At 62.9% G+C, this 115,343-nt stretch carries 98 protein-coding genes, 1 tRNA gene and 1 pseudogene (2 of these 100 only partly in view); 49 read left to right on the top strand and 51 right to left on the bottom strand.

Features of this window, described 5'->3' with window-relative positions:
* From Q0030_RS10735 to Q0030_RS10725, 3 genes are all read right to left on the bottom strand, one after another.
* On the bottom strand, positions 1-211 hold the beginning of the coding sequence (locus Q0030_RS10735; RefSeq protein ID WP_298366303.1) for an efflux RND transporter periplasmic adaptor subunit. Its footprint begins 1,055 nt before the window's first position; 211 of the gene's 1,266 nt are visible here — the first part of the coding sequence; it begins with the start codon at positions 209-211; its stop codon lies beyond the left edge, outside the window.
* Entirely contained in the window at positions 208-3,390 is a 3,183-nt protein-coding gene (locus tag Q0030_RS10730) for an efflux RND transporter permease subunit (RefSeq protein ID WP_298366301.1), read from the bottom strand. The genes Q0030_RS10735 and Q0030_RS10730 overlap by 4 nt, the downstream gene beginning before the upstream one ends.
* A gap of 218 nt (positions 3,391-3,608) precedes the next feature.
* On the bottom strand, positions 3,609-4,508 hold the full coding sequence (locus Q0030_RS10725; protein WP_298366299.1) for an RNA polymerase factor sigma-32: 900 nt from the start codon (positions 4,506-4,508) through the stop codon (positions 3,609-3,611).
* 236 nt (positions 4,509-4,744) lie between these two features.
* Here Q0030_RS10725 and Q0030_RS10720 point away from each other — a divergent pair, with 236 nt between their 5' ends.
* Positions 4,745-5,185 (top strand): DUF305 domain-containing protein, encoded by a 441-nt coding sequence (locus Q0030_RS10720; RefSeq protein ID WP_298366297.1) that lies wholly within the window; start codon positions 4,745-4,747, stop codon positions 5,183-5,185.
* A 200-nt stretch (positions 5,186-5,385) separates the two neighbouring features.
* Entirely contained in the window at positions 5,386-6,078 is a 693-nt protein-coding gene (locus tag Q0030_RS10715) for an AraC family transcriptional regulator (RefSeq protein WP_298366295.1), read from the top strand.
* Positions 6,079-6,182: 104 nt separating this feature from the next.
* On the opposite strand, the gene Q0030_RS10710 is transcribed toward Q0030_RS10715, so the two are convergent.
* Both Q0030_RS10710 and Q0030_RS10705 read right to left on the bottom strand, forming a co-directional pair.
* Positions 6,183-6,596 carry a thioesterase family protein gene (locus Q0030_RS10710; RefSeq protein ID WP_298366293.1) on the bottom strand — a complete coding sequence of 138 codons (414 nt, stop codon included), beginning with the start codon at positions 6,594-6,596 and terminating at the stop codon, positions 6,183-6,185.
* Between the two features lie 3 nt (positions 6,597-6,599).
* Positions 6,600-8,915 (bottom strand): FdhF/YdeP family oxidoreductase, encoded by a 2,316-nt coding sequence (locus tag Q0030_RS10705; protein WP_298366291.1) that lies wholly within the window; start codon positions 8,913-8,915, stop codon positions 6,600-6,602.
* Between the two features lie 239 nt (positions 8,916-9,154).
* Between Q0030_RS10705 and Q0030_RS10700 the strand changes: the two genes are divergently transcribed.
* Positions 9,155-10,402, top strand: coding sequence for a cupin domain-containing protein (locus tag Q0030_RS10700; protein ID WP_298366289.1), 1,248 nt, complete (start codon positions 9,155-9,157; stop codon positions 10,400-10,402).
* 65 nt (positions 10,403-10,467) lie between these two features.
* Here Q0030_RS10700 and Q0030_RS10695 read toward each other — a convergent pair whose 3' ends face one another.
* Positions 10,468-11,376 carry a LysR substrate-binding domain-containing protein gene (locus tag Q0030_RS10695; protein WP_298366288.1) on the bottom strand — a complete coding sequence of 303 codons (909 nt, stop codon included), beginning with the start codon at positions 11,374-11,376 and terminating at the stop codon, positions 10,468-10,470.
* Between the two features lie 409 nt (positions 11,377-11,785).
* On the opposite strand from Q0030_RS10695, the gene Q0030_RS10690 reads away from it, so the two are divergent.
* Both Q0030_RS10690 and hemA read left to right on the top strand, forming a co-directional pair.
* Positions 11,786-13,249, top strand: coding sequence for a catalase (locus tag Q0030_RS10690; RefSeq protein WP_298366286.1), 1,464 nt, complete (start codon positions 11,786-11,788; stop codon positions 13,247-13,249).
* Between the two features lie 126 nt (positions 13,250-13,375).
* Positions 13,376-14,641: a 5-aminolevulinate synthase gene (gene hemA / locus Q0030_RS10685; protein WP_298366283.1), complete on the top strand. Its 1,266-nt coding sequence runs from the start codon at positions 13,376-13,378 to the stop codon at positions 14,639-14,641.
* Between the two features lie 215 nt (positions 14,642-14,856).
* Here hemA and cydB read toward each other — a convergent pair whose 3' ends face one another.
* From cydB to fdhD, 3 genes are all read right to left on the bottom strand, one after another.
* The gene (gene cydB, locus Q0030_RS10680) at positions 14,857-15,846 is read right to left on the bottom strand and encodes a cytochrome d ubiquinol oxidase subunit II (protein WP_298366282.1); all 990 of its coding nucleotides are present in this window, start codon (positions 15,844-15,846) and stop codon (positions 14,857-14,859) included.
* Between the two features lie 2 nt (positions 15,847-15,848).
* Positions 15,849-17,252 carry a cytochrome ubiquinol oxidase subunit I gene (locus Q0030_RS10675; protein ID WP_298366280.1) on the bottom strand — a complete coding sequence of 468 codons (1,404 nt, stop codon included), beginning with the start codon at positions 17,250-17,252 and terminating at the stop codon, positions 15,849-15,851.
* Positions 17,253-17,400: 148 nt separating this feature from the next.
* The gene (gene fdhD, locus Q0030_RS10670) at positions 17,401-18,228 is read right to left on the bottom strand and encodes a formate dehydrogenase accessory sulfurtransferase FdhD (protein ID WP_298366278.1); all 828 of its coding nucleotides are present in this window, start codon (positions 18,226-18,228) and stop codon (positions 17,401-17,403) included.
* Positions 18,229-18,501: 273 nt separating this feature from the next.
* Between fdhD and Q0030_RS10665 the strand changes: the two genes are divergently transcribed.
* Together Q0030_RS10665 and Q0030_RS10660 are read left to right on the top strand one after the other, a co-directional pair.
* A complete protein-coding gene (locus tag Q0030_RS10665; RefSeq protein WP_298366276.1) occupies positions 18,502-18,951 on the top strand; it encodes a DUF2231 domain-containing protein in 450 nt (149 codons plus the stop codon).
* Positions 18,948-20,297: a sorbosone dehydrogenase family protein gene (locus Q0030_RS10660; RefSeq protein ID WP_298366274.1), complete on the top strand. Its 1,350-nt coding sequence runs from the start codon at positions 18,948-18,950 to the stop codon at positions 20,295-20,297. The genes Q0030_RS10665 and Q0030_RS10660 overlap by 4 nt, the downstream gene beginning before the upstream one ends.
* A gap of 74 nt (positions 20,298-20,371) precedes the next feature.
* On the opposite strand, the gene Q0030_RS10655 is transcribed toward Q0030_RS10660, so the two are convergent.
* Together Q0030_RS10655 and Q0030_RS10650 are read right to left on the bottom strand one after the other, a co-directional pair.
* On the bottom strand, positions 20,372-21,739 hold the full coding sequence (locus Q0030_RS10655) for an ATP-binding protein (RefSeq protein ID WP_298366273.1): 1,368 nt from the start codon (positions 21,737-21,739) through the stop codon (positions 20,372-20,374).
* 59 nt (positions 21,740-21,798) lie between these two features.
* The gene (locus Q0030_RS10650; RefSeq protein ID WP_298366617.1) at positions 21,799-22,479 is read right to left on the bottom strand and encodes a response regulator transcription factor; all 681 of its coding nucleotides are present in this window, start codon (positions 22,477-22,479) and stop codon (positions 21,799-21,801) included.
* Between the two features lie 409 nt (positions 22,480-22,888).
* Here Q0030_RS10650 and Q0030_RS10645 point away from each other — a divergent pair, with 409 nt between their 5' ends.
* Both Q0030_RS10645 and Q0030_RS10640 read left to right on the top strand, forming a co-directional pair.
* Complete coding sequence (locus tag Q0030_RS10645; RefSeq protein WP_298366271.1) at positions 22,889-23,821, top strand: NAD(P)-dependent oxidoreductase; 933 nt, start codon at positions 22,889-22,891, stop codon at positions 23,819-23,821.
* Between the two features lie 658 nt (positions 23,822-24,479).
* Positions 24,480-24,725, top strand: a complete 246-nt coding sequence (locus Q0030_RS10640) for a hypothetical protein (protein ID WP_298366269.1) — start codon at positions 24,480-24,482, stop codon at positions 24,723-24,725.
* A 104-nt stretch (positions 24,726-24,829) separates the two neighbouring features.
* Here the strand turns inward: Q0030_RS10640 and Q0030_RS10635 are convergent, their stop codons facing one another.
* Complete coding sequence (locus tag Q0030_RS10635; protein ID WP_298366267.1) at positions 24,830-24,964, bottom strand: hypothetical protein; 135 nt, start codon at positions 24,962-24,964, stop codon at positions 24,830-24,832.
* Positions 24,965-25,043: 79 nt separating this feature from the next.
* Between Q0030_RS10635 and Q0030_RS10630 the strand changes: the two genes are divergently transcribed.
* From Q0030_RS10630 to Q0030_RS10600, 7 genes are all read left to right on the top strand, one after another.
* Positions 25,044-25,505: a hypothetical protein gene (locus Q0030_RS10630; protein WP_298366265.1), complete on the top strand. Its 462-nt coding sequence runs from the start codon at positions 25,044-25,046 to the stop codon at positions 25,503-25,505.
* A 168-nt stretch (positions 25,506-25,673) separates the two neighbouring features.
* On the top strand, positions 25,674-26,756 hold the full coding sequence (locus Q0030_RS10625) for an aldo/keto reductase (RefSeq protein ID WP_363323441.1): 1,083 nt from the start codon (positions 25,674-25,676) through the stop codon (positions 26,754-26,756).
* Entirely contained in the window at positions 26,753-27,214 is a 462-nt protein-coding gene (locus tag Q0030_RS10620; RefSeq protein WP_298366263.1) for a cupin domain-containing protein, read from the top strand. The genes Q0030_RS10625 and Q0030_RS10620 overlap by 4 nt, the downstream gene beginning before the upstream one ends.
* Positions 27,211-27,861 carry a 2Fe-2S iron-sulfur cluster-binding protein gene (locus Q0030_RS10615; protein ID WP_298366261.1) on the top strand — a complete coding sequence of 217 codons (651 nt, stop codon included), beginning with the start codon at positions 27,211-27,213 and terminating at the stop codon, positions 27,859-27,861. The genes Q0030_RS10620 and Q0030_RS10615 overlap by 4 nt, the downstream gene beginning before the upstream one ends.
* Positions 27,858-28,838 (top strand): xanthine dehydrogenase family protein subunit M, encoded by a 981-nt coding sequence (locus Q0030_RS10610; protein WP_298366259.1) that lies wholly within the window; start codon positions 27,858-27,860, stop codon positions 28,836-28,838. Before Q0030_RS10615 ends, Q0030_RS10610 begins: the two co-directional genes overlap by 4 nt.
* A gap of 10 nt (positions 28,839-28,848) precedes the next feature.
* A complete protein-coding gene (locus Q0030_RS10605) occupies positions 28,849-31,050 on the top strand; it encodes a xanthine dehydrogenase family protein molybdopterin-binding subunit (protein ID WP_298366257.1) in 2,202 nt (733 codons plus the stop codon).
* Positions 31,051-31,145: 95 nt separating this feature from the next.
* Positions 31,146-31,364, top strand: a complete 219-nt coding sequence (locus Q0030_RS10600; RefSeq protein ID WP_298366255.1) for a hypothetical protein — start codon at positions 31,146-31,148, stop codon at positions 31,362-31,364.
* A 482-nt stretch (positions 31,365-31,846) separates the two neighbouring features.
* On the opposite strand, the gene Q0030_RS10595 is transcribed toward Q0030_RS10600, so the two are convergent.
* Positions 31,847-32,218 (bottom strand): hypothetical protein, encoded by a 372-nt coding sequence (locus Q0030_RS10595; protein WP_298366253.1) that lies wholly within the window; start codon positions 32,216-32,218, stop codon positions 31,847-31,849.
* Between the two features lie 112 nt (positions 32,219-32,330).
* Between Q0030_RS10595 and Q0030_RS10590 the strand changes: the two genes are divergently transcribed.
* On the top strand, positions 32,331-33,512 hold the full coding sequence (locus tag Q0030_RS10590) for an efflux RND transporter periplasmic adaptor subunit (RefSeq protein ID WP_298366251.1): 1,182 nt from the start codon (positions 32,331-32,333) through the stop codon (positions 33,510-33,512).
* Complete coding sequence (locus Q0030_RS10585; RefSeq protein WP_298366249.1) at positions 33,509-36,622, top strand: efflux RND transporter permease subunit; 3,114 nt, start codon at positions 33,509-33,511, stop codon at positions 36,620-36,622. The genes Q0030_RS10590 and Q0030_RS10585 overlap by 4 nt, the downstream gene beginning before the upstream one ends.
* Positions 36,623-36,723: 101 nt before the next feature.
* On the opposite strand, the gene Q0030_RS10580 is transcribed toward Q0030_RS10585, so the two are convergent.
* From Q0030_RS10580 to Q0030_RS10560, 5 genes are all read right to left on the bottom strand, one after another.
* Complete coding sequence (locus Q0030_RS10580; protein WP_298366247.1) at positions 36,724-36,861, bottom strand: hypothetical protein; 138 nt, start codon at positions 36,859-36,861, stop codon at positions 36,724-36,726.
* Positions 36,862-38,310: 1,449 nt separating this feature from the next.
* The gene (locus Q0030_RS10575) at positions 38,311-38,484 is read right to left on the bottom strand and encodes a hypothetical protein (protein WP_298366245.1); all 174 of its coding nucleotides are present in this window, start codon (positions 38,482-38,484) and stop codon (positions 38,311-38,313) included.
* Between the two features lie 603 nt (positions 38,485-39,087).
* Positions 39,088-42,195 carry a CusA/CzcA family heavy metal efflux RND transporter gene (locus Q0030_RS10570; RefSeq protein ID WP_298366243.1) on the bottom strand — a complete coding sequence of 1,036 codons (3,108 nt, stop codon included), beginning with the start codon at positions 42,193-42,195 and terminating at the stop codon, positions 39,088-39,090.
* 13 nt (positions 42,196-42,208) lie between these two features.
* Complete coding sequence (locus Q0030_RS10565) at positions 42,209-43,555, bottom strand: efflux RND transporter periplasmic adaptor subunit (protein WP_298366612.1); 1,347 nt, start codon at positions 43,553-43,555, stop codon at positions 42,209-42,211.
* Between the two features lie 36 nt (positions 43,556-43,591).
* Positions 43,592-43,816 carry a hypothetical protein gene (locus Q0030_RS10560; protein ID WP_298366241.1) on the bottom strand — a complete coding sequence of 75 codons (225 nt, stop codon included), beginning with the start codon at positions 43,814-43,816 and terminating at the stop codon, positions 43,592-43,594.
* Between the two features lie 43 nt (positions 43,817-43,859).
* On the opposite strand from Q0030_RS10560, the gene Q0030_RS10555 reads away from it, so the two are divergent.
* From Q0030_RS10555 to Q0030_RS10535, 5 genes are all read left to right on the top strand, one after another.
* A complete protein-coding gene (locus Q0030_RS10555; RefSeq protein ID WP_298366239.1) occupies positions 43,860-44,336 on the top strand; it encodes a hypothetical protein in 477 nt (158 codons plus the stop codon).
* A gap of 693 nt (positions 44,337-45,029) precedes the next feature.
* Positions 45,030-45,686 carry a response regulator transcription factor gene (locus Q0030_RS10550; RefSeq protein WP_298366610.1) on the top strand — a complete coding sequence of 219 codons (657 nt, stop codon included), beginning with the start codon at positions 45,030-45,032 and terminating at the stop codon, positions 45,684-45,686.
* Positions 45,687-45,740: 54 nt separating this feature from the next.
* A complete protein-coding gene (locus Q0030_RS10545; RefSeq protein ID WP_298366237.1) occupies positions 45,741-47,024 on the top strand; it encodes an ATP-binding protein in 1,284 nt (427 codons plus the stop codon).
* A 432-nt stretch (positions 47,025-47,456) separates the two neighbouring features.
* Positions 47,457-47,876, top strand: a complete 420-nt coding sequence (locus Q0030_RS10540) for a hypothetical protein (protein WP_298366235.1) — start codon at positions 47,457-47,459, stop codon at positions 47,874-47,876.
* A 299-nt stretch (positions 47,877-48,175) separates the two neighbouring features.
* Positions 48,176-48,252 (top strand) — tRNA-Arg (locus Q0030_RS10535).
* 602 nt (positions 48,253-48,854) lie between these two features.
* On the opposite strand, the gene Q0030_RS10530 is transcribed toward Q0030_RS10535, so the two are convergent.
* On the bottom strand, positions 48,855-49,736 hold the full coding sequence (locus Q0030_RS10530) for an alpha/beta hydrolase (protein ID WP_298366233.1): 882 nt from the start codon (positions 49,734-49,736) through the stop codon (positions 48,855-48,857).
* Between the two features lie 78 nt (positions 49,737-49,814).
* The gene (locus Q0030_RS10525; RefSeq protein ID WP_298366231.1) at positions 49,815-50,990 is read right to left on the bottom strand and encodes an aminoglycoside phosphotransferase family protein; all 1,176 of its coding nucleotides are present in this window, start codon (positions 50,988-50,990) and stop codon (positions 49,815-49,817) included.
* Positions 50,991-51,253: 263 nt separating this feature from the next.
* On the opposite strand from Q0030_RS10525, the gene Q0030_RS10520 reads away from it, so the two are divergent.
* From Q0030_RS10520 to Q0030_RS10510, 3 genes are all read left to right on the top strand, one after another.
* Complete coding sequence (locus Q0030_RS10520) at positions 51,254-52,441, top strand: ABC transporter substrate-binding protein (RefSeq protein WP_298366229.1); 1,188 nt, start codon at positions 51,254-51,256, stop codon at positions 52,439-52,441.
* Positions 52,442-52,519: 78 nt separating this feature from the next.
* Positions 52,520-53,671: a thiolase domain-containing protein gene (locus tag Q0030_RS10515; protein WP_298366228.1), complete on the top strand. Its 1,152-nt coding sequence runs from the start codon at positions 52,520-52,522 to the stop codon at positions 53,669-53,671.
* Positions 53,668-54,054 carry a Zn-ribbon domain-containing OB-fold protein gene (locus tag Q0030_RS10510; protein WP_298366226.1) on the top strand — a complete coding sequence of 129 codons (387 nt, stop codon included), beginning with the start codon at positions 53,668-53,670 and terminating at the stop codon, positions 54,052-54,054. The genes Q0030_RS10515 and Q0030_RS10510 overlap by 4 nt, the downstream gene beginning before the upstream one ends.
* Before the next feature lie 201 nt (positions 54,055-54,255).
* Here the strand turns inward: Q0030_RS10510 and Q0030_RS10505 are convergent, their stop codons facing one another.
* Positions 54,256-55,446 carry a CoA transferase gene (locus Q0030_RS10505; protein ID WP_298366224.1) on the bottom strand — a complete coding sequence of 397 codons (1,191 nt, stop codon included), beginning with the start codon at positions 55,444-55,446 and terminating at the stop codon, positions 54,256-54,258.
* 19 nt (positions 55,447-55,465) lie between these two features.
* Complete coding sequence (locus Q0030_RS10500) at positions 55,466-56,764, bottom strand: enoyl-CoA hydratase-related protein (protein ID WP_298366222.1); 1,299 nt, start codon at positions 56,762-56,764, stop codon at positions 55,466-55,468.
* Positions 56,765-56,888: 124 nt separating this feature from the next.
* Between Q0030_RS10500 and Q0030_RS10495 the strand changes: the two genes are divergently transcribed.
* The 5 genes from Q0030_RS10495 to Q0030_RS10475 all read left to right on the top strand — a co-directional run bounded on the left by Q0030_RS10495 (position 56,889) and on the right by Q0030_RS10475 (position 61,842).
* Entirely contained in the window at positions 56,889-58,070 is a 1,182-nt protein-coding gene (locus Q0030_RS10495) for an acyl-CoA dehydrogenase family protein (RefSeq protein WP_298366220.1), read from the top strand.
* Between the two features lie 63 nt (positions 58,071-58,133).
* Positions 58,134-58,892, top strand: a complete 759-nt coding sequence (locus Q0030_RS10490; RefSeq protein WP_298366219.1) for an SDR family oxidoreductase — start codon at positions 58,134-58,136, stop codon at positions 58,890-58,892.
* 16 nt (positions 58,893-58,908) lie between these two features.
* Entirely contained in the window at positions 58,909-59,700 is a 792-nt protein-coding gene (locus tag Q0030_RS10485) for an enoyl-CoA hydratase-related protein (protein ID WP_298366217.1), read from the top strand.
* A gap of 43 nt (positions 59,701-59,743) precedes the next feature.
* The gene (locus Q0030_RS10480; protein WP_298366215.1) at positions 59,744-60,673 is read left to right on the top strand and encodes a 3-keto-5-aminohexanoate cleavage protein; all 930 of its coding nucleotides are present in this window, start codon (positions 59,744-59,746) and stop codon (positions 60,671-60,673) included.
* Positions 60,674-60,696: 23 nt separating this feature from the next.
* Entirely contained in the window at positions 60,697-61,842 is a 1,146-nt protein-coding gene (locus Q0030_RS10475; RefSeq protein ID WP_298366213.1) for an acyl-CoA dehydrogenase family protein, read from the top strand.
* A 35-nt stretch (positions 61,843-61,877) separates the two neighbouring features.
* Here the strand turns inward: Q0030_RS10475 and Q0030_RS10470 are convergent, their stop codons facing one another.
* Genes Q0030_RS10470 through Q0030_RS10460 form a run of 3 tightly spaced genes read right to left on the bottom strand, consistent with a single transcriptional unit; the run spans position 61,878 to position 64,385 of the window.
* Positions 61,878-63,062, bottom strand: coding sequence for an acyl-CoA dehydrogenase family protein (locus tag Q0030_RS10470; protein WP_298366211.1), 1,185 nt, complete (start codon positions 63,060-63,062; stop codon positions 61,878-61,880).
* On the bottom strand, positions 63,055-63,936 hold the full coding sequence (locus tag Q0030_RS10465; RefSeq protein ID WP_298366208.1) for a CoA ester lyase: 882 nt from the start codon (positions 63,934-63,936) through the stop codon (positions 63,055-63,057). The genes Q0030_RS10470 and Q0030_RS10465 overlap by 8 nt, the downstream gene beginning before the upstream one ends.
* Positions 63,933-64,385 (bottom strand): MaoC family dehydratase, encoded by a 453-nt coding sequence (locus Q0030_RS10460; RefSeq protein WP_298366206.1) that lies wholly within the window; start codon positions 64,383-64,385, stop codon positions 63,933-63,935. Before Q0030_RS10460 ends, Q0030_RS10465 begins: the two co-directional genes overlap by 4 nt.
* Positions 64,386-64,511: 126 nt before the next feature.
* Between Q0030_RS10460 and Q0030_RS10455 the strand changes: the two genes are divergently transcribed.
* The gene (locus Q0030_RS10455) at positions 64,512-65,525 is read left to right on the top strand and encodes an NADP-dependent oxidoreductase (protein WP_298366205.1); all 1,014 of its coding nucleotides are present in this window, start codon (positions 64,512-64,514) and stop codon (positions 65,523-65,525) included.
* Positions 65,526-65,529: 4 nt separating this feature from the next.
* Here Q0030_RS10455 and Q0030_RS10450 read toward each other — a convergent pair whose 3' ends face one another.
* Positions 65,530-66,405 carry an SDR family oxidoreductase gene (locus tag Q0030_RS10450; protein ID WP_298366203.1) on the bottom strand — a complete coding sequence of 292 codons (876 nt, stop codon included), beginning with the start codon at positions 66,403-66,405 and terminating at the stop codon, positions 65,530-65,532.
* A gap of 133 nt (positions 66,406-66,538) precedes the next feature.
* On the opposite strand from Q0030_RS10450, the gene Q0030_RS10445 reads away from it, so the two are divergent.
* Entirely contained in the window at positions 66,539-67,342 is an 804-nt protein-coding gene (locus Q0030_RS10445) for an enoyl-CoA hydratase/isomerase family protein (RefSeq protein ID WP_298366201.1), read from the top strand.
* A 1-nt stretch (position 67,343) separates the two neighbouring features.
* Here Q0030_RS10445 and Q0030_RS10440 read toward each other — a convergent pair whose 3' ends face one another.
* From Q0030_RS10440 to Q0030_RS10430, 3 genes are all read right to left on the bottom strand, one after another.
* On the bottom strand, positions 67,344-68,969 hold the full coding sequence (locus Q0030_RS10440; RefSeq protein WP_298366198.1) for an AMP-binding protein: 1,626 nt from the start codon (positions 68,967-68,969) through the stop codon (positions 67,344-67,346).
* A 125-nt stretch (positions 68,970-69,094) separates the two neighbouring features.
* Positions 69,095-69,895, bottom strand: a complete 801-nt coding sequence (locus tag Q0030_RS10435) for an enoyl-CoA hydratase-related protein (RefSeq protein WP_298366196.1) — start codon at positions 69,893-69,895, stop codon at positions 69,095-69,097.
* A 52-nt stretch (positions 69,896-69,947) separates the two neighbouring features.
* Positions 69,948-70,829 carry an SDR family oxidoreductase gene (locus Q0030_RS10430; protein ID WP_298366194.1) on the bottom strand — a complete coding sequence of 294 codons (882 nt, stop codon included), beginning with the start codon at positions 70,827-70,829 and terminating at the stop codon, positions 69,948-69,950.
* Between the two features lie 218 nt (positions 70,830-71,047).
* Between Q0030_RS10430 and Q0030_RS10425 the strand changes: the two genes are divergently transcribed.
* The gene (locus Q0030_RS10425; RefSeq protein WP_298366192.1) at positions 71,048-71,572 is read left to right on the top strand and encodes a MarR family transcriptional regulator; all 525 of its coding nucleotides are present in this window, start codon (positions 71,048-71,050) and stop codon (positions 71,570-71,572) included.
* A gap of 50 nt (positions 71,573-71,622) precedes the next feature.
* Here Q0030_RS10425 and Q0030_RS10420 read toward each other — a convergent pair whose 3' ends face one another.
* The 5 genes from Q0030_RS10420 to Q0030_RS10400 all read right to left on the bottom strand — a co-directional run bounded on the left by Q0030_RS10420 (position 71,623) and on the right by Q0030_RS10400 (position 76,463).
* Positions 71,623-72,525, bottom strand: coding sequence for an SDR family oxidoreductase (locus tag Q0030_RS10420; protein WP_298366190.1), 903 nt, complete (start codon positions 72,523-72,525; stop codon positions 71,623-71,625).
* Between the two features lie 14 nt (positions 72,526-72,539).
* On the bottom strand, positions 72,540-73,742 hold the full coding sequence (locus tag Q0030_RS10415; RefSeq protein ID WP_298366188.1) for an ABC transporter substrate-binding protein: 1,203 nt from the start codon (positions 73,740-73,742) through the stop codon (positions 72,540-72,542).
* Positions 73,743-73,864: 122 nt separating this feature from the next.
* The gene (locus Q0030_RS10410; protein WP_298366186.1) at positions 73,865-74,827 is read right to left on the bottom strand and encodes a tripartite tricarboxylate transporter substrate binding protein; all 963 of its coding nucleotides are present in this window, start codon (positions 74,825-74,827) and stop codon (positions 73,865-73,867) included.
* A gap of 168 nt (positions 74,828-74,995) precedes the next feature.
* Complete coding sequence (locus Q0030_RS10405) at positions 74,996-75,475, bottom strand: hypothetical protein (RefSeq protein ID WP_298366184.1); 480 nt, start codon at positions 75,473-75,475, stop codon at positions 74,996-74,998.
* A gap of 10 nt (positions 75,476-75,485) precedes the next feature.
* Complete coding sequence (locus tag Q0030_RS10400) at positions 75,486-76,463, bottom strand: amidohydrolase family protein (RefSeq protein WP_298366182.1); 978 nt, start codon at positions 76,461-76,463, stop codon at positions 75,486-75,488.
* 175 nt (positions 76,464-76,638) lie between these two features.
* On the opposite strand from Q0030_RS10400, the gene Q0030_RS10395 reads away from it, so the two are divergent.
* Genes Q0030_RS10395 through Q0030_RS10360 form a run of 8 tightly spaced genes read left to right on the top strand, consistent with a single transcriptional unit; the run spans position 76,639 to position 83,189 of the window.
* Complete coding sequence (locus tag Q0030_RS10395) at positions 76,639-77,853, top strand: FAD-dependent oxidoreductase (RefSeq protein WP_298366181.1); 1,215 nt, start codon at positions 76,639-76,641, stop codon at positions 77,851-77,853.
* Positions 77,854-77,878: 25 nt separating this feature from the next.
* Positions 77,879-79,150, top strand: a complete 1,272-nt coding sequence (locus Q0030_RS10390; RefSeq protein ID WP_298366179.1) for an aromatic ring-hydroxylating dioxygenase subunit alpha — start codon at positions 77,879-77,881, stop codon at positions 79,148-79,150.
* Between the two features lie 14 nt (positions 79,151-79,164).
* Positions 79,165-79,650, top strand: a complete 486-nt coding sequence (locus Q0030_RS10385; protein ID WP_298366177.1) for an aromatic-ring-hydroxylating dioxygenase subunit beta — start codon at positions 79,165-79,167, stop codon at positions 79,648-79,650.
* 12 nt (positions 79,651-79,662) lie between these two features.
* A complete protein-coding gene (locus tag Q0030_RS10380; RefSeq protein WP_298366175.1) occupies positions 79,663-80,424 on the top strand; it encodes an SDR family oxidoreductase in 762 nt (253 codons plus the stop codon).
* Positions 80,425-80,433: 9 nt separating this feature from the next.
* A complete protein-coding gene (locus Q0030_RS10375; RefSeq protein WP_298366173.1) occupies positions 80,434-80,748 on the top strand; it encodes a non-heme iron oxygenase ferredoxin subunit in 315 nt (104 codons plus the stop codon).
* Between the two features lies 1 nt (position 80,749).
* On the top strand, positions 80,750-81,433 hold the full coding sequence (locus tag Q0030_RS10370) for a TetR/AcrR family transcriptional regulator (protein WP_298366171.1): 684 nt from the start codon (positions 80,750-80,752) through the stop codon (positions 81,431-81,433).
* The gene (locus Q0030_RS10365) at positions 81,430-82,332 is read left to right on the top strand and encodes a VOC family protein (RefSeq protein WP_298366169.1); all 903 of its coding nucleotides are present in this window, start codon (positions 81,430-81,432) and stop codon (positions 82,330-82,332) included. Before Q0030_RS10370 ends, Q0030_RS10365 begins: the two co-directional genes overlap by 4 nt.
* Complete coding sequence (locus Q0030_RS10360; RefSeq protein WP_298366167.1) at positions 82,329-83,189, top strand: VOC family protein; 861 nt, start codon at positions 82,329-82,331, stop codon at positions 83,187-83,189. The genes Q0030_RS10365 and Q0030_RS10360 overlap by 4 nt, the downstream gene beginning before the upstream one ends.
* Positions 83,190-83,233: 44 nt before the next feature.
* Here the strand turns inward: Q0030_RS10360 and Q0030_RS10355 are convergent, their stop codons facing one another.
* From Q0030_RS10355 to Q0030_RS10340, 4 genes are read right to left on the bottom strand one after another with little or no spacing between them, the layout of a single operon-like run.
* A complete protein-coding gene (locus Q0030_RS10355) occupies positions 83,234-84,841 on the bottom strand; it encodes a carboxyl transferase domain-containing protein (protein ID WP_298366165.1) in 1,608 nt (535 codons plus the stop codon).
* Between the two features lie 4 nt (positions 84,842-84,845).
* Entirely contained in the window at positions 84,846-85,346 is a 501-nt protein-coding gene (locus tag Q0030_RS10350; protein WP_298366162.1) for a biotin/lipoyl-containing protein, read from the bottom strand.
* A gap of 1 nt (position 85,347) precedes the next feature.
* The gene (locus Q0030_RS10345) at positions 85,348-86,835 is read right to left on the bottom strand and encodes a biotin carboxylase N-terminal domain-containing protein (RefSeq protein WP_298366160.1); all 1,488 of its coding nucleotides are present in this window, start codon (positions 86,833-86,835) and stop codon (positions 85,348-85,350) included.
* A 6-nt stretch (positions 86,836-86,841) separates the two neighbouring features.
* The gene (locus Q0030_RS10340) at positions 86,842-87,444 is read right to left on the bottom strand and encodes a TetR/AcrR family transcriptional regulator (protein WP_298366157.1); all 603 of its coding nucleotides are present in this window, start codon (positions 87,442-87,444) and stop codon (positions 86,842-86,844) included.
* Between the two features lie 256 nt (positions 87,445-87,700).
* Between Q0030_RS10340 and Q0030_RS10335 the strand changes: the two genes are divergently transcribed.
* The 6 genes from Q0030_RS10335 (at position 87,701) to Q0030_RS10310 (ending at position 93,968) form a co-directional block, all read left to right on the top strand.
* On the top strand, positions 87,701-88,903 hold the full coding sequence (locus Q0030_RS10335) for an acyl-CoA dehydrogenase family protein (protein WP_298366155.1): 1,203 nt from the start codon (positions 87,701-87,703) through the stop codon (positions 88,901-88,903).
* Positions 88,896-89,777, top strand: a complete 882-nt coding sequence (locus Q0030_RS10330; protein WP_298366152.1) for an SDR family oxidoreductase — start codon at positions 88,896-88,898, stop codon at positions 89,775-89,777. Before Q0030_RS10335 ends, Q0030_RS10330 begins: the two co-directional genes overlap by 8 nt.
* A gap of 111 nt (positions 89,778-89,888) precedes the next feature.
* A complete protein-coding gene (locus Q0030_RS10325) occupies positions 89,889-91,472 on the top strand; it encodes an AMP-binding protein (protein ID WP_298366150.1) in 1,584 nt (527 codons plus the stop codon).
* Positions 91,473-91,512: 40 nt separating this feature from the next.
* Positions 91,513-91,908: an AMP-binding protein gene (locus tag Q0030_RS10320; protein WP_298366148.1), complete on the top strand. Its 396-nt coding sequence runs from the start codon at positions 91,513-91,515 to the stop codon at positions 91,906-91,908.
* Positions 91,841-93,049: a fatty acid--CoA ligase family protein gene (locus tag Q0030_RS10315; RefSeq protein WP_298366146.1), complete on the top strand. Its 1,209-nt coding sequence runs from the start codon at positions 91,841-91,843 to the stop codon at positions 93,047-93,049. Before Q0030_RS10320 ends, Q0030_RS10315 begins: the two co-directional genes overlap by 68 nt.
* Before the next feature lie 91 nt (positions 93,050-93,140).
* Positions 93,141-93,968 carry an SDR family oxidoreductase gene (locus Q0030_RS10310; protein WP_363323440.1) on the top strand — a complete coding sequence of 276 codons (828 nt, stop codon included), beginning with the start codon at positions 93,141-93,143 and terminating at the stop codon, positions 93,966-93,968.
* A 355-nt stretch (positions 93,969-94,323) separates the two neighbouring features.
* Here the strand turns inward: Q0030_RS10310 and Q0030_RS10305 are convergent.
* From Q0030_RS10305 to Q0030_RS10275, 7 genes and pseudogenes are all read right to left on the bottom strand, one after another.
* Positions 94,324-94,407: pseudogene (locus Q0030_RS10305) on the bottom strand.
* Positions 94,408-94,878: 471 nt separating this feature from the next.
* Positions 94,879-106,107: a filamentous haemagglutinin family protein gene (locus tag Q0030_RS10300; protein ID WP_298366141.1), complete on the bottom strand. Its 11,229-nt coding sequence runs from the start codon at positions 106,105-106,107 to the stop codon at positions 94,879-94,881.
* A 226-nt stretch (positions 106,108-106,333) separates the two neighbouring features.
* Positions 106,334-107,320 carry a FecR domain-containing protein gene (locus Q0030_RS10295; RefSeq protein WP_298366138.1) on the bottom strand — a complete coding sequence of 329 codons (987 nt, stop codon included), beginning with the start codon at positions 107,318-107,320 and terminating at the stop codon, positions 106,334-106,336.
* Positions 107,321-107,414: 94 nt separating this feature from the next.
* Positions 107,415-107,930: a sigma-70 family RNA polymerase sigma factor gene (locus tag Q0030_RS10290; RefSeq protein WP_298366136.1), complete on the bottom strand. Its 516-nt coding sequence runs from the start codon at positions 107,928-107,930 to the stop codon at positions 107,415-107,417.
* Complete coding sequence (locus tag Q0030_RS10285; RefSeq protein ID WP_298366134.1) at positions 107,927-108,619, bottom strand: TonB family protein; 693 nt, start codon at positions 108,617-108,619, stop codon at positions 107,927-107,929. The genes Q0030_RS10290 and Q0030_RS10285 overlap by 4 nt, the downstream gene beginning before the upstream one ends.
* A 235-nt stretch (positions 108,620-108,854) precedes the next feature.
* Positions 108,855-109,724 carry an undecaprenyl-diphosphate phosphatase gene (locus Q0030_RS10280; protein ID WP_298366607.1) on the bottom strand — a complete coding sequence of 290 codons (870 nt, stop codon included), beginning with the start codon at positions 109,722-109,724 and terminating at the stop codon, positions 108,855-108,857.
* A gap of 99 nt (positions 109,725-109,823) precedes the next feature.
* On the bottom strand, positions 109,824-110,054 hold the full coding sequence (locus Q0030_RS10275; protein ID WP_298366132.1) for a hypothetical protein: 231 nt from the start codon (positions 110,052-110,054) through the stop codon (positions 109,824-109,826).
* A 554-nt stretch (positions 110,055-110,608) separates the two neighbouring features.
* On the opposite strand from Q0030_RS10275, the gene Q0030_RS10270 reads away from it, so the two are divergent.
* Positions 110,609-111,205 carry a VTT domain-containing protein gene (locus tag Q0030_RS10270; RefSeq protein ID WP_298366130.1) on the top strand — a complete coding sequence of 199 codons (597 nt, stop codon included), beginning with the start codon at positions 110,609-110,611 and terminating at the stop codon, positions 111,203-111,205.
* 44 nt (positions 111,206-111,249) lie between these two features.
* Here the strand turns inward: Q0030_RS10270 and dhaK are convergent, their stop codons facing one another.
* The 6 genes in view from dhaK to dhaL are tightly spaced (at most 33 nt apart) and all read right to left on the bottom strand, a layout consistent with a single transcriptional unit that may run on beyond the window.
* Positions 111,250-112,233 (bottom strand): dihydroxyacetone kinase subunit DhaK, encoded by a 984-nt coding sequence (gene dhaK / locus Q0030_RS10265; RefSeq protein WP_298366128.1) that lies wholly within the window; start codon positions 112,231-112,233, stop codon positions 111,250-111,252.
* Between the two features lie 33 nt (positions 112,234-112,266).
* Positions 112,267-112,692: a hypothetical protein gene (locus Q0030_RS10260; protein WP_308444385.1), complete on the bottom strand. Its 426-nt coding sequence runs from the start codon at positions 112,690-112,692 to the stop codon at positions 112,267-112,269.
* Positions 112,682-114,301, bottom strand: coding sequence for a phosphoenolpyruvate--protein phosphotransferase (ptsP, locus tag Q0030_RS10255; RefSeq protein WP_298366126.1), 1,620 nt, complete (start codon positions 114,299-114,301; stop codon positions 112,682-112,684). The genes Q0030_RS10260 and ptsP overlap by 11 nt, the downstream gene beginning before the upstream one ends.
* 1 nt (position 114,302) lies before the next feature.
* Positions 114,303-114,614, bottom strand: coding sequence for an HPr family phosphocarrier protein (locus tag Q0030_RS10250; RefSeq protein ID WP_171947833.1), 312 nt, complete (start codon positions 114,612-114,614; stop codon positions 114,303-114,305).
* 22 nt (positions 114,615-114,636) lie between these two features.
* On the bottom strand, positions 114,637-115,029 hold the full coding sequence (gene dhaM, locus Q0030_RS10245) for a dihydroxyacetone kinase phosphoryl donor subunit DhaM (protein ID WP_298366122.1): 393 nt from the start codon (positions 115,027-115,029) through the stop codon (positions 114,637-114,639).
* A protein-coding gene (dhaL, locus tag Q0030_RS10240; RefSeq protein WP_298366120.1) for a dihydroxyacetone kinase subunit DhaL crosses the window boundary here: on the bottom strand, positions 115,026-115,343 show its 3' portion. The gene runs 306 nt beyond the window's last position; 318 of the gene's 624 nt are visible here — the last part of the coding sequence; the start codon falls outside the window, past its right edge; the stop codon is at positions 115,026-115,028. The genes dhaM and dhaL overlap by 4 nt, the downstream gene beginning before the upstream one ends.

Below are 115,343 nucleotides of genomic sequence, written 5' to 3'. Positions count from 1 at the left end.
CCGTCGCGGCGACTTCGCGCTGCGCCTGGTAGTGCCGCCAGCCACCGACACCGAGCCCTCCAACGAGCAACAGCAGCACCGTCGTCCCGAAGATTGCTTTTCCAGAGCGGCGTTCAGGTCTGCTCTCGGCCCTCAAGAGCGGGCCGGTTGCATTGCCCGGATGCTCAACATCCCGGAAGCTCTCGTCCGGTCGCACATCCACATCTGTCATGTTGACAATTCCTCGAATACGCCATGGTGTCGCTTTCCGTCGTTGCCCTTGCGCAGCATGGCAAACAGGTAGGGAACGATGAGCAGGGTCGTGGGCGTCGCGAACAACAATCCGCCGATGACGGCACGCGCGAGTGCTGCATTCTGCTCCTCGCCGGCACCACCGATCGCCATCGGGATCATGCCTACGATCATTGCGGCAGCCGTCATCAGCACCGGACGGATGCGGGTGTGGCCCGCGCTCAACGCGGCCTCGAACGCTGAATGCCCCTTCAGCTGCTGTTCGCGAGCGAAAGTCACCAGCAGAATCGAATTTGCCGAGGCCACGCCGACCGACATGATCGCGCCCATCAGCGAAGGCACGTTGAGCGTCGTCCCCGTGATGAACAGCATCGTCACGATCCCGCAGAGGGTCGCCGGAAGCGCCAGGATCACCACAAAGGGATCGCCGAAATTCTGATAGTTCACGACCATCAGGAGATAGACCAGCACCGCTGCGAACAACAGGCCGATGCCGAGGTCCCGAAAGGAATCATTCATGCTCTGGATCTGACCAAGCACCTGAATGGAATTGCCAGGCTTCAGCTGCTTTTGCAGCTCGGTGGTGACCTTGCCGATCTCGGCCGCTACGCTGCCGAGGTCGCGGCCCTGCACGCTGGCATAGACCTCATAGACCGGCTGGACGTTGCTCTGGTTGGCGTTGGTCGGCACCGTATCGCGCTTGAACGTCGCGATGTTGCTCAGCATGCCCGGCACCGTCTGGCCGTTCGCCGCAATCGACGTCGAGACGGGCGTATTTGCGAGCGCATTCAGCGAATTGATCCTGTACTCTGGCGTCTGGACGGCAAGATAGTATGGAATGCCGGCGCTCAGATCGGTCCAGAAATTCGGCGACACCTGCACGGACGAGCTGAGGCTCACATTGATGTTGGTCGCCACCGTGCTGGCGTTCAGGCCGAGCTGGGCCGCCCGGGTCCGGTCGATGTCCGTGAAGAACGCTGGACCGTCGATTTCCTGCTGGAGATGGGCATCAACGATGCCCGGGATGGCAGCCAGACGCTTCTGGAGCTCCTTGGCGACAGCCAGATTGTTGGTACCATAACCAACCGTTCGAACGTCGATCTGCGCCGGCAGCCCGAAGTTCAGGATCTGCGTGACGATATCGGCCGCCTGGAAATAGAAAGTGTCCTCGGGGAACGCCGCCGGCAGCACCTGGCGCAGCTTCTTGATGTAATCTGCGGTCGGCCTGTGGCCGTCCTTGAGCGAGACAAGGATGACGCCGTCATTAATGCCGATCGTCGAACCATCGGCAAAGGCCAGGTTGTAAGCCCGCGCCGGCAGCCCAATATTGTCTACGATCAGCGACCGCTCGTTCTCCGGAATGACCTCGCGGATCTTGTCCTCGACCTTCTGGAAGATCGCCTCGGTGCTTTCAATGCGCGTGCCCGCCGGCGCGCGCACGTGAAGCTGGATCTGGCCGCCGTCGATCAGCGGAAAGAAATCCCTTCCGACTAGGCTCAGCATCACCGCACCGAGACCAAGGATCAGGACCGCAACGGCCGGCACGATGGCGCGACGTCGAAGCAACAGGGCCAGAAGCTGCGCGTAACCGCCGCGCAGCCGCTCGAAGCCGCGCTCGAACGCTGCCGACAGACGCGAGAACAACCCGGTGGCAACTTCCCCGTGCCCGTGCTGACGCTCGCCCTTCAGCAGAAGCCCGATCGTGATCGGCGTCAGGGTTCGAGACAGCCCATAGGACGCAAGCATCGCGAAGACGACGGAAAGACCCAGTGGCGTAAAGAGATACTTCGCGGGTCCCTCCAGGAATACGACCGAAGTGAACACGCAGCTGATGGCCAGTGTCGACACCAGCGTTGGGACGGCAATCTCGGCGGCGCCATGCAAGGTCGCGTCGGCGAGCGGCATGCCCTCCTCCGTCCACAGCCGGTGGGTATTCTCGATCGTGACGGTCGAATCATCGACCAAAATGCCGACCGCGAGGGCGAGACCGCCCAACGTCATGGTGTTCAAGGTCTCGCCAAGAAAATAGAGCACAATAAGCGACGATAGGATCGCGAGCGGGATGGAAATCATCACCACCAGGGTCGACCGCCAGGACCCCAGGAACAGCAGGATCATCATCGCGGTCAAACCCGCCGCAATGGCTCCCTCCCGGAGCACGCCGTTCACGGAGTTCGTCACGAAGACCGACTGGTCGAACAGCTCGGTGATCCTGAGCCCCGCCGGAGCAGCGGCGCGAATGGACGTTAGCGCTTTCTTCACCCCATTGACCACCGCCAGAGTCGACGCGTTTCCGTTCTTGATGATGCTGAGCAGAACCGCGCGATGGCCGTCCTCGCGAACAACGTTCTGCTGCACCATCGACCCGTCACGCACCTGGGCCACGTCGCGCAGCAAGACTGTCGCGCCGTTGCTGAATTTGACCGGCATATTGTTGAGATCGTCGATGGTCGCCGGCGTCGCATTGGTACGCACCGTGTACTGCGTGTCTCCCATCTTGGCTGTGCCCGAGGGCAGCGTGAGGTTCTGGGTGTTGACCGCGTTCACGATGTCGAGCGGCGTCAGGCCGCGGGACAGAAGCTTGTCTGGATCGATGTCCACCATGATCTGCCGGTACTTGCCGCCGGCGGGCGTCGGCAGTGTGACACCGGGAACGGGAGCAAGCTGCTGGCGAACGCGATAGATACCGAAGTCATAAAGCTGCTGCTCGTTGAGACTGTCGGAGTTCAGACTGAGCTGGAGCACAGGAACGCTCGAGGCGTTGAATTGAACGACAATCGGCGGCTGGATACCCGGCGGCATCAACGCACGAATGGAATTTGTCGCTGAGACGATCTGCGCGATGGCGAGGTCGAGATTGACGTCCGGCTGGAAATAGATTTTCTGGACCGACAGACCATTGAGGGTCTGCGATTCCATGCTCTTGATTCCATTGACATTAGCGCTGATGGAGTACTGGCTGTAGGTGCCGACGCGCTGTTCCATCTCGGGCGTGGAAAGTCCGGTGTACTGCCAGATGACGGTCACCACGGGAATGCGAATTTCCGGAAAGATGTCGGTCGGCATCGACCAGAGCGCGGCACCGCCGAGAAATAGGATCAGGGCCGCCACCACGTAGAAGGTATGCGGAAATCTCAGCGCGAAGCGAACAATTCTCATGTCAAATCCCTGTCCAGCTCCCGGTTGCGAGACCTCGGGGAGACATGAGGGCTATCAGCCGATCGCTCAACTAGATTGAAGTTCATTCGAGCGCAAAAAGAACTGACAAAGCCCTCACGTAGCTTCACAGTTCGCTTACGACTCCGGCAGCCGTGACCGGCTGCGGGTCTTCACTCAGTCGAACAAGACCGCGCGCACGCGCGCCGCGCTCCCGTAGTCTATTCTTCCGAGGAATCGTTGCCGGGCCTGGTGGCTGCGATCGTCGCCCGCCTGACCTTCGCGAAGGCGCGCGTTTCGATCTGCCGAACGCGCTCACCCGAGATCGATAATTCACAGCCGAGTTGATCGAGCGTCAACGGATGCTCCACAAGACGCCTGGCCACGAAGACGTGCCGTTCGCGTTCCGTCAGCACATCCAGTGCAGAGCGAAGAGCGCTCGTCCTGCGGGTCGTCTCGTCGTGCTCAGCGACGATCGCCTCCGCATCCGGGCTCTCGTCGACCAGCATAGCTTCCCACTCGGCCGAACGATCCTCATTTCCGACCCGCGTATTCAGCGAAAGGTCGCCACCGAGCCGGCAATCCATTTCGACGACGTCACGAACGCTGACTTTCAGCTTGTCTGCAACAGACTGGGCCATTTCCGGGGTAAGGATCGCCGAATTGCCCCCAAGCTTTCTCATTTCGCTACGCAGGCGAAAGAAGAGCTTTTTCTGCGCGGCCGTCGTCCCAATCTTCACCAGCGACCAGGAGCGCAGGATGTACTCGTGGATAGTCGCCTTGATCCACCACAAGGCGTAGCTCGAGAACCGGGCTTCGTATCCCGGTTCGAAGCGACCTGCAGCGATCACAAGCCCCAGATTGGCTTCGGCGATCAAATCCGCCATCGGAAGGCCGTAACCTTTGTAGCCTCGCGCCACCTTTGCAGCCAGGCGAAGATGGGTCGTGATCAGTTCGTCCGTCGCGCGCTTGTCGCGCCCCTCTTGCCAACGCCGCGCGAGCAGCTGCTCGCGGCCACGCTCCAGCAGACCAAAGCGGCCGATGGCTGTGGAATAGGCGCGAAGACCGACCGGCTGCGGAACCAGTGCTCCGGTCAGGTTGCTGTTGACGACGGCGTTCATCTTCTGCTCCTGCGTTTTGGGTCCGGCACGTCAACTGTAGGAAGCGCCCGGCCGGAACAGCCACTAAAATGGACTTTAGAAACCTGAATTCGCTTTTAAGCAGCGCAGAGCGCGCCTGACCGGGCAAAAGCTTAAATCCGTATTTAGTTGAGTGCGGGCATCACTCTTGGCATCTCTGAGGCCGGGGTTGCACCAGCGCGACGCCCATCCGATCAATCAACGCTCTGGAGCAGGCCGTGCCGCTGTTTTCCCGCGAATTCGTGCGCAGACGCGCCATCTCGCTGGCAACCAGCCTCTCGGTCACGGCAACGTCATTCGCGCTGGCCCAGTCCCCGCCGCATCGATCTCGCATCATGACGGTGAGCGACGTCGGTGAGCGGCAGTTGCTCTTCAACAACGACCTCGCGATGAGCAACATGAACCGGAGCTTGCTCACCAAGCCGAGCGGCGACGTCGATCGCGATTTCGTCGACATCATGCTTCCGCATCATCAGGGCGTCATCGACATTGCGCGCACCGAAATGAAGTACGGTCACGATGACGCGCTTCGACAGCTCGCCCGGAAGATCGTAAGCCAAGCGGAGCAGGATATCTTCGTCATGCGCGGCGCGAAGCCGGCTACCGTCGGCACGGCAACGCCGGGCAGCACCCGACTCGATTTGATTGCGCCACACTGAGCACGCTATCGCAGCCTTTTGCGCGCGATGCAGTAACCGCCGATTCACAACCGAACTGGCTCACTCTCGGCACGCGTCGATGTCTCGTCCGTTTGGAATCGATGGCGCTTCATGAATCGCAATTTAGTGGGACATTTGGCCGACCGCCCTACATAAGCGATGAAAGCCTGATTGGAATTTTCGCCTCGGGAGCGATTCGAATGTCAGTCCAGACTTGCAAGCCGCAGCCCATGTTTGCTGGAGCTATCTCAGGCCGGGATGGCGCTGATGACAGGGCTGCCTTTGCGAAGGTCATGCCGGTGCTGCCGCACATGTCCCCCGAGATCGAATCCGATGATGACGTCACTCGGTCGCTGCTTCACGCCCTGAAGCTGGCGCAGCAAGGCAATGACGGCCAGTCTGCGGAGGCGCTTCGGGTTGCGATTGCCATCAGGCAGTCCGGCCTGCGGCCAGTACATGGAGGAGCGGCGGCGGCCGTCCGGGCATCCGCAAACGGCCGCCGGATTCAGGCTCTGCAGAAATGGCGCCTCAAGCGCGTCGTCGACTATATCGATGCCCACATCTCATCCAGGATCACCTTGTGCGATCTGGCCGGGGTTGCGGGACTCAGCCGGATGCACTTCGCCTCCCAGTTCCGCGTGGCGACGGGTCTGCGGCCGCACGAGTTTCTGCTACAGCGGCGCGTTCGACGGGCGGAAGAGTTAATGAGGGACACAACGATGGCCCTCGTCGAGATCGCGCTCACCGTCGGGTTCCAGACCCAAGCCCATTTCACAACCGTCTTCAAGCGGTTCGCAGGCTGCACGCCGAGGCGTTGGCGCAGCATCAACGACATGCCCGTGCTAACGGGCGGCAGCCTGTCGTCGCCGACCTGCTTTGAAGGGCGAGTCTGACCTGCCGGTGGCGCCCCCTTCGAAAATGCGCATCGGCGGCTCGGCAGAGTGACGGCGAAGGTTGGCCGCGCCGGCCGCGGGAGAACGCGCGTCAAACGTCAGAGTCACGCCAGGACCTCGGGAACACCGAACCGCTTCTCGAACTCAACGACATTGACGATGCCGCGGCGATGCGTGCCGTCACCGATCTTTCCGTGATCGTTCCAGGCCTCGACCTCGAACGTCACGCTTTTCCCCTCAACGCCTATGACGCGCGCAAACGTACGGACTTTGCCTCCGACCGGGGTGGCAGCGAGATGCCGGATCTCAACCGACATTCCGACGCCGACGTAGCCCGGCGGCAACACAGGAGCGATCGCCAGTCCCGCCGCCATTTCCATGTGAAGGATCATGATGGGCGTCGCATAGACCTTTGGCATTCCCGCAACGAAATGTCCGACTGTCATTTCGGGCGTGACGATAATCGAGGTCTCTGCGGTCATACCGACGGCCCGGGTCTTGAGAAGCTTGGTCTGCATGCTCTACTCCTTGGCAGGCAAACTGCCCGCAATAGTCGCACCACTGCGCTCGAGCCTGACCGGAATGCCCTTCGAGGACGGCGTGAAGCTCAGCGGATCGTGCGCGTAGAGCGGCACCAGCGGATTGGTCTCCGGATAATAGGCGGCGCAGCAACCGTTCGGGAACGAGTATCCAACCACCCGGAAATTGCGCACCCGGCGCTCGATGCCATCGACCGAAGCGGTCACCAGGTCGACGCGATCGCCGTCCTTGAGTTCCCGCCTGTCCATCTCGACTTGATTGAGGAACACGATGTCACGCTGGCCGTACACTCCGCGATAGCGGTCGGACAGCGAGTATACCGTCGTGTTGTACTGATCGTGGCTGCGGATCGTGCTCAGCCACAGCGTCTCCGGGTGGTCGTCGCTTGGATCCTCGCCGAGGCCGTCGAACACCAGAAAATTGGCCTTTCCGCTCGCCGTGGCCCAGACGCGCTCGCGCGCGGTTGAGACAAGGTGGAAACCGCCGGGTACGCGGATTCGGGCGTTGAAGTCGTGGAAGATCGGCAACACGTCCTCGATCGCATCACGGATGCGGTCGTAGTCGGCGACGAAACCATCCCAGTCAACGACAGAACGTCCGCCCAGGGTCGCCCGTGCCATGCCCGCAACGATCGCGGGCTCGCTGAGCAGATGGTCGGAGGCGGGCTGATTGCGCCCGGCCGACGCGTGCACCATCGACATGGAATCTTCCACGGTGATGGATTGCGGGCCGGTTGCCTGGATGTCCACCTCCGTGCGGCCAAGGCAGGGCAGGATCAGGGCGTCGCGTCCGTGGATCACGTGGCTGCGATTCAGTTTGGTCGAAATATGGACGGTTAGATCGAGGTTGCGGAGGGCGCTCTGTGTCAGCTGCCAGTCCGGGATCGCAGCGGCAAAATTGCCACCCATCGCGACGAACACCTTCACTTCACCGCATATCATCGCCTCGAGTGCCGTAACGACATTATGGCCATGTGCGCGGGGTGGTTTGAAACCGAAACGAAGCTCGAGCCGATCAAGGAAGTCCTGCGACGGCACCTCCGTGATGCCGACCGTGCGGTCTCCTTGCACATTCGAATGGCCGCGGACCGGACACAGGCCTGCACCCTCGCGGCCGATATGGCCGCGAAGCAGCGCGAGATTTGCCAGTTGCTGAACGGCCTGTGCACCACGCCGGTGCTGGGTGATGCCCATGCCGTAGACGATGATCGCGCGCTCGGCTTTCATGTAGGCGCTCGCGGCGTACTCGATGTCCTCGCGGCCAAGTCCGGAGCAGCGTTCGATCTCCGGCCATTGTGTCGCCTTCAGGTCGCTCACCAGCGCGTCAAGCCCATCCGTGTGGTCACGCATGAAATTCCAGTCCAGCACGGCCTGCGCGCCCGTCGCGCGCGCCGCGTCGTCTGCCTCGACCAAGGTCTTCATGATGCCCTTGATGACGGCGATGTCACCGCCGATGCGCACCTGGTAGAGCCGCGAGCTGATCTGCGTCGCGCTCAGGGTTACCATCTCTATCGGGCTTTGCGGGGCCTGGAATCGCTCCAAGGCACGCTCACGGAACGGATTGAACGAGATGATGGACGCACCGCGGCGGGATGCGTCGCGAAGGTCAGTCATCATGCGTGGACTGTTGGTGCCGGGGTTCTGGCCGAAGATGAAGATGCAATCCGCCTTGGCAAAATCCTCCAGCACGACGGTCCCCTTGCCGACGCCTATCGACTGCGGCAAGCCCACGCTCGTCGCCTCGTGGCACATGTTCGAGCAATCGGGAAAGTTGTTGGTGCCGTATTCCCGCACGAAGAGCTGATAGAGAAAGGCGGCTTCGTTCGAGGTGCGACCGGAGGTATAGAACTCGGCCATGTTCGGGTCCGGCAACGCGTTCAGATGGCCGGCGATGATCGAGAAGGCCTTGCTCCAGCTCACGGGAACGTAGCGATCGGCGGTCCCGTCATAGGCCATCGGATGCGTGAGGCGGCCGACCATTTCCAGATCGTAGTCGCTCCAGGCGGACAGCTCAGTCACCGTGTGATCCGCGAAGAACTCCGGCGTGCAGCGCTTGGCGGTCGCCTCCCATGCCACGGCCTTCGCACCATTCTCGCAAAACTCGAACGATGACGTGTGTTTCGGATCCGGCCAGGCACAACCCGGGCAATCGAACCCCTCCGGTTGATTCATGCATCCGAGCGTCGCCGCGCCCTTTACCGGAATACCCTGTTCGATCAGGTGTGCGCTGAGGGCCTTCAGCGCGCCCCAACCGCCGGCGGGATGGTGATAGGGCTGAATTGACTTCCGTTCCGACATCGCGGGGACCTCTGCGGATACCGATGTCAGGTCAGTTACGTCGTTCGCCCAGAGCTTTCTTTCGAAAATGCCCGGATCACACCGGAGCGACGGCCATGTAAGTGCGATTGCGCACAATGCCGTAGTGCGTTCCGGAAAACCTGTCGTCTTCCGGGATTGGGCCCTGTCGCCATTTGCCTAACTTGATGCAGGGAGACCGCCGCTGGCGGCTCCGGAGCAATCCTTTTGAGGGTATGACCATGATTTCCAGACGTAACCTCCTGGCAGCCTCGGCGGTGGGCACGGCCATGACGGTATCTGCGGCAAAGGCGGCGACCTTTGGCAATCCGGACGAGCCGCCGCAAGGCGCAATCAACGCAAAGGGACCAGGGAATCTCGCTGATCCCGGTCCCCAGAGCCAGGCGCTCGGCAGTCAGTTTCCGTCGGCGCAAACGCCTCCGGCGACCGACGTCGGTGGAATGCCGACGACCTGGGCATCATTCAACAATGCACCGAAGCGAATTCAAAACGGCGGATGGGCGCGTCAGGTCACCGTCGACGATTTTGCAATCTCCAAGGAGATTTCCGGCGTCAACATGCGCCTCACCGCCGGCGGCATCCGCGAGTTGCACTGGCATCAGGCTGCCGAGTGGGCGATCATGACCTATGGCACTTGCCGCGTGACCGTTCTCGATGCGCAAGGCCGTCCATACGTTGCCGACGTCAAGGAGGGTGATCTCTGGTATTTCCCGCCGGGAGCGCCGCATTCACTGCAGGGCCTGGGTCCGGATGGATGCGAATTCGTCATCTGCTTCGATGACGGCCATGCCGACGAATTCAACACTTTGCTCGTCACGGACTGGTTTGCGCACACGCCACCCGAAGTGCTCGCCAAGAACTTCGGCGTCCCTGCTGAAACGTTCGCGAAGATCCCGCTACACAATTTGTGGATATTTCAGGGCACCGTCCCCGGCGATCTCGTCGCCGATCGGGCTGCCATCCAAAAAGATGCCCCCGTCGCAACGCATCCGTTCATCTTTCCGCTCGGATCCTCGCGCCCCGTCAAGTCGTCAGATACGGGATCCCTCCAGGTCGCCGACAGCACCAACTTCAAGGTATCGACAGGCGTCGCCGCCGCATTGGTCACGGTCCGCCCCGGCGGCATTCGCGAGATGCACTGGCACCCAAATGCGGACGAATGGCAGTATTACATCAAGGGCAAGGCGCGCATGACCGTGTTCGATACCGGGCCGAACGCGCTGACGACGGACTTCAATGCCGGCGACATCGGCTATGTCAGACGCAATCTCGGTCACTATGTCGAGAATGTCGGCGATACCGATATGCAGTTCGTCGCCGTGTTCCGCGCCTCGCGATATCAGGAGGTCTCCCTCTCCGACTGGCTCACGCACACGCCGCCGGCGCTCGTGGCGCAGCATCTCAACATCGACCTGGCTGCGATTGCGAAATGGCCGGACACGGCCCCGGGCGTGATGCCGAAGGGCTAGGCCCTATGGCTTTCGGAACATTTCAGCGGCGATCCCGAGCATGCTCGCAAGACATGACGGGGAGGTCAAATCGACTCGACACCCACGTCGAACGAATTTGCGATCTGCTTCAATTTCGCTGCGAGGGTCGAAAACTCCGTTGCGCGCGGATCGCTTCTCCGCCACGCAAGCCCTATCGTTCGGGAATAGGTCGAGCCTTGCAGCCGCGAGTAAACCACCGCGTCCCGCTCGGATACGGCAAGCGCCGGCACGAGCGTGCAGCCCTCGCCGGCGGCGACCATGTACTTCAGGGTTTCAAGGCTGGTCCCAAGGCGATTGCTACGCGGCGAAGTAGCGCAACCGGCCAGCGCCTGCTCACGCAGGCAATGCCCCTCCTCGAGGAGCAGCCGTTCGTCCACGTCCAGTCCGTCCCAGGTCGGCCCGCCCCTGCGCGAGGCGGGGTGCCCCTTCGGACAGGCCAACAGGAAGGGTTCTGAGAAAATCGCTGCCGTCGCCAACGCAGTATCGGTCTGCGGCAACGAGAGAAGCACGGCATCGATTTCGCCGTCGATCAGTTTTGGCACGAGGTCGCCGGTCAGGCCTTCGCTGAGAACGAGGGAGACCTCGGAGTATCTCCTGCGCAGTGCAGGCAGGATCCTTGGAAAAAGGTAGGGACCGAGCGTCGAGATGGCAGCTAGCCGCAACACGCCGCCGAACGGCTTGTCCGACCGCTGGACGATCGTGAACAGAAGCCGCGCCTCGGCCAGCACGCGGCGCGCCTGTTCGATGAAGGACTTGCCCTCTGCGGTCACGATCACGCGTCGCGTGGTGCGCTCGAAGATGGCCATTCCGAGCCAGGCTTCGAGCTTGCGTACCTGCGCGGACAGCGAAGGTTGCGCAACACGGCAGTGCTCCGCGGCACGAACGAAACTGCCCTGGTCGGCGATGGCGACGACATATTCCAGATCACGCAGCGACAGGCCACTGAGGTTCATCGCATCCGGCTCCAATAGATAACACCTATGAGAACAGATGGTGATGAGGCCAACGTCTATCAATCCATATGCGAAACCAGCCGTCGGCAGACTGCCGCTGCTGCCAGCCAAGTCTCGCCTGCTGGATCACCCGCGGGCGCAGACATTCGCCCGATGCATCCCCCGACGCGGTTCCGCCGCTTCAAGCGGTCCAGCCATGGCCGAGATCGACGGACCTTTGGCCAGAAACGGCTGACCTCGCTCGTTGTAGCCAAGCCGCCTGAATTTTAAGCTTCGGGTTCGAACGCGCATCACCCGGAGAACCACCCGATTATGAGGCAGCTCCTCTTAATTTCATAAGACCCTTGTAATTCCCCTATTGATCGGAGGGCGGCAAGGTTACTCACAACACCAATGCAGGAGAACCCCAATGAACGACAAGACTCAAAGACCGTTTCTGACGCACGCATCGGGCGCGCCGGTCACGGATAACGTCAACATCCAGACTGCCGGACCGCGCGGGCCGGCATTGCTGCAGGATGTCTGGTTGATCGAGAAGCTCGCGCATTTCGGCCGGGAGGTGATCCCGGAGCGCCGCATGCACGCCAAGGGATCGGGCGCTCATGGCACCTTCACCGTCACCCACGACATCACCCGGTACACCAAGGCCAAGATCTTCTCGGAAATCGGCAAGCAGACGCCGATGTTCGCGCGCTTCTCGACCGTCGCCGGCGAGCGCGGTGCCGCGGACGCCGAACGCGACATCCGCGGGTTCGCGCTCAAATTCTACACCGAAGAAGGCAACTGGGACGTGGTCGGCAACAACACGCCGGTGTTCTTCTTCCGCGATCCGCTGCGCTTTCCTGATCTGAACCACGCCATCAAGCGCGATCCGTATACTGGCATGCGCAGCGCCGACAACAACTGGGACTTCTGGACGCTGCTTCCCGAGGCGTTGCACCAAGTCACCGTCGTCATGAGCGAGCGCGGCATCCCGAAGAGCTTTCGCCACATGCACGGCTTCGGCAGCCACACCTACAGCTTCCTCAACACCAACAATGAGCGCGTCTGGGTGAAGTTTCACTTCCGCACCCAGCAGGGTATCCAGAACCTGACCGACGCCGAGGCCGAGGCCCTGGTCGGCAAGGATCGCGAAAGCCACCAGCGCGACCTGTTCAGCAGCATCGAGCGAGGCGAGTTTCCGCGCTGGACTCTGTTCGTCCAGGTGATGACGGACGAGCAGGCAACGAAGTTTCCGTTCAATCCGTTCGACCTCACCAAGGTCTGGCCGAAGGCCGAGTATCCGCTGATCGAGGTCGGCTATTTTGAGCTCAACCGAAATCCGGAAAACGTCTTTGCCGAGGTCGAGCAGGCCGCGTTCTCGCCTGCCAACATCGTTCCGGGTATCGGCTACTCGCCGGACAAGATGCTGCAAGCGCGCCTGTTCTCCTATGGTGACGCGCAGCGTTACCGGCTCGGCGTCAACCACCACCATATTCCGGTCAACGCGCCGAAGTGCCCGTTCCACAGCTACCACCGCGACGGTGCGATGCGGACCGACGGCAATCTCGGCCGCACGCCGACCTACTGGCCGAACAGCCGCGGCGAGTGGACGGACCGGCCGCAATTGAACGAGCCGCCACTGGAGATCACGGGTGCGGCAGCGCATTGGGATCACCGTGTCGACGAGGATCACTGGCAGCAACCCGGCAACCTGTTCCGGAAGATGTCGCCTGCGCAGCAGCAGACACTGTTCGAGAACACGGCACGCCAGGTCGGCCAGGCCGCAAGGCACATCCAGGAGCGACACGTGGCGAATTGTGCCAAGGCGGACCCTGCCTACGGCAAGGGCGTTGCGGATGCGCTCGTCAGGTTCGCCCAAGAGAAGCGCTAGCCGTCGCCGGACGGGCGCGAACGCGCCGCTGAAACGAGCCGCCCGCGTTCATCGGCGCGGGCGGAGACAGGCACAGTTCGTCCCGGTCGGGCGCGCCGATGGGATGCTTTCGCAGGGAGTTCGATTATGTTCGACTATGTCGGCAACTTTGAACACGCCATCAGCGCTCTCAAGCGCGAGCAGCGATACCGCGTGTTCGCCGATCTGGAACGGAAGGCCGGACAGTTTCCCCACGCCGTCTGGAACGGTCCGGACGGCAGGCGAGACGTTGTCGTCTGGTGCTCGAACGACTACCTCGGCATGGGTCAGCATCCGGACGTAATCGAGGCGATGTGCAGCACCGCACGCCGCATGGGCGCTGGCGCCGGCGGCACGCGCAACATCTCCGGCACGAATCGCGCACTCGTCGAACTTGAGGCCGAAATTGCCGACTTGCACGGCAAGCAGGCCGCGCTCGTCTTCACATCGGGGTATGTCTCGAACCAGACCGGCATCGCGACAATTGCCCGGCTCCTTCCCGACTGCCTGATCCTGTCCGATGCACTCAACCACAATTCCATGATCGAGGGTGTCCGTTCGTCTGGCTGTACCAAGCAGGTCTGGCGGCACAACGATCTCGCACATCTGGAGCAGCTGCTTTCGCGCGCACCCCACGACCGCCCGAAACTGATCGTCTTCGAGAGCGTCTATTCCATGGACGGCGACGTTGCGCCACTCAAGGAGATATGTGATCTTGCGGATCGCTATGGCTCGATGACCTATCTCGACGAGGTGCACGCGGTCGGGATGTACGGCTCGCGCGGAGCGGGCATCGCCGAACGGGATGGCGTCATGGATCGAATTGACGTCATCGAAGGGACGCTTGCCAAGGCATTCGGTACGCTGGGCGGCTACATCGCCGGGCGGAGTGCGGTCATCGACGCGGTGCGTTCCCATGCGCCGGGTTTCATCTTCACGACTGCACTTCCTCCGGCGATTGCCGCGGCGGCCAGGGCGTCGATTGCCCACCTCAAGGATTCGCACTGCGAGCGCGTCGGCCAGCAGCGGTCCGTCGCAGCAACCAAATCCGCCCTGCGTAAGGCCGGTTTGCCGGTTATGCCGACCGAGACACATATCGTCCCGGTCATGGTCGGAGATCCCGAACTATGCCGGTGGGCGAGCGACCTCCTGCCGCACAGGTGCGGCATCTACATTCAGCCGATCAACTACCCGACGGTGCCCAGAGGAACCGAACGGCTCCGAATTACACCGACTCCGGCGCATGACGACCGGTTGGTCGAGCAGCTGGCCGACGCCTTGATTTGGGTCTGGCGAGAGCTTGGCCTTCCCCTGGCGACGCACAATCGGCGTGCGGAGCCACGGTGGCTGTCTCTCGCTGCAAGCCGACAATAGCCCAAGAACGCCATCGCCCATAGCGACACCGCCGTCACATGGGCGGTGGTCGATTCGGCGCGACGCTCGCTTGAAGATACCGACGGGCCGCCGCGGCATGTGGCGTCGCGTTTCCGGTTCACCAATCCCGATGTGATGCGTTGCGCACTTCCGCGACGGATCGACACCGCACTCGAGCGAAATGCTGCGAACGTTTCCGCGGATACGCCCGGCGTTCAGTGCTGACCGGGTTTCGTTTCCACCTTCCCTCCGAAGACCCGATATCCCATGGCGGCGTAGAGCAGCATCAGCGGAAACACGAACAGACCTTCGCCCCAAAACATGAAGGCGAGGCTGGCGTGAGGCGCCGCCGCCTCGTCGATCGTGATCGCAAACGGGATCATATAGGGCCAGAACGATAGCGCCAGGGTCCCGAAAGAAGCACTGAAGATCACCGCGACGGCGAAGAACGGCCAACGGTCATTGTGATGCAGGATGCTGCTGGCCAGGACGGCCGCGGCCACAGCGCCGATCGCGGGAAAGACGAAGAGATAGGGCCGGTCAAGCCAGCGATGCATGATCGGAAGGTTCTCGATCAAGGCATGCACAAAGACGATGATCAGAAACGCCAGCACAGCGGTCGCCAGCACAGGAATCTGCCGGCGTGCCGCGTCACGGACTTCGGAATGGCACTTCTGGACCAGCCAGCAGGCGCCGAGCAGCGCATAGCCAAGACACAGCCCGATGCCGCACAGGATGGAAAACGGACTGAGCCATCCGAAGACACCGCCGGCATAGACCCCGTCCGTGAACTTCAATCCCTGCACGAGGGCGCCGACCGTGACGCCCTGCATGAAGCTCGCGACCAGTGATCCGCCGACGAAGCTCAGGTCCCAGATCCAGCGAGACGGCGATGTCGCCCTGTGCCGAAACTCGAAGGCGACGCCGCGCAGGATCAGTCCAAGCAGCATGACCACGACAGGCAGATAGAAAGCCGACAGCAGCGTGGAGTAGACCAGTGGAAACGCGCCCCACAGGATCACGCCGGCGACCACCAGCCAGGTCTCGTTGCCATCCCAGACCGGGGCGACGGTGCTCAGCATTGTGTCCCGGTCCGCATTGCTGCGGGTCAGACCGAACAACATGCCGACACCGAGGTCAAACCCGTCGAGCAGCAGGTAGACGAGTATACTGACGGCAAGAAGTGCTACCCAGAACAAGACCATCTCTATTCTCCTGCAGTCGCCGGTTCGGCAAGTTCCGGTTCGGCCAGCGACATTGGACGATTTGGCGAGGCACCACGCAACGGCTCGACCGTTAGTCGCGTCGGCCCGGCGCGCAGCAGGCGGTAGATGTAGAAAGTGCCGAACGAAAAGATGAAAAGGTAGACTCCGCCGAACAGCACGAGCGAGGTCATCGCCGCGGGCGCCGTCAGGAACGGTGTCACGGCATCCGCCGTCCGCAGCAGTCCATAGATCACCCAAGGCTGCCGTCCCACTTCGGCGACATACCAGCCGGTGAGGATTGCGATGAACGGAAGCGGGAAACTCAGAAAGATAGTCCAGAGCATGAAGCGGTTTCGCCGCAGGCGACGCCTGATGCTGAGGTAGGACCCGAGCCAGGCGACCGCGAGCATGACCAGCCCGCAACCGACCATGATACGGAACGTGAGAAACGGTATCAATACCGGCGGGCGGTCCTGCGGCGGGAAATCGTTCAGTCCGACTTCCTTCGACGACAGGCTCATGCTGCCGATGATGCTTCCGAGGATCGGTACCTTGACTTCGTATTTGTTGCTTGCCGTCGCCGCATCAGGCAGTCCGATCAGGACCTCGCTCGCCGGCTGCTCGTCGTGCCAACGGCCTTCGATGGCCGCAAACTTCGCCGGCTGATAATCGTGAACGTAGTCGCCGACCAGATGACCGAACACCAGCTGGACCGGAAGCAGCAGTGCGGCAAGGAAGAGACCCATCCGCAGCATCACCCTCGTCTCCGCGTAACCGTCGCCGCGAAGCACATACCAGGCACCGGTGGCGGCAACGCAGAACGCGCCGGTGAGATACGCCGCGAGCAGCATGTGCGGGAAGCGCGACCAGACGATCGAATTGAAGATGATCCTGGTCCAGTCGTCCGGAACGAAGTAGCCGTTCTGCAGCAAATAGCCCACCGGCACCTGCATCCAGCTGTTGTTGACCATGATCCAGAACGCCGACAGTGTCGTCCCAAGCGACACCATCGCGGTCGAGAACAGATAGAACCACGGCGGAACCCGTTTGCGACCGAAGATGAGGACACCGAAGAAGCTGGCCTCCAGCATGAAGGCCGTGAACGTCTCATAGGACAGCAGCGGCCCCTGGATCGGGCCGGACATCTTCGAGAGCACGCTCCAGTTCGTGCCGAATTCGAAGCCCATGACGACCCCCGAGACGACACCCATGCCGAAGGCAACGCCAAAGATCTTGAGCCAGAACTCGAACAGCGCCTGATAGACGGGACGACCGGTCCGCAAATGCATCGCCTCGAGCACGGTCAGCCAGGCCGCAAGGCCGATCGTGAAGGCAGGGAAGATGATGTGGAACGAGATGGTGAAGCCGAACTGTATCCTCGAGAGAAGCAGCGCCGTGGCGTCCATCTGAGCTTTCCTTCACCTGACGGGCGGGATGTTTCCGCCTGGTTGCACGTAGGTGCCCCTCGAACGAGCCATTTTCGAAGCGAATGAATCTTGCGGATTTGCACGCGTGTTGGATCGGGCGGACGGCCGCGCGAGACAGAGGCAGCATTCAGACCGCGACGGTGCGCGAATCCGAGAAGTCGATGCGATCGGGGTGGGTGAAGATCTCGTAGCCATCCGCACGGGCGACTGCAATCAGACATATTCCCGCCTGATCTGCCGTCTCGATCGCGAGCGAGGTAGGCGCCGACACCGCGACCAGGACAGGCGCGCCGATCCGCGCGGTCTTCTGCACCATCTCGACCGATACACGGCTGGTCAGGAGAATGGCTCCCTCGGCTCGCGCGATGTCCTGCTGCATAAGCGCGCCGGCGAGCTTGTCGAGTGCGTTGTGGCGCCCGACATCCTCCCGCACCAGGCTGATGCCGCCGTGCGGTCGCCAGAACGCCGCCGCGTGCACGGCCTGCGTCCTCTGATTCAGCTGTTGCAGGGGTGCGAGCGCCGCTACGGCTTGCAGGAGATCGCGCGCACGAAATGTCGCATGGCTCGATACCCTCGGCGGCGGCAGGCGGGCCTGCTCCAGATTCTCGATCCCGCACAATCCGCAACCGACCGGGCCGGCCATGGCGCGGCGACGTGCCATGAGCTGTTCTGCGCGATCGTCGTCTAGCCACATTCGCACTTCGACCCCGAGACTGCTCTCTATGATATCGATGCTCGCGATCTCATCAGTGCTTTCGATGATCCCTTCAGTCAGGGCAAAGCCGACGCCGAAATCATTCAGATCGGCGGGCGTCGCCATCATCACGGCGTGGGTCGATCCGCCAAAGGTGAGCGCGATCGCCTCCTCCTCGGCAACGAACCGTGACGACAAGGTGGGGTTTCCGCCCCGCCAGATGAGTTTGGCCCGTTGCCTGAGCGAGCGATCGACAATCATTGCTATCCTTCCGGACTGCGTTCCCGGGCTGAGAATGCCCCGATCTCTGACAATTTCTTTCCCATCACGCTTCGCGGTTTCCTGTTTGCACGACCGCACTCGGCCGTCCCCGGATCATGTCAGGTCGCTTGCCGCGATGCTTGCGTGCGAATTCGAAAGATGATCCGCCCCAGGTGACGATACTTGCGGGAGACGCGCCTTAGTCAGGCATGCGGACATAGAGCCGCTTCCGCGGGCGCAAGACGCGAACCTGAATGGAAGGAGCAAACAATCGTGAGCGAACTTATAAGTGCCGCCGATGTCGGCCGGCCGCTGGCAAAGCCCGACCGACAACCGATTCACCAGATCCTGGTGCCGTTTCCAGTCGCCTATTTCGCCGCGGCGTTCGTCACCGACCTGGCTTACTGGCGAACCGCCGAGGTGACGTGGGAGCGGTTTTCCGTCTGGCTGATAACCGGGGGACTGGTCATGGCCGCGCTCGTCGCGCTCGTTGCGGTGATCGATCTCTTTCGTGGCCAGAGACCGGCGTGGATCCGAGCACTGGCCTATGCGTCCGCGGCCGTGCTGTCCATTATCAATGTCCTCGTTCACAGCCGCGACGGCTACACCGCGGTCGTTCCTGCGGGGCTGATTCTTTCAGGCCTGACCCTGGCCCTTCTGCTGTCGACGGTCTCGCCACGCTGGACGTTGACCAATCGCCGCCATTTGGGAGCAAGAGCATGACCGAACTCAAGAAGAGCTTGCCGCGCGTCGCCGCCTTGATGGTCGCGGTCGCCGGATTGGGACTTGCGGGCTGCGACGATACGGGCGGCGATCCGAGGGTGCAGATCGGCGCCAACCCGGCGTTGCCACCGCTGCATCAGTACCTTGTGCCTCCGATCCGGATCGCAACACCCGTGGGCTGGGGATCGCAGACGCCCAAGGTGCCGCAAGGACTGCAGGTCCATGCCCTGGCCACCGGACTGCAGCACCCGCGATCGCTCTACGTTTTGCCGAATGGTGACGTGCTGGTGATCGAAAGCAACGGCCCGAAGGCGCCGGTCTTCCGTCCCAAGGACCTGATCACTGGTGTCGTACAGTGGTTTGCTGGCGCAAAGGCGAAGGATGCCAACCGTATCACGCTGCTCCGCGACACCAACGGCGACGGCATCCCTGACACGCGTACCGTGTTCCTCGACCACCTCAACTCGCCGTTCGGCGTGGCTCTGGTCGGTCACGATCTCTACGTCGCTAACACCGATGCGATCATGCGCTATCCGTATCAGGACGGCCAAACCAGCATCACCGACAAGGGCACCAAGCTGACCGATCTTCCGGGCGGGCCGATCGATCACCACTGGACCAAGAGCCTCCTGGCGAGCCCGGACGGATCCAAGCTCTACGTCGGCGTCGGATCGAACAGCAACGTCGGAGAAAACGGCCTGCAGGCCGAATACGAGCGCGCCGCGATCTGGGAGATCGATCGTGCCACCGGTGCTCACCGCATTTTCGCCAGCGGCGTGCGCAACCCGACCGGGCTGCAATGGGAGCCCACGACCGGCAAGCTGTGGGCAATTGCCAACGAACGCGACGAGATTGGGCCAGACCTCGTGCCGGACTATCTCACCTCGGTGCAGGACGGAGGCTTCTACGGCTGGCCGTACAGCTACTATGGCCGCCATCTCGACCCGCGCGTTCAACCACAACGACCCGATCTGGTCGAGAAGGCGATCGTGCCGGATTACGCGCTCAGTTCGCACGTTGCACCGCTCGGATTGGCCATGTCGTCTGGCCACAATCTGCCTGCGAACTACCAGGCCGGCGCTTTCGTCGGAGAGCATGGCAGCTGGGACCGCACTCCACTCAATGGCTACAAGGTGGTTTTCGTGCCGTTCAAGGACGGCAAGCCCTCCGGCCCTGCGCAGGATGTCGTCACCGGCTTCCTTGACGCGGACAATCGCACACACGGCAGACCGGTTGGCCTGGCAGTCGATCGCTCCGGCGCTCTGCTCATCGCCGATGACGTCGGCAACGCCGTGTGGCGCGTCTCCTCCGCGGAGAAGCCCGCTCCGACCAAGCCCGCCTCCTGACTGCCAGAACCAGGTGGTCGACGTCGCCGGCGAGGTGACGCCGACCTCCTGGCGCAGGCAAGAATGTCGGGGAATTAGCTGTCCTGCTTGTCAGGGCAGACGAGTTCTATGCGGCCCCCGGGGCCGGGGTGGATCGTCAGCCGAAAGCCGTGCAGCTTGACGATTGCAGCCACAAGGCTCAGGCCGAGCCCAACGCCAGCCGTGTTGCGGATCTTGTCGGAGCGGTAGAACCGGCGCAGCACGGCTTCACGCTCATGCTCGCTGATTCCCGGTCCCGTGTCGGTCACACAAACAATCGTTTCCTTCTCACCCCGCATCAGCTCGAGGCTCACCTTGCCGCCGGACGGCGTGAACTTGATTGCGTTATCGACGAGATTGGCGATTGCTTCAAACAGCAGATCTCGATCGCCCCAGACCTGCAGTTTGCGGTCGATATCGGCACCGAGATTGATACCCTTGTCCTCGGCAATCGGCTCGTAGACGTCGCACACCTCTCGCAGAATTTCATGAAGGTCGACGTTGCCGAAGCCCGCCGAACGGCGGCTGTTCTCGATCTCCGTCAGCCGCAACAGCGCAGTGATGATCGCGAGTGACTGATCGATGCCTCCGATCGCCTTGTCGGTAACCTCCTGGAGCTGCTCAAGCGAGTTGGCGTGGGTCCGGCCGCGTTCCAATGTCAGCCGGGCACGCGTCAGGGGTGTTCGCAGGTCATGGGCAATGTCATTGCCGACGCCGGCAAGCGCATTAATCATCGCTTCCATTTCATCGAGCATCCCGTTCACGATCGCGGCCAGCCTCGAGAAGGGCTCGTTGGTATTGCTATGCGGCAGACGCTCTCGCAGGTCGCCGGCAATGATCCGGCGTACCCGCTGATTGACTTCTTCCACGCGTCGCTGAGCGCGCAGGCTCAGCCAGGCTCCCGCGATCAGACTAAGGCAGAAGGCCGGCAGAAGGCCCAGCGCAAGCGCCTGTCCTACAACGCTCGATATCTCATGCGTTTCGTCGACGTTCCGTCCGATGACAAGGACGTCGCCGCCCTCCAGACGCCTGCCCACCGCCCGAATCAGCGGATCACCACCTGCGGGTTGACCAACTCGCACCGCTCGCAAGGGCTGCACCGATCCGTCGGTCCTGAAGCCCTCGGGCAGACCTGCGAGATTGCCGGCGAGCCGGGCACCGGCGTGATCATACAAGCCGGCGAACTGGACGCCCCGGGAGTCTTGTCCAAGGTGATCGGAGATCGCATCCGTGCGACGGCCGTTCGGAAGAGCCGCAATGAAATCAAGCTGCATGCCGATCATGCGATCGGTTCTGGCAATCAGATAACTGTCGATCTTCAAATAGATGAAACCGAACAGCACGACCACGAATACCGCAAAAACGCCGGCCACCGCCGAGGCCCAGCGAAACGTGTTCGAGCGTATAAACTGCAGCTGTAGCATCGATCTCGCCGGTCGGTTTCCGGACCTCATCCGATCGCCGGACTGGGGCGGGTGACGTCCTATTGGTGTGCCCGCAGAATAAACCCTGATCCCCGGACGTTGTGGATCATCTGCGGTTCTCCCGGCCCATCAATCTTGTGCCGCAGACGGCCCATATGCACGTCGACGAGATTGGTCGTTGCCGGCACGAACTTGTAATTCCAGACTTCCTCGAGCAGCATCGCCCGCGTCAACAACTGACCGCTTCGCCGCATCATGTATTCAAGGAGACGAAATTCGCGCGGCAGAAGTTCGATGTCGCGCTCGTCGCGCCTTGCCGTCCGCTCGATCAGGTCGAGCTCGAGAGGGCCGACCCGCAACGTCGTCTCGCGGCTATCAGTCGGGCGACGAAGCAGGGCTTCGATTCTCGCAATCAGTTCGACGACGGCAAAGGGCTTCGTGAGGTAGTCGTCGCCGCCGCTTCGCAGGCCGCGCACCCGTTCGTCGACTGCGCCGAGCGCGCTCAGCACCACCACCGGTGTACCGACCTGGTCCTTTCGCAATGCCTCGATGACCGCAAGCCCGTCCATGCCGGGAAGCATCCGATCGACGACCAGCACGTCAGGATGGGTCGTGCGCGCCTTGTCGAGACCATCGATCCCGTTCGCTGCCCATTCGATCTCAAAGCCGAGCTCGCTGAGCTCGGCCACGATCTCCTCGGCCGTTCCGCCGTCGTCCTCGATCAGAAGAACCTTCGTCATCGCCTCAATCTCAGATATTCCAAAACGGCCAACCGGTTCGGAGGAAATCATATGCTCGCTGGTTCGCAAAGTCATAGGGGGCCGCCGAAATTGCTGGATTGAGCCAGACCGCGCCGTCCGCCCACTTGCGCGAGCGCAGCGCGGTCCGCTCCGGGGGATATGCCGCCTTGGCAAAGCACGGCGAGGCGCCCTCGGGAGACATAGCCCCTGCGAGGAGGCGCAGCCACTAAATTGCGATTCAGAGAGATTTGCGTATCCGCCGCCGGGCGTCGCCCGGTCCCGGTCGCGCTGTTCCGGAGCGTTTCCCTTCCGGCGCCCACTGTCGCTCACCAACTCTGAACTCGATTTTAGACGACTTCCTTCCATCAGCCACCTAGCTTCGCCGGCGAGCGATCAAAGGAAAGCCGCTATGCTGGACAATGTCGACGAAGGGAATACCGAACGCGATGCCCCTGTGGATTGCCTGAAGCCCAGCAAGATCGGATTTGTCGGGCTCGGCTTGATGGGCACGGCCATGGCGGCCAATCTGGCAGCCGACGGTCACAACGTCTGTGCGTATGTGCGTCGTTCGGAACGTGTCGGCGACCTGCAGGCGCTGGCCGTGGCAGCGACCACGAATCTGTCCGATCTGTTCGACAGCGACGTCATCATTTCCATGTTGCCGGATGACACAGCGGTGCGAGACGTCTTCTTTGGATCATCCGGAATTGCGGACGGCTTGCAGCCTGCCGCGATCCATATGTCGATGAGCACCATCAGCACCACGGCGTCCACGGAATTTCTGCATGCGCATGAACGCCGCAGCCAGGGCTATGTTGCCGCACCGGTGTTCGGCAACCCGGATGCCGCCAAGGCTCGACAGCTGTCCGTCATTCTCGCCGGCAGTCCGGCATCCTGCGAACGTTGCCGGTCGGTGACAGACTCGCTGGGCCGGACCTTCGTCATCGGAACCGATCCGGCGCAGGCCAACCTGATCAAGCTACTCGGCAACATGATGACCGCAACGGCGCTCGAGGTGCTGAGTGAAGTCGTGACCGTGCTGCGCAAGCGTGGACTGGATCCACAGCAATTCGTGGACATCATGACTGGCACGATGTTCGACAGCCGCGTCCACAAGAACTATGGCAACAGGATCATTGCCCAAAGCTACGAGGCCGGACTGGCGCTGCCACTCGCACTCAAGGACGTACGCCTCGCGTTGACGGAAGCCGAGCTTGCAGGCGCGCCGATGCCGTCTGTCGGGGTGGTACGTGACCGCCTGATCACCGGTATCGCGCGCGGTCACGGCAAGCTTGACTGGACTGCGCTCGGCCTCGTCGCTTCAGAGGAAGCCGGGCTCTGATCCTTTGACCCTTCTGACGCGCTGACCTTCCGTCCTTGAGCGTCGCCTCCCTTTTTGGTCTAGCGTTGAGCGCCCTGCGCCGAAGTCACGTCAGCCCAACCACATGTCGGCAAACGGATCATAATTTGGATCCCGCGTGGGCGATGTCTTCTGCACCGAGCCAATCCTGCTTTGATGAATGCGGACATGAGACCGCATGAGGTGACCGAGTCGCAGGACGTGACCTTGCGTCGGCACGCAGCTGGCATGCGACGCAAGTGGTACACTGGTCATCAGCAGAGCTAGCGCTACGAGGAATCTTCCGGTTCTCTTGACAGGCATAAATTGCTCCTTTGAGTGCGCGCGCCGCGACATCGGTAGATCTGCGCGGCCCGCCTGACGTCCTTCACATGTCGCCCGCTTGGATACCGACGTTGCGAATTCGCACGCACCGCAGTGGACGCACCGCGAAGTGATCGATCACTCCTGTCGCCTCGCGCGCCGCAAAGGTGCGCGCCACGAGCAAGATGCCCCTGGCCACGATGCGCCTTGTCTGTTGGCAGCTCACGCCGCATTGAACTCACGTGAACACATCGTGTGTTTGGCTGATCCGTCGCGATCCCACCTGCAGGTGCGGGCTGTCGATCGACCTGGCCCGCTGTTTCAACGGAGAAGCTCAATGACCAATCTCAAAATTCTGTCGGCCGGACTGATTGCGGTCGCAACGCTCGCTACGCCCGCAATGGCTCGCGAGCACGGCGTGGTCGCCAGCCGCGTTGCGGTGGAGACCAATGCCGCTGCGACGAACGCGCCCGTCTACCCGGGCGAACGCGCTTGCGTTCCGGCGCCGCGCGTCGGCGCTTTTGCGACGGCGCCGTGGACCGGCGACAACGTTCCCTGCGAACCGGGCACGGGCGCATTCTAATCCGTCCCCGACACGCATCGCTTTGCTGTCATACGTTACGCAAGCGACGCAACGCCGTTGCGAATTGTGAAGCGGGCTGGACATTGTTCCAGCCCGCTTCATTTTCATTTGGCATCGGCGCTGGCGATCAACGCTTCCGGCTTGCGCAGTTTCAACTTGCCGCGATAACGCCGCCGCCAGCCATTCTTGAAAGCAAATTTAGTGGCAGGGCCGCCGATCGCTCCTAGCTCTCCAATCATCGCAGGGTCCGACGGGTCGCGCAGTGACGCTCCCGTCCAAGATTGACCGGCGAGACCCTAGGCACAGAGGAGAATTCTGATGAAACGAGCAATGATGATCCTGGCAGCAGCAGCTCTTGTTTCTGCGTTCGCCGTCGGCGCGGCTGACGCACGCGGAGGTGGCGGCGGCGGAGGCTTCGGTGGTGGCGGCGGAGGCCACATGGGCGGCGGCTTCGGCGGTGGCGGCCACATGGGCGGATTTGGCGGCGGCGGACACTTCGGCGGCATCGGCGGCGGCACGCATCTCGGCGGCATGGGTGCCGGTGCGCCCATCGGTGGCATGCACGTCGGCGGTCTCGGCGGAGACGTTCATGTCGGCGGCATGGACCACGTCAGTGGCGAACATGTCGGAGGCGATCACCTCGGTGCGAACTTCCACGAGCACGGCATGCATCACTACGGCAGGTACTCGCGTGGGTACGGCTACTATTACAGCGATCCCACCTGTGACGACTGGTATGCACTGCACCCCGATCAGCCGCTGCCGCTGAGCTGCAGCTAGTCGCACTTAGTCTTCGGTCCGGGTGCATTCGCGGACCCGGACCGATGGTCCTCAATCCAAAGTGACTACTCTGAAGTCCAATTTAATGGCGTCGCGATCCCGGCGGCCATAACCCGGGCTTCGCAGGTGACCCACACAAACACCGTCAACGTGTTGCACGCGCCATCGATGTCCGCGCAGGACGTCAACGCCCGCGAGAACGCGTCCCAGATCAAGCAGGAGCAAGCAATGACGATTGTCCGCGCACCCAGCACGAATATGGAATTCATCGACATTCCCGGCACGTCAATCCGTGCATCACGTATCGCACTCGGAACATGGGCGATCGGCGGCTGGATGTGGGGCGGGACCGATGAAGGCGATGCGATCAGGACGATCCGGGAAGCGCTCGATCGTGGAATCAATCTCATCGACACCGCGCCGGTCTATGGGTTCGGCCGTTCCGAGGAGATTGTTGGAAAGGCCCTTGCCGGCGGGCTGCGCCGGAGCGCGATCATTGCCACAAAGGTCGGGCTTGATTGGAAGAACGACAAACCGTTCCGTAACGCCCGCAAGGTGCGCATCATCGAGGAGGTCGAGAATTCGCTCCGTCGGCTTCGAACCGATGTTATCGATCTCTATCAGGTGCACTGGCCCGATCCGCATACACGCATTGCCGAAACCGCCGAAGCAATCGGCGCGCTGCATCGCGACGGCAAGATCCGAGCCGTCGGCGTCAGCAACTTCAGCCCGCTGCAAATGGACGAATTCCGCAAGGTCGCGCCGCTGCATACCGCTCAGCCTCCCTATAATCTGTTCGAACGCGCAATCGAGCAGGACGTCCTCCCCTATTGCCGGGAGAACAAGATCGCCCTCCTCGCCTACGGCTCGCTATGCCGCGGCCTGCTGTCCGGCACGATGTCGTCACCGAGCGCTTTCACTGGCGACGACCTGCGCAAGAGCGACCCTAAGTTTCGATCGCCACGCTATGAGCAGTACCTGGACGGCGTCAGGCGCCTGGACCAGTTCGCGCGAGAACGCTTCAACAGGCGAGTGCTTGATCTAGCTGTGCGCTGGGTGCTTGATCGTGGCGAGTTGAACATCGCGTTGTGGGGCGCCCGACGCGCAGAACAGCTCTCTCCGATTGCCGATGCGCTCGGCTGGCGGATCGACGAGGCCGCGATGGCCGTGATCGACCGGATTCTCCAGATGACCATCAAGGATCCCGTCGGCCCCGAATTCATGGCGCCTCCCGATCGGGAGGCTGCATGATGGCCGCCGGACCCATGATCCATGTCGTCACCCGGGATCACTTCGATCTGGCGACGGCCCAAACCTCCGGCTCCCTGCGTTATGCCGCGATAGGACCAACGCTGGGCATCGCTTCGAGCATCTGGGGCGGACTCTTCGAAGTCGAGCCTAGTGCACGAACCGGGATCCATCACCACGGCGAACAGGAAACCATCGCGTTTGTCCTGTCGGGTCAGTGCGAAGTCCGCTGGGGCGACAAGGGCGAGTTCTCTGCGCGCGCGCATGCCGGCGACTTCATTCACGTTCCGGCCTTCGTTCCGCACATGGAAATCAATCCGTCACGGCTCCAGCCCTTCCGTTGGATCGTGGTGCGCAGTACGTCAACACCCATCGTTGTCAATCTTCCGGACGCCTTCTGGTCAAGAGCCGAAAGCACCCCACCGATTTCGATCCGCACATCGACGACGATACACACATGAATGACGATCAACACATCCTGCCCACTATAGAAGTCACGCGCCGGACTGTCATTGAGACGGGTACCACCGCGCTGCTGCTCGGCGCTCTTCCACATGTCTCGGTTGCCGCGGATGCGGCTCAAGGGGGACCTTGCCCGATCTCGGCCGAGCTTCGGGTCAACGGGCACCCTCACAAGCTCGTACTCGATCCGCGTACGACATTGCTGGATGCCCTGCGCGAGCATCTTGGGTTTACCGGAACAAAGAAGGGATGCGATCACGGTCAATGCGGCGCCTGCACCGTGCTCGTCGAAGGGCGTCGCATCAACTCGTGCTTGACGCTAGCGGTCATGCACGACGGCCAGTCAGTCACGACCATCGAGGGGCTCGCTTCGGGCGAAGACCTGCATCCCATGCAGGCTGCATTCATTGAATATGACGGGTTCCAGTGTGGCTACTGCACATCTGGCCAGATCTGCTCAGCGGTGGGAATGCTCACCGAGAGCCGTGGAGGGGCGCCAAGCTATGTTACGGCGGATCTCACCCGGCCGGCGGTTGAGCTAAGCGACGACGAAATTCGCGAACGGATGAGCGGCAATATCTGTCGCTGCGCGGCCTATCCGAACATCGTCGCAGCGATCAAGGAAGCGGCGGGAAAGATGACATGAAATCGTTTACTTACGAGCGCGCGCGGTCGACCGCGCATGCTGCCGCTGCAGCAAGCCAGCCCGGCGTCAAGATCATTGCCGGCGGAACGAACCTGCTCGATCTCATGAAATTGCAGATCGAGACGCCGTCTACCTTGGTCGACATCAACCACCTTCCGTTGGACAAGGTCGAAGAAACGACAGATGGAGGTCTTCGCATCGGCGCGCTGGTCCGCAATAGCGACTTGGCAGCAGATTTACGCGTGAGGCAGCACTACGGCGTACTGAGCCGTGCCTTGCTCGCCGGTGCGAGCGCACAACTGCGCAACAAGGCGACGACGGCGGGGAATTTGCTGCAGCGAACGCGCTGCTATTACTTCTACGACATCAGCAAACCCTGCAACAAACGCGTTCCCGGCTCGGGCTGCTCGGCGCTTGCCGGCTTCAATCGCATCCATGCAATCCTGGGTGGGAGCGATGACTGCATCGCAACGCATCCCTCCGACATGGCAGTGGCGATGCGCGCACTCGATGCGGAGGTAGAGACAATCGATCGCGAAGGCAAAACCCGCCGCATACCGATCGCCGAGTTCCACCGTCTTCCAGGCAACACGCCGGAAGTCGACTCGACCCTGACCCCCGGCGAGATCGTCACGGCAGTAACTCTGCCCCCGCCCCCTCCTGGCACCCAAGTCTACCGCAAGGTTCGCGATCGCGCGTCCTATGCGTTTGCACCGGTCTCGGTCGCCGCCATCATCGACAATGTGCGTGGTCGCGTCCGCTCCGCGCGGCTCGCTTTCGGCGGACTCGCGCCGAAGCCGTGGCGGGTTGCTGCCGCCGAGCAGATTCTCGCCAATACGGCTGCCGACGCCAGGGCCATCGATGCGACAGCCGACGCGGCGCTGAAGGGCGCGCGCGGATTTGGTGCCAACGATTTCAAGATTCCGCTCACCCGCCGCACTCTGCATGGCGTGCTGGGCGAGATCGCCCGCACCTGAGAGAACGCCAATGGATATGGATACGCCTGTCGGCGCGAATGCGCTGGACGCGGAGAAGATCGTCGGGAAGCCGCTTGATCGGGTGGACGGACGACTCAAGGTCACTGGTGGTGCACGCTACGCCTATGAGATGCAACAGGACGTGCTGTATGGGTTTGTCGTCGAAGCGTCGATTGCGAAGGGACGAATAACGGCAATTGACACCTATGCGGCTGAACAGTCGCCGGGGGTCAAGCTCATCCTCACCCATCGCAACGCACCCCGGCAGGGTAACGGCAACCACCGTGAGGCGCACCCGGTTTTAACGGGCCCTCTCGTATCCCACTACGGCGAACCGGTTGCCTGCGTGATCGCCGAGACATTCGAGCAAGCGAGGGCTGCCGCTTTGCTGCTCAAGGTCGAGTATGATCGTGAAAAGGGGCACTACTCCCTGGCTCACCACCTCGACCTGGCACGTATTCCGCATCAGCCCGACGGTGCACCGGCCGACAGTGAGATCGGCGGCTTCCCGGGTGCCTATGCTGACGCTCCCATACAAATCGATGTAACCTATCGCACGCCGCTACAGAGCCACGCGATGATGGAGCCCCATGCGACGCTGGCGGTTTGGGATGGCGACAATCTGACTCTGCATACTGCCAATCAGATGCTGAACCAGGGACGGCAAGTCGTTGCCAGAACGCTGGATATCCCTGTTGAGAAGGTACGTCTGGTAAGCCCGTTCATCGGCGGCGGCTTCGGTGGCAAGCTGTGGGTCAACGCCGACGCCATCCTCGCTGCGATCGCGTCACGATATCTCAAGCGACCCGTCAAGGTTGCACTGACCCGACAGCAGATCTTCCATGTGACGACACACCGCTCGGATACCATCCAGCGGATCCGTCTCGCCACGGGTTCTGATGGCCTGATCGTCGCGATCGGCCACGATGTCTTCTCCGGCAACCTGCCGGGTGAACAGGTCTACGAGGCTGCGGCGTTGCAGACACGGTCACTCTACGCCGGCCCTAATCGGCAGACACGACATCGCCTGGTACCGCTCGACATACCCGTCGCATCCTCGATGCGCGCTCCCGGCGAATCTGTCGGCCTGCTCGCGCTGGAATGCGCGATGGATGAACTCGCCAATAAATTGAAGCTCGATCCGATCGAGCTCCGGATCCGAAACGAGCCTGCGGAAGACCCTGAAAAGCGCATTCCCTACTCCAGTCGCCACCTGGTTGCCTGCATGCACGAGGGTGCACGTCGGTTTGGCTGGGACAGGCGCAATGCAACGCCCGGTCAAGTGCCGGATGGACGCTGGCTGGTCGGAATGGGCATGTCGGCAGCGAGCCGGGGTAATCCCCTGCGCTTTTCGAAAGCCATTGTCCGGCTCGATCCGAGCGGATCGGCCTGGGTGAGGATGGCGATGACCGATATCGGAACCGGAACCTATACGATCCTGACACAGATTGCTGCTGAGATGCTTGGACTACCGATTGATCGCGTGCGCGTCGAGTTGGGCGACACGTTGTTTCCGGAAGCGGCCGGTTCGGGCGGCTCCTTCGGTGCTGCAAGCGCCGGATCCGCGCTATTCGAAGCCTGTGAAGCCTTGCGCAAGAAGCTGGCGGACAGTGTCGGCATGGATGCCGGTACGGCAAAGTTTATCGACGGACACATTGTGACGGGAGAACGTGCTGTCAGTCTGCTGGAGCTGGTCGGTGACGGAGTCGAAGCCGATGGCGAAATCAAGCCTGGCCGTAACAACAGGGAATTCTCCCAGCAATCGTACGGCGCGCACTTCGCCGAGGTCGGGGTTGATCGTGATACCGGAGAGGTACGCCTGCGGCGCATGCTCGGCGTATTTGCGGCCGGGCGGGTCCTGAACGCCAAGACGGCACGGTCACAGGCCATCGGCGGAATGGTGTTCGGCGTTGGCGCCGCATTGCACGAGGATCTCGTCCTCGATCCTCGCTTCGGCTATTTCGTCAACCACGATCTGGCCGAATACCACGTGCCGGTACACGCGGATATTCCCGCCAGCCTGGATGCCGTCTTCATTTCAGAGTTGGATCAACATTCCAATCCGCTGAAGAGCAAAGGTATTGGTGAGCTCGGAATCTGCGGTGCCGGCGCGGCGATTGCCAATGCGGTGTTTAATGCCTGCGGCGCCCGCGTCAGACACTACCCGATCACACTCGATAAGGTGCTCGCCGCCTTGCCTAAGCAAGCTTGAGCGCGCAACGACGCGTTCAATTCCTCGCGCGCCGGCTTGTATCTCTTCGTGGAGCGTCCAAATCGCTTGCGAGGGGCTGACAAAAGGAACAGATCATGAGAACAGTATCGACCGTCATCACATCCACTGCAATGCTTGTTGCACTCGCCGCTCCGGCTCTGGCGGCGGCGAGCGCAAGCTATATGCCTCGCGAATCCGATCGGACCATCGTCTACACGTACAATCCGTATGCCGCGCATGAACCGCAGATGCCGACATCAGCGTCGGCGCCCAATGCGCACGTCTATCACGGCGGTCCAAAACTGAACAACTGATGCTGCTAGGCGATCTCGACGCCCATGCACGACGATGTCGCAGGCACATCAGTGGCCTGAAGAATGGACCCGCTTCGGCGGGTCTCATTTTTCCTCGCTCATCCAGCGGGCGATTTTCGTGCAAACGGGCAAGAGCACGCGAGCAACGATCGATAGATTTCCGATCAGCTCATTCGAATGGAGACGAACGTGAGAAGCTGGTTGATCGCTGCGTGTCTTGCCTTCTTCGCCTCGGGAACGGCGGTTGCGCAAATGACCGGAATCGCTCTCCCGACTCCCGCGGTCGGCGCTACCTCTCCGCTTGGCAGCGTGAACGGCGCGCCGATTTCGCCTGTCGGGATCGGTCTGGGCGCGACCGAGCTGCCTTCCTCGGGCGTGAGCCCCGCTCCAACCGTTACCGGCAGCATTTCCGTTCCGGCGACCGGCACCCCGTGCTCAACGCTCGCAGCCGCGCCAGGCTCAATGTATGGTTCGACGTCGACCTATGACGGCGGCGGAATGGCGATTGGCAACTCGGCCGGTGCCGGCAGCACGGCTATGTCGGTCGACCCGTCGTCGAATTCGGCAATGTCGGGCCCGACGCAAGGTTCGACCATGTCAACCTCGTCGGGCGCGCTCGATACCGCCGGCATGTCGGGCATGTGCGGATCCGGTTCAACCAATGTCACCGCATCGTCGAGCCCTACCTCGACGTCGCCAACGACGCTCGGCGGAAGCCCGCGCGCCGGCCTGCCCCTGGGATCGACGGAGATCAGTAATCTCGGTGTCAGCTCTGCGGCGATGCTTCCCACGCCGGCGATTCCGGTCACGACAGCCGGGGTCGCGTTGATCCCCCCGACGGTACCGACGATCACCGCGCCGGCGACGACTTCGGCTGTGGCGTCTCAATGCTTGTCCTCCGGCGCAGCGACCTCCACGAGCTTAGCAGGCAGCTGCTGAGCGCACCTTGCCATCCGGAGCACACCCATGAGAACGAAGATCATCATCTCCGCCGCGATGCTGGGCGTGGTCATTGCGAGCGCCGCTCTGCTGCACTCGGCTGATTTCCATCCGATGCGGAAAGCCGTTGCGGCTCCCGCTCCGCCTCGTGTTCCAGTCGTCGCTGGAACCGTCACGCAGCGCGACGTACCGATCTACCTGACCGGCGTCGGCACGGTGATTGCCTACAATACCGATATTGTGCGGGCCCAGATTCAGGGGCAGATCATCAGCATCAATTTTACCGAGGGCCAACAGGTCCATGCCGGCGATCTGCTCGCACAAATCGATCCGCGGCCCTATCAGGCCCTGATCGACCAATATACCGCCAATCTCCAGCGCGATCAGGCGCAGCTTGTGAACGCGCGGGCTAACCAAACCCGGTACAAGCAGTTGGGCGACAAGGGCTGGGCCACACCTCAACTGATCGAAACCCAGGATGCCCAGGTCGGACAGCTTGAGGCCGCGATCAAGGCCGACCAGGCCCTGATCGATGCCGCGAAAGTGCAGCTGAGCTTCACGCGCCTGACATCCCCGATCGAAGGGACCGTCGGCATTCGCCAGATCGACGTCGGCAACATCATCAGCCCGTCAAGCACCAACGGCCTGTGCGTCGTGACGCAATTGAACCCGATCTCGCTGATCTTCACGTTGCCAGAGACCGTGCTTCCACAGATCCAGCAACAGCAACTCAAGACAAAGGCCCCCTTCACCGTTCTGGCCTACAATCAGGACAACACGATCCGGCTCGGCGCGGGACAACTTGGGCTCGTCAACAACGAGATCCTGCAGACGACCGGCTCGATCCAGCTCAAGGCGAATTTCCCGAATGCCGAGCGGAGCCTCTGGCCCGGTGAGCTGATCAATGCGCGACTGCTGCTCGATACGCGCCACAACGGCCTGACCGTCCCCGCCTCCGTCGTCCAGCAAGGACCGAGCGGGGCCTACGCCTATGTCGTCAATTCCGACGACACGGTCTCCATCCGCCAAATCAAGGTCGCGCAGATCAGCGACGGTCAGGCGCTGGTCGATTCCGGCCTCGAAGCCAATGAGCAGGTCGTGGTCGACGGTCAGTACAAGCTGCAGCCGGGAACGCATGTGGTCCTGTTGCATGGCAAGGCGGCGCAGGAAGCCGCAGCACAGGACGCGATGCAGGCGCCGATCCCATGAATATCTCCGCCCCCTTCATCCGGCGTCCTATCGCAACCGCCCTGCTCATGGTCGGATTGTTGGCCGCAGGGCTTGTCGCCTACCCGCTGATGCCGGTGGCGGCGCTGCCGAACGTCAACTATCCGACGCTGACCGTCACCGCCCAGATGCCTGGTGCCGACCCGCAGACCATGGCGTCCTCGGTTGCCTCGCCACTCGAACTGCAATTCGGCGAGATACCCGGCCTCACGCAGATGACGTCGGCAAGCGCGCTCGGCTACACCCAGGTCACGCTTCAGTTCGACCTCAGCCGCCAGATCGACGGTGCAGTCAGCGATACGCTTTCGGCGATCAACGCGGCGAGCCCGTATCTGCCGACTGGCATGCCCTATCCGCCAACGATCCGGAAGGTCAATCCGGCCGACACGCCGATCCTGGTGTTGGGTCTCACCTCGGACAGCCTGCCGCTCACCACAGTCGATGCGTATGCCGAAAACATTCTGCTGCAGAAGATCTCGCAGGTCCCTGGCGTGGGCCTCGTCGGCATCGGCGGCCAGCAAAAGGCAGCCGTTCGCGTCCAGGTCGATCCGCAGGCGCTTGCCGCGCGCGGAATCAATCTCGAGGACGTCCGTACCGTCCTCGGCCAGGCGAACGTCGATCTCGCCAAGGGAACGCTCAACAGCCCGCGTCAGACCTACACTCTCAATACCAATGACCAGCTGTTCCAGCCCGGTCAGTATGCCGACCTCGTGATCGCCTATCGCAACGGATCGCCGGTGCGCATCCGCGACATCGGGCGCGCAGTCAGCGCCGGCGAAAACGATCTGATTGCGGGCTGGTACAACAACCACCGCGCCATCTTGCTTTCGGTTCAGCGCCAGCCGGGCGCCAACGTCATCGACACAGTCCAGCGGATCAAGTCGATGATGCCGGCGCTCCAGGCGTCGATCCCCGCCGCTATCAAGATCAACGTCGTCTCGGACCGCACCCAGACGATCCGCGCCTCGGTCACGGACGTACAGTTCACGCTGCTGCTGACGATCGCCCTCGTCGTGATGGTGATCTTCGTCTTCCTTCGCAGCTTCTGGGCAACCATCATTCCAGCCGTCACCGTTCCGCTCTCGCTAATCGGCACCTTCGCGATCCTCTACGAGATGGGATACAGCCTCGACAATCTGTCGCTGATGGCGCTGTCAATCGCCGTCGGATTCGTAGTCGACGACGCAGTGGTCGAGATCGAGAACATCACCCGGCACATCGAGGAGGGTATGTCTCCCTACGACGCCGCAATGAAAGGATCAGGCGAGATCGGCTTCACGGTCATGGCGATCACGTTCTCGCTGATCGCCGTCTTCATTCCGCTCTTTCTGATGAGCGGCTATGTCGGGCTCCTGTTCCGCGAATTCGCCGTTACGGTGAGCGTCGCGCTGCTGCTGTCCCTGGTGATCTCCCGGACGCTGACGCCGATGATGTGCGCCTATCTGCTCAAGCCGGAGAGCCACGAGCATGGGCGGCTGTATCGCTGGTCAGAGCGAGGTTTCGATCTGATTCTCAATGCCTACGACGCGGGCCTGAAGGTCGTGCTGCGGCATCGCTTAATCACCTTGATGCTGATGATCGCAACCATTGCGGTGACCGGTTATCTGTACGTCATCATCCCCAAGGGCTTCTTCCCTCAGCAGGATACTGGCCTGATCCTGGGTCAATCGGAAGCCGCGCAGGACATCTCGTTCCAGGCAATGGCTGAACGCCAGCAAGCCATGCTCGATGCGGTGGTGCGGGACCCCGCCGTGTCCACGGTTGGCTCGGCGGTCGGCGCCGGCGGAGGCACCACCACCGTCAACGACGGCCGCGTGTTCATCCAGCTCAAGCCAGCCGACCAGCGCGACCCGATCGACAAGGTCATCGCGCGGCTGCGCACCAACCTCGCCAGAATCCAGGGCATCACCCTTTATATGCAGCCTGCGCAGGACATCACCATTGGGGCACGGCTGAACAAGACGCAATTCCAGTACACCATGAATGACGCCGATCCGGGCGAACTCAACCACTGGGCAAACCTCTTCCTCGACAGGATCAAGACGTTGCCCACGGTCGCGGATGTCACGACCGACCAGCTCAATTCCGGACCGCTGCTCGACATCACGATCAAGCGCGACGTCGCCTCGTCCTATGGCATTCTGCCCTATACGATCGACAACACCCTCGATGACGCCTTCGGCCAGCGCATCGTCTCGACGATGTATACGACGCTGCAGCAATACCATGTCGTTCTCGAGGTCGACCCGAAGTTCCAGTATGGGCCCGAGGCGCTCAACGGCATCTATGTCAAATCATCCAGCGGCCAGCAGGTCCCGCTCTCGACGCTGGTCGATTCGGCCGTGAAGGTGGCGCCGCTCGTCGTGAACCATCAGGGGCAGTTCCCCTCTGTGACGATCTCGTTCAACCTTGCGCCCGGGGCGGCGATCGGACAAGCCGTGAGCGGCATCCAGTCCATCGAAAAGGAGTTGCATCCGCCGCTGTCGTTGCAGACAAGCTTCCAAGGCAACGCACAGGCCTTCGGCGCCTCCTTGAAGAGCACGCCTATCCTGATCGCCGCGTCGCTGTTCGTGATCTACCTGATCCTCGGCGTGCTCTATGAGAGCCTGATCCATCCGATCACCATCATCTCGACGCTGCCGTCCGCCGGTGTCGGTGCGCTGTTGCTGCTGATGGCGGTGCATTTCGATCTGAGCGTGATCGCGGTGGTCGGAATCATCCTGCTGATCGGCATCGTCAAGAAGAACGGCATCATGCTTGTCGACTTCGCCATCCAGGCCGAGCAGGCCGATGGCCTTGCGCCGGAGGAAGCAATCTATCAGGCCTGCATCAAGCGCTTCCGCCCGATTCTAATGACGACAATGGCAGCGCTTCTGGGCGCAGTGCCGATGATGGTGGGCACCGGCGTCGGGTCAGAGATCCGACAACCATTGGGTTACGCAATCGTTGGTGGACTGGCCTTGTCGCAGGTCCTCACGCTGTACACCACGCCGGTCGTCTATCTCTACCTCGATCGATTGCAGAACTGGCTGTTTGCCTCGCGACGGCACCAGTCGTTACCGCAAGACGGTTATCCAACGCCCGCAGAATAGGGAGCTGCTACTTCCGAAGCACGAAAGGTGAAAAGTAGAGAAGACAAGCAAGTCAGAAGCGGGCCTCGGCCTGTAGGGGATCGCGCTTCCGACAAAGCCACTCAGGCAATGAAGTTGAGTTTGAAAGTCTCGGCCGCCAGGCGGTCGAAGAACAATCTGTTAAGCTCTGCCGGCACGGCGAAGGCGACGGCGTTACCGATAAGGTGGAACCGATCCTCATCGAAGACTTGCGAGATCAACTTCGGCGCCTACCAATAACCCTGCGTAACTGTCGGCCGGCGAGTTAGAACCTGCGTTAAGGTTTGTTCAGGACCTGGCGCGCAGCGTTTCCCGAGTTCCAAGAACGGTCGACGTTTTCGACATGAATCGGTGGCTACCCAACGTGATTGCTGGATTCGTTGGTGGAGACCTCAAGACTTGCGGCAAAAAGGGGATGAAGCGCGGATCGCCTGTTACTGCGCAATCATATTGCCGAACCAGCCAGAGTCGGTCTGGAACGCCGCGCCTCACAAGATGATCAAGGTCTCCATTGACGGGAGCGGTGTGCCTGCAATTGTCGACTGTCAGCGCGAAGGCAATGAACTAGCGTCAGGCCTGCGACTGGCCCGAGCTAACGTTAGGCCCCCAGCGCGCGACACCTTCTTCGCTCCAAGCGGAGGACGGCGAACCGCAACCAAGCAGTCAATCTGATCCTCGGATACTCCGGTCGATGCTTCTGTATGTGTAGATGCACCGCGGAGCGCACAGCATCGCGCGCCGCCGCGGAATTTTCACACACATCCGGCCAGCAAGAGACCGAACACTGGAACAAAGCGCATCGGGCTCGCTCCGAATCATCGTCAGCACTGCGCGCAGCGCCATAGACGAATTCTACATCGAGGGTGGTTGGCCACCCAACTTGGAGGGATCGTCATAGCTGGGCGTATCATCGTAGCGGATCTGCGGCGGAGCGGACGCGTAAGCCTCGCGCGGGATGACGAAATCACCAAGCGACACCACCCGGCCATGGTGAGCCACGACCCGATGCCGTGCGTGCATAGCATGCATCGGAGCCGCGCCCGCACATGCGGTGAGCGAAATCAAGAAACCTAGTGTCATGAGAGAACGCATCGAGACTTCCTCCAATTGTTTACTTCTTGGAAGTGGTGTGCGTTGCTCGCTATCCCAATGTGCAGGCATCATGCGCGTGTATCACGTTGCCGACATCGGCTCTTCGCGCCGCCGACGATTATTTGCTCCCCCGTGAGCACGCGCGCTTAACATTCAACGGGACAACATAGCCAAACTGGCGAGAGCTCCAAACATTACAATCCATGTGACAAGAAAGTCGATCGGCATGTTAGTCGTTTTCGGTTCATCAGCTTGCACGAAGCGGATTCATGGTCCGCCACTCCATTTGTAATGGCGTCACATGGCCCTAAACTTAGGTAGGAAGTACAGGCTGCTTGATCATACACAATTGCGAGAGCGAATCGCATTCATTACCCACGACGGTACCGACGTCGCGAGGACGGTGTTGTAGTTCCGTCGGATCAGGCCATCCTGCTCCAACTGCAGAATGGTTTCGGTTCGATCTCGACGCGGTTGCCCGCGGCAAAAGCGTCGCCCGACCACCGACCACGCACGCAACGCAATGCCTTGCCAAGCACTTCGTCGAGAAGGTCCCACACGACGTTGATCACTTCGGGTTACTGAACGAAATCCGCGATGCAGGTCACCATCACCAACAGCTTGATGTAGCTCTTGCCCCGCTTCAGATCGCTTATGTTCGTCCCTGGACTGTTGATCATCGCAACCCGCGCTGCGAAGTAGCCAACCTCCACGGACACCTCGCAACCGAGCTTGCCCCTGTATTGCGGCACGGCGGCTGAATCCGGAAGGTGCCCCGGCAAGGTACAGGCGTAGCCCGACGAAGGTACGGGCGCAGTTGCCGGCAGATGGAACGGACACCGATAGCTCGATCTTGAGCTTGGCAAGCACAAGCTCTCGATCCGGCGTCCCGGTATTTTCTCGATTGGATGCCGGCTAAGCCAGTTATGACTATTGAAAGTAAACGAGGATTTCGGCCGAAAATCCCGTCCCGTGCAGAGGAATCGAACGTCACGCGTGACCGGGACCGAAAATCAAGAGACATGCGATCAACCAAAGCGATCAGAAGAGCGACGCGACCGCGATCCCACCGCCGTACGACCATTGCCCTCCGAAAGCGAAAGTCACACGTTCGAATCGTGTCGGGTGCGCCATAACGCGCTTCTCCTGCGGCGCCAGTCGTTGACCCCTCCGATGCAAGCGGGAGCCCGCGGCACCAACGCGCGCTCCCGAGCCCACGCCGTTACGCACCCGGATAGCGCTTGCCTGAGAAGCGCATGTCGATGACGGCCGCTTCTTCGGAAGCAATAGCGCTGGTCGGCACGTCACGCTCGGTCGGGTATTTTTCCCGGGCACGGTTCGATCTCGCTGCTAGTTCATTCTGCCGGCTGCGGCGCGTGAGAGGCATCGTGTGCAGTGGCGCTGACCGGGCGGCGGATTCGGCAGAACCAGGGATAAAGCGCTGGGAGCACCAGCAACGTGAGCACCGTCGCGCTGATCAGGCCACCGATGACGACGGTGGCCAGCGGACGCTGCACTTCGGCGCCGGAATTCGTCGACAGTGCCATTGGCAGGAAGCCGAGGCTGGCAACGGTCGCCGTCATCAACACCGGGCGGAGCCGCGTCATCGCAGCTTGCCAAGCCGCGACTGCGGCGGTGAGCCCTTCCTTGCGACGCTCCTCCATGTAGCTCATCATCACGACGCCATTCAGAATGGCGATGCCGAACAGGGCGATGAAGCCGACCGCGGCTGAAATGCTGAACGGCATGCCGCGCAGCGCGAGCGCGAAGATTCCGCCCACCGCCGCAAACGGCACGTTGAAAAAGATCAGCGTCGCAAGCCGAGCGCTGCCGAACATCAGATAGAGCAACAGGAAGATGACGGCGAGCGCCACGGGTACCACGACGGACAGCCGTGCCATGCCTTGCTGCAGGTCCTGGAAGCTGCCGCCCCAGGAGATCGTATAGCCCGGCGGCAGGCGGACTTGGGCCGCGACCGCCTGCTGTGCGTCGGCCACGAAGTTGGCGAGCGGCCGCGCGCGCACATTGGCCTGCACCTTGACAACGCGCCTGCCTTCCTCGCGCTCGATCTGGGCCGGGCCGGGCTCCCAGCGGATGTCGGCCAGATCGCCGAGGGCGACTGAGACGCCGGCGCCGTTGTTCACGCGCAGCGCCCGGATATGGTCGATGCTGTCGCGGTCCTGCGGAGCGAGCCGGACGCGGATATTGTACCGTTCGTCGCCATCCTTCATGGTGCCGACGGTGCGTCCGCCCAACGCTTCGACGAGGTCGAGCACCTGGGTCGCATTGAAGCCGCGGCGCGCGATCTCGCTCCGATCGACGATGACGCGGAGATACGGCTGACCAACCGTCTGCTTTGCCTGCACGTCGGCCGCTCCCGGAACGGCCGAGACCACGCGCGCAACCTGGTCGGCGAGATCGCGGAGGGTTGCCGTGTCGGTCCCGCGGATGACGATCGCGAGGTCGGCCATCACGCCCTGCAAGAGATCGTCCATGCGCATCTCGATCGGTTGCGCCCAGCTTTGCGTAATGCCGGGCACGCTCTGATCCAGCGCCTGCTTGTACGCTTCGATCAGTCCGGCCTCGGTCTGCGCGGTACGCCATTGCGATTTTGGCTTGAGAATGATGAAGGTGTCGCTTTGCTCGACTCCCATCGGGTCTGTCGGAATCTCGGAACTGCCACCGAGCGTGGTGACGGTTTCGACCTCAGGGTATTTCCTGAGCGTCTTCTCCACCATGGTCTGGGTGGCGATCGCGGATTCGAGCGAGATGCCGGGCAACTTGGTGGTGGTGACAGTGAGCGCGCCTTCCTCCAGGCGCGGCAGGAACTCAGCGCCGAGACGGGAGCCGATCGCCAGGGCGCTGCCCAGCATCACGATCGCCACAAGGATGGTGATTGCGGGATGGCGCATCGTCCTCGCCAGCACCGGCGCGTAACCGCTCCTGGCCACACCGATGATACGGCTGTCCCGCTCGGCGACCGGCCTGCGCAGGAAGAAGGAAGCGAGCACCGGCATCAGCGTGAGCGTCAGCGCCAGCGAGGCGGCCAGCGCGAACATCACGGTGAGCGCCATCGGGCGGAACATCTTGCCCTCGACACCCTGCAGGCTGAGGATCGGCAGATAGATCAAGGTGATGACCGCAACCGCAAAGGCGACGGGGCGCGCCACGTCGTGCGCGGCCTCGCGCACCACCTGCTCGGCCGGGAGAGATGGCGCCTCCGCGCGACGGCGCACGATGTTCTCGATCATCACCACCGCGCCGTCGACCAGCAGACCGAAATCGATGGCGCCAAGGCTCATCAGGTTGCCCGACAGGCCGGTCAAATACATGGCGGTGACGGCGGCCAGCATCGAGAACGGGATGGCCAGCGCCACGATGACGGCGGCGCGGAAATTGCCCAGCAATGCGAGCAGCACAATGATGACCAGGAAGGCGCCCTCAGTCAGGTTGCGCGCAACCGTCTGTAGCACGCGATCGATCAGGTCGGCGCGATCGTAATAGGGAACGATGCTCACACCAAGCGGCAACGTCTTGTTGATCTGTTGTACGGCTGTGGCTAACCGCTCGGCCACCACCCGCGTGTTCTCGCCCAGCGTCATCAATGCGACGCCAACCACCGCCTGGCCGTCGCCTTGGCTGGTCACCGCGCCGAGCCGTGGCATCGGCGCCTCGACGACTTCTGCGACGTCCTTGACGTAAAGCGGCGCTCCGCCGGCTGCGGTGCGCAGCACGATGTTGCCGATGTCGCCGATCGATTGCAGCAATCCTTCGCCGCGAACGACCGCCTGCTCACCGTTGCGGGCGAGCGTAGCGCCACCGATGGCGCGGTTGTTCTGCGCCACCGCATTGTAGATGTCCTCGATCGACAGACCAAAGTGCGTTAACGCGTTATCGGAAACCCGGACCTCGTAGGTCTTGAGTTCGCCGCCATTGACGTTGACCTCGGTGATGCCCGGGACCAGCTTGAGTTGCGGCGCGACCTGCCAATCCAGGATCGAGCGCAACTGCATGAGCGAGTAGCCCTTGCCTTCGACCCTGAACTGGTAAATCTCGGAGAGGCCGTCGGACAGCGGCCCGAGCCTCGGCGTTCCCGCCTCTGGGGGCAGCGTTGCCTGGCTCAGCCGCTGCGCAACCAGCGTGCGGTCGGTCAGGATGTCGCCGCCATCGGCGAATTTCACATAGATGACGGATAGCCCGTAGCGCGAGATCGAACGGTAGCTCGTCATCCCCGGCAGACCCTGCAAGGCGAGCTCGATCGGCAAGGTGATCGAACGCTCGACATCCGGAGGCGCCAACCCCGGAGCCTGCGTCGTCACCAGCACCTGCAGCGGTGAGATGTCCGGGTCGGCGTCGAACGGCAGGCGTTGCATGCTCAACAGGCCGGCGGCGACCAGAGCTGCGACCAGCACGAGGACGAGCATGCGGTTGCCGAGGGCGGCATCGACGATCTTGTTGATCACGGCAATCTCTCCCCTAGCCCTGGTCCGGAATGGTGGACTGCATCAGAGCCGCCTTCAGCCAATAGCTGCCCTCGCCGACGACTGCGGTGCCCGCCGCAAGCCCGCTCGTGATCTGGGTCTTTCCGCTAGCGACCGGGCCGGTATGAACCACGCGCCAGGCGAACTGGCGATCTCCCGTCGGAATGAACACGACGCTCTGCCCATTGACGTCCTGCAGGCTTTCGCTCGGCACCAGGACAGCGTCGCCGCCCTGCGGCGAAAGGATGGTGACGTTGGCGAACATGTTGACGCGCAAAGCGCCGTCCGGGTTCGGGATCGCGCAGCGCACCTTGGCCATCCCCGTCGTCGTCTCGATCTGGTCGGGGATGTAGGTGACACGGCCGGTGAAGGCGCGACCTGGAAAGGCGCTCACTCTCACCTCGACTGCATCGCCCACCTTGACTGCGCCGAGATCTTTCTCGGCGACATCGGCCTGGACCCAAACGGTCGAGAGGTCCGACACGGTCAGTATCGACGTCGCCGGATCGGTGATCTCGCCTTTCGCAACGGAGACCGAATCGACCACGCCGGCGAATGGCGCGACGATGGCGCCCCGCGAGCCGGCCGTCGGCTGATCGCCGGAGACGCTTGCGCCTATGGTGTCGGCCCGCATCGGCAAGAGCCGCGCCTCTTCCTCCCGGTACTGCTGCAACTCGGCTTGCCTGGTACGAAGATCGGCTTCCATGGTGGCGACGGTGGCGCGCCGCGCCTCGACCTCGGCCTGCGTCACGAGGTCGGTGCGAATAAGGTTTGTCGCGCGGTCGTAGGCGGCATTTGCCGCTCTGAGTTGCGCCTGTGCTTGGCTGAGCGCCGCCTCGGCACTCAGAGCTCTGCTATGCGCGGCACTGAGGTCGAAATTGTCGAGGACCGCCAACCGTTGATTTGCGACGACCCGATCGCCGGGGTTTACATCGAGCGATTCGATCCGGCCGCGTGCCACGGGCCTGATGCGCGCAACATGGAGCTGATCATAGCCGACGCTGCCCGTCGCCGACACGGCATGAACCAGCGGACCGGACTTCGCCTCCTCGATCCGCAATTGCAGGTTCGCAAGCTTCGGCTCGGAGAGAGTAATCGTGGCTGGCAGTTCCGGATCGGCGGCAGCTGGCGTCGGGATGCTCACGGGCGCCACGATCGAGGCGGACGGCAACGAGCGGCCCGCCGCAAATCCCGCGGCTAAAGCGATAGCGACCGTCGCGACACCGAGAAGCAGACGGAGCCTCACAAGCGGCAATGTCGGACGAAGAGGCGATGGGCCATGACGAGACTTCGCCCCATCAATCGCGATAACGTGGGCTGCTTGTAACAGGCGTGCATGCATCATTTTCCCGCTCCAACGAAAACGTTGGTCGCATCGCTAGCGGGCTTTTCTGACACGGGCCTGAAGCCCATTTGCAATGACGTTCAGGCTGGCTTCAGCTTTCTCCAAACGCGCCTCTGCGGAGACGCCGTGCTGCCCGAACTGCACTCCCAGCAACTGTTGGGATCGAACCAAGTCGGCCACAGCATTCACGACAGGCTCGCGTCGAGTTGAGCCGCCGCTATGCCGATGCTCATCGCAATGCTCCAGAACAGTCGCCATCTGCGGATTTGTGCTGGGCGCTAAATCTTGAATGGAGAATGAGATGTTGCGAAAGGCAATGATCGCGTTGGCTGTTGTAGCCGTTGGCCTGGCCGCGCCGACCATGGCGCTGGCACGTGGCGGAAGCGGCGGTGGCCATGGCGGCGGCGGTGGCGGTTTTGGCGGTGGTGGCTTCCACGGCGGCGGTGGCTTTGCTGGCGGAGGCTTCCACGGCGGCGGATTTAACGGCGGCTTCCATGGCTTTGGCCCTGGCCCCGCCGTCGTCCACAATGGCGGCGGCTTCCGCGGTTTTGGCCCCGGCCCTGCCGTTCGGGGAGGTCACGATCACGACTTCGGTCACCACCGCTATGGGCGGGGCTACGGGTTCTATCCCTACGGCTACTATGATGACTATGCCTACTACGACTATCCCTACAGCTACGACGATTCGTATTACGACAACGGCAGCTGCTACGTCGTAAACCGGCGCGTGCACACCACGCACGGCTGGCGCATACGACCGGGCCACGTGTGCAGCTGATCACTCGCTGGTGTTAACTTCTGCGCATCCGTTGAACATCCACGATCGTTGGCCTCAGCGCTTTCCCGCGCTGAGGCGCGTCATGCGCCTGAGATCGAGCCTCGTTCTGGAGCCGACCTCTTGCCCGAGCGCGGAAATGGTGTTTGGCAAAGTGGATGCGCAGTACGCTGCAGGGCTATGCGTACTGTCGGCACAGATCCTTTACGTCGACCCTGCCGCGTCTTGCCCGTTGACCGGCTCACCCACAGCAGCTGAAGGGAAGACCTGCGTCGGGATCGGTCGGCAGAGGCTACACAGAGGATCTTTCCAGAGGCGGGCTGATTGAGCATCCGGTTCGACTGACAGCAATCGGCGGCGGAAAGTCACCGCCGCCGATTATCCGTTGAACGGCGGAATAACAATCCCGTGAACAGCGCCGTATGCCCTTATATGGGCTTGAACGGCTACATTTGCTGGATCGGTCTTGGCAGCGTGCGCCATCGTCGCGAAGACCGTGACAACCACGGCCAACATTCCGAACCAGCTCAAAACAGTGCTCCTCATGGCAGTTGCTCCTTTTTCCTTGCCGAGAATGTTTCACGCCAGGGTTCGTTAACGAGCTTTTCTGACGCCGGCCTGAAGCCTACTCTCGGAGGCGTTCAGGTTGGCTTCAGCTTTTTCCTGCACCTACGCTTGATGACGACGGGTGGACCCATGCGAGTCTTGTTGGTGGAAGACGAACCGCACCTTGGTTCGGCCGTGCAGGAGCATGTTCGAGCGGCGGGACATGCCGTCGACTGGTTCGAACGGCTGGAGCCGGCGGAACACGCGGTGCGCACGGTCTCCTATGACGCGCTGCTGCTTGATCTGCACCTGCCCGACGGGCGCGGCCTGGATTTCCTGCGCAAGCTTCGCCGCCGTGGTGACGCGCTGCCGGTCGTCATCCTCACCGCGCGCGACCTTGTCAGTGACCGGATCGAGGGATTGAAAGCGGGCGCCGACGATTACATCGTCAAGCCGTTCGACCTCGACGAAGTGAATGCACGTTTGGACGCCGTCAGCCGCCGATATTTCGGAAAGGCGGCGTCGATCCTTCAGATCGGCCCGGTTGAACTGGAGTGGGAACTCAAAGTCGCGCGACTGGAGGGGCGGCCCGTCGAACTCAGTGCGCGGGAATGGGCCGTGGTCGAGGTGCTGGGACGGCGGCGACAGTCAATCGTATCGAAAGAGCAGATCGAGGATGCGCTCTACGCCTTTGGCGAGGAGATCGAGAGCAACACCATCGAGGTCTATGTCAGCCGCGTCCGCCGCAAGCTCGGGCGCGATTTCATCCGCACGGTGCGCGGTCTCGGCTACCGCCTGGGAGAGTGAAGCATGGCGCACGGAAGCCTTGTTTCGCGGCTGATCTGGCTGTTGGCATCCTCGATGGCGGCCCTGTGGATCCTCGGCAGCGTGGCCGCAGGCACGCTCACGGTGTTTGAGATCAACGAAAGACTCGACGATGCGATCGAGGAGGTCGCGCAGCGGCTCTTGCCGGCGACCTACGAGGCCGTGCGGCAGCCGGAGGCCATGCAGCGAATGGCGAAGCAGTTGGTCGCCACGATGGATCCACGGGCCCTGGCCTATCAGATCGTCGGACCGACAGGCGAAATCGCGATGCGCTCGGAGAATGCGCCCGAAACACCGTTTCCGGTGCCGCGCCAGGCCGGATTCCACGACACGCCGCAGTATCGCGTCTATGCGCAACCCGCCGCCGCCGATGGCTATTTCATCGAGGTTGCCGAGCCCAGGGCGCACCGTGCCGAATCGCTGTGGCGGGCAACTGCATTGACCGTCGGGCCGCTGCTGCTGTTCCTGCCGTTGTTGTGGTTCCTGATCCGCTGGGCGGTACTTCGCAGCATGCGATCGCTGGATCAGCTGCGGAGCGAGATCAGCCGCCGCGACGGCTCAAATCTGTCGCAAATCTCCGACATGGGGCTATCGACAGAGCTCGCGCCGATTCAAGCAGCAGTCAACCGGCTCCTTGAACGGCTAGAGCGCGCCTTGGCGACTGAACGCCAGTTCGCGGCGAACAGCGCCCACGAGTTGCGGACGCCGATTGCCGCCGTGCTGGCGCAGATGCAGTTGCTGTCGGCCCAGCTCGCCGGAACGCCGCACGCCGAACGCTCGGCCCGCATCGTCGTCCAGATCAAGGGGCTCAGCAGCCTTGCCGAGAAGTTGCTGCAACTGTCGCGCAGCGGCGCGGGCGTTGGGATGCTGCGGGAACGCGTCGACGTCATGACGGTCGTACAGATCCTCGTCGACGAGTTTCGCCGGCACGAAGACGTCGGGGACAGGCTGGTGGTCACCGCGGAAGGTCCGGAGGAGTTCATCGTGCAGGGTGAACTGGACATCATCGGCATCACGCTTCGCAATCTCATCGAGAATGCGGTTCGCTACGGCGCTCCCGATGAGCCGATCGAGCTCGTCGTTGGCCACGACCGGCAGATTCGCCTGCTGAACGGCGGCGCCATCATTCCATCGGAGATCCTCGATACTCTGAAGAATCCCTTCGTTCGTGGGTGCTCGGTCGGCGCCGGAGGTGGTCTTGGGCTCGCGATCGTCGATAGCGTCATGAAGCAGATCGGCGGCAGCCTGACGCTTATTTCCCCCGTCATGGGACGCGGCGGCGGCTTCGAGGCGCGGCTGGTCTTCCCCGAGCCGGTTTGAAGCACGGTTCGACCTGACGGTACGGTCCTCGGATACGAGCAACGGAGCCGCCGGAGCAATTGAGGCGCGCAGCCTTGCGTCGCAATACGGCACCTGGCCGGATTGACAGAGAGCCGCGGGCCGTTGGATCGGCCAAACCGGCACCGTCCGATGCTCTTGCGTCTAGCCGAATAACGTAACCGTGACGCTTGATGATTCCCGAAAGCTGAGCGCAGGCGATCCGTTCAGGTAGACGTCAGGTAGTCCTGCCATCTCTGCGACATCCGAACATGTCGTTAGAGGATTCTTATGTTCACACGCACAAGAGGGTACAGCGTCACGCCATCGAAGACGACCTCCTGGATGCCATCGAGCCATGCGTCAAGCCATCCGCATTGCCAGCCGCGGAAATGGCCCCGATCGAAGCATGTTGATTCAAGAGTTAGAGCGGCGATGTCATTGCTTGCTGCCGCCGTCGCGCTGGGATGGTCGTTCGGGGCAACTGCCGCACCAGTCGCTCCTCGCGATCCTCCCTGGAGCGCCGAGCGGATTGATCGTCTCCCGCCCGAGGTTCGCAGGGTCGTTGTCGCCAGCTGTGGAACAGATGCGGAGGCTCGTCACTACTTCGCGACGTACGAGCACGACTCGAATGTTGTCCATCTCGACTATTCCCTGCTCTATTGTCCCGCCGCGCCGAACCGTGGAATGATCCACGCTCTCCGCCAGACATTCGTCAAGCGTCAGGGGGGATACGTGTTGTCGGGAGCGAAACTCGATCGCGCCGTTGACAACGGTAACCCCTCATCGATTTCGCGCTGGAGCACGAGACGTTTCAGCGCGCGCGACAGCAGGTCAGCCTTTGCCGAGCGCTGACATAATCCGAGGAGCATACGCGTCGGCAGATGGATCTCAGGCCTCGAACGAGATGGCGATTTCAATGGTATGAGAATTCACAGCCCCGTTTCGAATCGTACGATTTGGTTGCGGGGACATGCAACCATCTCAAATTGCTGTTCCAGGCGGTTGCCTAGCGTTGCCCTCCGAAGGCAGGTGTCAAGTGTCTTGGTGCGAGGAGTGAGGAAGAAAGGGTATTGATGTGCAAAGGCTTGCGAAGGTAGCGCATTGGAGTTAACTCATGCGCGAACTCTGCGTAAGCACTGCGTAAGCAGTAAGCACCCCTAGCTCAGCTGGATAGAGCGTCGCCCTCCGAAGGCGAAGGCCACACGTTCGAATCGTGTCGGGTGCGCCAAACTTCAAAGTCATGATAGACTTGTGACCTTACCCGCATCATCAACGATTAATCTTTTGAGCTCGACATTGGCTCGGTGAACTAGCCGTTCGCTTCGATGGCCTCAGTTCATCGCGTCCGCCATCGGCCGCTTTGCGCTCACTGAACGCGTTGCTGCTATTCATCGCGGAATCCCTCCTCCGAACCCACGGTCAAAAGCTACGGCTATCGCAGTAACTAGGGGGAATGAAGCGGGACTAGCCGCAACGGCGTCTGTCGCGCTCGTCATCTTCGTCGTCGGTTCGAAAACACTGGGACACGAAGAGGAATAGTGCTGCGGCGGAGAGAGTGTCAGTCAACCTTCATTGAAAGATAAAGATTCTTTGGATTTCCAAGACCAAAACCTACCGTTTGAGCTACGGCCGAAAACAGGATTTCACTTTCAACGAGACCAATCCGTCACTGCTTGCCTCGCAACAAGTGCATCACTTCGCCGGCATAGCGATGACCGTGCTGAGCGCGTCGATATGGTCAGGCGAAATGCCCCTATCCGCGAGTGCCTGCCGGCTGTCCCGTCCTGGTGCGACATTGTGGCGACGCCCGGCGAAGGCGGACGCGTCTCGTCAGCCGTTAGGCGGGCAGACGCGGTCGATCCAGGCTTGCAGAACCGCCATTACTTCCGACCTGTTCGTCTCGTTGAGCACCTCGTGGCGGGCTCCGCCGTAGACATGCCATGAGACGTCGCGCAAGCCCACGTCGCGGTAACGATCGACCAATGGCCGAAACCAGTCGAGATTGGCGTTCACGGGGTCGCGGTCGCCGACGAACAGGAACAGCGGCAGATTCTTGCGGATGCCGCCGAGTTGCGACGGATCGGCAAGCCGCTGCGCGATCGAGAACAGCGAGCCGTAAGATTGCTCGTTCACATTAAACCCGCACAGCGGGTCGGAAATATAGGCATCGACTTCCGCTTGATCGCGGCTCAGCCAGTCGAAGGGCGTCCTGGCCGGCGCGAACCCCGCATTGAGATCTTCCAGTCGCCAGCGCCCCGTGGCGGCTGCCGCGCCAAGCAGGTCCAGCGCCGTCGAGCCGGAGAGGGCGACGCCATCGATGAGATCGGCGTGGTCGAGAACGTAGAGCTGCGCGGCAAAGGAGCCCATGCTGTGCCCGAGCAGCACGAGTGGCCTGGCGCCGTGCGCCGCGCGCGCGGTCTTCGTGACACGCACCATGTCATCGACCAGGCCCGGAAAGCCGCGCGCTCCGAAATCACCGAGTTCGCCCGCATCAGCGGCCGGCTGTCCGTGACCACGATGATCGTTGGCGTAGACGACATAACCCTGCCCGGCCAGAGCCCGCGCAACCGGACGATATCTGAGCGGGTGCTCGCCCATTCCATGCGCGATCTGCACGATGCCTCGAACGGCGCCGGAGCCCTGCCACCGGTACAGGTTGAACGGCCTTCCGTCGGTCGCTTCAACGACTTGTCTTGATTCAATTGCCGTCATCGCGTGGTCTCCTCCTATGCTCAGCCGCAGCTTCACCCCCGATGGTCCCGGACGGATCCGCGTGCGCGAAAGCCGACCTCATTTGGCGCTGAGCGCGTCCAGGTCGGCCATCGCGGTCGAGATTCGCTCGATCATGGCCAGCGTCGTCGCTTCCGACTGCATGGCCGGCAGCAGGGGCGAATGGCACAGCGTGATCGTCCACATCAGCAGCGCGTGCACCATCTGCTGCCGATAGTTGAGGAAACTCCGGTCGAAATCCGGCTTGGTCCCCGTCAACATGGCGAAGCTGTCGAGATATCTGCGCAGCAGGTCCTTTTCCCAGCTGCGGCGGTCATCCGGCGTCAGCGCCGCCGTCACGGCATAGGAAAAGTCCCGCGACCAATGCCCGCGGGCAAGGCATTGCCAATCGCAAAGGCCCATTTTTCCGGCGTCGGTGCGATACCAGTTGCCGATATGCACGTCGGAATGGATCAGTCCCTGCGGCTCGTTGTCATGAACGGCGAGCGCCTGCATGGCGGCCGACCAGACCGCCTCGCGTTGCGCCAGAACGCCGTTGGGAATGACGTGCGCAGCCGCGTCGAACGCTTTTCGCGTATAGTGTTCGAGGCTCATCTTTTCCGCGCCGATGGTGAACCAGCGCGGATAACCGGCAACCCAGGGATAGCGCGCCGCAAGCTCGCCGTTGCCGTAGAAGCGCGCGTGCAGTGCGGCGAGGACGTCGATCATGTCGTCGGCCATCTCGCGATCGACATAGGTGTTGGAGTTGCAAAAGGTCGCCGACTTAGTCGCGACCATATCCTCCAGCAGGAGGATCGACGCGTAAGTCCGACGATCGAACGCCGCGTGATAGCCGATCGGCGCCTCGATCTCGAGCTGTGGCCGCAGCTGCACGTAGAAGCGGCCCTCGACCCGCGCGGTGCCGTTGAAGCCGCCGATCATGCGCGTGACGACGCTGGGCAGCGATTTCGTGAACATCGATCGCGGCAGGCCCGCGCACTCGCCGGGGTCATTGTAGCTGACGATCAGTTGATGGCGCTCATGCGTCCCCGCACTCGCCGGCTTCACCACGACGTCGGTGACGACAGCACCGGGCGCTTCTTTACAGAGTACAGCCGTCAGCCACTCCGGCGTGATGGCCCCGGGCGAGCACGGAACGTCCTCCGCGCGGCGGGCCTTCGGCCGCGTCAGACGCTCGAATGCCACGCGTCCACCGATCTTCAGCGCGGCCAGTGCCGTTGCACCCGAGGCAGCCATGGTCCCTCCCTGTACCGTGCGCGACAAGCGACGACACTACACAATTAGTACGCTTATGTACTATCTTTAGCATAATCCGGACCGCGTTCAAGGCATGGCTGCGCCGCGTCGCGCGATCCATTGCTGCAAACTGGACTGTAGCGGCCACTCCGGCGGAAAGTTCGATCGTGACGCTTCGCTGCATATTTTAGTTTGATGATATATGGTATACCGATGTACCAATAGCAACCTGGGACAGGACCAAACACGACAGGGGAGAGAACATGAGGATTCCGGTACTGGTCGGCATTTCCGCGCTTATTCTCGGCAGCTCGGCTGTCGCCGCCGACAAGCAGTACGGTCCGGGCGTCTCCGACACCGAGATCAAGATCGGCCAGACCGTTCCCTACAGCGGGCCTGCATCGGCCTTTTCGAGCTATGGCCGCGTCATGACCGGCTATTTCCAGATGCTGAACGAGCGCGGTGGCATCAATGGCCGGAAGGTCAACCTGATCTCGCTGGACAATGCATTCAGCCCGCCGAAAGCCATCGAGCAGACGCGCAAGCTCGTCGACGACGACGGCGTGCTTGCAGAAGTCGGCACGGTCGGCACGGTTCCCAATGTCGCAGTTCAAAAGTACCTGAACCAGAACAAGGTCCCGCAGGTCTTCATCTCGGCCGGCGGCCGGCGCTTCAATGACCCCCAGAATTTCCCCTGGACGGTGCCGTTCTATCCGCCGTTCGAGATGGAGGGTGCTACCTTCGGCAAGTTCATCGCGAGAAAGCTGCCGAACGCGAAGATCGCGGTGCTGTATCAGAATGATGACTACGGCAAGGATTACCTCGCCGGCTTCAAAATGGGTCTCGGCTCCGACAGCACAGCGAAGATCGTGGTTGAAGCCTCTTATGAGCTGAGCTACCCGACCGTCGATTCCGAGGTCCTCAAGCTCAAGGCTGCCGGCGCGGACACGATCATCTACTTCGCCACGCCGAAATTTGCAGCGCAGGCAATCAAGAAGGCCAATGAGCTGAACTGGAAGCCGGCGCAGTTCCTGGCAAGTCCGGTCAACTCGATCCAGGGCGTGCTGATGCCGGCCGGCCTTGAAAGTGTCCAGGGCGCCTACACGACCCAGTTCACCAAACAGGCCGGCGATCCGGCCTGGGCCGACGACCAGGAGGTGAAGGACTACGTCGCCTTCATGAAGAAATGGGCGCCTAACGACAGCCCGAACGATTTCATCGCGCTGTCCGGCTATATCAATGCGCAGGCCATCGCGAGGGGCCTGCAGCGATGCGGCGACAACCTGACGCGCGAAAATCTGCTCGCCCAGGCGACGAGCTTCAACAAGGAGCGCGTCGGCATGCTGCTACCGGGAATCGAGCTCTCCAATTCGAAGGAGAATTACGCCCCCTACCGCACGCTGCGCATGGCGATCTTCGAGAAGACGTCCTGGAAGCTGCTGGAGGAGTAGCACCGCACCAAGCACCGAGTGCCTGCCGGACATGTCCCGGCGGGCTTCCATGCATCTGAAGCGCCGGCGGAGACCAAATTGACCATTAAGGGCAAGGCCTACATCGCAGGGATTTATGAGCACCCCACCCGGCACGCGCCGGACAAATCCATTGCGCAGCTGCACGCCGAGGTCGCCAAGGGCGCGATCGAGGACGCCGGGCTGTGCAAGGACGACATCGACGGCTACTTCCTGTCCGGCGATGCGCCGGGCGGAACCTGGCCTATGGTCGATTATCTCGGCTTGAAGGTCCGTCATATCGACAGCACCGATACCGGCGGCTCCTCCTATATCATCCAGCTCGGCCATGCGGCCGAAGCGATCGCCGCGGGAAAATGCTCGGTCGCGTTGATCACGCTGGCGGGCAAGCCGCGCACCAGCCACACGCCGCCTCGCGCACCCGGCGCCGAAGCGGATTTCGAGACGGCCTATGGCGCTACCACGCATAATGCGTACGGCATGTGCGCGATGCGTCACATGCACGATTATGGCACCACCCCCGAACAGCTGGCCTGGATCAAGGTCGCCGCCTCGCATCACGCGCAATACAATCCGCATGCGATGCTGAAGGAGGTCGTCACCGTCGAGGACGTCGTGAACTCGCCGATGATCTCCGATCCGCTGCATCGGCTCGATTGCTGCGTCGTCAGCGACGGCGGCGGCGCGCTGATCGTGACATCGCCGGAGATCGCCAAAAGCCTGAAGAAGCCACAGGTCCGGCTGATCGGCCACGGCGAAGCGATGAAGGGTCCGAATGGCGGAAAAGATCTTGACCTCACCTATTCCGCCGGCGTCTGGTCCGGCCCGCGCGCCTTCGGGGAAGCCGGCGTGACGCCAAAGGACATCAAATACGCCTCCATCTACGACAGCTTCACCATCACGGTCCTGATGCAACTCGAAGACCTCGGTTTCTGCAGGAAGGGTGAAGGCGGCAGATTCGTCGCCGACGGCAATCTCATTTCCGGCGTCGGCAAGCTGCCGTTCAACACCGACGGCGGCGGTCTCTGCAACAACCATCCGGTCAACCGTGGCGGCATGACCAAGATCATCGAGGCCGTGAGGCAGCTGCGTGGCGAGGCACATCCGAAGGTGCAGGTGAAGAACTGCGATCTTGCCATCGCCCATGGCACCGGCGGCCTGCTCGGCGTGCGTCACGCCGCTTCAACAGCCATCCTGGAGCGCGTATCATGAGCGAGAACACATATCCGGCTCCCGCGGTCAATCCCGAGACAGCACCATTCTGGGACGCCGCCAAAGCCGGCAGGCTCATGATCAAGCGCTGCACCGCCTGCGGCGACGCGCACTATTTTCCGCGTTCGATTTGCCCGTTCTGCTTCTCGGATCAGACCGTCTGGGAGGAAAGCTCGGGCGAAGCCACGGTCTACACTTACAGCCTGATGCGGAAATCACCGACCGGTCCATATGCGATCGCTTACGTGACGCTGAAGGAAGGTCCGTCGATGCAGACGAACATCGTCGATTGCGATCTCGAAAAATTGAAGATCGGCCGGAACGTGAAACTGGTGTGGAAGCAGACCAGCGGCGCGCCGTTGCCGTTCTTCACGTTAGCCTAGAAAAATCCCTTCTTGCGGGAGAAGGAGACGCGAAGCGCCGGATGAGTGGCATCTCTCAACGGTGGGATTCCCTTCGTGGATGCACCCCTCACCCAAGTGAGATCGTGGCTGCGCCATCGTCGCTGTCCCCCACAGGGTGAGAGGGCACAACAACCGGCGCCGCCGCCGTGCGACGATCTCGGCGCCTGCGAACAAGGTCGATCAACTGATAATCTCATCGCTGCGCAGTTCGGCGATGCTCTCCGCCGACAGGCCCATCTCCTTCAACACATCGTCGGTATGTTGCCCCAGCATCGGCGGCGGCAGGCCGGGATCACGTTCCTCGCCGACGAACGTCACGGGGTGACCCACACAGTTCAAGCGGCCCGCCGCGGGGTGATCGTACTGCATGATCAGCCTGTCCTCCCTGGTGTGCGGGTGCTCCAGCAGCTGGGCGAGCGTGTTGATCGGTGAACAGGGAATGCCGACCGCGTTCAGCGCGTCGTTCCAATCCGCAACGGTCCGTGTTGCAATGATTGCCTGCACATGCTGCAACGTTTCAGGGCGGTGCTTGACCCGCTCCGCATTGGTCCGGAACTCCGGATCGTCCATGATCGCGCTCAGCCCCGCGACACCGCAGAACTTGCGCCAGAGATTATCGTTGGCCACACCGATCATGATCGGGCCGTCCGCAGCTTCGAACGCCTGGTAGGGACAAAGCGATTCGTGGCTGGAACCGCACTTCGCAGGCTGCGTTCCGCGCTCCCAAAATGTCTGCAGATTGTAGCCGAGCAACCCGAGCGCAGTGTCGAACAGCGAGACCTGGATCGCGCCACCCTTGCCGGATTTCTCCCGCGCAAGCAGGCTCGCCAGAATGCCGCTGAAGGCGTGCACGCCGGTCAGCTGGTCGATCGGCGAGATCGGGCTGCGGATGTAGCCGCCGCCCTCGTCGCCGGTCATCGACATGATGCCGCCGAAGGCTTGCAGGATCACATCGTAGCCGGGCGAGTTCTTCAGCGGCCCGGTCCGGCCGAAACCGGAGATGCTGCAATGGACAAGGCGGTCGTTGAGCGCGCAAAGGGTCGCGGCATCGATGCCGAGGCGTTCCGCAACGCCCGTGCCAAAACTCTCGATGGCGACGTCGGCCGATTTCGCCAGCTCATGCACCAGCTTCCGTCCCTTGTCCGATTTCATGTTGATTGCAACGCTGCGCTTGTTGCGATTGGCGCTGAGAAACACCGTGCCAAGGCCTGGCGCGGGAAACGGCGGCCATCCCCGCGTCTCATCGCCCTGCCCAACCGCTTCGACCTTAATGACCTCGGCGCCGAGATCGCCGAGATACTGCGCGCAGAGCGGGCCGGCGAGAACCTTCGAGAGATCGAGAACCTTGATGCCATCGAGCGGTCTTGACACGTCTTGTCTCCTTGATGGGCTAGTTGAGGCCAGCGGCAAACAACCCGCCGAGGTAGGCCGGAAAGCCTCGCTGCGTCACCAAGGCATAGTCGGCGGCACGGCGTTCAGACTCATCGAGCTGGGAGCGCCAGCCCGCGGCGGCGGCCTCGGCCTCCGTCAACCGCGCGCGCAACAGCTCCTTGCCCAAACTGCTGGGGCCGTCGTCATGCCAATAGACCGCGCCCGCGATACGGCCGTCGAACCCGGGCTTGCGCGGCACATCGACAGCAAAGCCGGCACGGGCAAAAGCCTCGGCGAGTTCCTTGCCCGTCTCAGCTTGCGCACCAAGCACGGTCGCGACGGCGCCGACGGCGTCCATGATCCTCGCATCCAGGCCCTTCTTCTTCAGCCGCTCATAATCGAGCCGGCCGAGAAACAATGTCCGGATCATGTTGCGAGGCTCGCGCCGCTGGATCAGGCTTGCAAAGATCTGCATCTCGGTCCGGATCGCCATGTCGAAATCCTGCGGCAATCCCTGCTCGACGCAGTCAAGAATGGCCGACGGTGCCGGATAATGTCCGAGGGTCTCGGCCAGCATCTTGCTCCGGCTCGCAGCGATCTCGGCCGCGACGTGCTGGGCGTCGGCCGCGTGCCACTCGGGCCGATCCCAGGGTTGCGCGGCGGTGGGGTGCGACAGCACCCAGCGCTCGGCGGCTGCGACTTCCTTGCCCACCGGCACCAGTTCGTGCGCAAGCCCGACGGCAATGGCCGCCTGCCCGCCGATCCGCGCGCCGTCGAGCAGCACCGGAAGCGCGGCCTCGATTCCGATCAGCCGCGGCAGGCGCTGGGTTCCGCCACCGCCCGGCAACAACCCGACCAGCGACTCCGGCAAGCCGAACGTGGCCTGCGGTTGATCGGCCAGCACCCTGTAATGAGCCGCCAGCGCGAATTCGCAGCCGCCTCCCAAGGCAAGACCGCCGATCGCGACCGCAACGGGCTTACCTGCCGTCTCCAGCCTGCGAAGACCATGGCTGAGCCGGAAAAAATGGTCGAAGGCAACACGATCGCGTTCGACCGCAGGCGCCGCCATGATCATGTCATAGGCCGTCTCCAGCTCGGCGAGATCCGCACCAGCGCAGAATGCCGACGTCTTGCCCGAGCTGATGACGACGCCCGCGACGTCGCTTTGCCTGAGCCAGTCTGCAAACACGCCGAGCTCTTCGATCGCCGCGTTCGAAAACACGTTCATCGAACGTCCCGGCATATCGAAGATCAGGTGCAGGACGCCGCTGCCCGACAGCTCGGCGCGAAACTGCTTCAACCCCGGTCCGATCGGCATCCTTCGCTCCCTGATTACAGTTCATTGGTGTACGATCGCGCTTGCGCCGATCTCGTTTCACGTTGTATACCTATCCAGAATACTGTACACTAGCAAACTAAATCAGACAGGGCGCCTTTTGACAATGATCCAGCGCACGATCTTTCGCGAGGAACATGAAATTTTCCGGGAAACGGTCCGACGCTTCGTCGACCGTGAGATCGTGCCGTTCCATGCCAAGTGGGAAGAGGATGGCATCGTTCCACGGGATCTGTGGCTGAAGGCCGGCGCCGCCGGGCTGCTCTGCTGCACGGTTCCGGAAGAATATGGCGGCATGGGGCTCGATTATCTGTTCGATGTCGTCGTGTTCGAAGAACTCTGGCGGTCCGGCGCCAGCGGACCGGGCTTTCTGATCCATACCGACCTGGTCGCGACCTATATCCTCTCCTTCGGCACCGAGGCGCAGAAGCGGAAATGGCTGCCCAAAATGGTCTCGGGCGAAGCCATCGGCTCGCTCGGCATGACCGAGCCGCACGCCGGAAGCGACCTGAAGGCGATCCGGACGCGCGCAACTCGCGATGGTGACGATTTCGTCATCAACGGCCAGAAGGTGTTCATCTCCAACGGCCAACTCTGCGACTTCGTCGTGCTCGCGACCAAGACCGACAGCCATGCCGGCGCCAAGGGGGTCAGCCTGTTCATCGTCGAGAGCGACCGCTCCGGCTTCAAGCGCGGCCGGAACCTGGAAAAGCTCGGCATGAAGGCGCAGGACACCTCGGAGCTTTTCTTCGACAATGTCCGGATTCCCGCCGGCAATCTGCTCGGCAAGGAGGGCAAAGGCTTTGCCCAGATGATGACCAAGCTCTCGCAGGAGCGGCTGGCGCAAGCGATCCGCTCGGCGACCGTCACCGAGACGGTCATCGACTGGACGCTGCAATATACCTCCGAGCGCAGCGCGTTCGGCCAGAAGCTGGCCGACTTCCAGAACACCCAGTTCAAGCTGGCGGAGCTGAAGACCAAAGCAACCGTCGCTCGCGTCTTCACGGACAAGTGCATTTCGCTGTTCATGGAGGGCAAGCTCGATCCCGTTGATGCGGCGATGGCCAAGATGTTCACCTCCGAGCTGCACTGCGAAACAGTCGATGAGTGCCTGCAATTGTTCGGCGGCTGGGGCTACATGTGGGAATATCCGATCGCGCGGGCCTATGCGGATGCGCGGATCGTCAAGATCGCCGGCGGCTCGATCGAGATCATGAAGACGATCATCGCCCGGCAGATGTATTCGCAGCGCGGCTTCGATATCCAGAAGAACGGGTCGGCCTCATAGCCCTCCCTCCTTCGAGACATCGAAACTCGCAAGCAGGAACGACAGACTACAAGGGAGAACAGCGTGAAGGGCCTATCGGGAAAGGTTGCCGTCGTGACCGGCGGCGGACAGGGCATCGGACGAGGATTGACGCTGCGGCTCGCCGAAGAAGGCTGCAAGATCGCGATCTTCGACATCAATCCGCAAGGCGGTGAAGAGACGGCCAAACTCGCGCCGCAGGCCGTCATCAAGACCTATGCGGTCGACGTCGGCGACTCGGCTTCGGTCGAGGCCGCCGTCGCCAGGGTCGAGGCTGAGCTCGGCCCGATCTGGGTCCTGGTCAACAACGCCGGCTGGGATCGGCCGATGCCGTTCCTGAAGACCGACAAGGAGTTGTGGGACAAGATCATTCGCATCAACCTCTACGGTCCCCTCAACACCCACAAGGCGATCGCGCCGCTGATGGCCGAGCGCGGCGGCGGCCGCATCATCAATATCGCCTCCGATGCCGCCCGCGTCGGCACCAGCGATGAGGCTGTCTACTCCGCCTGCAAGGGCGGGCTGATCTCTTTCACCAAGTCGTTGGCTCGCGAGCTCGCGCGCAAGAACATCCTGTGCAACGCCGTCTGCCCCGGCCCGACCAACACGCCAATGATGGCCGCAGTGCTCGGCGAAGGCGAGCACGCGGTAAAATGGAAGGACGCCATGGTTCGGGGCATCCCGTTGAAGCGGATGGGCGAACCGGACGATTACGGCGGGATCGTCGCGATGCTTGCGTCCGACGACGGCAAATTCATCACCGGGCAAACCATTTCCGTCTCGGGCGGAATGAACATGATCTAAGCGATAGGGAAACGCCATGACCGACCCCAAGCAATTCACCGACGTCATCTATGAAGTCCGCGACCGTGCCGCCTGGATCATCATCAACCGGCCGAAGGTCTACAATGCCTTCCGCGGCCAGACACTCGAGGAACTGATCAAGGCATTCCACCTCGCCGCCAACGACCGGAACGTCGCGAGCATCGTCCTGACTGGCGCCGGCGAGAAGGCGTTCTGCACCGGCGGCGATCAATCCGCGCATGAAGGCCAGTACGACGGTCGAGGCGTGGTCGGTCTGCCCATCGACGAGATCCAGGGACTGATCCGCGATGTGCCGAAGCCGGTGATCGCGCGCGTCAACGGCTTCGCGATCGGCGGCGGCAATGTTCTGGCGACGCTCTGCGACCTGACGATCGCGGCCGACACGGCGCAGTTCGGTCAGGTCGGCCCCAAGGTCGGCTCGGTCGATGCCGGATGGGGCACCGCCTTCCTTGCGCGCCATGTCGGCGACAAGAAGGCGCGGGAGATCTGGTTCCTCAATGAGCGCTACACCGCCGAGCAGGCACGCGAGATGGGACTGGTGAACAAGGTCGTCCCCGCCGCTCAGCTCGACGCCGCCGTGAAGGACTGGACCGACAAGCTCGGCCAGCGTTCGCCGACCGCGATCGCGCTCGCCAAGCGCTCATTCAACGCCGATTCCGACAACATCCGCGGCATCAGCAATTTCGCGCTTCATGCCGTCAAGATGTTCTACGACACTGCGGAGTCGAAGGAAGGCGTCGCAGCGTTCAACGAGAAACGCGACCCCGACTTCCACAAGTTCACATGATGGCCACCGGGCCGATCGCGATCACAAGCTGAGGGATCACGCCATGGCGCCGCACAAGGTCATCATCTCCTGCGCGGTCACGGGGTCGATTCATACGCCCTCGATGTCGCCGCATCTGCCGGTGACGGCAGCCGAGATCGCCGATTCCGCGCTCGGCGCCGCCGCGGCCGGGGCCGCGATCGTGCACCTGCACGCGCGAAATCCCGTCGATGGTCGGCCGGATCAATCGCCGGAAGCCTTTGAACCTTTCCTGCGCGTGATCAAGCAGAGCTCCAACGTCGTGGTCAATCTGACGACCGGGGGCTCGCCCTACATGACGGTCGAGGAGCGTGTCCGTCCGGCGGCGACCTGGAAGCCGGAGATCGCAAGCCTCAACATGGGATCGATGAACTTCGGCCTGTTCCCGATGCTGAAGCGGTACAAGTCGTTCAAATACGACTGGGAGCCGCAGATGCTGGAAGGCTCTCATGATCTCGTCTTCCGGAACTCCTTCAAGGACATCCGCTACGCGCTGGAAACGCTCAACGGCACCGGCGCGCGCTACGAGTTCGAGTGCTACGACACCAGCCATCTCTATAATCTGCATTACTTCTGGACCGAGGGACTGGTGAAGGCGCCACTGTTCATCCAGACCTGCTTCGGCCTGCTCGGTGGCATTGGCTCGCATGCGGACGATGTCATGCACATGAAACGGACCGCCGATCGCCTGTTCGGCGACAATTATCGCTGGTCGGTGCTCGGCGCCGGCCGCGCCCAGATGCAGGTTGCAGCAATGGCGGCGGCGATGGGCGGCAACGTGCGCGTCGGCCTCGAGGACAGCCTGTGGATCGGCGCCGGCCGGCTCGCCGAGACCAATGCGACGCAGGTGACCCAGGTCCGCAAGATCATCGAAGGCCTCGGCCTCGAGATCGCGAGCCCCGACGAGGCGCGCGACATCCTTCGGCTCAAGGGCGGCGACAAGGTCGCCTTCTAATTCCAGCAGACGGTTCGACGCACATGCTGCCAAATCGCCCGGTCTACGACGAAGAACACGCCCTGCTGCGCGACAGCGTCCGCCGCTTCGCTGCGGCCAGAATCGAACCGCGCTTCCAGGAATGGGAAAAGGCCGGGATCGTCGACCGTGCGCTGTGGCCCGCAGCCGGCGAGGCCGGCCTGCTCTGCCCGCAGGTGCCCGAGCAATATGGCGGCATCGGTGGCGATTTCCGGCACAATGCCGTCGTCATCGAGGAGCTCGCCTATTCCGGTTTCGCCGGTCCCGCGACCGATTTCTCCGTCCATAACGACGTCTGCTGCGGCTATCTTCTGAGCTACGGCACCGAGGAGCAAAAGCAGAAGTGGTTGCCGCGTATGATTTCCGGCGAAGCCGTCTGCGCTATCGCGATGACCGAGCCCGGAACCGGCAGCGATCTGCAGGGCATCCGCACCCGCGCCCTTCGCGAAGGCGACGAGTATGTCATCTCCGGCCAGAAGACGTTCATCTCGAATGGCCAGATGTGCGACCTCGTCATCACCGTGACGCGCACCAATCCGGATGGCGGATCGCGCGGCATGAGCCTGATCCTGGTTGAGACCGATCGTCCCGGCTTTCGGCACGGCCGCAACCTCGACAAGCTCGGTCATCTCTCGTCCGATACGTCGGAGCTGTTCTTCGATCAGGTCCGCGTTCCCATCAGCAACTTGCTCGGCTCCGAAGGCGGAGCGATGGGAGCATTGATGAGCGAGCTACCGCAGGAACGGCTGACCATCGCACTTCACTCCATTGCATCGGCGCAAAAGGCCTTCGACATCACCAAGGCCTACGTGCTCGAACGCAAGGCATTCGGACAGACGGTCGGTGCGTTCCAGAACACCCGCTTCAAGCTTGCCGATCTGAAATCCGACCTCCAGGTCGGCTGGGCCTATGTCGACCAGTGCCTGGCACAGCATATCCGCGGCGAGCTCACCACCTATGCCGCGTCGACCGCAAAGCTGTGGACCACGGAGATGCACGGACGTCTCGTCGATCAGTGCCTCCAGTTCTTCGGTGGCTATGGCTTCATGCGCGAGTATGAGATCTGCCGGCTGTTTGCCGACGCGCGCGTGCTGCGCATCTATGGCGGCACGTCCGAGATCATGCGGGAGCTGATCTCGCGCAATCTTTGACGTCGACCGCTGCGCGCCCCTCGCCTTGCTGAACGTCAATAGCTCTTCGGCAGATCCAGCACCTTCTCAGCGATGAAGCTGAGGATCAGCTGTTCGGTGATCGGCGCCAGGCGCGTGATCGACACCTCGCGGAACAGTCGTTCGACGTGATACTCCTTGGCGTAGCCGAAGCCGCCATGGGTCATGATCGCCTGCCACGCCGCATCGTGGCCCGCGCGGGCGCCGAGCAGCTTGGCGCTATTGGCTTCGGCCCCGCACGGCTTGCCGGAGTCATAAAGCCAGGCCGCCCGCATCGCCATCAGCCAGGCTGATTCCAGATACATCCAGTTTTCCGCGAGCGGATGCTGGATTGCCTGATTCTGCCCGATCGGCCGGTCGAACACCACGCGCTCCCGCGCGTAACGCGTCGCGCGCCGTAGCGCATCCTGTCCGATCCCGATCGCTTCCACGGCGATCAGGATGCGCTCCGGATTGAGGCTGTGCAGGATATAGGAAAAGCCCTTGCCCTCCTCGCCGATCCGGTCGGCTTCGGGAATGAACAGGCCGTCGATGAAGATGGCGTTGGAATCCACCGCCTTGCGGCCCATCTTCGGAATCCGGCGCACTTCGATCTTCGAGCGATCGAGGTCCGTGTAGAAGATCGTGATGCCGTCGGTCGGCCGCTTGCAGTCCTCGAACCTGGTGGTCCGCGTCAGCAGCATGATCTTGTTGGCGACCTGCGCTGTCGACGTCCAAACCTTCTGACCATGGACGAGATAGCCGCCCGGCACCTTCTCCGCAAAAGTCTTGATGCGCGTGGTGTTGAGCCCTGCGTCTGGCTCGGTGAAGCCGAAGCAGCATTGATCCTCGCCGGACACCAGCCGCGGCACCCAGCGCCGCTTCTGGTCGTCAGTGCCCTTCACCACGATCGGATGGGGCCCGAACAGATTGATATGCACGGCCGACGCCGATGTCATGCCGCCACCATGGCTCGCGACCTCGTGCATCATGATGGCAGCTTCAGTCACGCCAAGGCCAGAACCGCCATATGCCTCCGGCATGGTGATGCCGAGCCAGCCGGCATCAGCCATGGCGCGGTGGAAGGCACGGGGAAACTCTCCATCCTCGTCGCGCGCCAACCAGTATTCGTCGTCGAAGCGCGAGACCACGGCGCGCACGCCTTCCCGGATGGCGGCATGATCCTCCGGCACATCGAGTTGGTTGGCAAAGGATCTATCCACGCGAGGTACCCTCCCCGACCGACGCCAAGGTTCGTTTGGCGGCGACCAGATGCGGGATGTCGTACATCTTGCCGTCGATTCCGACGGTGCCGACATCGGGCGCGGCCGCGAATGCAGCGACGACCCGCCGCGCATGTGCCAGGTCGGCCTCCGACGGCGTGAAGCAGCTGTTGATGGTTGCGACCTGATCCGGATGGATTGCGATGCGGCCCACAAAGCCGTCGCGGCGGGCGATTCTGCAGCTTTCGGCAAGCCCCTGCTGATCCCTGAAGTCGACATACAGGGTTTCGAGCGCGGCCGCATCGGCGGCACCCGCCGCAAACAGGCACTGGGCGCGCGCAACCTGGTAGGGGAACGTCCAGCTTCCATCGGCTTCCCGCGGAGTCAGCGCGCCGAGCGCCGCGCTCAGGTCTTCGCCGCCCCAGGTCAAGGCCACAAGACGCTTGTTCTTGCGCGCATAGCCGCTCATGCCGATCATAGCGGCCGGCGTTTCGGTAGCGACCGTCAGCAGCTTGACATGACCTGGCGAAACCCCGTTTGCAACCTCGAGCACATCGACATAGTGCGAGATCAGATCGACATCCTCGATGCCGTTGACCTTGGGGAGCAGGAGGCCATCGAGGCCGGGACGAACCACGGCTGCCAGATCCTCCAGCGTCAGCCCGGTGCCGAATGGATTGATCCGTACCAGGAACGACCAGTCCCTCGACCCTCCAGCCAGCAATTCCTTGACGGCACCGCGAGCAAAGGCCTTTCGGCCCGGCGCCACGGAATCCTCGAGATCGAGGATCAGTGCATCGGAACCGATGCCGTTGGCCTTGGCGAACTTGCGTTCGCTGTCCGCCGGCACAAAGAGGAGCGAGCGTAGTTTCATGCCGGCCTCCGCATCATCAGTCCGTTCCGGCGACAGTACATTACTTCCTCATCGCGCTGATTGAAGCCGCGATGCTCGAAGGTCACGATGCCCTGCGTCGGTCGCGATTTGCTCTCGCGGACGGCGACGACCTTGGTCTCGGCACGCAGCGTGTCGCCGGCAAACACCGGCTTCGGAAACCGCGTGTCTTCCATGCCGAGATTGCCGACGGTGGTCCCGAGCGTCGTGTCCTGCACCGACAGTCCGATGATGAGACCCAAGGTGAAGATCGAATTCATCAGGGGCTTACCGAACTCGGTGCCCTTCGCATACTCATGGTCGATGTGCACCGCCGCAGGGTTGTAGGTGAGCGACGAGAACAGGATGTTGTCCATGTCGGTCACCGTGCGCCTGATCTCATGCTTGAAGGTTTGTCCGACTGAAAACTGCTCGAAATAGAGCCCCGCCATGTCTTTGCCTCTTGCGATTCGTTGCAGGGGTTGTGGACGGAGATACCGTCCGGATTTCCTTGTCTCCCGCCGGTTTTCTACCGTATAGTCATATCGTACACAAGCGTACTAATTATGAGGATCGCCATGTCCGTTCGCGAAAATCGACAGGTCCGGCTGACCGCCCGGCCTCGCGGCATCCCGCAGCCGGAACATTTCTCGCTTCTGACGGAGCCGGTGGCTATTCCCGGAGATGGCGAGATTCTGATCCAGAACCGCTTTCTCTCCGTTGATCCGGCGCAGCGAGGATGGGCGAACGATGAGGGGAACTACAGCGCACCGGTGCCGCTCGACACGCCGATGCGCGCGCTCGCCGTCGGCGAGATCCTGGAAAGCAATGCTTCTGATTATCGTGCCGGCGAGCACGTCTACGGATGGTTCGGCTGGCAACGCTATTGCGTGACGACGCCGGAGGCAATCCTGCGCCGCGTCGCCCCATCCAGCCTGCCGCTCAGTGCCAATCTCAGCGTGCTCGGCATGAACGGCATCACCGCCTACCTCGCCTTCCACGGCCTCGGCGACCCCAAGCCCGGCGAGCATGTGCTGGTGTCGACGGCAGCGGGCAGCGTCGGGAGCTTTGTCGGCCAGCTTGCACGGATCGCAGGGTGCCGCGCGGTCGGATTGACCAGTTCAGCTGACAAGGCCGCGCACGCGAAGGCGCGCTATGGCTACGCAGACATGATCAACTATCGCGAGACGCCAGACCTCGGCGCAGCGATCCGCGCGGCCTGCCCTGACGGCAACGACATCTTCTTCGACAACACCGGCGGCCCCATTGCCGATGCCGCCATCCGCACCATGCGGCTGCGCGGACGGGTGATCCAGTGCGGTACGGCCGCGAATGCGTCCTGGACCCCCGTGCCCAGCGGCCCGCGCCCGGAGCGCGAAATTCTCACGCGTCGCCTGCGATGGTCCGGCTTCATCATCTTCGATCATCTCGCCGAGTTCGAAACGGCGGCGACGCGCCTCGCCGAACTCGCACTGGCCGGCAAGGTAGTTCATGACGAGGAGGTGCTGCCCGGACTGGAGCAGGCGCCGGGCGCGATCGCAAAGCTTTACCGCGGCGAGAATCACGGCAAGCTGATCATCGCAGTCGACTAGCCAGCTACGCGCTGGCATTGCGCTTCATCACTTCGGGCAGCTTCACGCGGTGGAACCCCTCGAATGGCACGCTGCGGCTGTGCGGCTCGAGCTTCCAGGTGGTACGCGCGTTGGGCGTGCCGCCGTCGACGCGGAGGCAGGAGCCTGTGACATAAGCCGCCGCTGGTGACAGCAGGTAGGCGATGGCAGCCGATATCTCCGCTTCCGTTCCGAAGCGTTGCAGCGGTACGCGTTCGGTGAAATCGTGGAGCTTCTTCTGCATCTCCGGCGTATAGCTATCGAAGCCGCTCGACACGATCCCGCCGGGCGCCACCGCATTCACCCGCACGCCGGAGGCCGACCATTCGCAGGCCGCCGTCTCGGTCAGCGTCAGCATGCCGCCGCGAGCCGCAGCGGAATGGCCGAATTCCGGCCAGCCGTGCCAGATATCCGCAATGATGTTGACGATCGCGCCGCCATTGGCCTCCATCCAGCGGTTATAGACCTCACGCATGAAGATGAAGCCGCCGGTCAGATTGTTGCGTACGACGGCCTCGAACCCCTTGGTCGAGATCGACTTCAGCGGTGCGCGAAACTGGCCGCCAGCATTGTTGACCAGCCCGTCGATCCGGCCATAGCGCGCGAGCACCGCATCGACCGCGCCGACCACCATGGTCTCGTCGCGGATGTCGCAAGCATGGCTCATCGCCTGCCCGCCGTCCTCCTCGATCTCGCGCTGCACGTCGACGAGCTTCTCCATCGTCCGTCCAAGGATCGCCACATTGGCCCCCAGCGCTGCAAGCTCGTGGGCGGTGCAGCGCCCGATTCCGCTGCCACCGCCGGTGACGATGATGGTTTGGCCCTTGAACAGGTCCGGCCTGAACACGGATTGATATGGCATGCTTCGGCTCCCTGAAGGTCTTGGCGCAAGCCGCGGCGGCCTCCTCCCGAAGGCCGCACCGAGCATTGCGCGCCATGATCGTACACTATATTACTATATGCCATCAAGGACGTTAAGAGATGGAGCGACAGACGTGACGCAGCCGACCACCATCACGATCGACACCAATGGCGCGATCGATATCCTGACCTTGAACCGCCCGGCCGAGCTGAACGCAGTCTCGCCCGACATGATCGCCGACCTGACCGCCTACTTTTCCGGGCTGCACAATCGGCCGGCAACGCGCGTCGTGATCCTGCGCGGCAGCGGACCGCAGTTCTCCGCCGGCGCCGAGCTCGGATCGGACGCATTCGCCGCACCCGGCAAGGGCCGGCCGCAGCGCCAGCTCAAGATGCAGCAGAACTATTCCGGCGTGATCCGCCTGATGCGGTCCTGCCCGCAGCCGATCATCGGGCTCGCGCACGGTGCGGCCTGTGGCGCCGGCTTTTCGTTCCTGCTCGCCTGCGACGTCCGTTTTGCCGCGCCGGATGCACGAATGAACGCCGCCTATATCAAGATCGGCGTCGGCGGTTGCGACATGGGCTCCGGCTATCTGCTGCCGCGCCTGGTCGGCCTGTCGGTTGCCTCGGAGTTCCTGCTCACCGGGCGGTTCATCAAGGCCGAGCGCGCGAAGTCGATCGGGCTGGTCAGCGACATCGTGCCGGTTGATCAATTGCTCGCCAGGGGGCTCGCATTCGCCGAGGACATGCTGCGGGTCTCTCCCATGGGACTTCGCATGACCAAGCAGGCGCTCAACGCGTTGATCGATGCACCGAGCCTCGATGCAGCTCTGATGATGGAGGACCGTCAGCAGGTCATCCTGCTGGAAACCCACGACCACGCGGAAGCCGTCGCCGCGTTTCGCGAGCGACGGGATCCGACCTACGGCGATCAGTGAGCTATTTCGCGTCGGCAAACGCGGCGGCGATCTCGCGCAGCTTGAATTTCTGGATCTTGCCGCTTGCCGTGCGCGGCAGCTCGGCAACGAGCTCGACGCGTTCCGGCCAGAACTGCTTCGCCATCTTCGCCTCGCCCAGATAAGCCTGCACCGCTGCCAGGTCGATCGTGCTGTCGCCGCGCGGCACGATGAATGCGCAGCCTCGTTCGCCAAGCCGCGCATCCGGAAACCCGACCACTGCGACGCCGGAGATGGCCGGGTGCTTGTAGAGCAGGTTCTCAATCTCGACGACCGGCACATTCTCGCCGCCCCGGATCAGGATGTCCTTCACCCGACCGGAGATGCGGATGTAACCGTCCACATCCATATAAGCGAGATCGCCGGAATCGAACCAGCCTTCGCCATCGAAGGTCTGTAGCTCCGGCCGCTTGTAGTAGCCCTTGAACATCTGCGCGCCGCGTACCAACAGCCGGCCCGACTCTCCCGCCGGCATCGCCCTGCCTTCGGCATCGACGACCCTAACCTCCATTCCCTCCTGCGCGCGGCCATCCGTGCTTGCTGACTTCTCGGCTGCACGTGATGGCTCGGTCAGCGTGCCCGAGAGTACCTCGGTCATGCCCCAGAGCGAGCAGACGGTCAGATCGAGTTCCTCGGCCGCACGCTCGATCAGGATCGACGGGATCGGAGCGCCGCCGCACAGGAAGGAGCGGAGGCTTCTGGGATGCGGCGCACCGTCCTTCACGGTATCGCAGATGTCGCTGAGGAACGGTGTCGAGGCCGCAGTGTACGTTACGCCTTCGCGTGCCATCAGGTTGACGCCACGCTTGGGTTCCCAAACATCCTGAAGAATCATCGTGCCGCCGAGATAGACCGACAGCAGGACGACCGCGGCATAGCCCGTCATGTGACCGACTGGAGAAGCGACCAGCAACACGTCGCTGGAGTCCAATCCGAACCGGCTCGAAAGCGCCTTGCAGCAGGCGATCAACGAGTTCGAGGTGTGCATGACGCCCTTCGGTTCGCCGGTCGTGCCCGACGTGAACATCAACACGGCCATGTCATCCGGATGTAGGCCGCGAGGGAGCTTACCGGCGTCCGTCGACAACAACATTTCTTTGAAGCCGCTCTCGCCGTCGTCGTCGGCGACGATCACGTGCTTGAGATGCGGCAGCTCAGCACGCATGCTCTGCGCCATCGCGGCGTAGTCGAACCCGCGATAGCTCTTCGGCACGATGAAGACCTTCGCCTCGCAGAAATTCAGGATGTACAAGAGCTCGCGCTCGCGCAGGATCGGCATCACCGGATTCATCACCGCGCCGATCTTGCTGCAAGCAAAGGCCGTGACCACGAACTCCCACCAATTCGGCAATTGCACCGTGACGACGTCGCCTCGCCCGACGCCAAGCCGCAGCAGCGAGCTCGCGGCGCGATCGGCAAGATCTTTCAATTCCCCGTAGGTGAAACGCGGCGCATGGTCGCGATCCGCGCGGTCGGCGATGACGGCAACCTTGTCAGGGGTGCCTGCGACTGCCTCCGTCAGCAGCTGGTCGACGGTCTTGTCGAGCCAGTAGCCGGCTTCGCGAAAATTCGCGTGGGACATCTCTCGTACAGCGGCAGCCACGGTCATTATTCCCTCCTGCGGTGTCGTGTGTCGTCCCGGCTTCGACGGCCGGATTATTTGGTTTATAGGTGTACTTTATTATAAAGTACGATCTATCGCCAATGGGCAAGATTGTCGCCTCAAGGGCGGGCTTATTTTCCCGAGAACACCGGCTTCCGCTTCTCGACAAAAGCCCTGACGCCTTCCTGCGCATCTGCCGTTCGCGAAATCGCGGCAAGCGTCTGCGCCTCCTCCTCGAGCTGACTCTCGAACGATCGGTCATTGGTTTGGGAAAACAGCCGCTTGATCGCGCCGAACGCCTCGGTCGGACCGGCCGCGAGTTGCGTCGCGATCCGGACGGCCTCGGACTGCACCGCACCATCGGGAACGACGAAGTCAACCAGACCGAGCGACAGCGCGGTTGCGGCGTCAAGCGTCTCACCGAGCAGGAAGAAGCGCCTCGCGCGCGCAACACCGATGCGTCGGGTGACCGTGGTCGTCGACCCGCTGTCCGGACTGAAGCCGATCTTGGAGAATGCCGCCGAGATCTTCGCCGATTCCGCCATCACGATGATGTCCGCGGCCGCCATGAGCGACACGCTGCCACCGGCGACATTGCCGTGAACCGCGGCAATGACCGGCGCGCGCATCCGGACCATCCGCGCGATCGCGATATGAATATCGGCGGTCCAGGCCTTGATCGTCCCCGGTAACGCGTCGCCCTGCTTGACCAGCGACATCAGGTCGCCGCCGACGCTGAACAGCCGCCCGCGCGCCGAGAGCAGCACCGCGCGGACGTCCGCGCGCTCGCTCAGCTCGGCGATGGCGAGAGCGAACTCGCGACAAAAATCACCGTCGATCGGATTACCGCGGGCGGGCTGATCCAGGACGATGTGTGCGAGACCGTCATTGACGGAGCATTCGAAACTTTTTGTCGATACCGCCAGTCCCATCCTCATCTCCCTCTCACGACGAGCCTCCCGTGGCGCTTTCGCTTGCCAAGGCTCAGATCGACCGCGCCTGCTTCTCTTTCTGCACCGACGCCTGAATCGCCTCGCGCGCACGCTTCCAGTCGGCCGGCGACAATTTTGAGAGCCCGGCAAACGTGCTCGGCGCCGCCAGATGATGGCCACCATCGATGCTGATCGTGTCGCCGGTGATGTAGCTGCAGCCGTCCGACATCAGAAAGATCAGGAGATTGCGCAGCTCATCCATCTTGCCGAAGCGCCGCAACGGCACCTCGTTGGCCTGCGTCGCGCCGACGCCGGTCTCCGCCAGCGGATTGAGCTTGTCCCAGGCGCCTTCGGTCGGGAACGGCCCGGGCGCGATGGCATTGACGCGGATGTTCTTCGGCCCCCACTCCACCGCGAGCGACATGGTCATGGCGTGCACGGCCGCCTTCGCCATCGCTGCCGGCACCACATAGGCCGATCCGGTCCATACCCAGGTCACGAGATTGCTGATGATGACCCCCGGCAGGTTGGCTGCGATCCATCGCTTGCCGCACGCGAGCGAGGCATAGAACGAGCCATCCATCACCGTGGAACGGACGGCCTCATACCCGCGCGGCGACAGGGTTTCGGTCGGGGCCAGGAAGTTCGCGCCGGCATTGTTGACGAGACCGGTGAGCGGTCCGTCGGCCCAGATGGTCTCCATCATCGCTTCGATGCTGTCGGCGTCACGCACATTGGCGAGCAATGCGGATGCTTGCCCGCCGGATCGCGCGCGGATGTCCTGCGCAGCCTGCTCGAGCACCTCCTTGCGCCGTCCGCAGACATAGACATGAGCGCCATGGGCGGCGAAACCGACCGCCATCTCCTTGCCGAGCCCGGTCCCTCCGCCGGTAATCAGGATACGCTTTCCCTTGAGTACCGCAGCATCGAACATGAGCGGCTCCTCCCCTGTGGCTGACGTCTTGCTGCACGGGCCAAGCAGAGCCGGCCGCGCTCGACATATTGATACACTAGCGTACTTATTTTGTAAATCGGTTCGGTGAAGCGGATTTCGGCCAATTTTCAGCCATCCCGCGCCTTCCCTTTAAAATACGCTGGTGTATGGTATTAATGAACCGGGGGCCCGATTCAGGGCCTCGAAGGGAAGCATCAATGGTTGAACAGCCCGATTGGGATCTCCGGCTCGGATATCTCATCCACGACGTGTCGCGGCTCAGGAGGATGATGTTCGATCGGGCGCTGGCGCCGCTCGGGATAACGCGCTCGCAATGGTGGGTGCTGGCGTTCATCTCGCGCAAGGACGGCCTGCCGCAGACGCAGCTCGCCAACGAGCTCGACGTCGGCAAGGTCGCGGTCGGCGCCCTGATCGACCGGCTCGAGACATCCGGTTTCGTGCTGCGTCAGGCCGATCCGGTCGATCGGCGGGTCAAGCGCGTCTTTGTCACCAAACAGGCGCGTGGCTTCCTGGAGAAACTGCGCAAGGAAACCGACAAGTTCAACGCCAGAATCGTCAACGGCATCGACCGCAAGCAGCTCGAGGCAGCATCCGAAGCGCTGCTCGCCATGAAGCACAATCTCCTCGCCATGTCCGACGGCGCGGTCCCCAGCGGCGCCGAGGACGAGGAGGACGAGGCCCAACCAGCCAAGACCCGGAAAAAGAAGCGGGCGGCGGCTTGACGCCAAACCGCTCGCCCCGATTGGCACTCCGCGAGAAGTTTCGCGGATAGTCACGAGACGATGTCGCGTCCCCAGATGTCGGCGTTGGGCCGCGCGTTGCGCACCATCTCGAGGACCTGAGGACCTAATTCGTTCGGATCCTCGATGGGATCGATGCCGGGACCGGCATGCCAGCCCTCGGCCACCTTCAAAATTCCATCACCCGCTTCGAACACGCGGCCCGTCACGTCGGCGGACTCTTCGCTCGCGAGCCAGACCACGATCGGGGCGACCCAGCGCGGATTTCTCCGTTTGATCTCGTCTTCGGTGCGCTCACGCAAGCCCTCGGTCATCCGGGTTTGCGCACGCGGCGCGATTGCGTTCACCGTGATCCCGTACTGCCGAAGCTCCTTGGCGCTGATGATCGTGAACGCGGCGATGCCCGCCTTGGCGGCTCCGTAGTTGCTCTGGCCGACATTGCCGAAGATTCCGGAGGCTGACGACGTGTTGATCAGGCGGGCACTCACGGGCTTGCCGCGCGTCTTGGATTCCTGGCGCCAATACTGCGCAGCGTGATGCGACGGCGCAAAGGTACCCTTGAGATGCACCTTGATCACGGCGTCCCACTCCGCCTCGGTCATGTTGACCATCATGCGGTCGCGCAGGATGCCGGCATTCTTGATGAGGACATCGAGACGACCGAAGCTGTTGATGGCGTCGTCGATCAGCGCCTTGGCGCCGGCCCAGTCGCTGACGTCGTTGCCGTTCACGATGGCCTCGCCCCCGGCGCGCCTGATGTCATCGACGACCCGCTGGGCGGGCGACAGATCGGCGCCCTCGCCTGCCGCCGTGCTGCCGAGATCGTTGACGACGACCTTGGCGCCCTGCTCTGCGAGCATCAGCGCGTATTCGCGCCCGAGCCCGCGGCCGCCTCCCGTCACGATAGCAACCCGTCCGGCACATAGTTGTCCCATTGTCGTCTCCCTCTCTAATTCTTCGCCTCACCGCTCATGAGATCGCCGAACAGGTGCCAGGTCGTGCCCTCGAAGCGCATCAACTGCCACTGCTTGACGGGTGCAAAGTCGCGCGGCGACGTATTCAATCGAATGCCGGGAAGCAGCATGTCGAGTTCGACGTCCTTCAGATGGGATGCCTGCCGCATCACGTTCTCACGCGTGAGATCATCGCCGCATTGCTTCAAGAGGTAGACCAGGGCCTGCGCCGTGTTGTAGCCGTTCACGATCAACGTATCGCCGCGATCGACACCAGGGAAATGGCCGTCAAGGAAGCCGTTGAGCGCCTTGAGGCCGGCATCGTCCTTCCAGGCCGGATCGTTCGGATCCTTGAAATAGGCCGCCGAGATCAGTCCTTGCGCGTTCTCGAACCCCACAGGCTTGATCACACTGCCAATCGAGGCCGAGACATAGCTGAGAAGATGCAACGGCTTCCAGCCGAGTTCCGAGACCTTCTTGATCGCCTGCGCCGCAAACTTCGGCGTCGCGATGTCGAACAGCACATCGGCGCCGGTCGCTTTCAGCTTGACGAGGTGGGAGTCGATCGTCGGCTCCGACACGTCAAAGCCTTCCTCAGCGACGATCATCGCCGCCTTGTCCCCGAGGCCGCGCCTGATCCCCTTGAGATAATCCTTACCGAAATCATCATTCTGGAACAGGATCGCGATCCTCGCCGCAGGCCGTTCCCGAAGCACGTATCGTGCGTAGATGAATCCCTCGGTCTCGTAGCTCGGGGTGAATCCCATCGTCCACGGAAAGTTCTGCGGGTCGTTCCACTTGCCGGCGCCGCTTGACACGAAGAGTTGCGGCACCTTCCTCGCGTTCAGATATTTTTGCACGGCCGAGTTGGCGGCGGTGCCGAGCGCGTTGAAGACCATCAGCACCTCGTCGCTCTCGACCAGACGCCGCGTCTGCTCGACCGTCTTCGGCGGTGAATAGGCGTCGTCATAGGAGAGGAAGACGATCCGCCGCCCGTTGATACCGCCTTCCGCATTGATCTTGCGGAAGTACGCCTCCTCGGTCCTGGCGACCATGCTGAAGGCCGACGCCGGGCCGCTATAGGGCGACGTGTTGCCGATCCTGATTTCGGTGTCGCTGACGCCGGGACCATATTTCTTCTCGGCGGCCATGGCCTGCGCAGCGAGGACAGCAAACAGGCAAAGCCACACGGCCTCCATACGCGATCGCCCGGCATCCCACCTCACGACGTCACTCCGTGTCCGCCGATTTTCGCCGGCGTGATAATTAGTACACCGATGTACTAATTATCCAGACTGATTGCAACCGTCGACGTTACGCGTCACTTCTTATCGATCTTCGCGATCGCGACAATTTCCGCCCAGCGTCGTGTGTCGGCCTCCTCAAAAGCCTTCAGAGCATCGGGACCGGCTGGAAACGGTTTTGCGCCCACGGATTCGAGATAGCTCGCAGTCTCCGGGCTGTTGACGAAAGCCAGCACGGTCCGGCTGAGCTTGGCGACGATGTCGGACGACGTTCCGGTTCGCACGAACACGCCAACCCAGGCCGCGAGCTCCGCGCCGGACAGCCCGGCCTGCGCGAGCGTCGGAATCTCGGGCAAGCCCGTCAGCCGGTCACTGCTCGTCACCGCGAGGACGCGCAGTTTTCCGTCCTGGATGAGCCCCTGGGCACTGGCTGGATCGGCGAATACACAATCGATCTCACCAGCCAACACGTCAGTGAGCGCCTGTGGCATGCCGCGATATGGCACATGCTGCATCTCGATCCCGGCCCTCGAGCGAAACAACTCGGCAGCGCCCCGGCTCGACGTGTTGCCGCTTCCGAACGACAGCGGCTTTTGCCGTGACTTTGCCAAAGCGATGAATTCAGCGACGGTCGCCGCCGGAAACTCCGGCTTGACGGTCAGCATCATCGGAATGGTCATGATCCCTGCCACAGGCGCGAAGTCCGCGGCAGGGTCGTAGGGCATCGTGTTGAACAGATTGATGTTAGCCGACTGCGTCGAGTTCGTGGTCACGAACACCGTATAGCCGTCGGCGTCCGCCTTCAGAACGGCAAGCGCCGCCAGATTACCGTCAGCGCCAGGCTTGTTCTCGACCAGCACCGCCGCTCCGGTCTCGACGCGGATGCTCTCCGCAAGACGCCGCGTCACGGCATCGGTCGCGCTGCCCGCCGGGAACGGCACGATGAGATTGATGCGTCGCGATGGATAGGATTCCGCTGCGGCGGATGTTCCGATCAATACGGAGACCAACCACACGACGGCCGCAGCCCGAAGCATCATGATTTCTCCTTGGTGCAGAAGCGCTTGATGTTTCCCCGTGCGGTCCGGTCCCGAACCGCAATCCCGATTTGTTCCAGTCGTACCCTGCTTTACGATCTGCGAGAACATTCGCTTGCAGGCCGATCATCCGGTTCCTTGCGGGACCGTCTCCGGCCGATCCTTCCGGACTTAGCCACACGCCTCCGATTCACCGCCTGTCCGGCCCAACTCGACACGATCAACCTTCGGAAAAAGACCATCGTCGAGTCGAATATCCGTCGCAAAGTGCATGGGATCGGCGTGGCCGCAGATCACGTCCGGAAAATGCCAGTTCGCATTCCCCAGGACGGTTTCCCCGGCCAACACCGCGATCTTCAACGGATGCATCGCTCCAACACCGCGCGCACTCTGAAAGCCGTCGGCAATGCAATAGAGTTCGAGCCGTATCGTATTCTCGGCCACGCGTTGGATCGAGAGTTCGATCTCGCAGAAGCCGAAGGCGGGATCGTCTTGCGAGCCCTCGGCGTAGAAATAGAACGCGCCGATCTTGCCGTGCGCGCACGGACCAAGCTTGACGTCCTTCGGAACCTGCGGGTCGGGTCGCGCCGGCGTGCGTGGCGGCAACCGACCGAGCGAGCAGAACTGGCGATAGGAATAGCAGCGCGCCAACGTCTCCTCCCTAACCGAGCCCGAGCAATCGCCTGGTATTGGCTGTCAGTGCTGCACGTCCGATCGACAGGGCCCGCTCGGCGAATTGCGCGGGCTTGTCCTGCTTGATCGTGAACGGATAATCAGATCCGACGACGAGGCGATCCGTCCCGACCTTGTCGGCCAGGTGTTGCAGCGCCGGTCCGTCATAGAGGATCGTATCGTAGTAGAAAGATTGCGCGATCTCCCCCGGGTCTTTCGCAAAAAGGCTCTGCAGCGGCTGCCCCAAGCCATAGGCGTGGCACAGCCGCGGCAGCAGCCAGATCAGCGCTCCGCCGCCATGGCTGAGCAGGAACTGCAATGCCGGAAAGCGCTCGCGCACACCGTGGGTCATCAACGACACGGCAGCAAAGGCCGTCTCAAGCGGGAACGCCGCAACGGCAGCGAGTTCGGGACGGCCGCCCATCCGGTCAAGTCCGAGCGGATGCAGCGGATGGACCATCACTAACAAGCCCGCCTGCTCCGCCGCGGCATAGACCTCGTCAAGGCGTGCATCGCCGAGCGGAATGCTGTTGATATACGTGCCGATCTCGATACCGCGCAGCCCGAGCGACTTGATCTCCTCCATGCGCCGCGCCGCCAGCGCGGCATCCTGCATCGGAACCATGCCGATCCCGATGAAATGCCGCGGATGGCCTGCGCAGAGCGCAGCAATGCCCTCGTTGACATGGCGACAGAGCAGGTCCGCATCGGCAGACGGAAACCAATGCGAGAGCAACTCCGGCATCGGCGAGACCACCTGCACGTCGATATCATCTTCCGCCATGTCGTGGATTCGACGGCGCGCATCCCAACTTCGGGAATCGATCATCCGAAACATCTTGCCGCCAACCATGACGGCAGCGGACGCATCGCGGAGCTCGATGGAGGGCCAGAGCGGATTGCGCCCTGGTTCCACCGGGATCTGCTCCGGAACGAAATGGGTATGAGTGTCGATCGCTTCGACCACGACGCTTCCTCGACGCATTTTTTGCGGTGCAACCGATGCCGCGAGGCCCGGAATGCATGACCTTTCACTTACAAGCAGGTTGGACTGTTTTTATTTTCTATGCAATCCATAATTCGTATGCTAGTGCACCATCTAATCAATATGCTTGGCAATGGCACCAGGGAGCGAGGCGCGCGTGACGCGGACGATCAACGACATCGTGATCGCAGGAGCCGGCCAGGCCGGTGCGCGCGCCGCGGAGGCGTTGCGGGCGCGCGGCTTCAAAGGCTCGATCACCATGATCGGCGACGAGCCTCACCCGCCCTACGAACGGCCGCAACTGTCCAAGGCCATGCTGCAGTCCGCCGGCACATCCGTCGCCTACATCAAGCGCGCTCAGGACTGGAATGAGACGCTGGATATCCGCATCGAGACCGGCGCCGCGGCGATCGATGGCGATGCCGATCGTCGTGTCGTGGCGACCGCGGACGGCCGCAGCTTTGCGTTCGACGCCCTGCTGCTCGCGACCGGCACGCGGCCGCGGCGGCTCCCTGCACTTGAAGATGCGCAGATCGAGGTGCAGTACCTCCGCAACATCGAGGATGCACTCCGCTTTCGTCGTCATATCCATTCGCGATCACGCATCGTAATCGTCGGCGGCGGCGTCATCGGCTTGGAGGCGGCTTGCGCTGCCGCCAAAGGCGGCTGCGACGTCACGGTGATCGAGACTGAAGCGCGCCTGCTGCCGCGCGCGTTTCCGATCGCGATCAGCGACCTCGTCGCCAAGAGACATCGCAGTCACGGCGTCGCGTTTGTCTTTGGCGCGACCGTGACAGGAAGTTCGTCGCGCGCGGTCACCCTGAGCAACGGCACCGAAATTGCGGCCGATCTGGTGCTGGTCGGCATCGGGGTCACCCCGTCGGCCGACCTCGCTGTCCGACTGGGCCTGCCCGTCGCCGATGGCATCGCGGTAGACGCCTGCGGCCGCACTGCGGCTCCCGGCATCTTCTGCGCCGGCGATGTCGCGCTGCAACGGAGCCGCTGCCACGGACGCGCCATCCGCGTCGAGACCTGGGCGAACGCCCAGAACCAGGCGATCTCGGTCGCCGGCAACATGATCGGCGAGTCCCGCGAATACGGCGACCCGCCGTGGTTCTGGACCGACCAATACGACCTGAACATCCAGGTCGTCGGCGACATGCGCGACGCCGATCGTATCACGCGGGGAGATCCCGACAGTGGACGGTTTTCGACCATCGCCATGCGCGGCACTGAGCTCGTCGGCGCGCTCTCGGTGAACTCAGCCAAGGACATGGCCATGCTGCGGCGGATCGTTGCCGCCGACGCAAGGCCACAGCGCGCCGATCTGGAGTCACCTGGTTACGACTTGCGGGCTGCGTTGAAAACATAAAGACCAATTCGAGGGAGGGACTGCAATGAATGCGTTCCAGCGAATGAGCACCGCGCTGATGGTCGACGAGAGCAAGCAGATTTTCAAGGTCTCGCGCCAGGCCTTTGTCGATCCCGATATTCTCGAGGCGGAGCGCGCCCGCATCTTCGACAAATGTTGGCTTTATCTCGGTCATGCTTCGGAGCTTGCCAAACCAGGCGACTTCGTCACCCGTCAGGTCGGTGGCCGCAGTATCCTGTTCGCCCGCGACGGCAAGGGGACGCTCCGCGCGATGTTCAACACTTGCCCACATCGCGGCGCCCAGGTTTGCCGCGAGAAGCACGGCAACGCAAAGTCTTTCCAGTGCTTCTATCACGGCTGGGTGTTCGGGCTCGACGGCGCGCTGCGCAGCCAGCCTGGCGAAACCTCCTACGCGCCCGACTTCAAGGAGCGCACCACCTCCAACATGCAACAGGTGTCCCGGTTCGAAACCTATCGTGATTTTGGCTTCGTCTGCTTCGACAGGAATGCCGATTCGCTCGACAGTTACCTCGGCCCGGTGAAGGAATATCTCGACGTCATCGCCGACCAGGCCGAGGCGGGCATGACCATCGTCGGCGGCACGCAGGAATATTCGATGCGTGCCAACTGGAAGCTGCTCACCGAGAACTCGATCGACGGCTATCACGCGCTCACCACGCACGCGACCTATTTCGATTATCTCAAGGCCACCAATGGTGGCCTCGCGCCAGTGCCGCTGGAGGGCGCCGCACGCGATCTAGGTAACGGACACGCGGTGCTGGAGTACAAGGCGCCATGGGGGCGGCCGGTCGCGCAGTGGGTTCCGATGTGGGGCGATGAAGGCAAGCGCGAGATCGACCGGCTCTATCAGGGCCTCGTCAATCGTTACGGCGAGGAGCGCGCCGAACGGATCGCGCTCTACAACCGCAACTTGTTCGTCTTCCCCAATCTGGTCGTCAACGACATCATGGCGGTCACCATCCGCACCTATTATCCGCAGGCGCCGGACTTCATGACGGTGAGCGCCTGGGCGCTCGCCCCAAGGGAAGAAACCGACTGGGCTCGCAAATATCGGCTGTTCAACTTCCTTGAATTTCTTGGCCCCGGCGGTTTCGCGACACCGGACGATGTCGAGGCGCTTGAGCAGTGCCAGCGCGGCTTCCGCAACGCGACGGAAGCGCAGTGGAACGACATCTCCAAGGGCATGGGCAAGGCAACGCCTGGCTATGATGACGAGTTGCAGATGCGCGCGTTCTGGTCGAACTGGAACAAGCACGTCTTCGCGGCAACGGTGTGAGAGGAGACGCCAAGATGCAGAATATCTCCCGCGCCGACGTCGAGGATTTCCTGTTCGCCGAGGCCGAGTTGCTCGACGACTGGCGACTGCCGGAATGGCTCGAACTGTTCACCGACGACGCGATCTACTACGTGCCGTCGACCGACATTCCCGCGGACTCGTCTCCCGACAAGAACCTGTTCTATGTCGCCGACGACCGATTCCGCCTTAGCGAGCGCGTCAAGCGTTTGATGAAGCGTACTGCGCATGCCGAGTTCCCGCATTCGCGCACCCGCCATCTCGTGAGCAATGTGCGGATCCGCGGCCGCAGCGACAGCGAAATGGAGGTCGCCACGGCCTTCATCACCTACCGTACCAAGGACGGTGTCACCGACACCTATTTCGGCAGCAACCGCTACCGGCTGGTGGCGGAAAACGGTCGATTGCGGATCAAGGAAAAGCGCTGCCTGCTGGACAGCGAAGGCCTGCGCACGCAAGGGCGCGTCAGCATCATCCTGTAAAGGCAAGCGATCGTGGACAGGAAACTCAAAGATAATGTCGCCGTGGTCACCGGTGCCGCCAAGGGCATTGGCCTGGCAATCGCCGAACGGCTGGCGAAGGACGGGGCGAGGCTGGTTTTGGCCGATCTCGACGAGCCCGGCTTGAAACAGGCTTCAGCGCGTCTCGTCGACCAATTCGACACCGAGGTCGCCATCGAGGCCGGCGACCTCTCGGACCAAGACGTCGCCGAAAAGACCGTCAAGCTTGCCGCGAACCGGTTCGGTCGCCTCGACATCCTCGTCAACAATGCCGGCGGCGGCATCATCAAGCCGTTTGCCGAGCACACGCCGCAGACGCTGAAGACCACGATCGATCGCAATCTGTGGACGGCGCTGTGGTGCTCCTGGTATGCGGTAGCGCAGATGCGGCAGCAAGTTTACGGGCGCATCATCAATCTCGGCGCCGATTCCGTGCGCAACGGCCTGTGGGATCACGCCGCCTATAACGCCGCCAAGGGCGGCGTGCATGGCCTCACCACCGGAATGGCGCGCGAGTTCGCCAAGGACGGCATCACCGTCAACACAGTGGCGCCCTGCGCGGTGAACACGCCGCAGATGGTCGCGATCACCAGAAGTGACCCGGCGCTTGCCGCCAAATTCGTCAGCGTCATCCCGATCGGCCGACCGGCCGAAATGGAAGAGGTCGCCTCGATGGTCTCCTATCTTGCTTCCGCCGAAGCGTCGTTCGTGACCGGTCAGGTCATCAGCGTCAACGGCGGCAGCACCATGCTCTAGGTGTTTGCCATGGCTGAAACGATCGTCCTTTGTCTCGCCGACGAGGTCGTCGAGGGTGAGATCAAGCAGGCGCCTCTGCCCGACGGCAGCAACGTCGCGCTGTATCGTGTGGCCGGCAAGATCTACGCCACTGCCGACATGTGCACCCACGGCGAGGCGTCGCTGGCGGAGGAGGGCGTCATCAGCGGCAAGATTGTGGAGTGCACCTTCCACTTTGGAACGTTCGACGTCACCACCGGTGAGCCAACGGGCATGCCCTGCGAGATTCCCTTAAAGACCTACCCCGTCGCGGTCGTCGACGGGAACGTCCAGATCGAGGTGTGACATGGCCTCCCGTCCCGACCGCGCTCCTGCTCCGCTCAAATCCGCCCGGCGCCCGCTGGCGCCGCCGCGCCGACGCACCCAAGCTGAACGCACCGCCGAAACGCGTCTGCGCATCCTCAAGGCCGCCGCCAATTTGATCCGCCGCCGCGGCTATGCGCGGTTTCGCACAGCTGAGGTCGCGGCCGCGGCCGGCGTCTCCCGCGGCGCCCAGCTTCATCATTTCCCGACCAAGGATTCGCTCGTCGTCGCCACGCTCGAATACGTCTTCGAGCAGGCACAGATCATCAGCCGCCGCCGCGCCGCTGCGGTCAATCGCCCGCGCGACCTGATCGAAGCCGTCATCGCGGACGCCAAGGAGTTTTTCTTCAGTGAGCATTTCATGGTAGCGATCGACATCGTGCTGTCGACGTCTACCGATCAGGCGGTGCGCAAACGGATCCTCGACATCTCGCGCAAGGCGCGTCGGCCGGTCGAGGCGGCCTGGGCCGAGGCGTTGGTGGCCGGTGGCGTTCCGCCAAATGTTGCGGCCGATGTGGTCGCACTCACCCTCGGCGTCGTCCGCGGCATGTCGCTGCGCACGCTCTGGGACAACGACCCGAAATGGTTCGATCATCTGTTCGGACTCTGGCGGCAGATGATCAGGGTCTTCCTCGAAGCCGAGCAGGAGCGAGGGCGGTTGCGATGAAGACTGCCTTGAACGGCTCAAAGCCGCTGGCCACCTCGGTCTGCTATGTCAGGCACGCCGTCAGCGAGCCACAGGCCTGCACGCGCTTCGCCTCGGATATCTTCGGCCTGCAGAAGGTGGCCGGCCAGAACGGCGAGCTCGCCTTCCGCTCGGACGATCGCTTCCGCACCTTGAGCCTGAGCGGCGATCGAAACGACGGCGACAGCATCGGCATCGAGGTCTGGGACGACGCCGTGCTCGAAATGATCGGCGAGCGCCTGCGCCCAAGCGGCTTTGCCGCGAGGCCGGCGAGCGCGGAGGAATGCCGGAGGCGCTACGTGCAATCGGCCCTGCTCGCCGAGGACGCATCCGGCAACCGGATCGATCTCGTGACCCGCCCGACGCGGAGCGGCCGGCGCTACTTTCCGCCGCGCGATGCCGGCATCGTGGAATTCCAGGGCATCGGCCTCTGCAGCATCGATCATATCCGCGATCTCGCTTTCTGGCGCCTGCTCGGCGCTGATGTGACCGACTGGGTCGGAGACATCGCGTACCTGCATCTCGACGAGCTGCATCATCGCATCGCGCTTTATCCGTCGCCGCGGAACGGCCTGCTCTACGCGGCTTTCGAGGTCGAGTCGCTCGACCAGATTATGCAGAACAGCTACTTCATGCAGGAGAACCAGGTGAAGATCGTGCAGGGCCCTGGCCGCCAGTCCGCCTCGCAACAGATGTTCCTGCACGTCGAAGGACCCGACGGGCTGATCCTGTCCTATGTCCATGGCATGGCCGAGGCCGGCGACATAAAGCGGCCGGCCCGGCAGTTCGCGCTGACCGCCAGCTCGCTCTGCAACTGGGGCAGTGAAGCCAAGAATGTTCCCGAACTCGGTGCACTGCCTTCGACCAGGAGAGAGACATGATCCAGCTGAAGGATGTCTGCTATGTCCGGCTCGGATCGCCGGATCTCGAATCGGCCGAGCATTTCGCCACCGCCTGTCTCGGCTTGCAGGTCGCCGAGCGCGGCCGCAGCGATCTCTATCTCAGATCTGACGAACGCGCGCACACGCTGTGCTATTGCAATGGCGACCCCAAGCGGCAGACCGTCGGCTTCGAGGTCGAGGATGAAGCGAGCCTGCAGGATGCGGCATCCGCTCTTGAAGCGCTCGGCCACGCGGTCCACGCCGGCACCGCAGAGGAAGCCGAGCGGCGGAAGGTACGCGCCTTCATCGGCTTCCATGACCCGACCGGCAACCATATCGAGCTCGTGGTGCGGCCGGAGCGTAACGGCCGCCGCTATGTCGCCAGCCGCGATGCCGGGATCACCGGCTTCAGCCATATCGGCTTGAACTCGACCGATCCGGCGCGCGACGAGCGGTTCTGGACCCAAGTGTGTAACGCCCGCGTCAGCGACCGCATCGGCGATATCCCGCTGATGCGCGTCAACGCCATCCACCACACCATCGCACTGGTGCGCGCGCCGCTGGCCGGCATCCAGCACATCAATCACCAGGTTGAAAGCAGCGACGATGTGCTGCGGTCCTATTATTTTCTGCACGAGAAGCGTGTGCCCATCGTGTTCGGCCCCGGCCGGCATCCGACCTCGGGCGCGCGCTTCCTCTACTTCAAGGGGCCGGATGGGATGATCTTCGAATATTCGGTGGGCGTCGACGAGATCGAGAACGAAGCGACGCATCGGCCACGGCAATTCGGTTTCGAGCCGACGAGTTTTTGCATGTGGGGTTCCAAGCCGGCCGGCATGACGTTACCCAACAAGTAACGGCCGATTCCAGGGCAGTTGCGGTTCGGGGCAGCCGCCAAGACCTACATCCGAAAGACCCCGTAGTGCGGGGATTCAATCTGAGTGTTCAGTGCCGCGCTTAGCGCGATTGCCAACGCGTTGCGGGTATCGATGGGATCAAGGATACCGTCGTCCCATATTTCAGACGTCGCGTAATAGGCGCTCGATTGCTCGCGATAACTCTCGAGGATCGGTTCACGGATCGCCGCCAGTTCGGCCTCGGACAGCTGCTCACCATTTCGTGCGAGTTGCTTGACCTTGATCTCGGTGAGGACGCCGGCAGCCTGTTCGGCACCCATCACGGATATCTGCGATTGCGGCCAGGTGAACATGAAACGCGGATCGAACGCTCGCCCTGACATGCCGTACGTACCTGCACCGTAGGATCCGTTGCAGTTCACTGTAAACTTCGGCACAGCCGCCCCGGAGACCGCCATGATGAGCTTAGCACCGTCCTTGGTGATACCCCGTCGTTCGTAATCGCGACCGACCATGAAACCGGTGATGTTCTGAAGGAATAGCAGCGGCGTGCGGTTCTTGTCACAGAGTTGAATGAAGTGCGCGCCCTTGAGCGCGCTATCACTGAACAGGACGCCGTTATTGGCGAGAATTCCGATTTGATAGCCGTGCAGTCGCGCAAAGCCGCAAATCAACGTCTGCCCGTACCGTGGCTGATATTCATGAAACCGGCTGCCGTCCACCATCCGTGCTATGACTTCGCGCATGTCGAATTGGACTCGCGGGTCGTTTGGAATGATGCCGTAGAGTTCGGACGGATCATAGGCGGGCGGTTCCGGCGCAACATGGTCGATCGCTGCCTTGGGGGCACGATTGAAGCGACCAACAATATCGCGCGCGATGGCTATCGCGTGCAGCTCGGAACCAGCAAGGTAGTCACCAGTGCCAGACACACTGGTGTGCATATCCGCTCCGCCCAGTTCTTCGACCGAAACCTCTTCCCCGGTCGCCGCCTTCACCAGCGGCGGTCCGCCGAGAAAGATCGCACCCGTTCCTTGCACGATAATGTTGTAGTCGCTGAGTGCCGGAACGTAGGCGCCGCCTGCCGTACAGTGGCCCATGACGACCGCGACCTGTGGGACTCCCATCTTCGAAAGCATCGACTGATTGCGGAAGATGCGGCCGGCATAGTAGCGGTCAGCGAAGAATTCGGCCTGGAGCGGAAGAAACCCACCCGCGCTGTCGCAGAGATGAACGACCGGCAAGCGATTCTCGATTGCGACGTCGAGAGCCCGCACGATCTTCTTGACCGAGAGCGGATACCAAGCCCCACCTTTCACGCTCGCATCATCAGCGTGGACAATGACTTCGCGGCCGGAGACGATGCCGATGCCAACCACCTGGGCAGCTCCGGGCACTTCATTCTCGTATGCCCTGTTGCCCGCTAGCGTCGACAGTTCCAGGAACGGTGTGCCTGGATCAAGCAGCGCCTCGATACGATCGCGCACGAACATCTTGTTCTGCCGGCGCAGACGTTCGAGGTCGCGCTTGGGCCTGGTGAACCTCGCCGCCTGCTGTCGCTCCTTGAGTTCGGCCGCCAGCCGACGATTATGGACATCGTTGGCCCGAAATTCATCCGTGCGAGTGTCGATTAACGAAACGATGCGCTGCATTTCGTCAAGTTCCCTGCAAGAGCGTAACCAGGATCGCATCGCGATCAAAACTGTCGCCGTCTTTGACATGGAGACGCTCGACGATCCCGTCCTGCGAAGCGCGGATCTGGGTCTCCAGCTTCATGCTCTCGATCACCATCAGCACGGTGCCGGTTGTCACGGCATCACCTGGAGCGACCTTAAGAGCGACCACAGTTCCCGGCATGGGAGCGCGTGCGACGTTGTGGCCGCCATCGGAATCGACCGACGCGAGAACGCGCAACGGGTCAAGATATCGGAGCGAACGCGTGCGGCCGCGCATGTGAATATGGATCAGGTCTCCGTCGACCACGAAAGCAACCGCCTCGCTGAATCCTGCTACGGTCAGCCTGCCCCGTCCCGTCCCCTCATCCGTGAGCGCAATCGGGCCGCTCCAGGCGTCGAGAACATTCAGACGATACCCGGTGGCTGTTGGAGTCAGCCACAACTCGCGCGTAATGCCGCCCAGATCGAACTTGTGAAACATGTCAGTTTCTCCAGCGTCCGATAGCGGCATGGAGAGCGGGAACTGCTTCGGCCGCATCACGTACCGGCCGCGTCACCAGCGCGGCAACGGCCAAGAACCTCGTCACATCGTCAGGAGCGTCGTTCGGACCCGATGCGATCTCCGGGTTTTCGTCCAGATAGCCGGTATGCACCGCTCCGTTTCGAAATCCGGGGTCGCCGAGCACACGCGCCAGAAAGTCGGCGTTGGTCTCGCATCCCAGCAGAACAAGATCCTGGACCGCCGCTATCGCCTTGGTGACAGCAGCATCGCGCGTCTGGGCATGAACGATCAGCTTGGCCAGCATGGGATCGAACGCGGTCGTGATCGACTGCCCCTCGGCGATGCCGCTGTCGACCCTAACCCCCTGCTCGCGGGGATAATCCAGCATCAGAACCTTGCCCGAGGTCGGTGAAAAGCCCCGTTCGGGAGATTCGGCGTAGAGCCTGGCCTCGATCGCATGCCCCCGCGCGGAAATATCCGACTGACGAAACGGCAGCGCTCGGTTCGCCGCGATTGCGATCTGTTCGGCAACCAGATCGACGCCCGTGATCATCTCCGTCACCGGATGCTCGACTTGAAGGCGCGTGTTCATCTCAAGGAAGTAGAACTCTTCGCCGCCGAAGATGAATTCTACGGTGCCTGCATTGCGATATCCGGCGGCCCGAGCGATGTTGGCCGCGGTCTCGCATATGCTCTGACGCATCTTTGCGGACAAAGCCGGCGACGGCGTCTCTTCGATGATCTTCTGAAATCGCCGCTGCACGGAACATTCCCGTTCAAAGAGATGCACCACGTTGCCGAACGCATCGCCAAGAACTTGAACCTCGATATGCCGCGGCTTCTCCACATACCGTTCGACATAGAGGCGGCCGTCACCGAAATATCGTTGCCCCTCACTACGCGCCTGCGCAACCGCATCGTCGAGCAGGTCGAGATCGCGGACAATGCGCATTCCCTTGCCACCGCCGCCGGCCGAGGGCTTGACCAGAAGCGGCGCCCCAATGGATCGTGCCCGCGCCAGAAACGTTGACGGATCGTCTTCCTCGATGGCGGAGGGCGCCACCGGAAAGCCGCCCCGCGCGACGAAATTGCGAGCGCGGATCTTGTCGCCCATCAGTTCAATGACCTCCGGCGTCGGACCTATGAATGCAATGCCCGCGGCGGCGACCGCGCGCGCGAAGCCGGCGTTCTCCGACAGGAAGCCGTAGCCAGGATGCAGAGCGCCCGCACCGGCGGCGCGAGCCGCAGCTATGATCTGCTCGCCATCGAGATAGGCAGATACCGGCGTCTTTCCCGAGATTTTGATGGCGACATCTGCCAGTGCCACCGCCGGCGCAGCGGCATCGATCTCGTGATGCACAATCGCCGCGCGAACACCAAGCTTGCGCAACGAAGCAATGATGCGGACTGCGATTTCTCCCCTGTTGGCGACCAGGACGGTATCGAATGGAAGGGATGCTGCGGCCATTGATACCTATCCCTCTACGCAGATGCCGACAGTGAGCATGGTCGTCAATTCACGCGCCGTCTGAGCGACCCTGAGTTGTCCCCTGCCGTTGACATACCTCCATGCAAGATGCTCGATCGCACCGAACAGGACGTCACGTAGCAGCTTCGGATTTACGTCCGACCTCACTTCTCCGGTCTTTACCGCGTCCTTGACGATTCGAATCAATACCGACGTATAGCGCCGGTTCATCTCCTGGATCGAGGAGCCTTCGTAGTCGCTCGCGACCCGCACCTCGGCGATGAACAGCCGACAAAGGTCAGTATCGGAAACGAAGACTTCGATATGCCGCTTGATCAGCGCTTCAAGGCGATCGCGAAAGCGATCGTTCTTGAACACCTTGGTCTCGAGATCGATCAGTATCCGTTCATAGAATTTTTGCAGTACCGCAAACAACAGGTCCCGCTTGTTGCGGAAGTATCGATAAGCAAGCCCGTCGGAGATCCGCGCAATGCGCGCGATCTCGGCGATCGAGGCCCCCTCGTAGCCCTTTTCGGCAAACGCACGCTTGGCCGCGTCGAGGATTGCGTCGTAGCGATCCTGCATTCGTTCCGGGCTCATGGCCGGCATATCGCAACTCCGGAATCGTCGGGATCGGGAACAGCGGATCACACCGTAACCAGCCCTGACCCTAAACCACCAAGACTCTCGCAGGCGCGAGAACCTAAAATGAATACCATTCATTTTTATCATCGTCAATCAGCCTCAATGGTTGACTCCTCCTCAAAATGAATTACATTCATTATAAAGACCGCAATCGCCCGAGATCGCGACGTTCATAAAAACCGGGAAGGAAACTGGCCCCATGACCGCGTCCCGAGCCAGCATGAGCGATGGCGATCGCGCGCCGATGTTCGCGCTCGACGAGCAGCAACAGGCCATCCTCAATCAGGCCGATCGCTTTGCGCAAAGAGAGCTGTATCCGCTCTCCGAACGCATGGATCGCGAAGAATGGTGGCCGGACGAAGCGTTCCGGACGATTGGCGCTAACGGTTTCTTTGGCGCGACAATCCCCGAGGAGTATGGCGGCGCCGGGCTGGACCTTGTGGCTGCCGGATTGGTGCTGCAGGGCTTCGCGCGCTGGAACCACGCAATGGCGCTGTCCTGGGTCGCGCATGACAATCTGTGCGCAAACAACATCTTTCGAAACGGCAGCGAACAGCAGCGCCGCAAATATCTGCCGGACCTCTGTGCGGGCCGGAAAATCGGCGCGCTGGGCCTGACCGAACCGGGGGCCGGCTCCGATGCGCTAGGTTCGATGCGGACGACCGCGCGGCGCGACGGAGATCACTACGTCCTCAACGGAGGCAAGATCTACATCACCAACGGGCCCGTTGCTGACGTCGTCCTGGTCTATGCCAAGACCGATCGCGAAAAAGGCGCCCATGGCATCTCCGCCTTCATCGTCGAGAAGGGCTTTCCCGGCTTCAAGGTCGCACAGAAGCTGACCAAAATGGGTTATCGCGGCAGCCAGACCGCCGAGCTCGTGTTCGACGACTGCCGGGTGCCCGCGGAGAATATGGTCGGCGACGAAAATCGCGGTGTGTCGATCGTGATGAGCGGCCTGGATCTCGAGCGTGCGATGATCTCGCCTTTGTGTCTCGGCGTGTCAGAGCGAGCCCTGCAGCTCTCCATCGACTATGCGCGAACCCGCCAACAGTTCGGCAAGCCGATCGGATCCTTCCAGATGGTTCAGTCCATGCTGGCGGAGATGTACGTTCACGTTGAAACCATGCGGACCTTCACTTATCGCACGTTGGCGGAAGCGGCACCGCTCGAGATCGGTGGTGGCGGACGCGGCGATGTCCACATGCTGACGGCTTCTTCCGTGATGTACGCTGCGGAGGCGTGCCACGCGGTTCTCGACAAGGCAGTCCAGATTCATGGCGGCAGCGGTTACATCTGGGAGTCGGAGATCAATCGGCTGTTCCGCTCTATCAAGCTTCTCGAGATCGGGGCCGGGACGACTGAAGTCCGGAAGATGATCATCGCAGGCGAACTCCTCAAGGACACCGCTTCCCATGGCTGACGATCAGACGGCGGAACCCTTGGACCGGCTCGGACTGACCGACGATGAGCTGGCGGGGCACCGGACCGTGTTCGCTTCCGGCGCCCTCAGGGAGGCAGTCATTGTGCTATCCGGCGGCGCAGGCGGCATCGGACGTGCCATCGCGTGGCTGTTCGCACGGCTCGGCGCGCACCTTGTCATTGTCGGCCGCAATCAGGACAAGCTGGCCGCCTTGACATCAGGTCTGACCGCGAAAGGCCTCAAGGCCTCGGCTCGTGCCGTCGATGTCAGGGAGCCCGACGCCGTCAAGGCGCTGTTCGATGCTGTCTGGCAGGAGCATGGTCGCGTAGACGGTCTGATCAACAGCGCGGGCGGGCAATTCCCGCAGCCGGCCATCGATTTTTCCGTAAAGGGCTGGAATGCCGTCATCGATACAAATCTGAACGGCACCTGGTACATGATGCAGGCGGCCGCACAGCGCTGGCGCGACAACAACCATCCCGGCAACATCGTCAACATCGTCGTGGTCACGACGCACGGCCTTTACGGCATCGCTCATTCGGTCGCAGCCAGATCCGGCGTTATCGGCCTTTCGCGCAGCGTCGCAGTCGAATGGGCACCATTTGGCATCCGGGTGAATTGCGTCGCCCCCGGCGCGATCGAGACCGAAGGCTGGAACGTCTACACGCCTGAAGCTCGCGCGGCTTACCCACGGTCAAATCCGATGATGCGGGCGGGCTCGCCGTGGGATGTCGCCGAGGCCTGCGCTTATCTGGCAACCTCCTCCGGACGTTTCGTCACTGGCGAGACCTTGACCGTGGACGGCGGAGGCCAGCTTTGGGGGGAAACTTGGACGACGGGCAAGCCGGCCTATTTCACAGCCGGGGACTCGTAGATCCTTCATTTTCACTGCGGCACGAAATCCAGGGAGCTCAGGAATGGACGTTCACTATCCTCATCGAGATTTCCTCGCGCGCCATCATTCCAACAGCAGGGATCAAGAGTCGTGACAAATCAGCTGATCCACCGTGTCAATGTTGGCGACCTCGTCACCCGAAGCGCGGCGCGCTTTCCCGACCGGGAAATGATCTGCGATGGTGGCATGCGCTGGTCCTATCGCGACTTCGACAGCTGGATTAACCAGGTCGCCCACGGCCTTTCCGCACTTGGCCTCGAGAAAGGCGACGCCCTAGCCCTGATGTCGGGTAACCGCGCCGAATTCCTGGCCGTCTATTTCGCTTGCGCGCGACTTGGCCTGGTCTGCGTCCCCGTTAACCTGTTATGGCGACAAGGTGAACTCAGCCACGTCTTGAAGGACTCCCGCGCTCGTGCGGCTGTCGTTGAAGCAAGCTTGCTGAAGCAGTTCTGCGCCGGCGTCGAGGATCCGGGACAGCTTCTTGGCATCATCGTGATAGATGGGCAGGCATTGGGTGCGACGGCGCCCGACAGCGTCGGCGATATCCCGCTTCACGACTTTGACGTGCTCGCGGCTGGCCGGTCCTCCGACATTCCGGATGTCGCGACCGAGGATCGCGCTGCCCTCTCCTATCTTTATACCAGCGGCACGACCTCGGCGCCAAAGGGTGTGATTGGCACCCATCTTGCGATCTACTTGGAGTCACTTGGGACAGCGATCGACACCCGGATGACGGAGAATGATCGGCTAAGCGTGGTGCTTCCGCTGTTCCACACGGCCCAGCTGAACGCGCTCTGCACGCCGGCGATCGCAGTCGGCGCGTCGATGGTGATCCAGCGCGGCTTCGACGCCGCAGCTCTTCACGAAGCCATCGAGCGCGAGCACGTTAGCGTCCTCTTTGCGTTGCCGATGATGATCCAGCAGCTCGTCGAACTGCAGCTCGCTCGTCCACGCAACGTCTCGAGCCTGCGCCTGACGGTCTATGCCATGGCACCGATGCCAGAGGCGCTGCTCCGCCGGGCAATCGAAACGCTTGGCTGCGACTTCAGCCTCATGTTCGGGCAGACTGAGATGAGCCCGGTCTCGACATTCTTCAAGCCGGAGCATCAGCTCAGCCATCCCGGTGCGGTTGGTACGCCGGCCGTCAACGTGCAGGTTGCGGTTATGGCACCGGACGGCGACCTGCTTCCGGTCGGCGCAACCGGCGAGATCGTCTATCGCAGCCCCCAGACCATGGCAGGTTACCTGCACAACCCCGAAGCCACCACGGAGGCCTTCCGACATGGCTGGTTCCACTCGGGCGATGCCGGCCACTTCGACCGTGACGGGATTCTCTGGTTCGATGATCGCTTCAAGGATGTCATCAAGACCGGAGGGGAGAACGTCTCCTCCATCGAAGTCGAATTGGCGATTCGCGCCGCGCATCCCGATCTGCTCGAAGTTGTTGCGATAGGCCTGCCGCACGAACGTTGGGGCGAGGCGATCACCGCCGTCGTCGTCACTCGGGATGGCCGATCCGTTGATGAGGACACGCTGCTATCGGCGCTCCGCGAGCGGCTAAGCCCGTTCAAATGCCCGAAGGCCGTGATCCATGTTCAAGAGCTGCCTAAGACGGCAACCGGTAAGATCGAGAAAGCCAAGCTGAGGCGCACTTATGCAGCCTACTATCAGTGAGCCATCCTCCGGCGCGGCCGACTGGAAACGCGATGCTGCCATGGCCGCGGACATCACGCTGGACGCTCTGTTCCGACGCGCATTTCGCATCTTCGCCGGCAACACCGCTGTAACCTGGGAAGACGGGCGGCGCAGCTATCGCGAGCTCGGCCAACGAGCCTGGCAGCTCGCAAATGCCATGCGTGCCAGGGGATATGACCGGGGCGATACCATCGCCATGCTCTCGGAGACGCGGCCGGAATATGTCGAATGTTACGCGGCCATGGCCGCACTGGGCGTCACAGTCGCGACGCTGAACATCCGGCTTCGTCCCGATGAGATCGCGGCGTGCCTCCGCAAAGCCCGTCCTCGTGCCGTCCTGACCTCCGGTGCGCTCGCCGGACTTCTTGACGGCGCACGGTCCGAGTCCGGGTATCCGGCACTGGATCGCATTTGAGCCAGCACAGGGCTTCGACGATTACGAGACCACGCTTGCCGGCAGCAGCGAGAACGAACCTCCTCGAATTGCCGAGGGCGCGGACATTCACAATATCCTCTTCACGAGCGGAACGACCGGCCAGCCCAAAGGAGCCCTCGTGAGCCAGCGAGCGGCCGCCACCCGCGGCTTGCGCCTTGCCCAATGGTTTGGACTGACCGAGAAGGACGGATTCGTAGGCTGGCTGCCGCTGTTCCATTGCGGCGGAGACGAGTCGCTTTACGCGACCTTTGCCACCGGCGGCATCTACGCCACATTCAGGCGCGTCGATGTGCCGGCGATGTACGCGCGCATCGAGCGGGAGCGACTGAGCTGGACCTTGCTGTTGCCCGGCGTGATCACCGATTTCATGAACGACCCGCAGCGGCAGGCGCACGATCTATCCAGCCTGCGTTTCGCGATCGGCTACGCCAACATGATGCCGAACGTCGTAGCGAAGCTGACGGAGATCCTCCGTATCGACTTTTACGACGCTTTCGGGCAGAGCGAGTCGAGCTATCTGCTGGCGCATGGCCGTTCCGGCCCGGGCGAAATGCCGTCACTCAGGAAGCGCCCCTCCCCGTTGATGGAGATTCGCATCGTCGACGAAGACCTCAACGAAATGCCCGTCGGCGAAACCGGCGAATGCGTCGTCCGCGGCCCCAGCGTCATGTCCGGCTATCTCGATGACGATGCGGCCAACGCGGAAGTGTTCAGAGGCGGCTGGCTCCATACCGGCGATCTGTTGCGGCGGGAGACGGACGGTACGCTCACATTCGTCGACCGGAAGAAGTATCTCATCAAGACCGGCGGCGAGAACGTTTATCCGGCAGAAGTAGAAGCCGTTCTGAGCCAACATCCGGCCGTTCAGGAAGCGTGCGTCTTCGGTGTACCGGACGCGCATTGGGGCGAGACGATAAAGGCGGTGGTGGTTCTCCGCGAAGGCCAGTCTGCCGACGGCGCCGAAATTCTTCACTGGTGCCGCGAGCGGCTCGCCGGCTACAAGCGCCCACGCTACATGCAGTTCATGCGCTCTGAGGAATTGCCTCGCAGCACCACGGGTAAGCTTCAACGCCACGAGCTGGCTCGCTTGCCGATCACGATTGAGCAACGTCTCGCGTAAGTGAGCGAAGCCTACGGTCCGCTCGTCATTGCGACGGCGATGGATCCGGTCAGAGCCAAACGTACGCCGATCAAGTTCCTTGAAGTCGACGATGGGACGAGCGCGCCATTCTCCGATACCAGCAGGGCACAACACCATGTCTCCTACTTTGCAATGTCTTTCTGGCCGCAACGCGGTCGTAGTGGGCGCTTCGAGCGGGATTAACCTGGGTGTTGCCCGGAGGCTTGGATCATTGGGCGCGAAGGTCGCGATTGTCAGCCGCTCGTCAGAACGTATCGGAGCTGCAGCCGATGTTCTGCGCGCTGACGGTCTCGAGGTGACCCATCACGCCGGCGACGTGCGCGAGGCGGCCGCGATGCAAACCATCATGACTGAGGTCGCCAATGAGAAAGGTCCGATTGACATCGTTCTGTCCGGCGCCGCGGGAAATTTCTTTGTGCCGGCGGCCAAGATGTCGCCGAACGCCTTCAAGACTGTTATCGACATAGACCTCATTGGGACCTTCAACGTGCTCTCAGCCGCCTATCCGCATCTGAAGCGACCGGGAGCGGCGTTGGTAAACATAACCGCGCCCCAAGCCACGCGCGCCATGCCGATGCAGGCCCACGCCTGCGCGGCGAAAGCGGGCATCGAGATGCTCACCCGCTGCCTGGCGCTCGAATGGGGCGTGGAAGGCATCAGGGTCAATGCCGTCTCTCCCGGTCCCATCGCCGATACCGAAGGCCTGGCACGTCTCGCGACCGACGCCGACCTCGCAGATCGCATTCGTGGCGCCCTCGCCTTGCCGCATTTCGGGCAGTGCATCGATATCGGAAATGCAGTGGCGTGGTTATGCAGCGACGCGGCCAGCTTCGTGACGGGGACGACGATCGACTGCGATGGTGGCATGCGTCTCGGCAATCTCTACGCGCCCCAATGAGGAGCACCAACGATCACGGGATGAGCGAACGGGCCTCAAACATGAGGTGCCGACTTGGAGCCCAGCAAATTTGCGGCTCATCCCAAGAACGACGCCGATCATTCCAGCCACGACGAAGGTACCTCGAACCGGCAAGCTGCTATCGGGCAACGAGAAATGTTTCAGGTAAGCATTGCGAATTGCCGACCGAGACAAAGATGATTACGCAGCGGACGAATTATGAAAGATCAATTTCAGGTCGAACCGGATGTTTTCTGAACGCCGTGGCGGCTTCCTCGTCGGAGGCGTCGTACTTGCCGCCAGCGGTAGTGAAAAACCACACGAAATCGTAGTTTGGCGAACAAAATCGCACAACTGGCGGAGAGAGTGGGAGTCAAACCCACGATTTTCGATCATTCCGCGTCGAACAGCTGAGACCAACCTCGCGATCGATCCCTCCGGGAGTTCGGTCAGGGCCGGTTCGATTCCCGTCGGGGCAAATTGTGGAGTCCGGAACGGCATAGGCGTCCCCGCTGCCGGAAGCCCGCTGTTTATTTTTGTCGGCGAATAGCACGCGTCATCCTGCTGGTATTTGTGCTGGTATCGGCAGCAATCGACCAAACAAGTGCTTTCAAATTCAAATGGTTATGGCTTTAGGCAATTATCGGCCAGGGGCACCAACCAGGCTGTCCAAGCCTGGACTAAAGCGTCCGCGCAGTGTTCGGAACCTTTGAAAATAGGTACTTCCGCGTACATCGGTGTTCGTCACCGTTTGTGCTCGTCCAATCCCAGCCCGCATCGCTTCCACGCTGGAGGTGAGCTCCGACGTACTTCCCGATGCCCCGCGGATCGAATTCCCGATGCATGCGCTCGTCATAGCCGCGGTGATGCACCTCGGCGTTCCTGGCGCCGCATATCGAGAAGCCCTGCGCTACCGCGACGACAGACGTTGCCTTTCGTCATCAGTCAGCTGCTGCGCCTGCTCAACCGTCAGTTGACCGCTGCCGACCACGCGAAACATGCTGTTCGGATCATAGCTCTGCCGCTCGTTGCCGCCGCGGCGCTGGTCGTTGCCGCCGGGTTCCGGCGCGCCGTCGCCTCCGCCATAGCCGAGCACCTCGACAATAATGACCGACGGCTGTCCAGCATTGGCTGCCGGTGCAGCCGCGGCCGTCGGCTGCTGTGCAGCGCCCGCGGTGTTGTTCGCCGCGGTCAACGCCCCCACCGGCGGCCCCTGCACCACCGGCACGCCGACCGACGTGCCCTGCACCTGGATATTGGCGATGTTGAGCACCTGTAGCGCTTCGAGGGTCAGATTGCCCGACACGCGAATGCCGGCCTCGCCCGCATCGATCGTGCCGTGCGGCGCGAACAGGTCGACGTTCCCAGGGGGCACGCCGGGCACGCCAATCAGGGTTGCGATGCCGGCGCCGGTTTGCGGCGTGTTGGGCGTTTTGGCCGAGCGGCCATACTGATCGTAGATGACCAGGGGAGGCGATGTCACGATCGAGGTCTGCTTGCCCTTGCCGGCGTTGAGGTCGCCGTTGGTCGAGAACATCAGGATGTCGCCGCCGAGCTCGGTGAAGACGCGCGACTGCGCCACCACGACGCTGCGATCGGTGAAGATGTTGACGTCGCCGCCTTCGAGCGTCAACAGGCCGGGACGCGCGGTGTCGGTCTGCCCGGTCAGGTCGGGCGTCTGGTTCTCGATGCCGAGCGACACCCCGCCACCGGGCGCCAGGATGTTGATGCTGCCACCCTGCTCGGTGCGAATGCGTGCGATCTGGAATAGCGAAAGATTGCCGGCATAGGCTGTGGTGGTGCCACCGATCACGCTGCCCGGGAACAGGGTCTGGATCGCGCGGTAGGCCCGATCGTAACCCTTGCCACCTGCGCCATGGCCGTTGGCCGCCGCTTCGCCGCCCGCCCTGAGCTCGGCGAAATACACCTGTTCGATGAACGGCAATTGCGCGGCCGGGGCGAGGCTGCGGAAATCGGCGAGCGCCCGGTCGCTACTGAGGGCGATGCCTTCAATCCCACTCATGTAGCTGGTGAGCTGCGCGAGATAGCCTTGCGTCGTCGCATCGGTGTTCCGCGGATCGAAATAGAGGTTGATGAAGGCTGTGGTGTCGGGACCGCTCGCGCCGATACCGACCGCAGCGCTGATCGAAGCACCGGTCGACGGCAACAACGGATTGTCCGCGTTGCCGACCGACGTGATGCCGAGCCCCTGCGAGTGATATGCGCCGATCTGCGCAACAATGTTGCGACCGGCAAGGACGGAGAGCGAGCCGGGCCCCTCGACACGAATGTTGAAGAAGTCCGGGTAGGCCAGGCTACAGGGCTGGCAGCTGACGATATCGCGACCGGCCTGCACCAGCGAGACGTCGCCGAGCCCGGCGTTCTCGATATTGATAATCGGCTGGACGATATCGAGGCCGGCGCGCACCTGCGCGCGCTCCGACGTCGCCAGCGCAAGCTTTGTCAGGTTCCCCTGGACCGCATAGACATGGACGGTGTGCGGATCGTTGAACTGCACCAGGTTCGAGGGCAGCGACAGCGGGCCACCAAACGTGTCGTAGGAAGACGGATTTAAGAACGTGCTCGCATAGTCACTGCCTGCCGGCGCCGAGGCGCCGTTGACCTGGGACAGCATATCGGCCGCCGTCATGCTGACGCCAAAACCCACGATATCCTGCTGAGCTAACAGATCGAGCCGGGCCGTCGGCGCAGCCAGTGCCGCGAGATAATTGAAATTGGTGGAGCTTTGGGCAATGGCGCCGGCGCGGATGGAGCCGCCGGCCGCCGTCAGTTCGAAGATCGGTGGCGTGAAATCACCATGCACCGTGATGTCGCCGCCTTCAGCGAATTCGGTCAGGGCGCTCGCGGCCGTCATGCTGGTAAAGAAGCCATAGGGGGCCGCCGGGGTGTAGTAGAATGTGGGCGGCCCATTTCCTTCCAGGCCGGCCGGGATGCGATAGCCGCTCCTCGTGGGGTCGGGCTGCTGCGTCATCCGTGTCGGATCGCCGACGATCGCGTTGATTCCCCGGCGGGACACCACATTGAACTGGGCGTCGCCGATCAGCAGATCGGCGCGCGCGACTGTCAGAGAAGTGGCGTTCAGCGGCGACATTCCGATCTCGCCGGCCTGGATGTCGGCCGTTCCCCGCCCGACCAGCAGATTGGCGTAGTTGATACCGCCGCCCACGGTCAGCGAGAGATTGCCGCCGCCGTACACCGACAACGCGCCGGTGCCGTTCAACCCGCCTGTCGTCGGCAGACTGATGTCGACATTCCTGAGGTCGCCGTCGATAGCGACCCGGACGTTACCTCCTCCCAACGCGCCAAGTCCCCTGAACGCGGCCACCGACGGGAGCGAATCGTACCCGCTGTTGAGATACGGTTGATAGTAAGTGCCGAAATTCAGGAACCAGGTCGGACTGGCGGCGAACGGCTCGGTCCACAGCCAGTAGGTATCGAGCCCGGTGGCCGCATAGCTCTTCAGGCTACGGTTGCTGATGTCGGCGCCGATCAGGCTGCCATGCACCTCGACCGTGAGATCGCCACCGCCGGTCTGATAGCTCGGATGGAACGCCTGAACCGGATAGGACGCATCATACTTCACCCGATGCCGGGATGCGTCATAGCCGTAGCCGAGATAGGAATCGTATTGGTACGTGGCCGACGACCTGATCAGTGTGCGCGACGGCACCGCGAAATCCGGCGTCGCCTGCTCACCCGCGGTATAAATACCGAACGCCGTCTGGATGTCGATGTTGCCGGCCGCAGCGAGATCGAGGTCGCGGATGCCGGTGCGCACCACGCCGGGGATCTGCACTTTGGTGCCGTTGCCTCTGACACTGGGGTTGGAGTTGGAGTCGAGCAGGTAGGGAGCCGCGAAAATGATCGAGCCCGGCTCCGGGTTGGTCGGCGTGGGGGCAGGCCGCAGCACGGTCGGCACGATCGCCAGCGGATCGGCGGCGACAAGGTCGGCACCAGCCACCAATCGGAACGTGGCGGAGCCCGAGCCCGCCGGCAGCGGCGCCGCGATGGCGAAGATGCTGCCGTCCGGCGAACTGACCGGCGCGGCGAAGCCGTCGCTGAGGCTGCCGTTGATCAAGAGGTTTCCGGCCGCGCGCAGCGTCAGCACCATCGGCTCGCCGTTGTAGCGGTAGGTGTGCAGATCGATTCCGGAATTGGTGGGGGATGGATTTTGCAGCAGCGTGAGGGTACCGCTGCTGTCCAGCTCGATCCCCGGCATCAGGTGGAACGCGGTGACGGAGGTGCCCTTCAGCGTTCCGATGCCGCTCTTGATGGTTGCCGCAGCGATATAGGCCTGCGCATCGCTGTCTGCCGTCGCCAGCTTCGCGTCGACATAGGGCGTGCCGCTGACGTCATAGAACTTGACTGCCTCGACATCGATCTCACGCGCGCCGACGACCTGGACCCCGTTGTTGTTGATGCGCACGTCGTTTGCCGTCCGCGGTGCGCGCAGCCAGACCTGTCCGCCGTTGAGCGCGATATTCGGATCGGTGCCGGCGACGCTGATCACCGGCGTGCTGCTTCCATCCGTATCGAACGTCAGCATGCCCGAGCTGTTGTTGGCGAGACCGAGAAATACCGTGCCGCCCCTCGCCGCGGTGGTGCCGGCATTGAGCACCGCATGCGCGCCCAGCTCCAGATTGTTGCCGGCGATCAGGCGGATGGTCGCAGCGCTGCCGCCGCTCGCATCGATCAGGCCGGCGACGGTGATGCTGCCGCTGCTCGCGGTCAGCTCGACATCACGGGCGGTGATGTTGCCGACATTGATGTCGCCATTCGCCAGCGTCAGCGCCTGCTCGCCCGAGAAACCCGCGATGCTGCCGAGCAGCCTCGCTGCGTCACCGGACTTGAGCGCGAGGATCGCCTTGCCGCCGGCGTAGCGCGGATCGGCGCTCGCCAGCAATTGCCCGTCGAGATGAGCTGTCCCGCTCGGCGCGACGATGGTGAGCGTGCCGGCGTTGCCGCCCTGATCGGAATCCACGACATCGAGCGCCGGCAGCGTGACCGAGCCCAACCGGCCGCCGCGCAGATCGACCACCGCCCCGGAAGCAACGGCGACATCGCCGTTCACGGTCTGTAACGTCACGCTGCCGGCCGGTGCAATCCGCACCACATCGAAGAACGGCGTCACCGCGCCGGCGACATTGGTGACCGATCCGGCCTGGAGCGTGATGCCGTTCTGCGCCGAGAAGCTGATCGCGCCGGACGGCAGGTTGATCGTGGTGCCCTGGACGATGCTCTGTGCCGAGACCGAGAGCGTCGCGCCGCCGGAGCTGGCGACCGGCTGGACGGAACTGCCGGGCAGCGCGGCGAAGGTGACCGTGCCGGCATTGGCGACGAGCTGCGTCAGTGCTCCGGCCTGCGCCGTCACCAGGGGCGCGGCGATCGTCAGACCTCCGCTGACGCTGAAGGTGCCCGGCATCACCTCGCCGGGGGCATACGACACCGTGCCGATTTTTTGCATCGCGCCCGCAGAGATCGGGCCGGCATAGGCGACGCCGCCGATCACCTGCCCGGACGCCGCCAGCGTCACGGTGTTGAAGCCGCCGAAGGCAAGATTGCCGCCGCCGCCCAGCGTCAGCTGCGCCGCATCGATCTCGAACGCGCCCTGCCCGCTTCCGGTCGAAGCTGCGCCGGTCACGCCGCCGTTCAGCGTGATCGTATTGGCGCGGAGCCTGACGCTGTCGGTCGCGGCACCGAACCCGTTGATCACGGGCGCGCTCAACGTCAGCCCGGCGAGCAGGGGCTGGCCGGTCGCCGGATCCAGATCACCGAGATCGACCGAGCCATAGACGTTGATCGCCGCGGATGCCGACAGCATCAGATTGCCGGTCGGCGCGAGATGCCGCAGCGGATCGCCTTCGGACAATTGCGAGAGCAGGCTGGCACTCAGGTTGAAGCCCGAAGCGCCTCCGGTGCCGAAATTGATCACCGGCACGCTGACCGTGACGGTCGGCGCCGCAAGGCGGGCGGACGGATCCATGCTGATGGTGTTCGAGGCGCTCAGCGCCAGCGCGCTGCCGCCGAAGATCTGCGCGCCCGCGCCGATGCTCAGCTTGCTCGCACCGCCGCTCCCCGCCGGCAACGTGACCGGCAGCACCGGTGCGTTGGACGCCAGCACGAACGCGCCGGCTCCGCCTCCGTTGACGCGCGCCAGTGCGATCGATCCCAGGGTCTTGCCGGTCTTCGGATCGCTCGGGAACAGGGTGGGGATCGCGCCGAACGACGTCGTGTCGATCTGCGCACCAGCGCCGATCGTGATCGTGCTGCTCGCCGTCAGCATGATTTCGGGCGCGGTCAGCACCGCTCCACCGTCGATCTGGAGCTGCTGCGCCGCCGGCGTGATGGTCAGCACATTGCCGTTCAAGCTGCGCGTACCGCCGATCAGAATGCTCTGCGCACCGATGCCGTCGAGCGCATTGGCCTGTATCCCGGTCATGCCCGGCGCTGCGGTGCCGCCCGGCGCGAGGATCTCGAGATTGGAAGCGACGATATCGGCCTGCCCGCCCCGGCCGCCCGCCGGAGCCGTGAAGTCGCCGAACCCGCCTGTGACCGGCAACGAGAGACTGCTGGTCGCATTGATGACGAGCTGTCCCGCATCGAGCGGCAGATAGGGCGCCGCGATGCCGCTTGCGACCGCCTTGGACGCATAGAACTGGCTCGCCGTCGTTTCGGCATATTGCGACTGCTGCCGGACCACTGCTCCCGGCGTGACGATATAGGCCGAGGGAAGCGAATCGCGAAAGCCCGTGTTGGCGACCTCGCCGTAGCCGAGCACACGGTAAGAGCCGTCACGCTGCGCAAAATTCGAGAGCCCGGTGGCGGTGGTCTGATTCACCGCGACCGTGACCTTGTAAGCGCCGGGCAATAACGCGTAGTGCCCCGGCAGCAAGGTGTAGGTGCCAGCCGGCAATCCCGGAATTCCGCTCAGATAGATCTGCTGGCCAACTTGCAGAGCCAATGGTGCCGATGCCGCCTGCGTCGGATCGCTGAGCTGCATCTGCGGATCGCGCGGTGCATAGCGATTGCCGAGGCTCGGCAGGACCGCGAACGTCTGAGTGCCGCTGAGCGTATCGACCGACCCGCCAGCGCCGCTGACGAACTGCGCGCCATAGAGATCGCCGCCGCCGGATTCGTCGATGCGCGCCGAGGCCACTCCACCGGACGCTCCCGCGACCGCCAGCGCCTGGCCATAGAACGAGATCGTCTTGGCCGGCGGCGCGCTGATGGTGTTCGCCGTGCCGCTGTTGTCGTAGCCGTAGATCCAGTCGGAGTTGCCGAGCGGCGAACCATACGGAATCAGTGTGCCACCCGCCGACACCGATGTGATGCTGCCCGGGAGCAGGTTGATCGCGCGCGTGCCGGCCGGATTCTTCGGATCTCCGAAGGTGATCTGCCCGAGCGGCGCCAGCAGGACGCCGCCCTGATTGACGGTCGGAGCGACGATCTGCACGGATCCGCCGGCTGACAGCGGCATGTAGGGCGCCTGGCCGTTGCTGGCAAAGCTGACCACGCTACTCGGCCCTGTCGCCTGGATCAGGAACAGACCACTTGGGATGCTTGAGTACGCATTGCTGACCGGGCCGGTGCTGATCGGGTAGATTTCCGTCCCCGTGAACGTCACGTCACCGGCGGTCGTCATCGTCGTCGGCTTGGTGGCGTAGAAGGGTGCAGTTCTCGATACCGGCACCAGGCGGATGTCGCCCAGGCTGTTGAACGCCATGCTGGCAAAGCCAGGCAGCGACACCGTCTGCTGAACCGGAGTGCTGAAATTGATGAAGCTCGTGACATAGCTGTAACTCGCACCGCTGCGCAGGGTGCCCTCGATGTCGATCAGGTCGGCATTGACCTCGAGACGCGCCGTACCGGCCATGGGCACTGCGCTGTAGCTGCCGAGCGGGACGTAGCTGCTGCTGGTATATTCATTGATGTTGCGCTGACCGCCGCCGATGTCCACGTAAGGGGCGTTGAGCCGGACGCTCGCTCCCGGCGTCGCACTGATGTTGCTGGCGTTGATGGTCAGGCTGCGCGCCGCGGCAAGGTTGACGTTGCCGTTGAACACCAGGGCATCGACCGCGCCGAGAGACACCGACGCGAAACCGCCGCTGGAGATTTGGTCGGCGCCGATGAATAGCTCTCCGAGCAAGCTGCCTGGGACCGCCTGCCCCTGCGACAGACCAGTCGTCATCCGCGGCGCCGCCTGGCTTACGATCGTCTGGAATACCGGCTGCACGAACTGCGAAGCTCCGGAGCTGTCCGCGACATAGGTCCCGATCATCTGATCGATCGTCAGGCTGCCACCCGCAGCGCCCTGCGCCTTCATCGTGGCGTCGAACAGCAGGCCGAGCGATGCTCGGATCGCGATGCTGCCGCCCGGGGTCGCAACTTGTGTCTGGATCACACCGGATCGGCCCGCAACCTGCTGCATCGTTCCCGACGTTCCCGACACATCGATAATCGCCCCGGCTTGCGCCACCACGACACCGAGCGGTTGCTCTCCATAAGGCTGGGTGGCCGAATAGGGGTAGTAGAGCGAGGGCTGAGCGTCCTGATTGATGTTGACCTGTCCGCCGCCGAGCACCGTGTTCACCGGGTGCCCCAACCCATCCAGCGTCGATGTCACGAGGCCGGGCGCCAGCAGCCGGGCGTCCGCTCCGATCCAGAGCGTCTGCGTGGCAGCATAGGACGGACCATTGTTGGGCGGCACGCCAACCGGAGATCCGACCGCGACCCAGGTTCCCGTGGTGCCGGTCAAATCGAGATTGATGGTTCCGGCGGGCGCGTTGATCGTGCCGTCGACCGTCAGTTGATGGCGTGCGTGCAGCGATATCGTCGCCTGCGGATCGGCGTCGATCACGGCACCCCGCCGAAGATCGAGGTTGCCGTTGAAGGCGTCGATCGCGCTCAGGACGAGGTTGACCGGCGCCGGCCGCTGATACGAAGGCAGCACCCCCGCCGTCGCAATAGCAGCGACATCGCTGCCTGTCGGCGCCAGAATGGCCTGCGCATTCGGAACCAGATTGACCCCATGCAGCTCGAGATCGGTGCCGCTCGCGACCGTCAGGTTCTGGTAGCTGTAGAGGGCGTACTGGCTGAAGCCGCCGCTGGCAAAGAAGCCAGGCGACAGCTGCATCACGCTGGCGGGATCGACCGGCGTGAGGTTGCTGGTCCCATCGGCGTTGATGCGGCTGATTGTGCTGAGCGGAAGGATCGCGTCTCCGCCGATCTGGATCGCGGGCGTGGCGATGCTGAGCGTGCCGCCAAGGGTGAAGCCGTAGGACCGCAGCGTACCATCGAGATAGACCCGGCCCGGGTAGGTCTGCGCGAGCGTCGTCGAATTGTGCAGCGTCGCGCCGAAGCCGTCCGCGATCAGCGTGATATTGCCGCCCGTTCCGACCGGCAGGCCGTTGCTGGTCTTGATCCGGCCCGTGCTCTGCGTCCAGCCGCCACTCGACGCATCGATCACCGCCCCGTTGTCGATCCGAACGCTGCCGTAGGCGCTCAACTTGACATTGCCGCCATTGTAGAGCGCAGGCGGGACATCGTTGCCGCCGGTGCGATCGTTGACCCACAGGCCGCGCGTATCGATCACACTGCCCCGATGCAGTTCGATGTCGCCGGAGAAGATCGTCGTTCCCTGCTGCGCGGCGTTGACGGTGACCGAGCCGGCACGTGCCACCAATTGCCCGTCGATCGAAATTCCCCCGCCGGCAAAGACGACATTCGAATTCAGGGCGATCGAGCCGCCGGAGGCGACCTGAAGCTTGGCGCCGCCCACGATGCTGACGGCAGGAGATACTGCGCCGCTGATCGGATCGGCCACACCGCCCCGGGCGTTGATGGTGATGCTGCCATAGTTGGCCTGGTCGAGCAGGTCGGCCGACAAATAGACCGTTTGCTGCCAGGACGGCGGCAGCGGCGAGGTCGCACCCGAGAGAACCGGCGGCGCGACTGACGACGCGATGACCACGCTGGTGGGCACCAGGCTCGCATCGGACGCCCCGATGGTGAACGCGGCGCCGGCTGGAAGCGTGTTGGCGGTTCGCTGATAGGGCCCATTGATTGTCGCTGCAACAACCGACGCATCGACCTCTGCCGCGCTCGCAATCACGGTCAGAGCGCCGGCGGCGCGTCCTTCGAGATAGGCCGGCTGGTACCGCTGATTGGGGATCAGTGGATTGGCATAGAATTCGGTGACGCCCCAATGGGCGTGATTGACCGTGAAGCCGACCCCAATCGAGCTGTAGGTCAGGTCGGCAGGGGCCTGATTGACGCTGTAGATCCTGCCATCCGAGCCGACTAGCCAGGTGACCGGCACATAGCCGGCCTGATGCGCGAGCGAGCCGCCGGCAATATCGATCGACGCACCAGGCCGCAGGATGGCATCGCCCGTGGAATAGGCAATCACCGAACCGCCCGTGGTCAGGCGCTGGTCGATCGGACGCTCGACCTGCCCGAGCCATCCCGACACCTCTAGCAGGCCGCCTGGGGTGTAGACTCGATCCGACGCCACAGGGTTGAGATCGTGGACGTTCACCCACACGTTCTTGCTGGACAGGATGCCGCCACGTTGCATCGGCGAGTCGCGCAGCTCGTTGGCGCGCACGTTCACCTGCACCACATCGCTCGAAGCCGCGACCGGCACGTTCTGCAACCCCGACACGTCGATCAGCGAACCGGTGTCGACAAGAACACGCGCCCCGTCGCGGCTGGAGTATGCATTGATCTTGGCGGTGGGATTGTCCTGTAGATAGAGCTGGTCTCCGTGGCTCGACGCCTGAAGTGCGACGCGCCCGGACGGCGCGATGATCGCAGCCCCCGACTGCACGTTGACGAAGCCACCTTCGACCGTAATCCGCGACTGGGCCTGCGGCTGGGTGTCCCTCGCGGTCAGACCATCCTCCTCGGGAAGGACCGCGGTGATGCTGCCAGGCGCGAGTTGCACCTTGCCGGTCTGCGTCGACACCGCGTAATGCGTGGCGCTGTCATAGCCGAACATCCCCTGCAGTCCCTGCTGCGCGGACAGCAGGATCGAACCGGCCTGGTTGACCGAGGTGGTCGCAACCAGCAAGCCGGACTGCTGCAGATTCATGCCGACAAGCGTGACGCTTCCGGTCGGCGCCGCGATGAGGCCGGTGTTGCCGACCGTGCCGCCATTGAGCACATTCAACATCAGACCCTGCTGGCTGGTGTTGCCGCTGGTCGTAACGTAAACCGACGTGCCGGCCGCAAGCGCGGCCTGGCCGCCGGGCGTGACGATGCTGCCGTTGTTCTGCACATTGGCGCCGAGCAGGAATACGTTTCCGCCTCCCGTGGTGACGGACGCGGGCGGCGCCGTGAGGATCACGGCACCAGCCTCGACGATGACGTCGCCGGTTGGGCCGCTGCTGTTGGCGAAGATCGGGGCCTGTAGATTGCCGGAATTGTCAAACGGCGAGCGATTGAGCAGGGCGGTCTTGAACTGCTGATCGGTGATATTGAGTGTCGACGCCACCAGCGAGCCAACATTGATCTGGCTGGCACCGCCAAAAATGATGCCGCTCTGGTTGATCAGCAGCACTTGGCCGTCGGCGTTGATGTGGCCGAGGATCTGGCTCGGCCCGACATTGCCGATCACGCGATTGAGCGCGACCCAGTTGCTGTTGCCCTGCTGGTTGAAGACGACGTCGGTCTGGGCACCGACATTGAAGCTCTGCCAGTTGAGGATGGCCTGCGGCGCGGTCTGGGTGATGCCGACACTGGCACGGCCGTTGACGTTCGCCTGGGTCGGAAGGTTGGCGCCAGACCAGACGCTCGATCCGGGCACAGCGCCCGGCGCGACCTGGAGGCCGCCCGGCACCAGACCATCGGGCACCACCTGCGGCAAGGTCCGCGACGTGCCGGTGGCCCGGGCGGCGGCGCGCGCGGCCGTCTGTGCCGCCTGCATGGCCTGGATCGCTTGGGCCGCCCGCGCCAATGCACCAGAGCTTTGGGCGGCCGCCGCGGCCGCCTGCTGGGCCCCGGCGTTCGCCGCATCGGCCGCGTAAAGCGGCGCCCCGACCGTCCAGGCACCGTTCAACGGCCTCGCACTCGCAGGATGCGCCGCGAGCAACACTGTCGCCAGGCTCGTGCCGGCCATCAACCCGCGGCGGGACACAAGGCGCGACGACCGCAACAGCGTGCGGACGGCCAATTCACCGCGTGTACGGGGATGATGGGTGGCTTGAGCTCGAACCGGCATGACAGTCCTTCCAGCGAACATCGCAGAGGTCACACCAGCGTGACGGGAAGCCCAGCCGAAAGCCGCAAGGGATTTTTGTGAAAGTTTCGTGTCGCCGCAGAGCGGAAGGTCGCGGCAACCGTGCTCAGCTCAGCAGCACGATCCCGCCAGGCAGCAACCGCACACGCGCATCGAACGCCTGCTGGATCTGGGTCAGAACTTCGTCCATCCGATCGATGCGGAAGCGGCCACTGACGGGCAACCGTGCGATCGCCGCATTGACGATGAAGATGCGGCCAGGCCGGTAGCGGTTGATCTCCTCGACCGCGTCGGATAGCGGCGTGAAGCGAAACAGCAGGAAGCCGCGCTGCCAGGCGGAAGCAGCCTCGACATCGGCGGCGACAAGTGTCTCCCCTCGCGCGTCGTAGCGCAGCTGCTGGCCCTCCTTCAGGGCGATCGCCTGGGCGCCGCCCTGGACCTGTAGCTCGCCCTTGAGGCACGTCACACAGACCGGCCATTCGCCGCCAGCCGGCACATAGCGCACGTCGAACTGCGCCTTGTCCGCGACAATCCAGCGGTCGGCCGCGCGTACGCCAAAACTGCGCCCGGATGTGGCGAACGCCGCCTCGCCGGAAAGCAATTCGATCCGTGCCGCGTCGGGATCGGCAGGCCGAAGCACGATGCTGGTCTGCACGTTCATCTGGATTGACACATCGCCCGGCAGCGACACGTGGCGCTGCTCGCCGGTGCCGGTCCGGTAGTCGGCCGCGAACTCCGACCACGACGGCCACAGACCGAGCGGCGGACGCGCAAGCGCATAGACGCCTGCCGCCGAGGCAGCGGCCGCGAGCCCGCCACCAAGCAACGCACGGCGGTGGAGCGGACGCGAAGCACGCGGCAACTGTCCGGTCATCATTGCTGCCCGGACATTGCGGCCAGCCGGAGCAAGATCTCGCCACAGCCGGCTCGCAGCGGTGAAGGCGGCAACATGCTCCGCGCTCTGGGCGCACCAGCGCCGCAGCGCGTCGGCGTCCGCCGCGGTGGCCCGTCCGGAGGTGAGATGCCGGACCCACCCCACCGCTTCCCGCTTGAGCGGATCAAGTTCCATGTCGCCGTCGTCCTTCGCGCTCATGGCCGGCGTCCGCCCCGTGCCTGCCTACGCCAAGATGCGGCGGCTCGCGCCACCGCTCTCAGGAAGACGTTTCCAACCAGGCGAATCCGCATGCTCATCCGCCGTTCCGATCGCGCCGCGCCAGACAATATTCCTGCGCCCGTTGCAGCTCCAGCTCGACCAAGCGCAGGGAAATGCCGAAGCGGCGGGCTATCTCCTGCCGCGGCATCTGGTCGAGCCGTGCTGCGAGCAGAATCGCGCGGCGGCGCGGCGGCAGCTCGCGCAGGATGGCTTCCAGCCCACGCAGGTCCGAACGCGCGCGCGCCACCTGCTCCGGATCGGGCGCGCCATCGGCGACCTCGAGCAGTCCGTCGACCTCGGCGGCGCTCAGGGTCCGGCTATCGGCAGTACGCTGGCGATCACGCGCCGCGTTCATGGCGACACCGAAGACATAGTTGCCGGGATTGCGGACGACACCGACCGAATCCACCTGGGCGATGCGGAGCCAGGCGTCCTGCAACGCCTCGCCCGCGAGCTCGGACGATCCCAGCCGTCGCGTTAACCGTCGCTTGAGTTCATCGTAGCGCTCGACCAGCAGGCGTCTGATCAGCGTCAGGGAAGCCTCGGTCATGGCGCCGCGCTGGCGCGGCGCGCCGGAGAGCCATTGCAGGCCATCGTTGTGCCGGGTCCTTGCGGGACGATCACCAGGGTCACTGGCTGTGCAAGGCCCGCCGGCGGCGGCGCGTCGACCTGTATCCGGCGCAGCGCGTGATCGATGCCCGCATCGACCGCGGCGCTGCCCGCCGATCCCAGCCGCGCGAACCGCTCGACGTTGCCGGCCGGATCGATCCAGAACTGTAGCGCGATCCGATATCGGCCCGGCCGTGCATCGGCCTCCGCGCAGAGTGCGGCCCGAAGGCTGGTCTGTAGCCGCGCATAATAATGGCTCACCGGAACCGGCAGCGCCGCCTGCGCCGTGGCCGGTACTGGATAAAGCATGAAAGACGTCTCTCCGAGCACACGCGCCGACAGACCGCTGCCCGCGAGCAGACGCGCGAGCGCCATGTCCGCGGTCATGGGCCCGCGCACGGCGCTGGAACGCAGTCCGGCCGTCAGGTTGCTGTTGTAGAGGACGTTCCGCCCAGCCACAGCACCATACTGCTCGAGCGCGGCGGCCAGCGGCTGGGCTACGATATCAAAGTCGATCTGCGCCTCCTGTGCCGATGCTTTCGGCGGCGCCAGGACAAGACAGACGCCGAACATCAGAGCACGGCACAGCCGCCGAGTGCTCCAGACTCGCGCTGGCGCATCCGGGGTCAACTCGGCTCCTCGCGTTTACAGGCCTGTCATGGTCGGGCGGGGACCATAGGCAGGCTGTGTAACAATCTCATGTCAGGAAGACTGCGATACGGCTGTAGTGAGCATGCTGCGAGCTGCACGCCCTCCCAGACCGTGCCGCCCATCGGCGCTCGGCACGAATATGCAGACCCCATGAGAGCATGCTCACCATCGCTGCTCTTTGGCGTCTGTGGACCCGAACCGACCAAGGCTCTTCCTAAAGAATCCCTGCCGTCGCCCCCGCAAGGATAGCGAGGCCGAGGCCGAACCGGTAGATCACGAACGGCCAACTCGAAAATCGTTCCAGCACGCGCATCAAGCTCCAGATCCCAGCGAACGCTGAAACGGACGCGACTGCGAGGCCGACAATCAGGACCGACCACGCGTGATAGCCGAGATGAAGATGGTACAGCTCCCACAGCTCCTTAAGGCCGGCCAAGGTGATCGCGGGCAAGCCCAGAAGAAATGAATAACGCGCCGCTTCATCCCGTTTGAAGCCGAGCGCAAGCGCCGCCGTCAAGGTCGAACCCGAGCGCGATACACCGGGTATCAACGCCCCGACCTGAGCCAACCCGATGAGCATCGCGTCGGAAAAGCGCGATTGATCGATGGTCCGACGATGCTTGGCACACAGTTCGGCCGCGCCGAGAAGGAACGCCATCGCAACGCAGGCCCAGCCGATGACCGTAAGTCCACGAAGAGGCGAATTGCAGGTGTTCAGAAGCTTGGACGCCAGCAGCCCCGCGACAGCGATGGGGATGGTTGCCAAGACGATCCAGAGAGCCAGACGAAACCATCGGTCGTGGAACCGCCCGCGTCTCATTGCGGAAACCGAATTCACCGCGAGTGCGCGCACGTCTCGCCAAAAATAGCTTATGACGGCAACCACCGCGGCAAGTTGCATGGCGGCGGAGAACGCCGATCCTGGATCCTGCCAACCCAGAACGGCTGGCACCAGGCGCATGTGTGCAGTGGACGAAATCGGCAATAGCTCGGTTACTCCTTGAAGGACCCCTAGGGCGGCGACCTTCCCGTAGCCAAGCGCGACGAAACCCGTGTCAACGCCCTGTGTGCACGCACTTGCCATGGATACCCGCTCACGATGCCGATCGCTCGGCGTGTTGATCCTGCCCACGCTTCGAGGCATGCGAGGCTCGTGCCGAATATCGGCAGCCGCAAAGCACCGTCATTCGCATCCAAGGCGAACTCCCGGACGCCATTTGACAGCGACCACGTCGATCTGCGTTTGTCGATTGAACGTGATGGCATGGTCGCGCATGGTCAAAATGCTGCGCTCATCACTGCCGCGCGGACACTGAACGGTATCGACCGAAACACCAGCACGGGTGAGCGAGCCCCGGAGCATTCGCTCCAATTCCTGAGAGTCATCGATTGCGCATTGAAACGGATAGGACATGTAGACCCTGTGCTCGGCTTGAGATAGCGCAAGACAATAGCGCCACTCTGCCGCGTGGGCGGGTTCTGCGAGTATCAGCAAGACCAGAGCCGAGAGGCAGGCTACCAACGCTCCATTTCGCATTTCAGCTTCGCCGCGCGTGCTCCCGATGGATACCGTTGCGCGGCACAGGCCGAGCAACGGCCTATTCGCGCTCTGCACCGCGTCCTTGCAGTAGCGTCGTCGATTGTTGTCGCGATCGTCTCATACGGTCGGCAACTTACACCATCCTTACATTCGGCAGATATTTTCGCTGTCTGACCCGTAGCGCGCTATCGTGTGCTCATATGCCGCAATGTCGACAGGAGGCGAGCAAACTATCTACCGGCCATATTGCCTGTCGTGAATTTCGATCCGCGCATCGCGCACATGACCGCATATCTCCGACTGTGATCGCCCTCGGAATCTCGCGTGCAGTCTCATCGCGACCGGAGATAGTCATAGACCGTGCGAAGCGGGCGCTTTTGAAGGCGACCGTAGTCGATTTGGCTCCGGTCGCAGGTTGATGAGTGATCATGCTTCTCTTTTCTACAAGTCGTGACGTCTGGCGACGTCGCGCCGAAGCGTTCTCGGACAGCGGTTGGGGTCTCGCCCTGCTCGCGCTGATCGCGTTTGCCGATAGCTCGGTCTTGCCGGTTTTGCCCGACCTGCTGCTGGTGCCGATGCTGCTGATGCGGCCGGAGCGGAGTTTTCTCCTATGCGGCGTTTGCGTCATAGCGTCGTCTGTCGGTGCCCTGGCCGGCTACGGCATCGGCCATCTCGCCTGGGCTACGGTCGGAGAGACGCTAGTCAATATCTACGGGCAAGCCGACAACTTTCGACGGTACCAGAAGCTTGTTGAGGATTGGGGGCTCTGGATCATTATCGCCAAGAGCTTCACGCCGATCCCGTTCAAGTTCATTGCCATTGCCGCCGGCGTCGCATCGATGAATCTCCTGACCTTTACGGTCGCCGCCGTAATCGGCCGTCTCCTGCATTTCGTGATCGTGGCCGCCCTGGTCATGTTCTGGGGATCGCAACTTCTACAGTCGATCGACAGATATCACCGATGGCTTGTCGGCTTCGGGCTTCTCACCGCAATCGGCCTCGCCATTGTCTGGTCACTCCGCTGACTAATCAATAGACCGCGCGCGTACGAAACGACCGTGGCCCGCGATCACCACTTCAATGCGGCCGTGCGTACCGGGGCGTCCCACAACGCGGACGTCTCGGCATCGAGCAGGCTCACGGTGAGCGAGCAGCCGGCCATGTCCAGCGAGGTGACGTAGCTGCCGACCAGCGAGCGCGCGATGCGCAGCCCGCGCTGCTCGAGCATGCGGCGCGCGGCGTTGTACATCAGATAGAGCTCGATCGTCGGCGTGCCGCCGAAGCCGTTGACCAGCAGCAGCGCCTCGGAGCCTGCGGGCGCGGCAAGATCGTCGGCGATGGCGGCCGTCATTTCCGATGCGATCGCGTCGGCCTCCACGAGCTTGACGCGGCGGCGGCCCGGCTCGCCGTGGATGCCGACCCCCATCTCCATCTCGTCCGCGCCGAGCGCGAAGGTCGGCGTGCCCGCGGCCGGGACCGTGCAGCTGGTCAGCGCCACGCCCATCGAACGCGTCCGCGCGTTGACGCGCTCGCCGAGCGCCACGCAGGTCTTGAGATCGGCGCCCTTCTCGGCGGCGGCGCCGACGATCTTCTCGACGATCAAGGTGCCGGCAACGCCGCGGCGCCCGATGCTGTAGGTCGACTTCTCGACCGCGACATCGTCATCGGTCACGATGGTGGCGGTGCGGCCTTCGGCGATCTCGGCGGCCATCTCGAAGTTCATGCGGTCGCCCGCATAGTTCTTGACGATGAACAGCACGCCGGCATCGCCTGCGACCGCCTGCGCGGCCTCGACGATCTGGTCGGGCGTCGGCGAGGTGAACACCTGTCCCGGACAGGCGGCATCCAGCATGCCGTAGCCGACGAAGCCGGCGTGCAGCGGCTCATGCCCGCTGCCGCCGCCTGAGACCAGCGCGACCTTCCTGCCGTTCAGCTCGCGGCGGCGCACGAATTTGCGCTCGGCGCCGAGCACGACCAGATCGGCATGCGCGGCGGCGAAGCCGTCAAGGCTTTCGCCGAGCAAATTGTCGACCGCATTGATGAACTTCTTCATGGTGTCCTCCCCGCTTCGTTCGGCGTTTTTCGCCTATTTTTCCCGCATGATGCCGATCAGGCGCCGCGTGAATTCCTGCAGCAGCGCGTCGAGCTCGGCATTACGCTTGGCGCTGCCGAGATCCGGCAGATGCAATGTCAGCGTCCGTTCGTGCGATCCTTCGCTCAACCGGCCGACGCGGCGCGGGTGCGCGCGCGCATAGGCGCGCAGGAAGGCGGTCTTCGCCTGCGGCGGAAAGTGGCAGACATCGAAGATCGTGTTGAGGTGCTGCACCGGGATCGGCACCGGATAGGCCGGATTGCTGATCTGGCTGACGAAGCTGCGGTTCTTGCCCATGGCATGGGCGAGGCGCAGCCGCATGCCGGACGGGCGGCTCTCCAGCACTTCCTTGAAGATGCGCTTGTAGGCCGCAACTGCGCCGGCTTCGGGCGCTTCATCGGCCGCCGTGTCAGCCAACACTGCCTCCGCTGCTCAGCCGGTCGATGGTCTGCTTGATCTGCGCCAGCGCCGATGCGTTCACGGACAATTCGCGCAGGCCGCAGTTCAGAAGCGCGGGAACACAGCGCGGATCACCCGCCATGTCGCCGCACAGGCTGACGCCGATGCCGGCACGGCGGCCGTGCTCCGCGGTCCGCGCGATCAGTTCGAGCACTGCGGGATGCAAGGGGTCCATCAGGGGGGCGAGAGCTCCGTTGGAACGATCGCAGGCCAGCACATATTGCGCGAGATCGTTCGAGCCGATCGAGAAGAACGACGCCTTGAAGCTCGAGACCGCCAGGGCCGCCGCCGGAACCTCGACCATGATTCCGAGCTCCGGGAGCATCGCGGCAATGCCGTCCGCCTGCAAGCGCTGCACGATATCGGCGAACAGCTTCCGTCCCGCTTCGAGCTCGTCCGCCGACGTCACCATCGGGAACATGACCTTGAGATTGCCGCGCACCGCGGCGCGGGCCAGCGCGCGGAGCTGGACGGCAAAAATCTCTGGCCGGGCGAGGCAAAGCCGCAAGCCGCGCACGCCAAGGAACGGGTTGGCTTCGCCGTCGAATGTAAAGCCGGGCACCGGCTTGTCGCCGCCGGCATCGAAGGTGCGGATCGTGACCGGCCGCGCTCCGGCCCAGCGCAATACCGCATCATAGGCCTGGAATTGGGTCTCCTCATCCGGCAGGTCGCTCCGCCCGGCGAGCAGGAACTCGGTCCGCATCAGGCCGATGCCGTCGGCATATTGCGCGTCCGCATCATCGAGGTCGTCGACGCGCTGGATATTGATCAGGAGCTTGATGTGCTCGCCGCGCCACGAGGCCGTCGGCCGCCGGAGGATCGCGCGCGCGGATGCCCTGCTCTTGCGATGACTCTCGCGCCGCTTCTCGAAGATGCGCACCTGTTCGGCGCTGGGATCAAGCTCCAGCGTCGCGCCTTCGCCGTCGAGCAGCGCCGTGGCGCCGGCATGAGGAATAGCACCGAGTTGCACGACCATTGGGATGCCGCGCGCACGCGCCAGCATCGCGACGTGACTGGTCGGACTGCCGTGCAGCAGCGCCAGGCCGCCGCCGCCGGACCAGTCGATCTCCAGGAAGCGCGACGGCGGCAGGTCGTCGGCACAGACGACGCCTCCGCTCGGGATCTTCAGCGGCTCGCCCTCGTCGCCGCGCAGGATGTGGACCACGCGGTCGCGCAGGTCCGCAAGGTCCGACGAGCGGGCCTGCAGATACTCATCCGCCGCCGCATTGTACTCCGCGATCTGCTCGTCGAGCGTCGAGCGCCATGCGACATCGGCCGGACGCCCCTCGCCGATCGACGCGAAGATCGCCTCGATCAGATCCTCATCCTCCAGCAATGCGACCTGGAATTCGAGGATCTGCGCGGCTTCGCCGCCGGCGCTGGCGGCAAGATCGGCGATCTGCCCGCTGGCGAGGTCGATCGCCTTGCGCAAGGCCAGCGCCTCCTCGACCAGCGTGCCGGCCACCCGCTCGCCGCCGGCGCCCGCATCGACGCGGACCAGCGGACCATGGGCAAAGCCGATCGAGGCGGTCCTGCCGCGGTAGGCCGATCCTGCAGCGCCGCCCTGCATGCTAGCCTGCTCCATCCGGAAAATCGCTGGCAACCAGATCGACCAGGGCGGCGACGGCGGCCTCGGCGTCGCTGCCGGAGGCCTTGATCTCGATCGTGCTGCCGTGCGCGGCGCGCATCGCCATGATCTTGGCCACGCTCTTGGCATTGATCCACTCGGGCGCACCGGCGACCCGGACCGAAATCTGAGCCTGGAACTTCTTGGCGAGCTTGGTCAGCTTGACCGCCGGGCGTGCGTGCATGCCCACCGCATGCACCAGCCGCACATTGCCGGTGAAGATCTGTCCGTCCGCTTTATCAAGCATACTCATCATCCATCATCGCATCGCCGACATCTCAGTCGGCAGAGAGTTCCTCGGCCACGGCCTTGACCTGGGCCAGCGAGCTGCCGCCCGCCGCCTCGGTCGCCGCCATCACGGCGCCCTCGACGATCGGCGCGTTACAGACGGCAACGAGATCGCGCCGCGCCGGCTCCAGCATCTCCACCGCCATTTCGCTGTTGGTCTCGGCGCCGCCGAGATCGACCAGCACCGCGACACCCTTCGGCGACCAGGCGTCATTGATGGCGTCGATGATCAGCGGCACGCTGGTGCCCAACCCGCCGTCGGGATTGCCGCCGCAGAAGGCCACCTTGACCTCGCTGCCGACCATCTGCCGCACCATGTCGGCAGTTCCCTTCGCGATGTCGCTGGAATGCGAGACGATCACGATCCCCACGGTGTCGGTCATGGGCGTGCCTCCAGGCCGGCGCACACCGCCTGCACCAGCACGCAGCTCGACCGTGCGCCGGGATCGACATGCCCGACGCTGCGCGCGCCGAGGAACGACGCGCGCCCCTTGGTGGCCTGCATCGGCGCCGTCCGTTCGACCGCCTCGGTCGCGGTGGTGCGCACCCGGGCGATCAGATCCGGCTGGCCGGCCGCCGTCTTCAACGTCTCCAGCACGGGAACCAGCACGTCCAGCATCGTCTTCTCGCCGACCTGCGAGCGGCCGCGCGCGCTCACCGCGTTCACGGCGCTGCCGAACACATCGGCGAGATCCTC

This window comes from uncultured Bradyrhizobium sp. (assembly GCF_947648125.1).
Lineage (GTDB): Bacteria > Pseudomonadota > Alphaproteobacteria > Rhizobiales > Xanthobacteraceae > Bradyrhizobium.
This window is presented reverse-complemented; position numbering and strand designations above follow the sequence as displayed.

What these genes read in the sequence shown, in the direction of transcription:
- Q0030_RS10730 (WP_298366301.1), bottom strand. Translation starts at nt 3,390, where the DNA reads ATGAGAATTGTTCGCTTCGCGCTGAGATTTCCGCATACCTTCTACGTG.
- Q0030_RS10725 (WP_298366299.1), bottom strand. Translation starts at nt 4,508, where the DNA reads ATGAACGCCGTCGTCAACAGCAACCTGACCGGAGCACTGGTTCCGCAG.
- Q0030_RS10715 (WP_298366295.1), top strand. Translation starts at nt 5,386, where the DNA reads ATGTCAGTCCAGACTTGCAAGCCGCAGCCCATGTTTGCTGGAGCTATC.
- Q0030_RS10710 (WP_298366293.1), bottom strand. Translation starts at nt 6,596, where the DNA reads ATGCAGACCAAGCTTCTCAAGACCCGGGCCGTCGGTATGACCGCAGAG.
- Q0030_RS10705 (WP_298366291.1), bottom strand. Translation starts at nt 8,915, where the DNA reads ATGTCGGAACGGAAGTCAATTCAGCCCTATCACCATCCCGCCGGCGGT.
- Q0030_RS10700 (WP_298366289.1), top strand. Translation starts at nt 9,155, where the DNA reads ATGATTTCCAGACGTAACCTCCTGGCAGCCTCGGCGGTGGGCACGGCC.
- Q0030_RS10695 (WP_298366288.1), bottom strand. Translation starts at nt 11,376, where the DNA reads ATGAACCTCAGTGGCCTGTCGCTGCGTGATCTGGAATATGTCGTCGCC.
- Q0030_RS10690 (WP_298366286.1), top strand. Translation starts at nt 11,786, where the DNA reads ATGAACGACAAGACTCAAAGACCGTTTCTGACGCACGCATCGGGCGCG.
- hemA (WP_298366283.1), top strand. Translation starts at nt 13,376, where the DNA reads ATGTTCGACTATGTCGGCAACTTTGAACACGCCATCAGCGCTCTCAAG.
- cydB (WP_298366282.1), bottom strand. Translation starts at nt 15,846, where the DNA reads ATGGTCTTGTTCTGGGTAGCACTTCTTGCCGTCAGTATACTCGTCTAC.
- Q0030_RS10675 (WP_298366280.1), bottom strand. Translation starts at nt 17,252, where the DNA reads ATGGACGCCACGGCGCTGCTTCTCTCGAGGATACAGTTCGGCTTCACC.
- fdhD (WP_298366278.1), bottom strand. Translation starts at nt 18,228, where the DNA reads ATGATTGTCGATCGCTCGCTCAGGCAACGGGCCAAACTCATCTGGCGG.
- Q0030_RS10660 (WP_298366274.1), top strand. Translation starts at nt 18,948, where the DNA reads ATGACCGAACTCAAGAAGAGCTTGCCGCGCGTCGCCGCCTTGATGGTC.
- Q0030_RS10655 (WP_298366273.1), bottom strand. Translation starts at nt 21,739, where the DNA reads ATGCTACAGCTGCAGTTTATACGCTCGAACACGTTTCGCTGGGCCTCG.
- Q0030_RS10650 (WP_298366617.1), bottom strand. Translation starts at nt 22,479, where the DNA reads ATGACGAAGGTTCTTCTGATCGAGGACGACGGCGGAACGGCCGAGGAG.
- Q0030_RS10645 (WP_298366271.1), top strand. Translation starts at nt 22,889, where the DNA reads ATGCTGGACAATGTCGACGAAGGGAATACCGAACGCGATGCCCCTGTG.
- Q0030_RS10640 (WP_298366269.1), top strand. Translation starts at nt 24,480, where the DNA reads ATGACCAATCTCAAAATTCTGTCGGCCGGACTGATTGCGGTCGCAACG.
- Q0030_RS10635 (WP_298366267.1), bottom strand. Translation starts at nt 24,964, where the DNA reads ATGATTGGAGAGCTAGGAGCGATCGGCGGCCCTGCCACTAAATTTGCT.
- Q0030_RS10630 (WP_298366265.1), top strand. Translation starts at nt 25,044, where the DNA reads ATGAAACGAGCAATGATGATCCTGGCAGCAGCAGCTCTTGTTTCTGCG.
- Q0030_RS10625 (WP_363323441.1), top strand. Translation starts at nt 25,674, where the DNA reads ATGTCCGCGCAGGACGTCAACGCCCGCGAGAACGCGTCCCAGATCAAG.
- Q0030_RS10620 (WP_298366263.1), top strand. Translation starts at nt 26,753, where the DNA reads ATGATGGCCGCCGGACCCATGATCCATGTCGTCACCCGGGATCACTTC.
- Q0030_RS10615 (WP_298366261.1), top strand. Translation starts at nt 27,211, where the DNA reads ATGAATGACGATCAACACATCCTGCCCACTATAGAAGTCACGCGCCGG.
- Q0030_RS10610 (WP_298366259.1), top strand. Translation starts at nt 27,858, where the DNA reads ATGAAATCGTTTACTTACGAGCGCGCGCGGTCGACCGCGCATGCTGCC.
- Q0030_RS10605 (WP_298366257.1), top strand. Translation starts at nt 28,849, where the DNA reads ATGGATATGGATACGCCTGTCGGCGCGAATGCGCTGGACGCGGAGAAG.
- Q0030_RS10600 (WP_298366255.1), top strand. Translation starts at nt 31,146, where the DNA reads ATGAGAACAGTATCGACCGTCATCACATCCACTGCAATGCTTGTTGCA.
- Q0030_RS10590 (WP_298366251.1), top strand. Translation starts at nt 32,331, where the DNA reads ATGAGAACGAAGATCATCATCTCCGCCGCGATGCTGGGCGTGGTCATT.
- Q0030_RS10585 (WP_298366249.1), top strand. Translation starts at nt 33,509, where the DNA reads ATGAATATCTCCGCCCCCTTCATCCGGCGTCCTATCGCAACCGCCCTG.
- Q0030_RS10565 (WP_298366612.1), bottom strand. Translation starts at nt 43,555, where the DNA reads ATGCATGCACGCCTGTTACAAGCAGCCCACGTTATCGCGATTGATGGG.
- Q0030_RS10560 (WP_298366241.1), bottom strand. Translation starts at nt 43,816, where the DNA reads ATGGCGACTGTTCTGGAGCATTGCGATGAGCATCGGCATAGCGGCGGC.
- Q0030_RS10555 (WP_298366239.1), top strand. Translation starts at nt 43,860, where the DNA reads ATGTTGCGAAAGGCAATGATCGCGTTGGCTGTTGTAGCCGTTGGCCTG.
- Q0030_RS10550 (WP_298366610.1), top strand. Translation starts at nt 45,030, where the DNA reads ATGCGAGTCTTGTTGGTGGAAGACGAACCGCACCTTGGTTCGGCCGTG.
- Q0030_RS10545 (WP_298366237.1), top strand. Translation starts at nt 45,741, where the DNA reads ATGGCGGCCCTGTGGATCCTCGGCAGCGTGGCCGCAGGCACGCTCACG.
- Q0030_RS10540 (WP_298366235.1), top strand. Translation starts at nt 47,457, where the DNA reads ATGTCATTGCTTGCTGCCGCCGTCGCGCTGGGATGGTCGTTCGGGGCA.
- Q0030_RS10530 (WP_298366233.1), bottom strand. Translation starts at nt 49,736, where the DNA reads ATGACGGCAATTGAATCAAGACAAGTCGTTGAAGCGACCGACGGAAGG.
- Q0030_RS10525 (WP_298366231.1), bottom strand. Translation starts at nt 50,990, where the DNA reads ATGGCTGCCTCGGGTGCAACGGCACTGGCCGCGCTGAAGATCGGTGGA.
- Q0030_RS10520 (WP_298366229.1), top strand. Translation starts at nt 51,254, where the DNA reads ATGAGGATTCCGGTACTGGTCGGCATTTCCGCGCTTATTCTCGGCAGC.
- Q0030_RS10510 (WP_298366226.1), top strand. Translation starts at nt 53,668, where the DNA reads ATGAGCGAGAACACATATCCGGCTCCCGCGGTCAATCCCGAGACAGCA.
- Q0030_RS10500 (WP_298366222.1), bottom strand. Translation starts at nt 56,764, where the DNA reads ATGCCGATCGGACCGGGGTTGAAGCAGTTTCGCGCCGAGCTGTCGGGC.
- Q0030_RS10495 (WP_298366220.1), top strand. Translation starts at nt 56,889, where the DNA reads ATGATCCAGCGCACGATCTTTCGCGAGGAACATGAAATTTTCCGGGAA.
- Q0030_RS10485 (WP_298366217.1), top strand. Translation starts at nt 58,909, where the DNA reads ATGACCGACCCCAAGCAATTCACCGACGTCATCTATGAAGTCCGCGAC.
- Q0030_RS10480 (WP_298366215.1), top strand. Translation starts at nt 59,744, where the DNA reads ATGGCGCCGCACAAGGTCATCATCTCCTGCGCGGTCACGGGGTCGATT.
- Q0030_RS10475 (WP_298366213.1), top strand. Translation starts at nt 60,697, where the DNA reads ATGCTGCCAAATCGCCCGGTCTACGACGAAGAACACGCCCTGCTGCGC.
- Q0030_RS10465 (WP_298366208.1), bottom strand. Translation starts at nt 63,936, where the DNA reads ATGAAACTACGCTCGCTCCTCTTTGTGCCGGCGGACAGCGAACGCAAG.
- Q0030_RS10460 (WP_298366206.1), bottom strand. Translation starts at nt 64,385, where the DNA reads ATGGCGGGGCTCTATTTCGAGCAGTTTTCAGTCGGACAAACCTTCAAG.
- Q0030_RS10455 (WP_298366205.1), top strand. Translation starts at nt 64,512, where the DNA reads ATGTCCGTTCGCGAAAATCGACAGGTCCGGCTGACCGCCCGGCCTCGC.
- Q0030_RS10450 (WP_298366203.1), bottom strand. Translation starts at nt 66,405, where the DNA reads ATGCCATATCAATCCGTGTTCAGGCCGGACCTGTTCAAGGGCCAAACC.
- Q0030_RS10440 (WP_298366198.1), bottom strand. Translation starts at nt 68,969, where the DNA reads ATGACCGTGGCTGCCGCTGTACGAGAGATGTCCCACGCGAATTTTCGC.
- Q0030_RS10435 (WP_298366196.1), bottom strand. Translation starts at nt 69,895, where the DNA reads ATGGGACTGGCGGTATCGACAAAAAGTTTCGAATGCTCCGTCAATGAC.
- Q0030_RS10430 (WP_298366194.1), bottom strand. Translation starts at nt 70,829, where the DNA reads ATGTTCGATGCTGCGGTACTCAAGGGAAAGCGTATCCTGATTACCGGC.
- Q0030_RS10425 (WP_298366192.1), top strand. Translation starts at nt 71,048, where the DNA reads ATGGTTGAACAGCCCGATTGGGATCTCCGGCTCGGATATCTCATCCAC.
- Q0030_RS10420 (WP_298366190.1), bottom strand. Translation starts at nt 72,525, where the DNA reads ATGGGACAACTATGTGCCGGACGGGTTGCTATCGTGACGGGAGGCGGC.
- Q0030_RS10415 (WP_298366188.1), bottom strand. Translation starts at nt 73,742, where the DNA reads ATGGAGGCCGTGTGGCTTTGCCTGTTTGCTGTCCTCGCTGCGCAGGCC.
- Q0030_RS10410 (WP_298366186.1), bottom strand. Translation starts at nt 74,827, where the DNA reads ATGATGCTTCGGGCTGCGGCCGTCGTGTGGTTGGTCTCCGTATTGATC.
- Q0030_RS10390 (WP_298366179.1), top strand. Translation starts at nt 77,879, where the DNA reads ATGAATGCGTTCCAGCGAATGAGCACCGCGCTGATGGTCGACGAGAGC.
- Q0030_RS10385 (WP_298366177.1), top strand. Translation starts at nt 79,165, where the DNA reads ATGCAGAATATCTCCCGCGCCGACGTCGAGGATTTCCTGTTCGCCGAG.
- Q0030_RS10375 (WP_298366173.1), top strand. Translation starts at nt 80,434, where the DNA reads ATGGCTGAAACGATCGTCCTTTGTCTCGCCGACGAGGTCGTCGAGGGT.
- Q0030_RS10370 (WP_298366171.1), top strand. Translation starts at nt 80,750, where the DNA reads ATGGCCTCCCGTCCCGACCGCGCTCCTGCTCCGCTCAAATCCGCCCGG.
- Q0030_RS10365 (WP_298366169.1), top strand. Translation starts at nt 81,430, where the DNA reads ATGAAGACTGCCTTGAACGGCTCAAAGCCGCTGGCCACCTCGGTCTGC.
- Q0030_RS10360 (WP_298366167.1), top strand. Translation starts at nt 82,329, where the DNA reads ATGATCCAGCTGAAGGATGTCTGCTATGTCCGGCTCGGATCGCCGGAT.
- Q0030_RS10355 (WP_298366165.1), bottom strand. Translation starts at nt 84,841, where the DNA reads ATGCAGCGCATCGTTTCGTTAATCGACACTCGCACGGATGAATTTCGG.
- Q0030_RS10350 (WP_298366162.1), bottom strand. Translation starts at nt 85,346, where the DNA reads ATGTTTCACAAGTTCGATCTGGGCGGCATTACGCGCGAGTTGTGGCTG.
- Q0030_RS10345 (WP_298366160.1), bottom strand. Translation starts at nt 86,835, where the DNA reads ATGGCCGCAGCATCCCTTCCATTCGATACCGTCCTGGTCGCCAACAGG.
- Q0030_RS10340 (WP_298366157.1), bottom strand. Translation starts at nt 87,444, where the DNA reads ATGCCGGCCATGAGCCCGGAACGAATGCAGGATCGCTACGACGCAATC.
- Q0030_RS10335 (WP_298366155.1), top strand. Translation starts at nt 87,701, where the DNA reads ATGAGCGATGGCGATCGCGCGCCGATGTTCGCGCTCGACGAGCAGCAA.
- Q0030_RS10330 (WP_298366152.1), top strand. Translation starts at nt 88,896, where the DNA reads ATGGCTGACGATCAGACGGCGGAACCCTTGGACCGGCTCGGACTGACC.
- Q0030_RS10320 (WP_298366148.1), top strand. Translation starts at nt 91,513, where the DNA reads ATGGCCGCGGACATCACGCTGGACGCTCTGTTCCGACGCGCATTTCGC.
- Q0030_RS10310 (WP_363323440.1), top strand. Translation starts at nt 93,141, where the DNA reads ATGGGACGAGCGCGCCATTCTCCGATACCAGCAGGGCACAACACCATG.
- Q0030_RS10300 (WP_298366141.1), bottom strand. Translation starts at nt 106,107, where the DNA reads ATGGCCGGCACGAGCCTGGCGACAGTGTTGCTCGCGGCGCATCCTGCG.
- Q0030_RS10295 (WP_298366138.1), bottom strand. Translation starts at nt 107,320, where the DNA reads ATGAGCGCGAAGGACGACGGCGACATGGAACTTGATCCGCTCAAGCGG.
- Q0030_RS10290 (WP_298366136.1), bottom strand. Translation starts at nt 107,930, where the DNA reads ATGACCGAGGCTTCCCTGACGCTGATCAGACGCCTGCTGGTCGAGCGC.
- Q0030_RS10280 (WP_298366607.1), bottom strand. Translation starts at nt 109,724, where the DNA reads ATGGCAAGTGCGTGCACACAGGGCGTTGACACGGGTTTCGTCGCGCTT.
- Q0030_RS10275 (WP_298366132.1), bottom strand. Translation starts at nt 110,054, where the DNA reads ATGTCCTATCCGTTTCAATGCGCAATCGATGACTCTCAGGAATTGGAG.
- Q0030_RS10270 (WP_298366130.1), top strand. Translation starts at nt 110,609, where the DNA reads ATGCTTCTCTTTTCTACAAGTCGTGACGTCTGGCGACGTCGCGCCGAA.
- dhaK (WP_298366128.1), bottom strand. Translation starts at nt 112,233, where the DNA reads ATGAAGAAGTTCATCAATGCGGTCGACAATTTGCTCGGCGAAAGCCTT.
- ptsP (WP_298366126.1), bottom strand. Translation starts at nt 114,301, where the DNA reads ATGCAGGGCGGCGCTGCAGGATCGGCCTACCGCGGCAGGACCGCCTCG.
- Q0030_RS10250 (WP_171947833.1), bottom strand. Translation starts at nt 114,614, where the DNA reads ATGATGAGTATGCTTGATAAAGCGGACGGACAGATCTTCACCGGCAAT.
- dhaM (WP_298366122.1), bottom strand. Translation starts at nt 115,029, where the DNA reads ATGACCGACACCGTGGGGATCGTGATCGTCTCGCATTCCAGCGACATC.